This window comes from Amycolatopsis sp. NPDC045836 (genome assembly GCF_056431745.1).
Genome location: NZ_JBWKKF010000002.1, coordinates 388,062 through 500,275, shown reverse-complemented (window position 1 = coordinate 500,275; position 112,214 = coordinate 388,062). Strand labels below are relative to the sequence as shown.

105 protein-coding genes, 1 tRNA gene and 1 pseudogene (2 of these 107 cut by a window edge) are annotated in these 112,214 nt (G+C 71.3%); 67 read left to right on the top strand and 40 right to left on the bottom strand.

Annotated features, from left to right (window positions below; genetic code table 11):
- Positions 1–682: the 3' portion of a MarP family serine protease gene (locus AC07EG_RS05205; RefSeq protein ID WP_478251729.1), read on the top strand. The gene continues 503 nt to the left of window position 1, outside the view; 682 of the gene's 1,185 nt are visible here — the last part of the coding sequence; the start codon falls outside the window, past its left edge; its stop codon occupies positions 680–682.
- Here AC07EG_RS05205 and AC07EG_RS05200 read toward each other — a convergent pair.
- The 3 genes from AC07EG_RS05200 to nhaA are packed head-to-tail and all read right to left on the bottom strand — an operon-like array spanning position 679 to position 3,389.
- Positions 679–1,620 (bottom strand): alpha/beta fold hydrolase, encoded by a 942-nt coding sequence (locus tag AC07EG_RS05200; RefSeq protein ID WP_478251728.1) that lies wholly within the window; start codon positions 1,618–1,620, stop codon positions 679–681. The genes AC07EG_RS05205 and AC07EG_RS05200 overlap by 4 nt on opposite strands.
- A gap of 7 nt (positions 1,621–1,627) precedes the next feature.
- Entirely contained in the window at positions 1,628–2,128 is a 501-nt protein-coding gene (locus AC07EG_RS05195; protein ID WP_478251727.1) for a phage holin family protein, read from the bottom strand.
- Positions 2,129–2,168: 40 nt separating this feature from the next.
- Positions 2,169–3,389 carry a Na+/H+ antiporter NhaA gene (nhaA, locus tag AC07EG_RS05190; protein ID WP_478251726.1) on the bottom strand — a complete coding sequence of 407 codons (1,221 nt, stop codon included), beginning with the start codon at positions 3,387–3,389 and terminating at the stop codon, positions 2,169–2,171.
- A 236-nt stretch (positions 3,390–3,625) separates the two neighbouring features.
- Here nhaA and AC07EG_RS05185 point away from each other — a divergent pair, with 236 nt between their 5' ends.
- Together AC07EG_RS05185 and AC07EG_RS05180 are read left to right on the top strand one after the other, a co-directional pair.
- Positions 3,626–5,086, top strand: a complete 1,461-nt coding sequence (locus AC07EG_RS05185; protein ID WP_478251725.1) for a peptide MFS transporter — start codon at positions 3,626–3,628, stop codon at positions 5,084–5,086.
- A gap of 42 nt (positions 5,087–5,128) precedes the next feature.
- Positions 5,129–5,629, top strand: a complete 501-nt coding sequence (locus AC07EG_RS05180; RefSeq protein WP_478251724.1) for a hypothetical protein — start codon at positions 5,129–5,131, stop codon at positions 5,627–5,629.
- Positions 5,630–5,636: 7 nt separating this feature from the next.
- Here the strand turns inward: AC07EG_RS05180 and AC07EG_RS05175 are convergent, their stop codons facing one another.
- Positions 5,637–6,326: a DUF2848 domain-containing protein gene (locus AC07EG_RS05175; protein ID WP_478251723.1), complete on the bottom strand. Its 690-nt coding sequence runs from the start codon at positions 6,324–6,326 to the stop codon at positions 5,637–5,639.
- Positions 6,327–6,429: 103 nt separating this feature from the next.
- Here AC07EG_RS05175 and AC07EG_RS05170 point away from each other — a divergent pair, with 103 nt between their 5' ends.
- Positions 6,430–7,749, top strand: a complete 1,320-nt coding sequence (locus tag AC07EG_RS05170; protein ID WP_478251722.1) for an MFS transporter — start codon at positions 6,430–6,432, stop codon at positions 7,747–7,749.
- Here the strand turns inward: AC07EG_RS05170 and AC07EG_RS05165 are convergent.
- Entirely contained in the window at positions 7,734–8,366 is a 633-nt protein-coding gene (locus AC07EG_RS05165; RefSeq protein WP_478251721.1) for a GntR family transcriptional regulator, read from the bottom strand. The genes AC07EG_RS05170 and AC07EG_RS05165 overlap by 16 nt on opposite strands.
- A gap of 73 nt (positions 8,367–8,439) precedes the next feature.
- Between AC07EG_RS05165 and AC07EG_RS05160 the strand changes: the two genes are divergently transcribed.
- Both AC07EG_RS05160 and AC07EG_RS05155 read left to right on the top strand, forming a co-directional pair.
- Positions 8,440–8,904, top strand: coding sequence for an OsmC family protein (locus tag AC07EG_RS05160; protein WP_478251720.1), 465 nt, complete (start codon positions 8,440–8,442; stop codon positions 8,902–8,904).
- The gene (locus tag AC07EG_RS05155; protein ID WP_478251719.1) at positions 8,901–9,239 is read left to right on the top strand and encodes a cupin domain-containing protein; all 339 of its coding nucleotides are present in this window, start codon (positions 8,901–8,903) and stop codon (positions 9,237–9,239) included. The genes AC07EG_RS05160 and AC07EG_RS05155 overlap by 4 nt, the downstream gene beginning before the upstream one ends.
- Positions 9,240–9,296: 57 nt before the next feature.
- Here AC07EG_RS05155 and AC07EG_RS05150 read toward each other — a convergent pair whose 3' ends face one another.
- The 3 genes from AC07EG_RS05150 to AC07EG_RS05140 all read right to left on the bottom strand — a co-directional run bounded on the left by AC07EG_RS05150 (position 9,297) and on the right by AC07EG_RS05140 (position 12,573).
- A complete protein-coding gene (locus tag AC07EG_RS05150; protein ID WP_478251718.1) occupies positions 9,297–9,719 on the bottom strand; it encodes a DUF6319 family protein in 423 nt (140 codons plus the stop codon).
- Positions 9,720–9,845: 126 nt separating this feature from the next.
- Positions 9,846–11,837 (bottom strand): acetate--CoA ligase, encoded by a 1,992-nt coding sequence (acs, locus tag AC07EG_RS05145; RefSeq protein WP_478251717.1) that lies wholly within the window; start codon positions 11,835–11,837, stop codon positions 9,846–9,848.
- Positions 11,838–11,991: 154 nt separating this feature from the next.
- Entirely contained in the window at positions 11,992–12,573 is a 582-nt protein-coding gene (locus tag AC07EG_RS05140; protein ID WP_478251769.1) for a GNAT family N-acetyltransferase, read from the bottom strand.
- A gap of 94 nt (positions 12,574–12,667) precedes the next feature.
- On the opposite strand from AC07EG_RS05140, the gene AC07EG_RS05135 reads away from it, so the two are divergent.
- Positions 12,668–13,162: a phosphoribosyltransferase gene (locus AC07EG_RS05135; protein ID WP_478251716.1), complete on the top strand. Its 495-nt coding sequence runs from the start codon at positions 12,668–12,670 to the stop codon at positions 13,160–13,162.
- Positions 13,159–13,887, top strand: coding sequence for an oxidoreductase (locus tag AC07EG_RS05130; RefSeq protein WP_478251715.1), 729 nt, complete (start codon positions 13,159–13,161; stop codon positions 13,885–13,887). Before AC07EG_RS05135 ends, AC07EG_RS05130 begins: the two co-directional genes overlap by 4 nt.
- On the opposite strand, the gene AC07EG_RS05125 is transcribed toward AC07EG_RS05130, so the two are convergent.
- From AC07EG_RS05125 to AC07EG_RS05100, 6 genes are all read right to left on the bottom strand, one after another.
- Positions 13,884–14,849 (bottom strand): N-acetylmuramic acid 6-phosphate etherase, encoded by a 966-nt coding sequence (locus tag AC07EG_RS05125; protein ID WP_478251714.1) that lies wholly within the window; start codon positions 14,847–14,849, stop codon positions 13,884–13,886. The two genes, AC07EG_RS05130 and AC07EG_RS05125, sit on opposite strands and share 4 nt — an antisense overlap.
- Complete coding sequence (locus AC07EG_RS05120; protein WP_478251713.1) at positions 14,846–15,808, bottom strand: MurR/RpiR family transcriptional regulator; 963 nt, start codon at positions 15,806–15,808, stop codon at positions 14,846–14,848. Before AC07EG_RS05120 ends, AC07EG_RS05125 begins: the two co-directional genes overlap by 4 nt.
- 279 nt (positions 15,809–16,087) lie before the next feature.
- Complete coding sequence (locus AC07EG_RS05115) at positions 16,088–17,839, bottom strand: serine hydrolase domain-containing protein (protein WP_478251712.1); 1,752 nt, start codon at positions 17,837–17,839, stop codon at positions 16,088–16,090.
- Entirely contained in the window at positions 17,836–19,086 is a 1,251-nt protein-coding gene (locus tag AC07EG_RS05110) for an exo-beta-N-acetylmuramidase NamZ family protein (RefSeq protein WP_478251711.1), read from the bottom strand. The genes AC07EG_RS05115 and AC07EG_RS05110 overlap by 4 nt, the downstream gene beginning before the upstream one ends.
- A 4-nt stretch (positions 19,087–19,090) precedes the next feature.
- Positions 19,091–20,896, bottom strand: a complete 1,806-nt coding sequence (locus AC07EG_RS05105) for a glycoside hydrolase family 3 protein (RefSeq protein ID WP_478251768.1) — start codon at positions 20,894–20,896, stop codon at positions 19,091–19,093.
- A 557-nt stretch (positions 20,897–21,453) separates the two neighbouring features.
- Positions 21,454–22,254 carry an HAD family hydrolase gene (locus AC07EG_RS05100; RefSeq protein ID WP_478251710.1) on the bottom strand — a complete coding sequence of 267 codons (801 nt, stop codon included), beginning with the start codon at positions 22,252–22,254 and terminating at the stop codon, positions 21,454–21,456.
- Positions 22,255–22,622: 368 nt separating this feature from the next.
- Here AC07EG_RS05100 and ssd point away from each other — a divergent pair, with 368 nt between their 5' ends.
- A complete protein-coding gene (ssd, locus tag AC07EG_RS05095) occupies positions 22,623–23,705 on the top strand; it encodes a septum site-determining protein Ssd (RefSeq protein ID WP_478251709.1) in 1,083 nt (360 codons plus the stop codon).
- Here ssd and AC07EG_RS05090 read toward each other — a convergent pair.
- Complete coding sequence (locus AC07EG_RS05090; RefSeq protein WP_478251708.1) at positions 23,677–24,492, bottom strand: hypothetical protein; 816 nt, start codon at positions 24,490–24,492, stop codon at positions 23,677–23,679. The two genes, ssd and AC07EG_RS05090, sit on opposite strands and share 29 nt — an antisense overlap.
- A gap of 573 nt (positions 24,493–25,065) precedes the next feature.
- Between AC07EG_RS05090 and AC07EG_RS05085 the strand changes: the two genes are divergently transcribed.
- The 7 genes from AC07EG_RS05085 (at position 25,066) to AC07EG_RS05055 (ending at position 29,700) form a co-directional block, all read left to right on the top strand.
- Positions 25,066–26,217 carry a TadA family conjugal transfer-associated ATPase gene (locus tag AC07EG_RS05085; protein WP_478251707.1) on the top strand — a complete coding sequence of 384 codons (1,152 nt, stop codon included), beginning with the start codon at positions 25,066–25,068 and terminating at the stop codon, positions 26,215–26,217.
- Entirely contained in the window at positions 26,211–26,996 is a 786-nt protein-coding gene (locus AC07EG_RS05080; RefSeq protein WP_478251706.1) for a type II secretion system F family protein, read from the top strand. Before AC07EG_RS05085 ends, AC07EG_RS05080 begins: the two co-directional genes overlap by 7 nt.
- Positions 26,997–27,310: 314 nt before the next feature.
- Positions 27,311–27,811, top strand: coding sequence for a type II secretion system F family protein (locus AC07EG_RS05075; protein ID WP_478251705.1), 501 nt, complete (start codon positions 27,311–27,313; stop codon positions 27,809–27,811).
- Positions 27,812–27,823: 12 nt separating this feature from the next.
- Positions 27,824–28,009 carry a DUF4244 domain-containing protein gene (locus AC07EG_RS05070; protein ID WP_478251704.1) on the top strand — a complete coding sequence of 62 codons (186 nt, stop codon included), beginning with the start codon at positions 27,824–27,826 and terminating at the stop codon, positions 28,007–28,009.
- On the top strand, positions 27,996–28,343 hold the full coding sequence (locus tag AC07EG_RS05065) for a TadE family type IV pilus minor pilin (RefSeq protein WP_478251703.1): 348 nt from the start codon (positions 27,996–27,998) through the stop codon (positions 28,341–28,343). Before AC07EG_RS05070 ends, AC07EG_RS05065 begins: the two co-directional genes overlap by 14 nt.
- Complete coding sequence (locus AC07EG_RS05060; RefSeq protein ID WP_478251702.1) at positions 28,330–28,686, top strand: Rv3654c family TadE-like protein; 357 nt, start codon at positions 28,330–28,332, stop codon at positions 28,684–28,686. Before AC07EG_RS05065 ends, AC07EG_RS05060 begins: the two co-directional genes overlap by 14 nt.
- Positions 28,687–29,067: 381 nt before the next feature.
- Entirely contained in the window at positions 29,068–29,700 is a 633-nt protein-coding gene (locus AC07EG_RS05055; RefSeq protein WP_478251701.1) for a bifunctional DNA primase/polymerase, read from the top strand.
- On the opposite strand, the gene AC07EG_RS05050 is transcribed toward AC07EG_RS05055, so the two are convergent.
- Complete coding sequence (locus AC07EG_RS05050; RefSeq protein WP_478251700.1) at positions 29,667–32,081, bottom strand: DEAD/DEAH box helicase; 2,415 nt, start codon at positions 32,079–32,081, stop codon at positions 29,667–29,669. The genes AC07EG_RS05055 and AC07EG_RS05050 overlap by 34 nt on opposite strands.
- Before the next feature lie 248 nt (positions 32,082–32,329).
- On the opposite strand from AC07EG_RS05050, the gene AC07EG_RS05045 reads away from it, so the two are divergent.
- The 4 genes from AC07EG_RS05045 to AC07EG_RS05030 all read left to right on the top strand — a co-directional run bounded on the left by AC07EG_RS05045 (position 32,330) and on the right by AC07EG_RS05030 (position 36,878).
- Positions 32,330–34,624: a sodium-translocating pyrophosphatase gene (locus AC07EG_RS05045; RefSeq protein ID WP_478251699.1), complete on the top strand. Its 2,295-nt coding sequence runs from the start codon at positions 32,330–32,332 to the stop codon at positions 34,622–34,624.
- Positions 34,625–34,764: 140 nt separating this feature from the next.
- On the top strand, positions 34,765–35,385 hold the full coding sequence (locus tag AC07EG_RS05040; RefSeq protein ID WP_478251698.1) for a hypothetical protein: 621 nt from the start codon (positions 34,765–34,767) through the stop codon (positions 35,383–35,385).
- 123 nt (positions 35,386–35,508) lie between these two features.
- Positions 35,509–36,141: a hypothetical protein gene (locus tag AC07EG_RS05035; protein WP_478251697.1), complete on the top strand. Its 633-nt coding sequence runs from the start codon at positions 35,509–35,511 to the stop codon at positions 36,139–36,141.
- 122 nt (positions 36,142–36,263) lie between these two features.
- Complete coding sequence (locus tag AC07EG_RS05030; protein WP_478251696.1) at positions 36,264–36,878, top strand: hypothetical protein; 615 nt, start codon at positions 36,264–36,266, stop codon at positions 36,876–36,878.
- Here AC07EG_RS05030 and AC07EG_RS05025 read toward each other — a convergent pair.
- Positions 36,868–37,701, bottom strand: a complete 834-nt coding sequence (locus tag AC07EG_RS05025; RefSeq protein WP_478251695.1) for a S1 family peptidase — start codon at positions 37,699–37,701, stop codon at positions 36,868–36,870. The genes AC07EG_RS05030 and AC07EG_RS05025 overlap by 11 nt on opposite strands.
- 246 nt (positions 37,702–37,947) lie before the next feature.
- On the opposite strand from AC07EG_RS05025, the gene topA reads away from it, so the two are divergent.
- From topA to AC07EG_RS05005, 4 genes are all read left to right on the top strand, one after another.
- Positions 37,948–40,815 carry a type I DNA topoisomerase gene (gene topA, locus AC07EG_RS05020; RefSeq protein WP_478251694.1) on the top strand — a complete coding sequence of 956 codons (2,868 nt, stop codon included), beginning with the start codon at positions 37,948–37,950 and terminating at the stop codon, positions 40,813–40,815.
- A 99-nt stretch (positions 40,816–40,914) separates the two neighbouring features.
- Positions 40,915–41,484, top strand: a complete 570-nt coding sequence (locus AC07EG_RS05015) for a hypothetical protein (RefSeq protein WP_478251693.1) — start codon at positions 40,915–40,917, stop codon at positions 41,482–41,484.
- Positions 41,485–41,557: 73 nt separating this feature from the next.
- A complete protein-coding gene (locus tag AC07EG_RS05010) occupies positions 41,558–43,639 on the top strand; it encodes a bifunctional MFS transporter/dTMP kinase (protein ID WP_478251692.1) in 2,082 nt (693 codons plus the stop codon).
- Complete coding sequence (locus AC07EG_RS05005; protein ID WP_478251691.1) at positions 43,636–44,829, top strand: DNA polymerase III subunit delta'; 1,194 nt, start codon at positions 43,636–43,638, stop codon at positions 44,827–44,829. The genes AC07EG_RS05010 and AC07EG_RS05005 overlap by 4 nt, the downstream gene beginning before the upstream one ends.
- Here the strand turns inward: AC07EG_RS05005 and AC07EG_RS05000 are convergent.
- On the bottom strand, positions 44,826–46,469 hold the full coding sequence (locus AC07EG_RS05000; RefSeq protein ID WP_478251690.1) for a hypothetical protein: 1,644 nt from the start codon (positions 46,467–46,469) through the stop codon (positions 44,826–44,828). The two genes, AC07EG_RS05005 and AC07EG_RS05000, sit on opposite strands and share 4 nt — an antisense overlap.
- 102 nt (positions 46,470–46,571) lie before the next feature.
- Here AC07EG_RS05000 and AC07EG_RS04995 point away from each other — a divergent pair.
- The 7 genes and pseudogenes from AC07EG_RS04995 to AC07EG_RS04965 all read left to right on the top strand — a co-directional run bounded on the left by AC07EG_RS04995 (position 46,572) and on the right by AC07EG_RS04965 (position 52,387).
- Positions 46,572–46,648 (top strand) — tRNA-Thr (locus AC07EG_RS04995).
- Positions 46,649–46,934: 286 nt separating this feature from the next.
- A complete protein-coding gene (locus AC07EG_RS04990) occupies positions 46,935–48,200 on the top strand; it encodes a M14 family metallopeptidase (protein WP_478251689.1) in 1,266 nt (421 codons plus the stop codon).
- 19 nt (positions 48,201–48,219) lie between these two features.
- Positions 48,220–48,744, top strand: a complete 525-nt coding sequence (locus AC07EG_RS04985; RefSeq protein ID WP_478251688.1) for a gamma carbonic anhydrase family protein — start codon at positions 48,220–48,222, stop codon at positions 48,742–48,744.
- 35 nt (positions 48,745–48,779) lie between these two features.
- Positions 48,780–49,229, top strand: a complete 450-nt coding sequence (locus AC07EG_RS04980; protein ID WP_478251687.1) for an uL11 family ribosomal protein — start codon at positions 48,780–48,782, stop codon at positions 49,227–49,229.
- Positions 49,230–49,265: 36 nt separating this feature from the next.
- Positions 49,266–50,015: pseudogene (locus AC07EG_RS04975) on the top strand (alpha/beta hydrolase); the annotation flags it as partial.
- A gap of 416 nt (positions 50,016–50,431) precedes the next feature.
- On the top strand, positions 50,432–51,001 hold the full coding sequence (locus tag AC07EG_RS04970; protein ID WP_478251686.1) for a dihydrofolate reductase family protein: 570 nt from the start codon (positions 50,432–50,434) through the stop codon (positions 50,999–51,001).
- A 117-nt stretch (positions 51,002–51,118) separates the two neighbouring features.
- Positions 51,119–52,387: a serine hydroxymethyltransferase gene (locus tag AC07EG_RS04965; RefSeq protein ID WP_478251685.1), complete on the top strand. Its 1,269-nt coding sequence runs from the start codon at positions 51,119–51,121 to the stop codon at positions 52,385–52,387.
- 22 nt (positions 52,388–52,409) lie between these two features.
- Here AC07EG_RS04965 and AC07EG_RS04960 read toward each other — a convergent pair whose 3' ends face one another.
- Positions 52,410–52,730: an ArsR/SmtB family transcription factor gene (locus AC07EG_RS04960; RefSeq protein WP_478251684.1), complete on the bottom strand. Its 321-nt coding sequence runs from the start codon at positions 52,728–52,730 to the stop codon at positions 52,410–52,412.
- 88 nt (positions 52,731–52,818) lie between these two features.
- On the opposite strand from AC07EG_RS04960, the gene AC07EG_RS04955 reads away from it, so the two are divergent.
- Both AC07EG_RS04955 and AC07EG_RS04950 read left to right on the top strand, forming a co-directional pair.
- Positions 52,819–53,595 (top strand): hypothetical protein, encoded by a 777-nt coding sequence (locus tag AC07EG_RS04955; RefSeq protein WP_478251683.1) that lies wholly within the window; start codon positions 52,819–52,821, stop codon positions 53,593–53,595.
- A gap of 120 nt (positions 53,596–53,715) precedes the next feature.
- Positions 53,716–55,371, top strand: coding sequence for an MDR family MFS transporter (locus AC07EG_RS04950; protein ID WP_478251682.1), 1,656 nt, complete (start codon positions 53,716–53,718; stop codon positions 55,369–55,371).
- Between the two features lie 50 nt (positions 55,372–55,421).
- Here AC07EG_RS04950 and AC07EG_RS04945 read toward each other — a convergent pair whose 3' ends face one another.
- On the bottom strand, positions 55,422–55,937 hold the full coding sequence (locus tag AC07EG_RS04945; protein WP_478251681.1) for an inorganic diphosphatase: 516 nt from the start codon (positions 55,935–55,937) through the stop codon (positions 55,422–55,424).
- 216 nt (positions 55,938–56,153) lie between these two features.
- Positions 56,154–56,924 carry a hypothetical protein gene (locus tag AC07EG_RS04940; protein ID WP_478251680.1) on the bottom strand — a complete coding sequence of 257 codons (771 nt, stop codon included), beginning with the start codon at positions 56,922–56,924 and terminating at the stop codon, positions 56,154–56,156.
- Positions 56,925–56,981: 57 nt separating this feature from the next.
- Between AC07EG_RS04940 and dacB the strand changes: the two genes are divergently transcribed.
- The 14 genes from dacB to AC07EG_RS04870 all read left to right on the top strand — a co-directional run bounded on the left by dacB (position 56,982) and on the right by AC07EG_RS04870 (position 69,682).
- A complete protein-coding gene (dacB, locus tag AC07EG_RS04935; protein WP_478251679.1) occupies positions 56,982–58,493 on the top strand; it encodes a D-alanyl-D-alanine carboxypeptidase/D-alanyl-D-alanine endopeptidase in 1,512 nt (503 codons plus the stop codon).
- Between the two features lie 16 nt (positions 58,494–58,509).
- A complete protein-coding gene (locus AC07EG_RS04930) occupies positions 58,510–59,565 on the top strand; it encodes a zinc-dependent metalloprotease (RefSeq protein WP_478251678.1) in 1,056 nt (351 codons plus the stop codon).
- Complete coding sequence (gene tilS / locus AC07EG_RS04925) at positions 59,562–60,545, top strand: tRNA lysidine(34) synthetase TilS (RefSeq protein WP_478251677.1); 984 nt, start codon at positions 59,562–59,564, stop codon at positions 60,543–60,545. The genes AC07EG_RS04930 and tilS overlap by 4 nt, the downstream gene beginning before the upstream one ends.
- Positions 60,546–60,556: 11 nt before the next feature.
- The gene (hpt, locus tag AC07EG_RS04920) at positions 60,557–61,105 is read left to right on the top strand and encodes a hypoxanthine phosphoribosyltransferase (protein WP_478251676.1); all 549 of its coding nucleotides are present in this window, start codon (positions 60,557–60,559) and stop codon (positions 61,103–61,105) included.
- 132 nt (positions 61,106–61,237) lie between these two features.
- On the top strand, positions 61,238–61,606 hold the full coding sequence (locus AC07EG_RS04915; RefSeq protein ID WP_478251675.1) for a hypothetical protein: 369 nt from the start codon (positions 61,238–61,240) through the stop codon (positions 61,604–61,606).
- Positions 61,607–61,626: 20 nt separating this feature from the next.
- Complete coding sequence (locus AC07EG_RS04910) at positions 61,627–62,940, top strand: hypothetical protein (RefSeq protein ID WP_478251674.1); 1,314 nt, start codon at positions 61,627–61,629, stop codon at positions 62,938–62,940.
- Complete coding sequence (locus tag AC07EG_RS04905; protein ID WP_478251673.1) at positions 62,940–63,740, top strand: ESX secretion-associated protein EspG; 801 nt, start codon at positions 62,940–62,942, stop codon at positions 63,738–63,740. Before AC07EG_RS04910 ends, AC07EG_RS04905 begins: the two co-directional genes overlap by 1 nt.
- 59 nt (positions 63,741–63,799) lie before the next feature.
- The gene (locus AC07EG_RS04900; RefSeq protein ID WP_478251767.1) at positions 63,800–64,579 is read left to right on the top strand and encodes an ESX secretion-associated protein EspG; all 780 of its coding nucleotides are present in this window, start codon (positions 63,800–63,802) and stop codon (positions 64,577–64,579) included.
- Between the two features lie 183 nt (positions 64,580–64,762).
- On the top strand, positions 64,763–67,123 hold the full coding sequence (gene ftsH, locus AC07EG_RS04895) for an ATP-dependent zinc metalloprotease FtsH (protein ID WP_478251672.1): 2,361 nt from the start codon (positions 64,763–64,765) through the stop codon (positions 67,121–67,123).
- Entirely contained in the window at positions 67,089–67,718 is a 630-nt protein-coding gene (gene folE / locus AC07EG_RS04890; RefSeq protein ID WP_478251671.1) for a GTP cyclohydrolase I FolE, read from the top strand. Before ftsH ends, folE begins: the two co-directional genes overlap by 35 nt.
- Positions 67,715–68,548 (top strand): dihydropteroate synthase, encoded by an 834-nt coding sequence (gene folP, locus AC07EG_RS04885; protein WP_478251670.1) that lies wholly within the window; start codon positions 67,715–67,717, stop codon positions 68,546–68,548. Before folE ends, folP begins: the two co-directional genes overlap by 4 nt.
- Entirely contained in the window at positions 68,545–68,919 is a 375-nt protein-coding gene (gene folB, locus AC07EG_RS04880; protein ID WP_478251669.1) for a dihydroneopterin aldolase, read from the top strand. Before folP ends, folB begins: the two co-directional genes overlap by 4 nt.
- A complete protein-coding gene (gene folK, locus AC07EG_RS04875; RefSeq protein WP_478251668.1) occupies positions 68,916–69,449 on the top strand; it encodes a 2-amino-4-hydroxy-6-hydroxymethyldihydropteridine diphosphokinase in 534 nt (177 codons plus the stop codon). Before folB ends, folK begins: the two co-directional genes overlap by 4 nt.
- Entirely contained in the window at positions 69,443–69,682 is a 240-nt protein-coding gene (locus tag AC07EG_RS04870) for a hypothetical protein (protein ID WP_478251667.1), read from the top strand. The genes folK and AC07EG_RS04870 overlap by 7 nt, the downstream gene beginning before the upstream one ends.
- Here the strand turns inward: AC07EG_RS04870 and AC07EG_RS04865 are convergent.
- A complete protein-coding gene (locus AC07EG_RS04865) occupies positions 69,679–70,611 on the bottom strand; it encodes a helix-turn-helix domain-containing protein (RefSeq protein WP_478251666.1) in 933 nt (310 codons plus the stop codon). The two genes, AC07EG_RS04870 and AC07EG_RS04865, sit on opposite strands and share 4 nt — an antisense overlap.
- Before the next feature lie 61 nt (positions 70,612–70,672).
- Here AC07EG_RS04865 and AC07EG_RS04860 point away from each other — a divergent pair, with 61 nt between their 5' ends.
- From AC07EG_RS04860 to AC07EG_RS04820, 9 genes are all read left to right on the top strand, one after another.
- Positions 70,673–71,134 carry a DUF3180 domain-containing protein gene (locus AC07EG_RS04860; protein ID WP_478251665.1) on the top strand — a complete coding sequence of 154 codons (462 nt, stop codon included), beginning with the start codon at positions 70,673–70,675 and terminating at the stop codon, positions 71,132–71,134.
- 141 nt (positions 71,135–71,275) lie between these two features.
- Positions 71,276–72,952, top strand: a complete 1,677-nt coding sequence (locus AC07EG_RS04855; RefSeq protein ID WP_478251664.1) for a DUF6779 domain-containing protein — start codon at positions 71,276–71,278, stop codon at positions 72,950–72,952.
- 108 nt (positions 72,953–73,060) lie between these two features.
- Positions 73,061–74,194, top strand: coding sequence for a PrsW family intramembrane metalloprotease (locus AC07EG_RS04850; protein ID WP_478251766.1), 1,134 nt, complete (start codon positions 73,061–73,063; stop codon positions 74,192–74,194).
- A gap of 114 nt (positions 74,195–74,308) precedes the next feature.
- Positions 74,309–75,235 (top strand): Rossmann-like and DUF2520 domain-containing protein, encoded by a 927-nt coding sequence (locus AC07EG_RS04845; RefSeq protein ID WP_478251663.1) that lies wholly within the window; start codon positions 74,309–74,311, stop codon positions 75,233–75,235.
- Positions 75,236–76,147: a pantoate--beta-alanine ligase gene (panC, locus tag AC07EG_RS04840; RefSeq protein ID WP_478251662.1), complete on the top strand. Its 912-nt coding sequence runs from the start codon at positions 75,236–75,238 to the stop codon at positions 76,145–76,147.
- Positions 76,148–76,158: 11 nt separating this feature from the next.
- Complete coding sequence (gene panD / locus AC07EG_RS04835; RefSeq protein WP_478251661.1) at positions 76,159–76,665, top strand: aspartate 1-decarboxylase; 507 nt, start codon at positions 76,159–76,161, stop codon at positions 76,663–76,665.
- A 97-nt stretch (positions 76,666–76,762) separates the two neighbouring features.
- A complete protein-coding gene (lysS, locus tag AC07EG_RS04830; RefSeq protein ID WP_478251660.1) occupies positions 76,763–78,271 on the top strand; it encodes a lysine--tRNA ligase in 1,509 nt (502 codons plus the stop codon).
- A gap of 136 nt (positions 78,272–78,407) precedes the next feature.
- Entirely contained in the window at positions 78,408–78,755 is a 348-nt protein-coding gene (locus tag AC07EG_RS04825) for a histone-like nucleoid-structuring protein Lsr2 (protein WP_478251659.1), read from the top strand.
- 253 nt (positions 78,756–79,008) lie between these two features.
- Positions 79,009–79,590 carry a TIGR03086 family metal-binding protein gene (locus tag AC07EG_RS04820; protein WP_478251658.1) on the top strand — a complete coding sequence of 194 codons (582 nt, stop codon included), beginning with the start codon at positions 79,009–79,011 and terminating at the stop codon, positions 79,588–79,590.
- Between the two features lie 327 nt (positions 79,591–79,917).
- On the opposite strand, the gene AC07EG_RS04815 is transcribed toward AC07EG_RS04820, so the two are convergent.
- On the bottom strand, positions 79,918–80,739 hold the full coding sequence (locus tag AC07EG_RS04815) for a (2Fe-2S)-binding protein (RefSeq protein WP_478251657.1): 822 nt from the start codon (positions 80,737–80,739) through the stop codon (positions 79,918–79,920).
- A 373-nt stretch (positions 80,740–81,112) separates the two neighbouring features.
- Between AC07EG_RS04815 and AC07EG_RS04810 the strand changes: the two genes are divergently transcribed.
- Both AC07EG_RS04810 and AC07EG_RS04805 read left to right on the top strand, forming a co-directional pair.
- On the top strand, positions 81,113–83,659 hold the full coding sequence (locus AC07EG_RS04810; RefSeq protein ID WP_478251656.1) for an ATP-dependent Clp protease ATP-binding subunit: 2,547 nt from the start codon (positions 81,113–81,115) through the stop codon (positions 83,657–83,659).
- Between the two features lie 110 nt (positions 83,660–83,769).
- A complete protein-coding gene (locus AC07EG_RS04805; RefSeq protein WP_478251655.1) occupies positions 83,770–86,937 on the top strand; it encodes an AfsR/SARP family transcriptional regulator in 3,168 nt (1,055 codons plus the stop codon).
- On the opposite strand, the gene AC07EG_RS04800 is transcribed toward AC07EG_RS04805, so the two are convergent.
- Positions 86,930–87,733 carry an ABC transporter permease gene (locus AC07EG_RS04800; protein WP_478251654.1) on the bottom strand — a complete coding sequence of 268 codons (804 nt, stop codon included), beginning with the start codon at positions 87,731–87,733 and terminating at the stop codon, positions 86,930–86,932. The two genes, AC07EG_RS04805 and AC07EG_RS04800, sit on opposite strands and share 8 nt — an antisense overlap.
- On the bottom strand, positions 87,730–88,698 hold the full coding sequence (locus AC07EG_RS04795; protein ID WP_478251653.1) for an ATP-binding cassette domain-containing protein: 969 nt from the start codon (positions 88,696–88,698) through the stop codon (positions 87,730–87,732). The genes AC07EG_RS04800 and AC07EG_RS04795 overlap by 4 nt, the downstream gene beginning before the upstream one ends.
- A gap of 162 nt (positions 88,699–88,860) precedes the next feature.
- Between AC07EG_RS04795 and AC07EG_RS04790 the strand changes: the two genes are divergently transcribed.
- Positions 88,861–89,784 (top strand): endonuclease/exonuclease/phosphatase family protein, encoded by a 924-nt coding sequence (locus AC07EG_RS04790; RefSeq protein ID WP_478251652.1) that lies wholly within the window; start codon positions 88,861–88,863, stop codon positions 89,782–89,784.
- On the opposite strand, the gene AC07EG_RS04785 is transcribed toward AC07EG_RS04790, so the two are convergent.
- From AC07EG_RS04785 to AC07EG_RS04775, 3 genes are all read right to left on the bottom strand, one after another.
- Positions 89,768–90,595 (bottom strand): SIR2 family NAD-dependent protein deacylase, encoded by an 828-nt coding sequence (locus AC07EG_RS04785; RefSeq protein WP_478251651.1) that lies wholly within the window; start codon positions 90,593–90,595, stop codon positions 89,768–89,770. The genes AC07EG_RS04790 and AC07EG_RS04785 overlap by 17 nt on opposite strands.
- 2 nt (positions 90,596–90,597) lie before the next feature.
- Positions 90,598–90,906, bottom strand: coding sequence for an antibiotic biosynthesis monooxygenase family protein (locus AC07EG_RS04780; protein ID WP_478251650.1), 309 nt, complete (start codon positions 90,904–90,906; stop codon positions 90,598–90,600).
- Between the two features lie 300 nt (positions 90,907–91,206).
- Positions 91,207–92,643, bottom strand: a complete 1,437-nt coding sequence (locus AC07EG_RS04775) for a M1 family metallopeptidase (RefSeq protein WP_478251649.1) — start codon at positions 92,641–92,643, stop codon at positions 91,207–91,209.
- 14 nt (positions 92,644–92,657) lie between these two features.
- On the opposite strand from AC07EG_RS04775, the gene AC07EG_RS04770 reads away from it, so the two are divergent.
- A complete protein-coding gene (locus AC07EG_RS04770) occupies positions 92,658–93,422 on the top strand; it encodes an alpha/beta fold hydrolase (RefSeq protein WP_478251648.1) in 765 nt (254 codons plus the stop codon).
- Here the strand turns inward: AC07EG_RS04770 and AC07EG_RS04765 are convergent.
- Together AC07EG_RS04765 and AC07EG_RS04760 are read right to left on the bottom strand one after the other, a co-directional pair.
- Positions 93,412–94,461, bottom strand: coding sequence for a peptidoglycan recognition protein family protein (locus tag AC07EG_RS04765; RefSeq protein ID WP_478251647.1), 1,050 nt, complete (start codon positions 94,459–94,461; stop codon positions 93,412–93,414). The genes AC07EG_RS04770 and AC07EG_RS04765 overlap by 11 nt on opposite strands.
- A gap of 186 nt (positions 94,462–94,647) precedes the next feature.
- Positions 94,648–95,523 (bottom strand): HhH-GPD family protein, encoded by an 876-nt coding sequence (locus tag AC07EG_RS04760; RefSeq protein ID WP_478251646.1) that lies wholly within the window; start codon positions 95,521–95,523, stop codon positions 94,648–94,650.
- Positions 95,524–95,599: 76 nt separating this feature from the next.
- On the opposite strand from AC07EG_RS04760, the gene AC07EG_RS04755 reads away from it, so the two are divergent.
- On the top strand, positions 95,600–96,136 hold the full coding sequence (locus AC07EG_RS04755) for a TIGR03086 family metal-binding protein (RefSeq protein ID WP_478251645.1): 537 nt from the start codon (positions 95,600–95,602) through the stop codon (positions 96,134–96,136).
- On the opposite strand, the gene AC07EG_RS04750 is transcribed toward AC07EG_RS04755, so the two are convergent.
- The gene (locus tag AC07EG_RS04750; protein WP_478251644.1) at positions 96,133–97,233 is read right to left on the bottom strand and encodes a LacI family DNA-binding transcriptional regulator; all 1,101 of its coding nucleotides are present in this window, start codon (positions 97,231–97,233) and stop codon (positions 96,133–96,135) included. The genes AC07EG_RS04755 and AC07EG_RS04750 overlap by 4 nt on opposite strands.
- Before the next feature lie 152 nt (positions 97,234–97,385).
- Between AC07EG_RS04750 and AC07EG_RS04745 the strand changes: the two genes are divergently transcribed.
- The 3 genes from AC07EG_RS04745 to AC07EG_RS04735 are packed head-to-tail and all read left to right on the top strand — an operon-like array spanning position 97,386 to position 100,087.
- Entirely contained in the window at positions 97,386–98,381 is a 996-nt protein-coding gene (locus AC07EG_RS04745; RefSeq protein ID WP_478251643.1) for a metal ABC transporter solute-binding protein, Zn/Mn family, read from the top strand.
- Positions 98,378–99,193, top strand: a complete 816-nt coding sequence (locus AC07EG_RS04740) for a metal ABC transporter ATP-binding protein (RefSeq protein WP_478251642.1) — start codon at positions 98,378–98,380, stop codon at positions 99,191–99,193. The genes AC07EG_RS04745 and AC07EG_RS04740 overlap by 4 nt, the downstream gene beginning before the upstream one ends.
- On the top strand, positions 99,194–100,087 hold the full coding sequence (locus AC07EG_RS04735) for a metal ABC transporter permease (protein ID WP_478251641.1): 894 nt from the start codon (positions 99,194–99,196) through the stop codon (positions 100,085–100,087).
- On the opposite strand, the gene AC07EG_RS04730 is transcribed toward AC07EG_RS04735, so the two are convergent.
- The 3 genes from AC07EG_RS04730 to AC07EG_RS04720 are packed head-to-tail and all read right to left on the bottom strand — an operon-like array spanning position 100,041 to position 103,863.
- On the bottom strand, positions 100,041–101,351 hold the full coding sequence (locus AC07EG_RS04730; protein WP_478251640.1) for an alginate O-acetyltransferase AlgX-related protein: 1,311 nt from the start codon (positions 101,349–101,351) through the stop codon (positions 100,041–100,043). The genes AC07EG_RS04735 and AC07EG_RS04730 overlap by 47 nt on opposite strands.
- A 13-nt stretch (positions 101,352–101,364) precedes the next feature.
- On the bottom strand, positions 101,365–102,591 hold the full coding sequence (locus AC07EG_RS04725; protein ID WP_478251765.1) for a DUF445 domain-containing protein: 1,227 nt from the start codon (positions 102,589–102,591) through the stop codon (positions 101,365–101,367).
- Positions 102,592–102,639: 48 nt separating this feature from the next.
- On the bottom strand, positions 102,640–103,863 hold the full coding sequence (locus tag AC07EG_RS04720) for a DUF445 domain-containing protein (RefSeq protein WP_478251639.1): 1,224 nt from the start codon (positions 103,861–103,863) through the stop codon (positions 102,640–102,642).
- A gap of 92 nt (positions 103,864–103,955) precedes the next feature.
- On the opposite strand from AC07EG_RS04720, the gene AC07EG_RS04715 reads away from it, so the two are divergent.
- Positions 103,956–104,798, top strand: a complete 843-nt coding sequence (locus AC07EG_RS04715; RefSeq protein WP_478251638.1) for a coiled-coil domain-containing protein — start codon at positions 103,956–103,958, stop codon at positions 104,796–104,798.
- A 378-nt stretch (positions 104,799–105,176) separates the two neighbouring features.
- Here AC07EG_RS04715 and AC07EG_RS04710 read toward each other — a convergent pair whose 3' ends face one another.
- Positions 105,177–106,556 carry an FGGY family carbohydrate kinase gene (locus AC07EG_RS04710; RefSeq protein WP_478251637.1) on the bottom strand — a complete coding sequence of 460 codons (1,380 nt, stop codon included), beginning with the start codon at positions 106,554–106,556 and terminating at the stop codon, positions 105,177–105,179.
- On the opposite strand from AC07EG_RS04710, the gene lepB reads away from it, so the two are divergent.
- On the top strand, positions 106,525–107,562 hold the full coding sequence (gene lepB, locus AC07EG_RS04705; RefSeq protein ID WP_478251636.1) for a signal peptidase I: 1,038 nt from the start codon (positions 106,525–106,527) through the stop codon (positions 107,560–107,562). The genes AC07EG_RS04710 and lepB overlap by 32 nt on opposite strands.
- Here lepB and AC07EG_RS04700 read toward each other — a convergent pair.
- Positions 107,498–108,142, bottom strand: a complete 645-nt coding sequence (locus tag AC07EG_RS04700) for a hypothetical protein (protein ID WP_478251635.1) — start codon at positions 108,140–108,142, stop codon at positions 107,498–107,500. The two genes, lepB and AC07EG_RS04700, sit on opposite strands and share 65 nt — an antisense overlap.
- 59 nt (positions 108,143–108,201) lie before the next feature.
- Between AC07EG_RS04700 and AC07EG_RS04695 the strand changes: the two genes are divergently transcribed.
- A complete protein-coding gene (locus AC07EG_RS04695) occupies positions 108,202–109,185 on the top strand; it encodes a hypothetical protein (protein ID WP_478251634.1) in 984 nt (327 codons plus the stop codon).
- 63 nt (positions 109,186–109,248) lie between these two features.
- On the opposite strand, the gene AC07EG_RS04690 is transcribed toward AC07EG_RS04695, so the two are convergent.
- The 4 genes from AC07EG_RS04690 to AC07EG_RS04675 all read right to left on the bottom strand — a co-directional run.
- On the bottom strand, positions 109,249–109,668 hold the full coding sequence (locus AC07EG_RS04690; protein WP_478251633.1) for a hypothetical protein: 420 nt from the start codon (positions 109,666–109,668) through the stop codon (positions 109,249–109,251).
- Between the two features lie 149 nt (positions 109,669–109,817).
- Complete coding sequence (locus AC07EG_RS04685) at positions 109,818–111,065, bottom strand: tyrosine-type recombinase/integrase (RefSeq protein WP_478251632.1); 1,248 nt, start codon at positions 111,063–111,065, stop codon at positions 109,818–109,820.
- Positions 111,065–111,256: a helix-turn-helix transcriptional regulator gene (locus AC07EG_RS04680; protein WP_478251631.1), complete on the bottom strand. Its 192-nt coding sequence runs from the start codon at positions 111,254–111,256 to the stop codon at positions 111,065–111,067. The genes AC07EG_RS04685 and AC07EG_RS04680 overlap by 1 nt, the downstream gene beginning before the upstream one ends.
- 14 nt (positions 111,257–111,270) lie before the next feature.
- On the bottom strand, positions 111,271–112,214 hold the 3' portion of the coding sequence (locus AC07EG_RS04675; protein ID WP_478251630.1) for a replication initiator. Its footprint extends 664 nt past the window's final position; 944 of the gene's 1,608 nt are visible here — the last part of the coding sequence; the start codon falls outside the window, past its right edge; the stop codon is at positions 111,271–111,273.

Here is a 112,214-nt window from a genome sequence, read left to right as displayed (position 1 = left end):
CATCGTGGCCCCGTTCCAGCAGGCGCCGAAGGCCGACGTGCCACCGCCGGACCAGAACCTGCAGGCGAGCACCGTGGTGCGGCAGCTGCGCGGCAGCGTGCTGAAGGTCCGCGGCAACGCGCCCGCGTGCTCCCGGGCGCTGGAGGGCAGCGGTTTCGTGATCGCGCCGCAGCGCGTGATGACCAACGCGCACGTGGTCGCCGGTACCGACGAGACCGCGGTCGAGACGCCCGAAGGCAGGCTCCCGGCCAGGGTCGTCCACTTCGACCCGGCGGCCGACGTCGCCATCCTCGCCGTGCCGCGGCTGGAGGCCCAGCCGCTCGAGTTCGCCGACCAGCCCGCGCAGGCCGGGGACGACGCGATCGCGCTGGGCTACCCGCTCGACGGCCCGTACACCGCCACCTCGGCCCGCGTGCGGCAGCGGATCACCCTGCGCGGCCCGGACATCTACGACACCAACACCGTGCAGCGGGACGTGTTCACCGTGCGCGCCGGGATCCGCAGCGGGAACTCGGGCGGACCGCTGGTCAACCCGCAGGGCGAGGTGATCGGCGTGGTGTTCGGCGCGGCGGTGGAGGACCCGGACACCGGGTTCACGCTGACCGCCGCCGAAGTGGCCCCCGAGGTGGCAGGTGCCTCCGGCTACGGCGCCGCGGTGAGCACCGGCCCCTGCGCCGCCTAGACCTTGGCGAGGAACTGGATCAGGACCTCGGTGGTGCGCTTCGGCGCTTCGAGGTGCGGGTAGTGGCCGACACCGGCCAGTGAGGTGAACACCGAATCCGGGCCGAGCCAGCGTTGTGACGCCTCGGCCGTGCGCGGCAGCACGCACCGGTCCTCCTGGCCGTGCAGCTGCAGCACCGGCACGCTGCTCGGCTTGTCGGCGGCTTCGGTGAACCGCCTGCCCTCCCCGCGGAACTGCGCGCGGAAGGCCCAGCGGTAGTACTCGAGCGAGCTGTGCGCCACCCCGGGCACCCGCATCGCTTCACGGAACCTCGCCGCCGCTTCGGCGAACTCGGCGGTTTCCGTCCACTTGGGACCAGCCCAGCCGCGCATCAGCCGCTCCACTTCGGCCGCGTCGTCCCGGACCAGCCTGCGTTCGGGCGCCATCGGCACCTGGAAGCCGAAGAGGTGGCCGAACGCGCGCGCCTGGTTGCCGCCCCTGGCGCGCCAGAGCGTGCGGCCCACCGCCCCACGCAGGGCCAGCGGGTGCGCGGCGCCGAGCGCGCCGACCGACGCGGCGACCCGCGGGTGCAGGGTGGCCGCGGTCCAGGCGAGCAGGCCGCCCCAGGCGTGCCCGACCAGGTGCGCGCGGCGTTCCCCGAGCGCCTTGACCAGCCCGGCGACGTCACCGGCCAGCGTCCACGCGTCGTACCCGCGTGGTGGTTTGTCGGAATCCCCGTACCCGCGCAGATCGGCGGCGACCACCCGGTACCCGGCCTCGGCCAGCCCGGTCAGCTGGCGGTGCCAGGCCCACCAGAACTCGCCGAACCCGTGCAGCAGCAGCACCAGCGGCCCGGTGCCCAGTTCGGCGACGTGCAGCCGGATGCCGTTGGCCGAGACGTCGCGGTGGGTCCAGGGCCCGTCGATCCGCACGATCGACGGATCGGGACCAGCTCGCACGGCTGGCTCAGTCGCGCACCGCGGGGAGGCCGTCCCCGGAATGCTGGCGCGGCTTCAGCGCGGCGGCGGTCTCCTTGACGCTGTCGATCGTGCGTTCCGGCGCGCGGATCTTCTTCACCTTGCGGTAGCCGAGGAAACCGCACAGCGCGGCGACCACCAGCATCAGCGCGAACACGATGCCGAAGGCGGCCCAGCGCTGCAGCCACTCCGACAGCAGTTCACCGAGGAAGAAAAAGAAGAAGAACGAGCTGTACAGCGCGACGACCAGCGCGATGAGGAAGAAGACGCTGCCCTTGACGCCCTTCTTGACCTCGCCGACGACCTCCGACTTGGCCAGTTCGACCTCGGCGCGGACCAGCGTCGACAGGTGCTGTGTGGCGTCCTTGACCAGCGCACCGATCGACTGGTCCCCGTTGCGCTCGCGGTCGTCGGACAGCGGGAGGTAGGGGACGGCGCCCATGCCATCGGCATCGTTGAGTTGGTGCTTGGGGCTGCTCACGGCGTTCATCGTGCCACGTGTCGCCTGATCGGGCTCGGCGGGCGCGCCATCAGTCCCCGGTGACTTCGGTGTTCCCGGTACCCCCGTGCACCCGGCTGCGCCGCAGCAGCAGGGCCGCCGCGGCGAGCGAGGCGAACGCGGAGGCGATCAGCACCGCCGCCTTCGCCTGCTCGGCCTGCGCTCCGGACAACGCGAGATCGGCGATCAGCAGGCTCACGGTGAAGCCGACCCCGCCGAGCACCGACAACGCGGCCATGTCCCGCCAGCCCATGCCCCGCGGTTTCGCGGCGAAGCCGAGCCGCACGGCCAGCGCACTGGCGCCGAAGATGCCGATCAGCTTGCCGGCGACCAGCCCGAGCATGATCGCCAGCGGGAGCGCCGAGGTGAACACCGAGGCGAGCGCGTCGCCGTCGATCTGGATGCCCGCGGCGAACAACGCGAACAGCGGCACGGCCAGCGCCGCCGACCACGGCTGCAGCCGGTGCTCCAGCCGGACCGCCGGTGCGTGCTCCTCACCGTCGTCGGCGCGGACGCGGGTGAGCAGGCCGAGCGCGACGCCGGCGATGGTGGCGTGGATGCCGGCCGAGTGCACCGCGACCCAGGTGATCACCGCCAGCGGCACGTACAACCACCACGCGCGCACCCGCCGGTGCTGGAGCCAGGCGTACACCGCCAGCGCGACCAGCGCGACCGCCCCGGCCAGCAGGTTGAAACCGGTGGTGAACACCACGGCGATCACGAGGATCGCGCCGAGGTCGTCCACCACGGCCAGCGAGAGCAGGAAAACCCGGGCGCTGCTGGGCAGGTTCGACCCGGTCAGCGCCAGCACGCCGAGCGCGAAGGCGATGTCCGTGGCCACCGGGACGGCCCAAGCCCGCTCCATGCCCGGCTCGCCCCAGCCGATGCCCAGCGCGAGCACCGCGGGCACCACCATGCCGCCGAGCGCGGCGAAGATCGGCAGCACGGCCTGCTTGACCTTCGACAGCTCGCCGACCACCAGTTCGCGCTTGAGCTCCAGCCCGGCGACGAAGAAGAACAACGCCAGCAGGCCGTCCTTCGCCCAGTCCCCGATGGACAGATCGAGGTGCAGGAAGTGCGGCCCCAGCTGGAAGTCGCGGATGGCGCGGTAGGCGTCGCCGAGCGGGGAGTTGGCCACCAGCAGGGCGAGCGCGGTGGCGGCGAGCAGGATCAGCCCGCCGGTGGTCTCGGTACGCAGGTAACGCGCGAATTCAGCGGCCTTGCCGGGGAAGCGGGATTCCGGGGTGTGCACACGAGCTCCGATTCCGGGGTCGGGTCAACCGTCGCCGACCAGACTTCCCGGCACACCTTTACGGGATTTTAGCGCCCGAAAGGGTCATCGCAGTAGCGCGAGTGGGCCTCGACACGCGTGACTTGTCAGACGGCACCGTCAGGACGACCGGACCTGTTCGTTGTTCACCGGCGGTCCTACCATGCGCTTCGACAACGTTTTCGAACAACGATGTCTCGGAACAGGACGGACACATCGTGAGTAAAACCTCTACCGAGGTGGGCAAGGACAAGGGGTTCTTCGGGCACCCACGAGGGCTGGCGAACCTCTTCGGCGTCGAAATGTGGGAACGCTTCTCGTTCTACGGAATGCAGGGCATTCTCGCCATCTACCTCTACTACGCCACCACCGAAGGCGGCCTCGGCCTCGAGCAGTCGACCGCGCTCGGCATCGTCGGCGCCTACGGCGGCCTGGTCTACCTCTCCACCGTGGTCGGCGCCTGGGTCGCCGACCGCCTGCTCGGCTCCGAGCGCACGCTGTTCTACAGCGCGTTGCTGATCATGGCCGGGCACATCAGCCTCGCGCTGCTCCCGGGGTACGCCGGGGTCGGCGTCGGCCTGGTGTGCGTCGCCCTGGGCAGCGGCGGGCTGAAGGGCAACGCCACCGCGCTGGTCGGCGGCCTCTACGGCGAGCACGACGAACGGCGCGACGGCGGCTTCACCCTGTTCTACATGGGCGTCAACCTCGGTGGCTGGATCGGCCCGCTGCTCACCGGGCTGGCGCAGGAGGAACTGGGCTTCCACTACGGCTTCGGGCTGGCCGCGATCGGCATGGCGGCCGGGCTGGTGCAGTACACGCTGGGGCGGAAGAACCTGCCCGAGAGCGGCCGGGTGGTGCCGAACCCGCTGCCCGCGAACCGGCGTCCGCTGGTGCTCGGCGTGGTGGTCCTGGTGGCCGCGTTGATCGTGGTCGCCGTGCTGACCGGGTTCGTCACCGCGGAGAACCTGTCCGACCGCACCATCCTGGTCATCGTGGTCGCTTCGGTCGCCTACTTCGCGATGCTGCTCACCAGCAAGAAGACCACTCCGGTGGAGCGCAGGCGGGTCACCTCGTTCATCCCGATGTTCATCGCCAGCGCCGCGTTCTTCGCCTTGTTCCAGCAGCAGTTCACCGTGATCGCGGCGTACACCGACGAGCGGCTGGACCGGAACCTGTTCGGCTGGGAGATGCCGGTGTCCTGGATGAACTCGGTGAACCCGGTGTTCATCCTGCTGCTCGCGCCGGTGGTGGCGGCGGTCTGGACGAAGCTGGGTGACCGGCAGCCGTCGTCGCCGCTGAAGTTCGCGCTCGGCACCGGCATCGCCGGGGTGTCGTTCCTGCTGTTCGTGCCGCTGGCCGGTGGTGGCCCGGCGTCGACCCCGCTGCTCGCGCTGGTCGGCATCATCCTGGTGGTGACGCTGGCCGAGCTGAGCCTGTCACCGGTGGGGCTGTCGCTGTCGACGAAGCTGGCACCGGAGGCGTTCCCCACCCAGATGGTGGCGCTGAACTACCTGTCCGTGGCGCTGGGCACGGCGCTGTCCGGCTGGCTGGCGCGGTTCTACAGCCCGGACAACGAGGTGCCGTACTTCGGCACCCTCGGCGCGATCTGCATCGGCATCGGCGTGCTGCTGGTGCTGGGCGCGCCGTTCATCCGGAAGTTGATGTCGGGCGTGCGCTGAGCGTGGGAGGATGGGAGCCGCTTTCGTCGCTGAGGGGGAGTCTTGCGGGACAAGATCTACGCCGTGCTGACCACCGTGGTGGGCGTGTTCCTGCTGATCGGCGGCATCGTGACCCTCAGCGACGATTCGGTGAAGTGCGGCAGCCGGACCATGGAGGCCGGCGACACCTGCGTCGAGTCCTCCCGCCGCGGTGGCTCCTCCACCGAGCGGTCGATGGAGGAGCAGCGCGGGGACAACACGCGGACCGGGTGGCTGCTGCTCGGCGGCGGCGTGGTGATGCTGGTCGGCGGTGGCTTCTGGACGATCAGCCAGTTCCGGAAGAAGCGCCCCGCCGGGCCGCCGCCCGGGCAGTTCCCCGGTCCGCCGCCGGGGCAGCTGCCTCCGGGCCCGCAGGGCCACCCGCCCGCACCGCCGCAGGGTTACGCGACCCCGCCGCAGGGGTACGGCCAGCCGCAGTGGTACCCGCAGCAGCAGGGATATCCGCAACAGCAGGGACATCCCCGGCAACAGGGGTACCCGCCGCCGCAGTACCCACCGCGCTGAGCCGCGCTCAGCCGATCGGGTCGGGCAGCGGGCGGACCCGGTAGCTCAGGTCGATGGTGTTCCCGGTGGCCGGGTCGCCGAGTTCCACCCGCCACGACGAGGCGAACTGGTTCACCCCGTGGTGCATCGGGATGGTGCCGGAGATCAGCACCACGCCCGGTTCGTACCAGCCGCGTGAGCGCAGCACGTCCAGCCAGTACCCCGGCGTCAGCAGTTCCGCCAGCTTCCCGTGCTGGATCTCCACCCCGTCCGCCCAGGCGCGCAGCACGAGGTCGTCCAGCCGGTCCTCGACGTCGACCAGGCGCCACGCCCGGCGCGCCAGCACGTCCGGGCTCGCGTTCTTGCTCCACGCCACCCCGTGCACCTCGAGCGCGCGGTCGGTGTGGTCGCAGGCCGCGGTCAGCAGCACGTCCTCCGGTGCCGGGCCGGTGATCACCAGTGCCCATTCCGCCTCACCCGAGGTGCGGTCGTGCTGCACCGGCACCTCGTCGGCCTGGCTGGCCAGGTAGGGCGCCACCGGGTACAGCGCGGGTGTGGTCGACGGCGCGGGCACGCCCAGTTCGGCCAGCTCCGCCACGTGCGCGGCGACGTCGTCCTGGCTGCGGCCGGCGTAACCCGCGTTGAGCAGCGTGTGCACGTCCGTGTGCACCTCGCTGCCGTCCGGCAGGGTGAAGCTGAGCCGTGGGTACTCCGGCATCGGACCTCCTGACCTGGGATTTCTTTATTGGGGCTTGCGCATGCAAGATGTATACAACCAGTATTACCGCAACTCGGCACAACAGCCAAACGGGGTGTGAGCGATGACTGCACAAGAACAGGTGGACGGCCGCTCGCTGCGGCGCGCCTTCGCGGCGAGCCTGTCCGGAACGGCACTGGAGTGGTACGACTTCGCCGCCTACTCGGTCGCCGCGGCGACGCTCTTCGGCGACTTGTTCTTCCCCGCCGGTGACAAGCTGGCGGGCACCATGGCGGCCTTTTCCACCTACGCCGTCGGTTACCTGGCCCGCCCGCTCGGCGGTTTTGTCTTCGGCAGGCTCGGCGACGTGATCGGCCGCAAGCGCGTGCTGGTGTTCACGCTGATCCTGACCGGCGTCGCCACCTTCCTGATCGGCGTGCTGCCCACCTACGAGAGCATCGGCGGGCTCGCCGCGGTGCTGCTGGTCGCGCTCCGCTTCGCCCAGGGCGTCGGCATCGGCGGCGAGTGGGGTGGTGCGGTCCTGCTCTCCAGCGAATTCGGTGACCCGCGCAAACGCGGGTTCTGGGCCTCCGCCGCGCAGGTCGGCCCGCCCGCGGGCAACCTGCTCGCCAACGGGGTGCTCGCGCTGCTCGCCGTGCTGCTGACCGAGGCGCAGTTCGACTCGTGGGGCTGGCGGGTCGCCTTCCTGCTCTCCGGTGTGCTCGTCCTCTTCGGGCTGTGGATCCGGCTGAAGCTGGAGGAAACCCCGGTGTTCAAGCAGATCGCCGAGAAGGGTGACCGGCCGGAGGCGCCGATCTCCGAGGTGTTCAAGCACGAACGCCGCGCGCTGGTCGCCGCCGTGCTGATCCGCGTCTGCCCCGACGTGCTGTACGCGTTGTTCACCGTCTTCGTGCTGACCTACATGACGCAGGAACTGGGCATGTCGCGTGGGGAGGGGCTGACCGCGGTGATGATCGGCTCGGCCTGCCAGCTGGTGCTGATCCCGGCCGCCGGCGCGCTGTCCGACCGGGTCAACCGCCGCAAGCTGTACCTGGCAGGCACCATCGCCGCCGGGATCTGGCCGTTCGTCTTCTTCCCGATGGTCAGCGGTGGCTCGTACGCCGCGGTGGTGGTCGGCATCGTGCTGGCGCTGGTGATCCACGCGCTGTTGTACGGCCCGCAGGCCGCGCTGGTCACCGAGCAGTTCTCGCCGCGCCTGCGGTACACCGGCAGCTCACTCGGTTACACCCTGGCCGGCGTGGTCGGCGGGGCGCTGGCGCCGCTGCTGTTCACCGCCTTGTTCGCCGGGTTCGGCACCTGGCTGGCGATCGCCGCCTACGTGCTGGTCACCGCGATCGTCACGGTCATCGGCGTGCTGCTCGGCCGCGACCCCGACCCGGCGGAGTACGAGCCGCGGGCGCAGGCCGATCAGCTGGTCAACTGAAGCTTGAGGGTGGTGCCGAGGTGGTGGTCGATGGCGGCGTGCGTGGCGGCGAGGTCCCCGGCCGCCAGGCCGTCGACGATCGCCCGGTGCTCCTCGCAGACGGTGAGCTGGCGGTTCGGGCAGGCGAACAACGCGACCAGCCCGGCCCGCAACTGCCGGTCGCGCAGCCCGGCGTAGGCCTTGCTGAGCATGGCGTTCCCGGCGGCGTCGATCAGCAGCGTGTGGAAAACCGTGTCCAGCTCGATGAATTCGCGGGCCTGCGCCGGATCGTCCAATTCGGACTGCTGCCGCAGGGTGGCGCGCATCGGCTCGACCGGCGCGCCACCACCGGCGATCGTCTTCTCCGCGGCGAAGCGCTCCATCATGCCGCGCAGCTCGATCAGCTCGGACAGGTCGCGGCCGGTGAGCGGGGCGATGTAGGCACCGCGGTTGGGCACGAGCTGGACGAGGTCCTCGGCGGCGAGCATCAGCAACGCCTCGCGGATCGGGGTGCGCGAGACGCCGATCCTGGTCGCCAGGTCCTGTTCGCTGATGAACTGGCCCTGCGCTTCGGGATCCGGCAGCACCGAGCCCTTCAGGAACTCGTAGGCCCGCTCGCGGCCCGATCGCGCGGCCATCCATCCCCCTCAGAGTTTGTATACGACCTGTATACGAATAGTACATGCCACGGCACTGGAGGACGTGAGCCAAATGAAGGAACACCGCTACGCCACGACCGTCACCTGGACGGGGAACCGGGGCGAGGGCACCGCCCGCTACCGCGACTACTCGCGGGCGCACGACGTCTACATCCCGGGCAAACCGCTGCTGGCCGGCTCGTCCGACCCGGCCTTCCTCGGTGACCGCACCCGCTGGAACCCCGAGGAACTGCTGGTCGCGTCGCTGTCGGAGTGCCACATGCTCTGGGTGCTCGCGCTGGCCGCCGCCCGCAAGGTGGTGATCACCGGCTACACCGACGAGGCGGACGGGGTGATGGTGGAGAGCCCCGACGGCGGCGGGCAGTTCCGCGAGGTCACCCTGCGACCGGTGGTCACCGTGGCCGAGCCCGGCATGGTGGCGGCCGCGGAGGAACTGCACGAGGTCGCGCATTCGAAGTGCTTCATCGCGCGTTCGGTGAACTTCCCGGTCAAGCACGAGCCGAGGACGCGGTCATGAGCGACTGGCAGGAGTTGTCCACTGTGGAGGGGCAGCCGCTGGTCGGCGGCACCGGCACCTTCCGCACCAGGGAGAGCCTGGATTCCGGGCTGCTCTACGAAATCCGGTATCCGGCGGGAGTCGGTTCGCCGGAGCACCGGCACGACCACGACAGCACCATCTACCTGCTTTCGGGTGAACTGCGCGGCACCGTCGGCGGCCGCGAGGTCCGGCTGGCGCCCGGGGAGACCGTGGTGCACCCGCGGGACGTGCCGCACACCGTCGTGGCGGTGGTGGACAGCCACTGGCTGGAGTTCAAGTCACCGCTGCCGTGGCGGGCTCCGCTGAGCACCTGAACGAAATCGGGGCTGCCGCGATTGGTCGCGACAGCCCCGATCCCTGCTGGAGCAGGTTTACTGCTCGAGTTCCGCGAGGGCCTTCTTGGCCTCTTCCAGCTCGGCTTCGAGCTGGGCCACCTTCGCCTGCTGCTGCTCGCGAGCGGCGTTGATGACCTCGTCGATCGGGCCGGACAGCTCCTCGTGCAGCTCCTTGGCCGCGCGGGACACCGCGGCCGCCGGGACCTCGATGCCGCGGGCGATCCACTTGCTGCCGTGCTTGAGTTCCGCCTGCCATTCGCCGTCGGCGGTGCCGGTGACGGTCAGCGTCAGCTCGACGGTCCTGGTCTTCTTGGCGGTGGTCGGGCCCTTCGGGCGGCCGCGCTTGGGCTTGGCCTCCTCGGTGGCGGGCGTCTCGGGAGCATCAGCCTGGCCGTTCTCGGCGACCGGCTCCGGCGCCGCGGCCGGCGCCTCGGGTTCTGTCAAGGCATCCACGGTCATCGCAGGTCTTGTCTCCTTGCCGCATAGATGGGTTCTCCCAGCGCGACAGCTTAGAACATGCGTTCGATCACCGCGCGCCGGGGGTGGTCCAGTGTGACCGCCCCCGGCACGCGGGTGGAACCGGGGTTACTCCTCGGACTTGCCGGAGTTGAGGCCGGAGGAGATCAGGTCCATCACCGACGAGTCGGCCAGCGTGGTCACGTCGCCGACCTGCCGGTTCTCCGCCACGTCACGCAGCAGGCGGCGCATGATCTTGCCGGACCGGGTCTTCGGCAGCTCGGGCACGACCATGATCTGGCGCGGCTTGGCGATCGGGCCGATCTCCTTCGCCACGTGGTTGCGCAGCGCGGTGATCGCCTCCTCGCCCTTGGCCTCGTCCTGCGCCACGCCGCCGCGCAGGATCACGAACGCCACGATGCCCTGGCCGGTGGTCGGGTCGGAGGCGCCGACCACCGCCGCCTCGGCCACCGTCGGGTGCGACACCAGCGCCGACTCGACCTCGGTGGTGGAGATCCGGTGCCCGGACACGTTCATCACGTCGTCCACCCGGCCCAGCAGCCAGATGTCGCCGTCGCCGTCGTACTTCGCCCCGTCACCGGCGAAGTAGAAGCCCTGGTCGGCGAAGCGCGACCAGTAGGTGTCGCGGTAGCGGTCGTTGTCGCCCCAGATCCCGCGCAGCATCGACGGCCACGGCTTGTCCAGCACCAGGTAACCGCCACCGCCGTGGCCGACCTCGTTGGCCTGGTCGTCGACCACCTTCGCGGAGATGCCCGGCAGCGCGCGCTGCGCCGAACCCGGCTTGGCCTCGGTGACGCCCGGCAGCGGCGAGATCATGATCGTGCCGGTCTCGGTCTGCCACCAGGTGTCCACCACCGGCGCCTTGCCCGCGCCGATGTTCTCCCGGTACCAGATCCACGCCTCCGGGTTGATCGGCTCGCCGACGCTGCCCAGCACGCGCAGCGAGGACAGGTCGTACTTCTCCGGGATCTCCTTGCCCCACTTCATGAACGTGCGGATCAGCGTGGGCGCGGTGTAGTAGATGGAGACCTTGTACTGCTGGATGATCTCCCAGTGCCTGCCCTCGTGCGGGGTGTTCGGCGTGCCCTCGTAGACCACCTGCGTGGCGCGGTTCGCCAGCGGCCCGTAGACGATGTAGCTGTGCCCGGTGACCCAGCCGATGTCGGCGGTGCACCAGTAGACGTCCTTGCCCGGCTTGTGGTCGAACACGTTGTGGTGCGTGTACGCGGCCTGGGTCAGGTAACCGCCCGAGGTGTGCAGGATGCCCTTCGGCTTCCCGGTGGTGCCGGAGGTGTAGAGGATGAACAGCGGGTGCTCGGCGTCGAAGGCTTCCGGGGTGTGCTCGTCGGACTGCGCGTCGACCAGGTCGTGCCACCACACGTCACGGCCGTCGGTCCACGGCACCTCGCCGTCGAGCTGGTCGCCGGTGCGCTTGACGACGATGACCTTCTCCACCGACTCCGCGCCCTCGAGCGCCTCGTCGACGTTGGCCTTCATCGGCGCCGCCTTGCCGCGGCGGAACTGGCCGTCGGAGGTGATCACCACGCGTGCCTGCGCATCGTCCACCCTGGATCGCAGCGCGGCGGGGGAGAAACCACCGAACACCACGCTGTGCAGCACCCCGAGGCGGGCGCAGGCGAGCATCGCGATGATCGCTTCGGGCACCATCTGCAGCTGGATCGCCACCCGGTCGCCCGCGACCAGCCCGAGCGAGGACAGGGCGTTGGCGGCCTTGGAGACCTCGCGCTTGAGGTCGGCGTAGGTCAGGTCCCTGGTGTCACCCGGCTCGCCGACCCAGTGGATGGCGACCTGGTCGCCGTGGCCGTCGTCGACGTGCCGGTCCACGCAGTTGTAGGCGACGTTCAGCTTGCCGCCGACGAACCACTTGGCGAACGGGGCGCCGGACCAGTCGAGCACCTGCGTCCACCGGGTCTCCCAGTGCAGCCGTTCGGCCTGCTTGGCCCAGAACGCCTCGCGATCGGCGTCGGCTTCGGCGTAGAGGTCGGCGGTCGCGTTGGCCTGGGCGGCGAATTCGTCGCTTGGCGGGAAGGTCCGGCTCTCGTTGAGCAGATTGTCGAGCGCCGGCGACTGCTCGGTCATGGTGCGCTGCCTCCTGATTCGCGAATCCTGGGCTACCCCGGAAGGGCACCGTAGCGACGTTGGTACCCGAAGTAAAAGGTTGCTCCGAGGTTACACACGAGCCAGTGGACCGGCTGGTCCGCAGCTTGACCGCTGGACGCGGACGAACGGTGCCTCAGCCCAGCCGAGCGGCCAACCGGTCGCGCACGAACGGCCATTCCGGTTTGGTGACGGAATACAGCACGGTGTCCCGGATCGAGCCGTCCTTGCGGATCCGGTGCCCGCGCTGCACGCCCTCGCGCACCGCGCCGAGCCGTTCGATCGCGCGCTGCGACTGCTGGTTGTTGATGTCGGTCTCCCAGGCCACCCTGTTCGCGCCGATCTCGTCGAAAGCGTGCTGCAGCAACAGGAACTTGGCCTCGGTGTTCACCGCGGTGCGCTGCCACGGCCGGCCGAGCCAGGTGTGCCCGATGCTCAGGATCCGGTGCTTGGCCACGATCCCGTAGTAGGAGGTGGTACCGGCGACGGCCCCGGTCCGCTGGTCGACCTGCGCGAAGGCGACGCGGTCCGGTTCGGCGAGCACCTCGGCGACCATCGCTTCGGCTTCGGCGTCGGTCCGCGGCTGGAACCCGCTCAACCAGGTCCAGACCACTGGGTCGGCGCCCGCTTCGCGGAGCCCGGCGGCGTGGTCGGTGGTGAGCGGTTCGAGGCGCACGTGCTTGCCGATGAGCGTGGGGCAGCGGGTCCATTCGTTGATCACGGAGTCAACCTACGAAAGCCAAGTGGCCTCGGCACAGAGCCATTTTCACCCAAATCCAGCAGTCCACTTGGCCTGTGCCTATGCTCCAGCGGTGGCAGAACGCGAAGAGCTGACCTGGGAACTGTTCGGTGCGGCGAGCCGGGAGCTGGCCGAGGAGGTCGCCGGTGACGGGTACGACCCCGACCTCATCCTGTCCATCGCCCGCGGTGGGCTCTTCGTCGCCGGCGCGCTCGGGTACGCGCTGGACGTGAAGAACCTGCACGTGATGAACGTGGAGTTCTACACCGGCGTCGACCAGCGCCTGGACCTGCCGGTGATGCTGCCGCCGGTGCCGAACGTGGTCGACCTGACGCAGAAGAAGGTGCTGATCGCCGACGACGTCGCCGACACCGGCGCCACGCTCAAGCTGGTCCGCGACTTCTGCGCCGACCACGTGGCCGAGGTGCGCTGCGCGGTGGTCTACGAAAAGCCGCACTCGGAGGTCAGCTGCGACTACGTGTGGCGGCGGACGGACAAGTGGATCAACTTCCCGTGGTCCTCGCAGCCGCCGGTGGTCTCGCGGAGCGGGCAGGTGCTGGACGCGTGACCGATCCGCTCGCCCCGCTGCTGGACCTCGACGGCGTCGCCGCCGCGGTGAAGTCCGCCCAGGACGCCGTGTTCGCCGTGCACCGCCACCCGGCCAACCTGCGCGCGGGCGCCGCGACCGCCGCCGAAGCCTCGGTCCGCGCCGCCCGCGCGTCGGCCGGGATCGACGGCGGTGACCCCGACATCCCCGCCGAGGGTTCGGTCAGCGACCCGGTGCTCGCCGGATCGCTGCGCGCGGCCGAGGCGGCGGAAGCCCTGCTGCCGGTCTGGCGCCGGGCACCGCTGCAGGCGCTGGCGAAGCTGCACGTGCTGGCCGCCGCCGACCTGACCGCCGACGCCGATTCGCTCGGCAGGCCGCGCCAGGGCACCGCCGGGCGCCTCGACCTGCTCGCGCAGCTGGTCACCGGGGCCACCTCGGTGCCCGGCCCGGTGCTCACCGCGGTGGTGCACGGTGAACTGCTCGCGCTGCGGCCGTTCGGCACCGCGGACGGGGTGCTCGCCAGGGCCGCCGCGCGGCTGGCGATGGTGGCCTCCGGACTGGACCCGAAGGCGCTCACCGTGCCCGAGGTCGCCTGCTTCCGGCACGTGCGGAAGTACACCGCGGCCGCCGAGGCGTTCGCCTCGGGCGAGCCGGACGGTGTGCGCGAGTGGTTGCTGTTCTGCTGCCAGAGCTACGAAACCGGGGCGCGGGAAGCCACCGGCATCGCGGATTCCGCCGGCCCCTAGGAGGCGCGCATGTGCAGCGACGCCAAGGCGTTGCGCACGTGCCCCTGGTTGGCGTCCAGCGCCTTGCCCGCCGTCGCGGTGTCCACTCCGGACAGCAGGTGCACCAGCGCCACCTTGAGGTCGTCCCCGGACTCGGCCAGCGCGTCGGAGCAGTCCTGCTCGCTCATCCCGGTGGCCTCGCGCAGGATGCGCACGTTGCGGCCGCGCAGCTTCGCGTTCGTCGCCCGCATGCTGACCATCAGGTTCGAGTAGGTCCGGCCGAGCTTGATCATCGTGGCGGTGGAGAACGCGGTCAGGATGATCTTCTGCGCGCTGCCCGCCTTCATCCGGGTGGAGCCGGCGATGGCCTCCGGCCCGGTGTCCACCGCGATCAGCACGTCCACCCCCGGCACGTTCTGCGACCGCGGGTTGCCCGAGACCAGCGCCGTCCGGCAGCCGGCCTCCGACGCGGCCGCGAGCGCGCCGAGCACGTACGGGGTGCGCCCGGAGGCGGTGAGGCCGAGCACGAAGTCGCCCGGCTGCACCGACTCGCGGAGTTCGGCGGCACCGGCGGCGTCGTCGTCCTCGGCGTTCTCCACGGCCTGCCGCAGGGCACGAGGCCCACCGGCGTGGTGCGCGACGAACCAGTCGTCGGGCACGTTGAAGGTCGGAACGAGTTCGGCCGCGTCGAGCGTGGCGAGCCTGCCGGAGGTCCCGGCCCCGACGTAGTGCACGCGGCGCCCGGCCCGCAGGGCTTCCACCGCGAAGTCCACGGCGCGGGCGAGCTGCGGCAGGACCGCGTTGACCGCGTCCGGGACCAGCTTGTCCTCGGCGTTGAGCGCCCCGAGGATGCCCACGGTCGACATCAGGTCGATGTCCATCGTGCGGGGGTTCCGCTGCTCCGTCGGGGAGTCCACGTGGACCACCTGGCGGCGCAGGCCGACCAGCGGCCGAACGGTGTCCTTCACCTTCACATCACTCATTTCCCGGTCTCCCTTGGCCGGCGGCGGCCGTCCGGCCGGACGCCGAGCCGGTGGTGGCCGACGGCGTCGCGGGTGGCGTCGAGCGCGGACACCGCGGCGTCCATGTGCCGCTGCGCCACGCCGATGAACATGCAGTCGATGACGGTGAGCTGGGCGATCCGGCTGGCCGTGGCCCCCGAGCGGAAGGTGGTCTCCCTGGCCGCGGTGGTGAGCACGTGGTCGGCCACCTCGGTGATCGGGGAGCGGGGGAAGTTGGTCAGCGCGACGGTGATGGCGCCGTGCTCACGGGCCACGCGCAGCGCTTCCACGGTGTCGGTGGTGGCGCCGGTGTGCGAGATGCCGACCGCGACGTCGCCGGGTTTGAGCACCGCGGCCGAGGTCAGCATGATGTGCGTGTCGGACCAGGCGAAGCTGACCCGGCCGATGCGGTGCAGCTTCTGCTGCAGGTCGGCGGCGACGAAGGCGCTGGCGCCGACGCCGTAGACGTCCACCCGGCCGGCGCCGGCGATCAGCTCGATCACCCGCTGCAGGGCGGCCACGTCGAGCTGGTCGGCGGTCTCCTCGACGGCGCGGGCGTCGGCGAAGCTGACCTTGCCGATCACCGCGGCCAGGTCGTCGTCCGGGCCGATCTCGCCGCCGAGGTTGCGGCTGGAGCGGGCCTCGGTGCGCGCGGTGTCCGCGGCCAGCGCGATGCGCAGCTGCGGGTAGCCGCCGACGCCGATGGCCTTGCAGAACCGGGTCACCGTGGTCTCGCTGGTGTTGGCCGCCAGCGCCACCTCGGTGATGCTGCGTCTGGCGACGCTGGAGGGGTCGTCGAGCACGACTTTGGCCACGCGCTGCTCCGCTCTGGCCAGGCCGGGCAGCAGCGACCGGATCCGGACCAGCGGGCTGGCCTCGGATTCCCGCACCACGGCGGGTGCTTCCGGCGCGGAGTCCGCGACGGGCTCGGGGTTGGTCACCGTGGGAAACTTACTAACCGTAGGAATCTGCGACAAGGCAACCCACACCCTTCGAAGGAGAGTGCCACCCGACGGTGTCTCCTGGTCGGGCAGCTCATGCTTGGTTGCTGTGAAAGTCGCTAACCAGGTCGAAGATGTTAACGTTCACTTGTTAACAACTTCGCAACTTGCTACACCCAGTGAAACTATCTGTGGTGATTGGCCCAAACGGGTAACGATGTTGTGACTTGTCGTAGAAGATTCAACAACTTGGCGCTTGTTCAATGAGCGCTTGGTGACTCAGCGATTACGCAACTGCCATCCCTCGGGCGTTACAGCTCCCGGCGCGCGTTCCAGGTCGAGGACCGTGTTACCGGACACAACGGCCTTAACGCCGTCCAAGAGCACGCCGCGGGCCGTGTACGCCTTGTCCGTGCTGTAACGCCAGCGCAGGGCCACTTTTCCACGCGGGGGGAGCAGCGCGGAGACGGTCCACCAAGCTCGGTGGCCGGTGCCCGACAGCGCTGTCACCGCCCCGCCGGGCGCACCGGGACCGGCGGCCCGGAGTGACACCGGCTGCCAGGTTGTCCCGTCCACCGAGGACTCCAGCACCAGCTGATCGGTCGTCTCGGTGTCGACGAAGGTGTCGAAGGTCACCCTCAGCGGGCGGTCACCGACGGTGAGCGGTGCCGTGGTGAGGGTGGCCGTGGACTGGTTGCCGATTTGCGACACCCACGCGTCCGGCCCGTGCTTCGGCGGCACCGCCAGCGCCCGCGACAGCCCGGTCGCCCAGGCCTCCCTGGCCACGTTGATCGAACCCCAGTTCCGGGTCGGGTGCACCCGGTTGGTCAGCAGGACGGCGATCGAGCGGGACAGCGGGTCGATCACCAGCGAGGTGCCGGTGAACCCGGTGTGCCCGGCGGTGGCAGGCGAGGTCAGCCCGCCCATGTACCAGAGCTGGTCCAGCTCGAAGCCCAGCCCGTGGGCGTCACCGGGGAAGTCCTGGTTGTAGTCGGTCAGCATCTGGCGGACGCTGTCCTCGCGCAGGATCCGGTTGCCGCCGTAGGCACCGCCGTTCAGGATCGCCTGCCCCAGCCGGGCCAGGTCGGCGGCGGTGGAGAACACCCCGGCGTGCCCGGCGACCCCGCCCAGCGACCAGGCGTTCTCGTCGTGCACCTGGCCGCGGACCAGGCCCCGGTCCGGCACCGCCATGAACTCCGTCGCGGCGATCCGGTCCAGCTTCCCGGCCGGCGGGTTGTAGCCGGTGTCCACCATGCCCAGCGGTTCGGTGATGCCCTCGCGCACCCGCACGTCCAGCGGCTGCCCGGTGAGCCGTTCGACCAGCACGCCCAGCGTGATCAGGTTCAGGTCGGAGTACTCGTAGGTGCTGCCCGGTTCGTACTTCGGCTTGACGTCCATCACCGCTTTGAGGCGCGCGGCCTTGTCCGGCCAGTCGCGCCACAGCGGCAGGAACGGCTCCAGCCCGGAGGTGTGCGTGAGCAGCTGCACGACGGTGATGCCGGCCTTGCCGTTCACGCCGAACTCCGGCAGGTAGGTGCGCACCGGCTCGTCGACGTCCACCTGACCGCGTTCCACCAGTTGCATCACCGCGAGCGAGGTGAACAGCTTCGAGATCGAGGCGAGGTCGAAGATGGTGTCCATCCGCATCGGCACCTGCTGCCCGGCGGGCAGTTCGGTACCGGCGGCGTCGGCGTAGCGCAGGGCGAACCCGGCGGTGTGCGTGTTGACCACCTGACCGTCGTGGACCTGCAGGCCCACCGCACCGGCGAACAGCGGGTGGCCGGTGGCGTCCGGCCGGGTCCAGGCGTCGATCCGCTGCTCGGCCGCCAGCAGCGGGGCCGGGTCGAGCCCGGCCTCCTCCGGGGTGGCCGGGCGCAGGGCGGTGCCCGGCGGGGCGAAGCCGGGCTGCGGCCGGTCGAACCGGCCCGCCGCGGGCTGGCTCTCGGCGGCGGCCACGCTCGAGGTCATGCCCGCCATGGTGACCGCCGCGATCGCGATCAGCGCGCCCAGCTTCATGTGTCCCCTCTTCATCTGTAGAGCAGGTACTGCCGCCGCCTGCGGTCGAAGTCCGCCAGCTCGCCCTGCCACGCCCCGACGACCTCGTCCACGCCCGCCCCGGCGTCGACCATCGTCCGCAGCCGCGTGGAACCGGAGAGCTTGTCGATGAAGTTGTCCGGCCGCCAGGCGAACAGGTCCGGGTGCGTCTTCTTCGCGGTGACCAGCATCGCGACGCCGGTGCGGATCGCGTCGAACGACCGCGCGTCGGTGACGGTCAGCTGCACCCCACCGCAGGTCTTGCCGACGAACTTGCTGAACGTGGGCACGAAGTAGTTCTCGCGGAACCGCGCACCCGGCAGGTCCAGCTCCTCGAGCGCCGCCCGCCAGCGCCAGTCCAGTTCGGGCGCGCCGACCATCTCGAACGGCCGGGTCGTGCCACGGCCCTCCGAGAACACCGTACCTTCGAACAGCCCGGTGCCCGGGTACGCCAGCGCGGTGTCCGGCGTGGGCATGTTCGGGCTGGGCGGGGTCCACAGCAGACCCGTTCCGGCGAAGAAGGTGTCCCGGCGCCAGCCCTTCACCTGGACGATCTCCAGCTTCGGCAGCTGCACGCCCTCAGCCGGCAGGAACTCGCCCGCGAAGAACCGGGCCAGCTCGCCGACGGTCATGCCGTGCTGCTGCACGATCGGCTTGCGCCCGATGCCCGAGGCGAACGCCGGGTCCAGCATCGGCCCGTGCGCCCGCCCGCCGAGCGGGTTCGGCCGGTCCAGCACGACGAACGCGGCACCGGTCTTCGCGGCGGCCACCATCGCGGTGTACATGGACCAGATGTAGGTGTAGAAACGGGCGCCGACGTCGGCGATGTCGAACACCACGGTGTCCACCCCCGCCTTGGTCAGCATTCCGGCCAGCTTGGTGGCGTCGGCGCCGTACGCGTCGTACACCGGGACGCCGGTGCGCGGGTCCACGTAGTCGCCCTCGGACCCACCGGCCTGCGCGCTGCCGCGGAAGCCGTGCTCCGGCCCGAACACGGCCACCGGCTTGACGCCCGCCGCCACCATCGAGTCCACCGTGTGCTCCAGGTTCGCCAGCACGCCGGTCGGATTGGACAGCACGCCGAGCTTGCGCCCGGCCAGCTGCTGCCAGCCCTGCCTGGCCAGCTGGTCCGCGCCGGTCAGCACGGTGGGCCGCGTCCTGGTCTCCTGCGCGCTCGCGCTGCCCGCGGTCAGCAGTGAAGCCGCCGCGGCGCCGCCGAGCAGGCGCCTCCGGGTGAAGCCCATGGCGTTACCAGCTCAGTCCGTGGCCGAAGGGGAACAGCACCTCACCGCTGGCTGCCGGGATGTTCACCGGCAGCTTGCCCCGCGGCGCGATCTCGCCCTTGAGCACCTTCGCCAGCGAGTTCATCGTGACCTCGCGCCAGTCGTAGGTGACCGCCCAGGTCGGCACGTCCGCGTAACCGGGGTCGTACGGTTCCTGCACCGCCACCGCGAGCACCGGCTTGCCGGTGGCCCGCAGCGCCTTGACCAGGTTGACCTGGTTGGGGCTGGTGCGCAGGCCGTTGGTCAGCACGACCACGGTGTCCGCGGTCTTCGCGGCCTCGACCGCCTTCGCCACGGTGTCCGGGTTCGAGCCGGTGCCGGTGGACAGGCCGGTGGCGCCCAGCGCCTTGGCCAGCGCGGCGACCGGTTCGGCGCCGTAGCCGGGGTAGTCCGGCCGGTTCCAGCCGGTGACCAGCACCTTGCCCGGGTTGGCCAGCGGCAGCAGGTGCGCGTCGTCGCGCAGCACGGTGGTGGTGCGATCGGTCAGCGCCTGCACGTCGGCCAGGTGCCGCGGCGTGCCCACCTTGTTCTTGACCGCGTTCACGTCGGCCATCGGCTTGGCGAACACCCCGCGCTTGAGCTTCAGCTTGAGGATCCGGATGACGCTCTCGTTGATCCGGTTCTCGCTGATGCGGCCGCTCTTCACCGCGTCGAGCACCCCGTTGATCGCCACTTCGAGGTCCGGCGGCATGAGCATCTGGTCGACGCCTGCCTCCAGCGCCAGCACCGGGATCTCGCTGTCCGGGTGCAGCTTGCGCACGCCCGCCATCTGCAGCGAGTCGGTGACCACCACCCCGCGGTAGCCGAGTTCACCGCGCAGCAGGTCGCCCATGATCGGCTTGGACAGCGTCGCCGGGTTGCCGGACGGGTCCAGGCTCGGCACGGTGATGTGCGCGGTCATGATCGAGTCGGCCCCGGCGTCGATCGCGGCCCGGAACGGCGGCAGGTCGATCTCCCGCCACTCCTGCTCGGTGCGCTTGATCACGGGCAGCCCGGTGTGGCTGTCCTCGGCGGCGTCACCGTGGCCGGGGAAGTGCTTGGCGGCGGTGGACACCGTCTCGGTCGCGCGGCCGGAGCGCTGGTAGCCGTCGATCTCCGCGGTGACCAGCGAGCTGGCCAGCGCCGGGTCGGACGAGAACGAGCGCGAGCCGATCACCGGGTTGAGGTGGTTGGAGTTGATGTCCGCGTCCGGCGCGAAGTTCTGCGAGATGCCCACCGCCCGCAGCTCCTGGCCGTTGACGGTGGCCAGGCGCCGGGCGTCTTCGGCGCTGCGGCCGGCGCCGACGGCCATGCTGCTGGGGAACTCGGTGGCCGGCTTGCCGAGGCGGGTGACCCGGCCGCCCTCCTGGTCGATCGAGAGGATCAGCGGCAGCCGGGCGCCGGAGTTCATCGCGGCCCGCTGCAGGCCGTTGGAGAACTTCGCCAGCTGGACCGGGTCGTCGATGTTGTCGGTCCCGGCGTTGTTGAAGTAGATGACCCCGCCGACGCCGAACTTCTGCACCACCTCGGCCGGGGTGCCGACGCCGTACTTGTTCTGGTTGCTCGGGTGCACCTCGTCGGCCGACTTGCCGAAGACGTCGGCGACGAACAACTGGCCGACCTTCTGCTCCAGGGTCATCGCCGCGAGCGACTGCTGTGCCTCGTCCCGCACCGCTCCCGGGTTCATCGCGGAAGCGGGGACCGCTCCGGCGACCCCGGTGGTGGCGAGCAACGCGGCCAGCGACGCGGCGAACGCATGTTTCCTCCGGGGGTGGTTCCGCGGGCGTGCGATCCTCACGTCGGCCTCCCTGTTCTGTTCTGCTTGGCGGACAGGTACAGCCGGCAAGGCGTGGGCGACTCACCTGTTGGGACCGGCACCGGGAAGCTACTAACCGAAGCAGCGCAGGTCAACGACCCGCTGTGCCGTTCGGCGTACGCAGCGCTCACACCGTGATTTCGGCGTGTCATGAATTTCGGGCCCCGAACGTGCTGCAGGCGGCGCCGACGAATCGGCGCCGCCTGCTCGCGCGGACTGCTGGGTTACCAAGCGTGCAACTCCAGTCGTACCTACCTGGACTCGGCGTCCGGCGTCCCGGTACGCAATCCCTAGACGACAAGCCTCCCGCGGCGTGCTGCGCGTGGGTGCCCGGAGTCCGCGCACGGAGTTCTTTCGGGGTGGAGCGGGGCTTCTCTTCGCCTCGTCCCTGGCCGACAAGATGTCCGCACTCACTTTGTACGCCAGTGATGCCGGTCACTTCAAGGGCGCGATCGGGTGCACCGTTACAGAGGCCCGATCAAGTGACCCGGGCACCCTGCGCTACCAGCGGTTATGGCATCCGGGTGGACTTGTCAGGAGCGGTTCTTGCGGCGCCTGGACAGGCCGTAGAAGGTGGCTCCGGCGGCCACCGCGCCGAGGCCGACGGCGAGCGCCGGCCCGGCGAGGCGGCTGCGCAGCGGCACGGGGTGGGTGAACGCGAGCACCGGCCAGCCGCGCTCGGCCGCCAGCCGCCGCAGCACCCGGTCCGGGTTGACCACGTGCGGGCTGCCGACCACTTCGAGCAGCGGGATGTCGGTGCTCGAGTCGGTGTAGGCGGCGCAGGCGGCGAGGTCGTACCCGCGCTCGGCGGCCAGCCGCTTCGCCGCGACGGCCTTGTTCTCGCCGTAGCAGTAGAAATCCACTTCACCGGAGTACCGGCCGTCGACGATCTGCATCCGCGTGGCCACGCTGTGCGTGGCACCGAGCATCTCGGCGATCGGGGCCACCACCTCCTCGCCGGTCGCGGACAGCACGATCACGTCGTGGCCCTTCTCGCGGTGCTCGGCGATCAGCTCGGTGGCCTCGGCGTAGACCAGCGGGTCGACCACGTCGTGCAGGGTTTCGGCGACCAGCGCGCGCACCTGCGAAACGTCCCAGCCGCGGCACAGCGCGGAAATCTCCGCCCGCATCCGCTCGGTCTTGCCGGCATCCGCGCCCGAGAGGGAGAACACGAGCTGGGCGTACGCGCTCTTCAACGCGGCGCGCCGGTTGATCAGGCCGCGGCTGAGCAACGGCTTGCTGAAGGCGAGCGCGCTGGACGAGGCGATGATCGTCTTGTCGAGGTCGAAGAACGCGGCCACCGGTGGCGGTGGCGTGGAGCGGGGTTCTGCCACCGGTCCACAATAGGCGTGGCCCCGGCACCCTTCCCCGGCGCGGGCGGAAATTCCACGACAGGCGCGGGTCGGCGCGCCGGAGTTCCGTTACCGAATTGTGGGCGTCTTGAACAGCGATATCGCGCTGAGCGGGTGGTTACAGTGGTGAGGCCCGGTGTCACCCGGGCCGGTTCAGTCCGACCCCCCGGGGCTGGACCTACAGCGACCCCCGCCCCTCCCCCCTGGCGGGGGTCGCTCTGTTTCCGGGGGTGTGCACTACTTGTCCACAACCGCCGAGTTGTCCACAGCGGACAACCTCGAGCTTGTCCAGCCCCCGCCGCCGGGTGACCGTGGAGTCCTCAGCGTTTTGCGGAAAAAGGGGGACAACGGTGACCGGAAATCGTGCGCTCGTCGTCGCGGCCGACGCGGTCGTGCTCGACGAAGTACTGCGCCTCGCCGCGGTCGCGAATTGTGAAACCGAGTGCGTACCGGATCTGTTCGCCGCCAGGGCGCGCTGGCGGGAAGCGCCGCTGGTGCTGGTCGACGAAGCCGCCGTCACCGATGGCGAACCGGTGGAGCTGCCACGGCGCGACGGGGTGCTGGTGGTGTGCAAGGGGCCGCCCGCTCCCGGCACCTGGCAGCGCGCCTTCGCCGTCGGCGCGCGGCAGGTGCACTCCCTGCCCGACGACGAATCCGCTGTGCTGAAGGCTTTCGCCGAAATCGTCGAGGGCCCCGCCAGGCCCGGCGGACGCGTGCTCGCGGTGGTCGGCGGCCGCGGTGGCGCGGGCGCGTCCGTGCTCGCCGCCGGCGTCGCCACCACCGCCGCGGCCGCCGGTGAACACACCCTGCTGATCGACTGCGATCCACTGGGCGGCGGCCTGGACGTCCTGTTCGGCGCCGAAACCCGGGATTGCCTGCGCTGGCCCGGGTTGCGCGTGGATTCCGGGCGAATCCTGTTGTCCGCTTTGGAAAGTGCCTTACCACATCGGAACCACGGCCCCGGCCGCCTGCATTTCCTGTCCGCCGACCCGACAGCCCCGGCCCCCAGCGGCGAGGCCATCGCCGGCGTGGTCGACGCGGCCCGCCGAGCCGGCCGCCTCGTCGTCTGCGACCTGCCCCGCCACCTCGACGGCGGCTCCACCGAAGCCGCCGCCCGCGCGGACCTGGTGCTCGTGGTCGTGCCGCCGGAGGTGCGCGCCTGCTCAGCCGCCAAGCGCGTGGTCACCCAACTCCACAGAACCGGCGCCGCCGACGTCCGCCTCGTCGTCCGGGGCCCAGCCCCCGCCGGCCTGACGGCCTCCCACGTCGCCTCCGCCGTCGAAGTCCCCGTACTGGCCGAACTGCACTCGGAACGCCGCCTGGCCCAAGCCATCGAACACGGCCACTTCCACCCCAAACCCGGCGGTCCCCTGTCCACCGTGGCCACCACCGCCCTGGCCACCCTCACCCCCCGCGCGGAGCCCACCCCATGACCCACTCCACCCCAACCACCACCCCCACGGCGGCTGTCATCACCCCTGCCACCGCCTCGGCTGCCAACCCTCCCATCACCTTGGCTGCCACCCCCGCCGCCGCTTCGGCTGCCACCCCTGCCGCCGCCAACCCTCCCATCGCCTTGGCTGCCACCCCTGCCGCCGCCAACCTTCCCATCGCCTTGGCTGCCACCCCTGCCGCCGCCGGGGCTGCCGCCACTACCCCTGCTGCCGCCGGGGCCGCCATCCACCCAGCCGCCGCTGGGGCTGCCGCCACTACCCCTGCTATCGCCAGGGCTGCCATCCACCCAGCCGCCGCCGGGGCTGCCACTAGCCCTGCCGCCGCTGGGGCTGCCACCCACCCTGCCGCCGCTGGAGTTGCCACCCACCCTGCCGCCGCCGGGACCGCCATCACCCCTGCCATCGTCACCTCGGCTGCCCCATCCACCTGCGCTGCTGCCACCTCGGCCCCTACCACCAGCGCTGCCCCTAACACCACCGCTGCTGCCGCCACGACCACCGCTGCTGCCACAACCACCAGTGCTGCCAACACCACCAAGGTTGCCGCGACCGCCGCTGCCACAACCTCGGCTGCGCCCACCCCTGCCCGCACCAAGTTTGCCGCGACCGCCGCTGCCACCGCCCCTGCCACCGCCGTGGCTGCCACTACCCCTGCCGCCGTCACCTCGGCTGCCCCTACCACCTGCGCTGCCAGCACTACTACCGCTGCAGCTGCCACCACTACCAGTGCTCCCAACACCAACGTCGCCGCGACCGCCGCGACCACCCATCCGGCTGTCCCCAACGCTGCTGCCACCAACTCTGCCGCCCCACTGAACCGGCACTGTCCACACCACACCCCCCACCGCGCCAACCTGCTCCCGAGCCCACCGAATCCGCTCCGATCGACCGCAGCACCAATGGCGCTCTCCAACCCAGTCCCAGGAGCCGCGGTCGAACCGAAGCGCCTCACCGCCGAAATCCGGACTCCCGCACCACCAGTTCAACAGCGCAAAGCCACCCAGCCCCACTTCGCCACCAGCACACCGCAGGGAAGCACCCGCAAGCCCGCCCACCCGAGCGCGAAACCACCCTTGCTCTCCGCAAGCAAACCCCAGTTCCCACTGGAACGATCCCCGAAGGCAGGCCCCGCCGAGCCCCCGCCGGCACTCGTGAACCCCACAGCCGATCGCCCGCCCCAACCCTCACCACCCCTCGCGGCAAGAACACGAGCCGTCACCGCCGAACTCCTCTTCGGACACCTCAAGACCGCCGCCCCAATCCCACCCTGCCCCCACTCGCCCCCAGCCCACCGCGGGCGAAAGCACCTCAGTCTCATCCGGACCCCGGGAGCCGCCGCATGACCACCGACCTGGTCGACCGGGTGCGCAGGCGCCTGGCCCGCGAAGGCACCGGCCCCATCACCCTCGCCCAAGCTGTACGTGCGGAGGCCGGCGGGATCGCCGGGCACGACGAGTTGCTGGAGACCCTCCGCCTCGTCCGGCACGAATTCATCGGCGCCGGGCCGCTCGAGCCGCTGCTCGACGACCCCGCTGTGACCGACGTCCTGGTCACCGCACCCACCCAAGTCTGGGTCGACGGTGCCGAAGGGCTCCGGCGAGCCGACATCACGTTCGCCGACGAGGACGCGGTTCGCCGGCTCGCGCAACGCCTGGCGTTGGCGGCGGGCAGGCGGCTCGACGACGCCCAGCCGTTCGTCGACGGCTGGTTGCCCGGTGCCGGACCGCACGGCCGCGTCCGCCTCCACGCGGTCCTCCCGCCGCTGGCCCCGGACGGGACCTGCCTGTCCCTCCGGGTGCTGCGCCCGGCGGTGCACGACCTCGCCGAACTACAGCGGCTCGGCACCTTCGGCGCGACCGGCGCCGCCGTGCTCCGCGCGGTCATCTCCGCGCGACTGGCCTTTTTGGTCACCGGCGGCACCGGCGCGGGCAAGAGCACCCTGCTCTCCGCCCTGCTCGGCACGGTGCCGCCCGCCGAACGGATCGTCTGCGTCGAGGACGCCGGCGAACTCCAGCCCTCGCACCCCCAGTTCGTCCGGCTCGTCGCCCGTCCGCCCAACGTGGAGGGTGCCGGTGAGGTCACCCTGCGTGACCTGATCCGCCAAGCCCTGCGCATGCGACCGGACAGGCTGGTCGTCGGCGAGGTCCGCGGGCGTGAGGTGTGCGAGCTGCTCGCCGCATTGAACACCGGCCACGAGGGTGGCGCGGGCACCCTGCACGCCAATTCACCGGCGGAGGTCCCGGCGCGGCTGGAGGCGCTGGCGGCGCTCGGCGGACTCTCCCGCGATGCCGTCCACAGCCAGGTCGCCGCGGCGATCCGCGTGGTGCTGCACATGGTCCGCGAGCCGGGAAACTCCCGACGGCTCACCGAAATCGCGGTGGTCCGCCGGGGTGGCGACGGCTTGCAGGTGCGGACAGCCTGGCGAAACGGCAGCTGGACCGAGCACGGTCCCGTCCTGCGTGCCCTCTTACCCGGAGGTGCGCGATGCTGACGCTCATCCTCCTGCTCACCGCGGCTGCACTGCTCACCTGGCCCGGCCGCGCCCCTGAACGACGGCTGCTCAGAAGAACAGCGAAATGCTGGGAATTCGGCGATCGGTGGCGATTGCTCGCCTTGGTCGTCGGCGGGGTGCTCGCGTTGGTGGCGGCATTTCTGGTGCTCGGCCCGGCGGGTCCGGTCGTGGCATTGTTGCTCGCCGCCGCCGGTCGGTATTTCTGGAACGCCGCGGCAGCCAACCGGGCCCGGATAACGGCGGCCGAAGGCATGGCCGAAGCCATGCGCACCATGGCCGCCGAACTCGACGCGGGTGCCCCGCCGAATGCCGCCGCGGAGGCCGCGGCGGTGGATTCACCACCGGCGATCGCGGCGGCGGTGAGAACCGTGTCCGGCGCGGTTCAGTTCGGCGAAACGCCGCCGCGGGAAATGCCCGGACTGCCCGAAGGCGCCGTCGAGCAGCTCGCCCGGTGCTGGGTGCTGGCCCAGCGGCACGGCCTGCCGATGGCGGGTGTGCTGGGTGCTGTCCGGCGGGACCTCGACAGCGGTGTGCGGTTCGCCAAGCGCGCGCAGGCCGCGATGGCGGGGCCGAGGGCCAGTGCACTGGTGCTCGCCCTGGTGCCGGTGCTCGGCATCGGGCTGGCGGAGGCGATCGACGCGCGGCCGTTGCACGTCATGGCGAGCACCGGGTTCGGCCAGCTGGTCTTCGTCGCCGGTGGGTGCCTGCTCGCCGCGGGCATCGCCTGGACGGCCCGGCTGACCAGGGTGCCGTCGTGACCGCGCTCGCGGTGGCCTTGTTCGCCGGCGCCGGGGCGATCGCGCTCTGGCCGAGCCGCTCACGGTTGCTGCCACGGCCCCGGTGGCTGCTGCGAACCGACCCATCCCGGCTGCCGCCGCGAATCGAACGTTCCCAAGTGCTGCCAGGGCCCCGACGGCCCCGGTTGCTGCCGCGAACCGAACGGCCCCGGGGGCTGCGAACTGAACGGTCCCCGCAGCCACGGACCGAACGGACCCGGATCCGATGGCCACGGCTGCTGCCCGAGCTGGTCGCGGTCGGTGTCGCGACGGCGTTCGCCGGGGTGCCGGGCACGGTGCTGGTGGTGGTCCTCGTGCTGGTCGCCCGATTCGCCGCCGGGCGGCCGCGGGCGCCGTCCGCCGCGGACTCCCGGCGGCTCGCGACCGGGTGGGACCTGCTCGCCGCGGCGTTGCGCGCCGGGTTGCCGGTGCCGGTCGCGATCCGGGCGGTGGCCGCCGGTGCGCCCGCCGAGGTGGCCAGCACGCTGCGGTCGACAGCCGACCTGCTCGCCCTGGGTGCCGACCCCGCCGAAGCCTGGGCCGGGGCCGGCGCCTGTGCCGACACCGCGGAACTGGCACGCGCGGCCCGTCGCACGGCCCGGTCCGGCTCGGCGCTGGCCGAGGTGGCGGCGGGGCTGGCCGAACGGGTCCGGTCGGCCGTGGCTGACCGGGCCGAGGCCAGGGCCCAACGGGCGGGCGTGCTCGTCACCGGTCCGCTCGGCCTCTGCTTCCTGCCGGCCTTCCTCTGCTGGGGCGTGCTGCCCGCGCTCTACGGCCTGGCCGCTCAACTGACCTGAAAGGAAACCACCATGACCCTGACCAAGGTGCTCGGCGGATCGGACGCCGGTTCCTCGACCGTCGAATACGTCGTCGTGCTGCTGGTCGCCGTCTCGTTCGGGCTGGTGCTGCTCGACCTGGTCACCGGCGGACCGGTGTCCGGGCTGCTGGCCCAGCTCGTCGCGGATTCCATGGAGCTGCCCCATGACGGGCCGTGACCGCGGGGCGGTGACCGTGGAGGCCGCCGTCTCCATCGGTGCGCTGACCGCCTTCTTCCTGCTGCTCGTCGGCGGTCTGGTGGCGATGACCGACCAGCTCCGCTGCGCCGACGCGGCCAGGGAGGCGGCACGGCTGGTGGCCCGCGGCCAGCCGGAGTCGGTGGAGCGGGCGGTCCGCGAGATCGGGCCCGCCGGAGCGGAGTACGCGGTGCGGCCGGAGGGCGGTGCGGTCACCGTCGAGGTGGCGGCGGGCGCCAAGCTGCTGCCTGGGCTCCGGCTCACCGGGCACGCCTACGCGGTGTACGAACCGGAGGTGGCCGATGCGCCGGGGTGACCGCGGCATGGCCACCGTCTGGGCGGCGTTCGTGGTCGCCGGGCTGGTCCTGGTGGTCACCGCGCTCTACGGTTTCGGCGCGGTGGTGCTTACCAGGCAGCGGGCGGCGGCAGCCGCCGACCTGGCCGCGCTGGCCGCCGCCGGAGCCGCTGTGGACGGGGCCGAGACCGCCTGCGCGAAGGCCGGGCAGGTGGCCGGGGAAATGCGCGTCGAGCTGGCCGGATGCCGGCTCGAGCAGTGGGACGCGCTGGTCGAGACCCGGGTCGCGCTGCCCGGGCCGCTGGGCCGGTTCCCGGCCGCGTCGGGCCGGGCGCGGGCCGGTCCGGTGGACGGCTCACCTTGAGGGCTGCGACGAACGGCAGCGGTGAACGGTCCCACTGCTCGCGCGTACGGCCGAGCGGTCCCGGAGGCCACGAGCAACGGTCGGCCAGGCGCGGTGAGCGGTATCACGTTTAGTTGCGGATGCGTGTCGCTGTGTGCTTCCGCGACGGTGTCCGGTTCGCGAAAACCGTTGGTATAGCGAGGAAATGTCCGCTTCAGGTGAACAGCGGGCGACGCGGGGATCGCGATTCGTGCGATCTTCGGTGCGCCGGTGGCCGGTACTGCTGTTCGTCGTCCCATTCGAACCGGCCGTCGCGCCGGGACTTCCGGCCTTCTGCAAGTTGCCGTTTATTTGAGTGCAGAGCCGCTCACGCGGTTGAAGCAGCTAGGAGAGCAGGCAGGGATGTTGGACACAGACTGGTCGGATTGCTGGCGCGGTGCCTTCCGCATCGAACTGCGCGCCGAAGCCATCGGACTCGCCGGGCGCGGCTGGCCGGTGCTGCCGGGCACCTACCCGGCGGTGGGGGAGTCGGACCAGGCCGGGGCGGACCCCGACTGGCAGACCCCGGTTCCGGTGCACCAGAACTGGCGTGACGAGGTCGGTGCCCACCCGCACCGGGTCGCCGCCTGGTGGACCGAGGCGCCGTACAGCCTCCTGGTCGCCACCGGCACCGTGGTCGACGCGGTCGAGGTGGACGATGAGCTGGGCCGCCGCGCCGCCTGCCTGCTCCGCGCGCTCGGCCAGCCCGCGCCGATCGTGGCGATGCCGAACGGCCGCTGGCTGTTCCTCACCACCGCCTCGGCCACCGGGTGCCCCGCCGGCCTGCAGGGCCGCGAGTCGGTCCGCTACCACGGCGTGGACAGCTGGATCCCGCTCCCGCCGACCCCGTTCCAGCACGGTGTCGTGCACTGGCGGGTCAAGCCCGAGGTCTGGGGCTGGCGACTGCCGGACGCGGCGGTCGTGCACGACGTGCTCTCCCGCGCGCTCGACGGCGCGCGTGCTCAGTTGGCCGTCGCCGGACCGTCGGCGGCCTGATCGACCCCGTGACCACGCGGGACCTCGTGACGACCAACAGCCCCTAGCACGAGATCCAGCACGGTCACCGCCCCCGCCTTGTCCAGTGGTTCGTTCCCATTCCCGCACTTGGGCGACTGAACACAGGACGGGCACCCAGCCGGGCACTCGCAGGAGACGATCGCCTCCCGCGTAGCGGCCAGCCACGGGACCAACGCGGCAAAACCGCGATCGGCGAATCCCGCACCCCCGGGATGGCCATCGTGCACGAACACCGTCGCCTCCCCGGTGTCAGCGTGCAGCGCGGTTGACACACCGCCGATGTCCCAGCGGTCGCACGTAGCGAACAGCGGTAGCAGGCCGATCGCCGCGTGCTCGGCGGCGTGCAGGGCGCCGGGGATTCGCGCCGACTCGACCCCGGCGCGACCCGGCGCCCTGCCGACAACTTCCCGGTCCCCACCGGTGAGCAGGGCGTCGTCGATGGTGTACCAGACGGCCCGTGTGCGCAGCACCTGCTCCGGCAGGTCCAGCGCGACCTGGTCGAGCACCGCGCCCGACGGCAGGCGGCGCAGGTAACCGACCACCTGCGAGGTCACCGCCACGTCACCGAGGCAGACGGTCACCCCGTCGAACTCCCGCCGCTCGTGCGTTTCCAGCACCGCGATGTCCACCACCTCCCGCGCGGAGGTGCTCCACTCCGGTTCCTCCGCGTGCACCATCGCCAGGCCGGTTTCGAGGTCCAGTTCGTCGACCACGTACGACGAACCCTGGTGCAGGTAGAGCGCGCCGGGGTGCACGGTGTGGCAGGCCGAGCCGGGGTCGACGGTGCCGAGCAGGCGGCCGGTGTCGCCCTCCACCACGGCGATCGGCTCGCCGTCGGAACCGCGGATGTCCACCTGGTGCTGCGGCCGGTCCCGCGAGGTCCAGTACCAGCCGCTCGACCGGCGCCGGAGCACGCGGTCGGCGACCAGCGCGTCGAGCACCTCGCGGGCCGCGTCGCCGCCGAAGGTGTCCAGGTCGGCGGTGGTCAACGGGATCTCGGCGGCGGCGCAGGCCAGTTGCGGCGCCAGCACGTACGGGTTGCCCGGGTCGAGCACGGCGGTTTCCACCGGGCGCTCCAGGACCGCGGCCGGGTGGTGCACGAGGTAGGTGTCGAGCGGGTCGTCCCGGGCGACGAAGACCACCAGCGCCTGGTCACCCGATCGCCCGGCGCGCCCGGCCTGCTGCCAGAACGAGGCGAGCGTGCCGGGATAACCGGCCAGCACCACGGCGTCCAGGCCGGCGATGTCGACGCCCAGTTCGAGCGCGTTCGTGGTGGCGACGCCGAGCAGTTCACCGGAGAGCAGAGCCTTCTCCAGCGCCCGGCGCTCCTCCGGCAGGTAGCCCGCGCGATAGGCGGCCACCTTCTCCGGCAGCAGCGGATCGACTTCGGCGAGGATGCGGCGGGCGCCGAGCGAAGTCAGTTCCGCGCCACGGCGGGAACGCACAAAAGCGAGCGACCGCGCGCCTTCGACGACCATTTCGGCGAGGATGCGCGAAGTCTCGGCACCGGCCGAGCGGCGGACCGGCGCCCCGTTCTCGCCTGCCAGTTCGTCGAGCAGCGGCGGCTCCCACAACGCGATCGTGCGGGCACCACGCGGCGAAGCGTCCTCGGTGACCGGCACGCAGTCCAGCCCGGTGAGCCGCCCGGCGAATTCGGCGGGCTCGGCGGTGGTCGCCGAAGCGAGCACAAATACCGGCGAGGCGCCGTAGTACCGCGCGACCCGTTGCAGGCGGCGCAACAACAACGCCACGTGCGAGCCGAAGACACCGCGATAGGTGTGGCACTCGTCGACCACCACGTACGCCAGCTTCCGGAAGAACCGGGACCAGCGGCCGTGCGCGGAGAGGATGCCGCGGTGCAGCATGTCCGGATTGCTGAACACCCAGCGCGCGTGCGCCCGGACCCAGTCGCGTTCGACCATCGGGGTGTCGCCGTCGAACGACGCCGCCCGCACCCCCGGAACGTCCAAAGAGGACACCGTGCGGAGCTGGTCGGCGCCGAGCGCCTTGGTCGGCGCCAGGTACAGCGCGCACGCCTTCTCGTCGGCGGTCAGCGCGGAGAGCACCGGCAACTGGTAGGAAAGCGACTTCCCGGACGCCGTGCCGGTGGCGATGACCACGTGCCTGCCGGACCACGCCGCGTCGGCCGCTTCGAGCTGGTGCGCCCACGGCCGCTCGACGCCCGCCTCGGCGAACCGGCCGGTGACCGCTTCGGGTGCCCAGGACGGCCAGTCGCCGTAGCCGGGCGGGCGGGCCGGTAGCTCGGCCACGTGCGTGACCGGGTTCTTCTCGGCCGGGAGGCCCGCGGTGAGCCGGGCGAGCAGGTGTCGCCCTCGGTCACCGCTCGTCGCTGGTCGCACCCGACGAGCTTCGCACAGCACCCCGACGGTCTGCCGAAGAGCGTTGCGGGGCAACAAGACCGGTTAAGTGATCAAGCTCACGGCCTTCACGGAGCGTGTTGTCGCCGGGACGCCTTGCCGACGCCGGACGCAGTACCAATACACTCCGGCAAACCACACCACTTGTGGTGTAGATCCCATGTCGGCGCCGACGGGGCTCCCATCGAGCCTGGTCGCGCCGATGACAGGCGACATTTCCAGGAGGACGAATGTCCCGGCAGTTCCTCGCGGAGGGCCCAGTGCTCTCCGGAGGTGACTACAGCATCGTGGCTGTGGTCGCCGTGGTCGCCCTTGCTGCACTGGTCGTTGGCTATTTCCTGCTCAAGGAGGTGCTGGCCGCCGGCCAGGGCACCGAGAAGATGCAGGAGATCGCCAAGGCGGTGCAGGAAGGCGCGGCCGCCTACCTCAAGCGCCAGCGCAACACGCTCGCCGTCTTCGGCGTGGTCGTGTTCCTGCTGCTGTTCGCGTTGCCGGCGGAGGACTGGAACGAACGCATCGGGCGCTCGATCTTCTTCCTCGTCGGTGCGGGGTTCTCGTTCGCGATCGGCTACCTCGGCATGTGGCTCGCCACGCAGGCGAACCTGAGGGTCGCGGCGGCGTCGCGCGAGGACGGCGGCAGGGAGAAGGCCATGCGCGTGGCCTTCCGCACCGGTGGTGCGGTCGGCATGGCGACGGTCGGCCTCGGCCTGCTCGGTGCCGCGGTGGTCGTGCTGGTGTACGCGGGCCAGGCGCCGAAGGTGCTCGAAGGTTTCGGCTTCGGTGCCGCGTTGATCGCCATGTTCATGCGGGTCGGCGGCGGCATCTTCACCAAGGCCGCCGACGTGGGCGCGGACCTGGTCGGCAAGGTGGAGCAGAACATCCCCGAGGACGACCCCCGCAACGCCGCCACCATCGCCGACAACGTCGGTGACAACGTGGGCGACTGCGCCGGTATGGCCGCGGACCTGTTCGAGTCCTACGCGGTGACCCTGGTCGCCGCGCTCATCCTCGGCAGCGTCGCCTTCGGCGTGGACGGGCTGCTGTTCCCGCTCATCGTGCCGGCCATCGGCGTGATCACCGCGGTGATCGGGGTCTACATCACCAAGGCGAAGGTCGGCGAGAGCGGGCTGACCACGATCAACAAGGCGTTCTACATCTCCGCGGTGATCTCCGCGGTGCTCTCCACCATCGCCGCGTTCGTCTTCCTGCCCGGCAGCTTCGCCGACTTCGGCGCCGAGTTCGCCGCCACCACCGGCAACCCCGCGGTGATCGCCACCATCTCGGTGATCATCGGCATCGTGCTGGCCGGCATCATCCTGTGGCTGACCGGCTACTTCACCGGCACCGAGTACAAGCCGGTCAAGGACGTCGGCAAGACCTCGGAAACCGGTCCGGCGACGGTCATCCTGTCCGGCCTGTCGGTCGGGTTCGAGTCGGCCGTCTACACCGCCATCGTGATCGGCGGCGCGGTGTTCGGCGCCTACCTGCTCGGTGGCTCGGTCGCGCTGTTCGCGGTCGCGCTGGCCGGTACCGGCCTGCTGACCACCGTCGGCGTCATCGTCGCGATGGACACCTTCGGCCCGGTTTCGGACAACGCGCAGGGCATCGCGGAGATGTCCGGTGACGTGGACGAGAAGGCCGCCGGCATCCTCACCGAGCTGGACGCGGTCGGCAACACCACCAAGGCGATCACCAAGGGCATCGCGATCGCCACCGCGGTGCTCGCGGCGACCGCGTTGTTCGGCTCGTACCAGGACTCGATCCGCCAGGCGCTGGAAGGCGTCTCCGGGGCGAGCGCCGACGCGATGAAGTGGTTCGTCAGCGACATCGTCAGCCCGAACGCGCTGGTCGGCGTGCTGATCGGCGCCGCGGTGGTGTTCCTGTTCTCCGGTCTGGCCATCAACGCGGTCTCCCGCGCGGCCGGTGCGGTGGTCTACGAGGTGCGCCGCCAGTTCCGCGACATCCCCGGGATCATGGAGGGCACCACCCGGCCCGAGTACGGCCGCGTGGTCGACATCGTCACCCGCGACTCGCTGCGGGAACTGGCCACGCCGGGGCTGCTCGCGGTGTTCGCGCCGATCGCCGTCGGCTTCGGCCTCGGCACCGGTGCGCTGGCCGGCTACCTGGGTGGCGCCATCGCCACCGGCACGCTGATGGCGGTGTTCCTGGCCAACTCCGGTGGTGCGTGGGACAACGCGAAGAAGCTGGTCGAGGACGGGCACCACGGCGGCAAGGGTTCCGAGGCGCACGCCGCGACCGTCATCGGTGACACCGTCGGTGACCCGTTCAAGGACACCGCCGGTCCGGCGATCAACCCGCTGATCAAGGTGATGAACCTGGTGTCGCTGCTGATCGCGCCCGCGGTCGTGCAGTTCTCCATCGGCGAGCAGGCGTCGGTGGGCATCCGGGTGGCCATCTCGCTGGTCGCGGTGGCGATCATCGTGGTGGCGATCGTGGTGTCGAAGCGGCGGAGCACCTCCATCGCCGACACCCCGGCGGAAGCGGAGCCGGCGAAGGCTTCCTGACCGCAGGCGAATCACGGGCCCGCCCGCACCACCTGGTGCGGGCGGGCCCTTTGCGTGCGGGGCGCGGCGGAGCAACGCGGTGGGCCGAACGGAGTACGCTCGGCGCCTTCGTCTGCTTACCCCCGAGCTAAGGAGCACAGATGAGGCAGAAGGCTTCGCGCCTCGCCACCGCCGCCGCCGGACTCGGGCTGGTCCTCTCGCTGACCGCCTGCGGTGGCGGCGACCAGCCGGCGGAGAACGCGGCCGCGCCCACGACACCGACGGCTGCCGCGTCCCAGCCCCCGTCCTCCGCGGCGGCGGCCGACGGGGGCGCCGGTGCCTGGGTCAACGACTTCTGCGGTGCGCTGGGCCCGCTGGCCGACCTCGGTGAGCTGAAACCGCCGGAGCTGCAGCCCGGTGACGTGGCCGGGGCCCGCAGCGCGGTGAGCGACTTCCTCGGCAAGATCGAGGGCAGCCTCGGCCCGGTGGTCGACGACCTGCAGCAGCTCGCCCCGGCGCCGATGCCCGCCGGTGAGGATGCCAGGGCGTCGGTGCTGGAGCTGTTCAAGCCGGTGCGCGACGAGGCCAAGGCGGCGAAGGAGAAGCTGGACGCGGCGTCCGCCACCGACGCCGGTGCGGTGCGGGAGGCGGCGACCAGCCTGCAGAACGTGGGCAAGGGGTTGCAGAAGGCCAGCACCCAGATGGCCGATGCGAAGGGCACCGCCGAGGTCGAGGCCGCGGGCAAGGGCCAGCCGAAGTGCCAGGAGCTCAACAACAGCTGACCGTGCACCGGGGGCTCGGTTGGGCAGAAATTTGCCAACCGGGCCCCCAATGGGTAACGATCACTCCTGTGCGCTGTACCGTCGGACACGGCGTTGCCCCCGGTGTCACAGGAGGTGTAGGCGTTGCGGCCCCGGATGGGTGTTCTCGCCGCGGTGGTGGTGGGTGTTGGTGTGCTGCTGGGTGCCTGCGGGCAACCCGCCGGCGGGAACGGCACGGGGGCGCGGGTCGAACCCGGTGCGCAACCGCGGTCCGCGGCGGGGGGTGACGCGGCGGTGAACTGGGCCAACCAGTACTGCGGTGCGGTGGTCGGCCTGCTGGAGACGGTGGCGGACATGCCGAGGGTGGATCCGACCAGCCCCCAGACCGCCGCCAGCACGACCAGCGACATGCTCGGCACGCTGGTCGGTGGCCTGGACCGGACCCTGCTCAACCTCAACGGCCTGGCGGCTTCGCCCGCGCCGGGTGCCGACGAGGCCAAACGAGCGGCGATCGACAACTACACCGGCATCCGTGAGCGCGTGCAGCAGGCCAAGCAGCAGCTGGACAGCGCCGGACCGGGCACCGCGGACGGCCGGGCGGCGATCAGCGAGGCGGGCGACGCGCTCGACCAGGTCGCCAGCACCGACCTGCTCAGCGGCCTCTCCGCGACCCCGGCCCTGGCGGACGCGAGCCGTCAGGCCCCCACGTGCAGCTCGCTCACCGACGAAGGCGGCAGCGCCCCCAGCCTGGCCACCCCACCGCCCCCAACGGCGTGATTCCGCCCTGCCTCCGGCAGGGCGGCGAGGTCGCTTTTGAGCCGGCCCCGCGGTGGTGCAGCGGACCGCGGCGTGACCGAGTGTGGCTATTCAACTTCGAACGAGTGTTCTAGGATGCCGTCGTGCGGCAGATCTCGTTCTTCTCCGTGGAAGCGAGAGGGCCCCGGCTGTCCGACCTCGCCGGGGTGCTCTGCGCGCCCGGCCGGGCGACGGCGTTCGGCCGCACGGCGGCGCGGTTGCAGGTGGTCGTCGAGCAGTCGTGGCGGGCCAGGTTGCTGGCCGCCGAGCTGGCCTGGCGCGGCGTCCGGGTCACGCTGACCACGGCCGAATGCGGTAGCCCGCTGGTCCGCACGGCCTTCCAGGTGGACCTGCTGCCGCTGGCCGGCGCCTGGCTGGACGAGGGCGAGAAGGTGGTCCCGCCCGGTTTCCGGCTGGACGGCGGCATGTTGCGCCTGTGGGCCCTCGCCGCCGGGCGCAACGAGCCGCGTGGGTACTTCTTCCCGTTCGACCCGGGGGCCCCGCGAACGCACGCGCCGCTGACCGCCGCGCTGGCGGCGGCCGGGGTGCCGGGGCCGGTGGTCGGCCCGCGTGGGGGCGGGCCCGCGGTGCGGGTGTCCGGCAGGCGCCGCCTGGACACGCTCACCGAGCTGATCGGGGAACCGCCGCCCGGCGCCGAAGCGCTGTGGCCGGGCGGCGAGCCCGAGGCCGAGCCCTGCGCCCGGTCCGCTATGGCCTGAGCAGCGACAACGACGGCTTGGCCAGCTCGCAGCCCGGCCTGGCCAGGTCGATCCGGCTGCCCTCGGCCAGGCACGCCGGGATCTGGTGCGTCTGCTGCCCGTAGTTGGTGCCCCGGCGCACGGTCACGTTGCCCTGCTCGTCCACCTCGCACGGGTTGTTCATGGTGCACTGCTTGCCCGACTCGTTGCCGGTGTTGTTCACCCCGACGACCTTGCCGCCCGCGTCCACGATCGGTGCGCCCGAAGTGCCACCGATCGTGTCGCACTCGGGCGTGTACCGGATGGAGTCCTGCCAGGTCCAGTCCGCTTCCTTCAACCGGTGCACGAACCCGTCGACCGAACAGCGGTAGATCTTCTGCCAGTAGCCGGAAACCACGTTGATCGGGGTGCCCGCGCTGGTGCGGCCCGCCAGCTCCAGCGCGGAGATCCCGTAGGACTGCTCTATCTGGGTGTAACTGACGCCGAGCCGGTAGAGCGCGACGTCGGTGCCGGTCATGGTGGCGTATTCGAGCCGGTTGGCCCGCAGTTCGCCGACCGAGCTGCTGCCGTCCGCCGAGAGCAGGGAGAACGATCGCGTGGACGGCCGGTCGACGAGCACCTCGCCGGCCCCCGGCATGCCTTCTTCCAGGCAGTGGCCGTTGGTCAGGACCAGGGCGGGATCGCTCGCGGCCGCGGTGGCGGTCTTCACCACCGAGCCCGAGCAGTTCGACAACGCGACCGCGCCGGCGAAGTCGACGGCCGGGGCCGCCGCCGCGGGCAGCGCGCTGACCAGGGCCAAGGCCGCGGTCGTGGTGAAGGTGGCGCCCAGCAGGCGTCGGATCATGGTTGGCGGTCCTTCCGGGGTGGACGGGGGCGTCAACGCAGAGGGTAGGCGATCGATTACGCAGGGGCCGATGGATATTCCGGTGGACGATGTGTGTTAGGTCTGGAAAGGGAAACGTCATCGGCCCGGCCGCCGATGCGGTGGACGTGCGGTTACCGGCGTGTTGCGCCACCTGTGCGGACACGATCGGGCGGCGACGTGCACACTGGCGGGTCGAACAGGCGTCGCGGTGACAGGCGACGAGGGATGAGTGGAGAGCGGAACAGCGTGGCTGGATCGACACGGACGAAGAAGACTGCGGGCAGCGGTGGCTCCGCGGGCGGCCGGGCGACGGGCCGCGGCGCCGGGAGCAACGGTGCCGTGCGGCGCCTGGTGATCGTCGAGTCCCCGACCAAGGCCCGCAAGATCGCGCCCTACCTCGGCGGTGGTTACGTCGTGGAGTCCTCGGTCGGGCACATCCGTGACCTCCCGCGCGGTGCCGCCGACGTGCCCGCCCAGTACAAGGGCGAGTCGTGGGCCCGCCTCGGCGTGGACGTGGACAACGACTTCAAGGCGCTCTACGTGGTCACCCCGGACAAGAAGTCCAAGGTGACCGAGTTGAAGGGCCTGCTCAAGGACGTCGACGAGCTCTACCTCGCCACGGACCCCGACCGCGAGGGCGAGGCCATCGCCTGGCACCTGCTGGAAACCCTCAAGCCCAAGGTGCCGGTCCGCCGGATGGTCTTCCACGAGGTCACCGAGCAGGCCATCCGCGCCGCCGCGGACAGCACCCGCGAACTGGACGGCGACCTGGTCGACGCCCAGGAGACCCGCCGCATCCTGGACCGGCTCTACGGCTACGAGGTCTCACCCGTGCTGTGGAAGAAGGTCATGCCGAAGCTGTCGGCCGGCCGCGTGCAGTCGGTGGCCACCCGGATCGTGGTCGAGCGCGAGCGCGAGCGGATGCGCTTCAAGTCGGCGTCGTACTGGGACATCTCCGCGACCATGGACGCCGGCCCGGACGCCTCGCCGCAGACCTTCCCGGCCCGCCTGCTCTCGGTGGACGGCTCGCGCCTGGCCACCGGGCGTGACTTCGGCCCGGACGGGCAGCTGAAGGCGAACTCCGCCGACGTGCGCATCCTCGACGAGGCCGGGGCGAACCAGCTCGCGCGGGCGCTGCACGACCAGGCGTTCTCCGTCTCCAGCGTGGAGGAGAAGCCGTACACCCGGCGGCCGTACGCGCCGTTCATGACCTCGACGCTGCAGCAGGAGGCCGGGCGCAAGCTGCGGTTCTCCTCGGAGCGCACCATGCGCACCGCCCAGCGGCTGTACGAGAACGGCTACATCACCTACATGCGCACCGACTCCACCACGTTGTCGGACACCGCGATCCAAGCCGCCCGCAGCCAGGCCGAGCAGCTCTACGGCCGGGACCACGTGGCAGACAAGCCGCGGCAGTACACGCGGAAGGTGAAGAACGCGCAGGAGGCCCACGAGGCGATCCGGCCCGCCGGTGAGGTGTTCCGCACCCCGGGACAGGTCGCCGCCGAGCTGGAGGCCGACGAGTACCGGCTGTACGAGCTGATCTGGCAGCGCACCATCGCCTCGCAGATGGCCGACGCCAAGGGCACCACGATCTCGGTCCGGATCACCGGCAACGCGACCTCCGGCGAGGAGTGCGTGTTCTCCGCGTCCGGCCGCACGATCACCTTCGCCGGTTTCCTCAAGGCCTACGTCGAGGCCGTCGACACCGAGACCGGTGGCGAGGCCGACGACAAGCAGAGCCGCCTGCCGCAGCTGGTCAAGGACCAGCCGCTGACCGCGACCGAGCTGAGCCCGGACGGCCACACCACCTCGCCGCCCGCGCGCTACTCGGAGCCGAGCCTGGTCAGCAAGCTGGAGGAACTGGGCATCGGCCGCCCGTCCACCTACGCCTCGATCATCAAGACCATCCAGGACCGCGGGTACGTCTGGAAGAAGGGCTCCGCGCTGGTGCCCTCGTGGGTGGCGTTCGCGGTGATCGGCCTGATGGAGCGGCACTTCGAGCGGCTGGTCGACTACGACTTCACCGCCGGCATGGAGGACGAGCTCGACCGCATCGCCGCCGGTGACGAGCAGCGCACGCAGTGGCTGTCGAAGTTCTACTTCGGCGGCGACATGGGCGTGGACGGTTCGATCGGCCGCCTCGGCGGGCTGAAGAAGCTGGTCGAGGGCAGCGTCGAGGACATCGACGCGCGGGAGATCAACTCGATCCCGCTGTTCAGCGACGACGAGGGCCGGACCGTGGTGGTCCGCGTCGGCCGGTACGGGCCGTACCTGGAGCGCGAGGTCGACGGCGAGTCGCAGCGGGCGAACCTGCCCGAGGACCTGCCGCCGGACGAGCTGACCGCGCAGATCGCCGAGAAGCTGTTCGCCACCCCGCAGGAGGGCCGGTCGCTGGGCACCGACCCGGTCAGCGGGCACGAGATCGTGGCCAAGGAGGGGCGCTTCGGGCCGTACGTGACCGAGGTGCTGCCCGAGCCGGAGCCGCTGCCCGAGGGCGCGACGGCGGCGCAGAAGAAGGCCGCCAAGGCGAAGCAGCCGAAGCCGCGCACCGGCTCGCTGTTCAAGTCGATGTCGATCGAGACGATGACCCTGCAGGACGCGCTCAAGCTGCTGTCGCTGCCGCGGGTGGTCGGCAAGGACCCGGAGTCCGGGGACGAGATCACCGCGCAGAACGGGCGCTACGGGCCCTACCTGAAGAAGGGCACCGACTCGCGGTCGCTGGAGACCGAGGAGCAGCTGTTCTCCATCACGCTCGAAGAGGCGCTGAAGATCTATTCGGAGCCGAAGCGCCGGGGACGGCAGGCCGCGGCGAAGCCGCCGCTCAAGGAGCTGGGCGAGGACCCGGTGTCGAAGAAGCCGATGGTGGTCAAGGACGGCCGGTTCGGCCCGTACGTCACCGATGGCGAGTACAACGCGACCCTGCGCAAGACGGACAGCATCGAGTCGCTGACCGCCGAGCGGGCCTCGGAACTGCTCGCCGAGAAGCGGGCGAAGGGCCCGGCGCCGAAGAAGAAGGCGCCGGCCAAGCGCAAGGCACCGGCCAAGAGCACCGCGACCAAGGCGAAGTCCACGGCCAAGTCCAAGAGCTGAGAGTAACCGGGGAACGTCGTCCATTGAGCGGATTCGCCCTGCTCGTTCGTGGATACCCTGGAGGGTGACCGCTCGTCAGGAAATCACGAGGAGTGCGCGGTGGCCGACGAAAAGCTGTACGACGGCGACGGGACCCACGCCCCGGCACCGCCTTCGGCGTTCGCCGACCCGATGACCGGGCTGGCCGGCTCGGCCGAAGGCGGGTCCGCTCGCGACGACGTCGAACGGATGGAGATCGCCCAGCCGATCCAGCCGGACGCCGACGCGGTGCGGGAGATGGTCGCCGCGGCGATGGCCAACGAGCCGGACCTGTTCGGCCCGCGGACCTCACCGGAGAACCAGGCCGCGGCGCCGGGGGAGCCGCCGCCCGCGGCATCGCAGGAGGCGCCACCGCCCCCACCCGTCGCCGCCGCCCCGCAGGCGCCGATGGGCGTGATCCCGCGGCAGCGGACCTGGCCGGCGCGGCCGCAGGCGCTGATCCGCCAGCGCCTGCGCGGGGCCAGGCAGTCCGCCGCGCAGAAGGCGCCCAAGGTCCCGCGGCCCCGCGTGCCCGCTTCCAGCGGTTCGGCGGGTGTGGCGATCGCCGTGGTGCTGCTGATCCTGTTCGTGGTGATCGCGATCCAGCTGGTTTCCAGCCTCGTCAGCGGGATAACCGGGATCTTCACGTAACCCCCTGGCTGGGCCGCTCTCAGCCGTCCCGGGATACCCTGGCCCGCGAGGCCGGGGTATTCGTTTGACGAGGGTGGGGCGAACCAGTGAGGGCACGGGCGTGACCGCGGGGGCGGACGCGAAGCCGTCGGCGAACTCGTCGACGATCTATCGCGCGCGCCGGGTGCTCGCGATCAAGCCCTTCCGCAGGCTGTGGGGCGTCACCGGGTTCTGCAGCACGGCCGACTGGCTGCAGCTGCTCGCGGTGTCCGCGCTGGCCAGCAACATGGCCAGCGGGTACGTCGCGAAGAACTTCGCCTTCAGCAGCGTCATCTTCACCAGCCTGATCCCCGGTCTGCTGTTCGCGCCGCTGGGCGGGCTGCTCGCGGACCGGTTCGACCGCCGCCGGGTGATGGTGGTGGCCGACCTCTTCCGCGCCGGGCTGCTGCTGTCCATCGTGCTGGTGGACACCCTGTGGTGGATCTACGCCGCGATCTTCCTGCTGAACTGCGCGGCGAGCATGTGGATCCCGTCGAAGGACGCGGCGGTGCCGAACCTGCTGCGCCGTCCGGAGCAGGTGGAGACGGCCAACCAGCTCGGCCTGGTGATGACCTACGGCGTGTCGGTGCTCTTCGGCGCCGGGTTGTTCACCGTGATCACCGGTGTGCGCACCACCTTCCACCTGCCGGACGACCTGCTCGGCGCGAACGGCGTGATCAAGCTCGGCATCATCATCGCCGCGCTGCTCTACCTGGTGAGCAGCCTGAGCATCGCCACCCGCATCCCCGAGCTGTCGCTGCGCAACGTGCACGCCGCGCCCCGGCGCAGCGAGCTGAACAAGGACGCCGACGAGCAACCCGGCTTCTTCCAGATGATCAAGGAAGCCGGCGGGTACATCCGCACCACCCCGCTGGTGCGCGGCCTGCTGATCGGCATGATGGGCGCGTTCGCCGCCGGTGGTGCCGTGGTCGGCTCGGCCCAGACCTACGCGCTGAGCCTGCTCGGCGGGGAGAGCGCCTGGGGCCTGCTGCTCATCTCGGTGTTCCTCGGCCTGATCGCCGGCATGGTCGGCGCGCCGAAGCTGGCCCGGCGGCTGCCGCACGACCGGCTGTTCGGCATCGCCATCGTGCTCGCCGGGCTGGCGCTGATCCTGGTCGCGTTGTCGCCGCACCTGGCCGTGTCGATGATCGTGGTGGCGATCGTCGGCGCCTGCGCCGGTGCCGCCTTCCTGACCGGTGTGACGATCATCGGCTCGCAGATCGACGACGCCATCCGCGGCCGGATCAACGCGATCTACCAGTCCATGCTCAAGGTGGTGCTCGGCGGTTCGATCGCGCTGGTGCCGCTGCTGGTCGGCCTGGTGCAGCCGCGCCAGGTCAGCGTCTGGGGCGGGACGATCATCGTCGACGGCACGCGCCCGGTGATGCTCGGCGGCGGCTTGCTGGCCGCTCTGGTCGGGGTGGTCGCCTACCGCCAGATGGACTCGCGCCGGAGCGAGCCGATCCTGTCCGACCTGCGCAACGCTTTGCGCCGCCGCCCGCGGCGGGTGAACGGGCTGCTGATCGCGGTGGAGGGCACCACCGCCACGGACACCGCCAGCCAGGCCGCCAAGCTGGCCGAGTGGCTCGGCCACGGTCCGCGCACGGTGGTGCTCGCGGCCGATCCGGCGCTGGACGAGCAGCGGCTGGAGGCGCTGCTGTCCGGGGCGTCGCTGTCCGGTGCGCGGGCGCAGGCGCTGGCCGCGGCGGCGGTCCGCGCGGACATCGTGGAGCGGGACGTGCAGCCCGCGCTGGACGCCGGTTCGGTGGTGGTGATGGAGCGGTTCGTCGACTCGCCGCTGGCCCACCTGTCCGCGGTGGCCGGGCTGGACGCGGAGGAGTTCGAGGGGCTGGCCGACTGGGCGACCGGGCAGCTGCGGCCGGACGTCACGGTGCTGCTGGACGCCGCACCCGACGTGGTGGCGCAGCCCGCGCAGAAGCAGGCGGACCAGCAGTGGCGCGTGCAGCACGTGCTCACGGAACTGGCCTCGGCCAATCCGGAGCAGTACGTGGTGGTCGACGCCGAAGGCAGTGAGGAAGAGGTCAGCGAGCGGGTGCGGACGGCCGTGCGGGCGGTGCTGGTGGGACCGTACGCCGGGCTGGCGCCCGAGCCGAAGCAGGAGGAGAGCACGGCGTGACTTCCGGCGTCTGGTCGCAGCTGGTGGGCCAGGAGCCCGCGGTCGAGGTGCTCTCCGCGGCCGCGGCGGCCGCGGCGAAGCTGGTCGACGGGGAGACCGCTGCCGCGGGCGCGATGACGCACGCCTGGTTGCTCACCGGCCCGCCGGGTTCGGGCCGCTCGGTGACGGCACGCACCTTCGCCGCCGCGTTGCAGTGCATCACCGGGGTCGGCTGCGGTGAGTGCCCCGGCTGCCGCACGGCGTTGTCCGGCACGCACGCGGACGTGCGGCTGGTCGTGCCGGAGGGGTTGTCGATCTCGGTGGCCGAGATGCGCGCGCTGGTGCAGGCCGCGGCCCGCCGCCCGACCTCCGGGCGCTGGCAGGTGGTGATCATCGAGGACGCCGACCGGCTCACCGAGGGCGCGGCGAACGCCCTGCTCAAGGCGGTCGAGGAACCGCCGGAGCGCACGGTGTTCCTGTTGTGCGCGCCGTCGGACCACCCCGAGGACGTCTCGGTGACCATCCGGTCGCGGTGTCGGCTGATCAACCTCCGCACGCCGCCGGCGGCGGCGATCGCCCAGGTGCTGATCGACCGGGACGGGGTGCCGCCGGAGCGCGCGGAGTGGGCGGCTTCGGTGTGCGGTGGGCACGTGGGCCGGGCCCGGCGGCTGGCCACCGACGAGAACGCCCGCGAACGGCGTGAGTCGGTGCTGCGCATCCCGCTCGGCCTCCGGCACCCGTCGGACGTGTTCACCTGCGCCGACGGCCTGATCAAGGTCGCCGAGGCGGACGCGTCCGAGGAGAGCAAGGTCCGCGACGAGTCGGAGAAGGCCGAACTGCGCACCGCGATGGGCGGCGACGCCACCGGCAAGGGCGTCGCCGGGGCCAAGCGGGCCGCCGAGGCCGCGGTGAAGGCGCTGGAGAAGAAGCAGAAGTCACGCGCGACCCGGACCCAGCGCAACACGCTCGACCTGGCGTTGATCGACCTCGCCGGGTTCTACCGGGACGTGCTGGTCACGCTGAGCCGGTCCGGGGCTTCGCTGACCCACCCCGACCGCGCCGCCGACATCACCGCCGCAGCGCGCCAGTGGTCACCGGAATCCACGCTGCGGCGGCTGGAGGCGGTGCTCCAGTGCCGCGAGGCGATCGAATGGAACGTGAAGCCGAGGATCGCCATCGAGGCCATGGTCACCACCCTGCGCCAGGGCTAGTTCCTCGGCCGCGGTGACGGCTTGACCGCGACCGGGGCGGGCTTCCGGCGTCGCGGCAGGGCGGCCACCAGCACCACGCCGATCAGCAGCAACGCGGTGCCGGTCCAGAACAGCGGCACGGTGGCGTACGCGGCGCTGGTCTGCGCCAGCTTCTTCGGCACCCCCGGTGCCTCCCCGCCGGCGGGCGGCGGCGTGGTGGAGGTGCTCCCGCACTCGACGCCGTTCTCCGGGGCGTAGGCCCTGGCCACCTGCTCGCCGAGGGTCAGCTGCGCCAGCGACGACGGCAGCGAGGCCCCGGCCGCGCCGAGCGAGTCCTTCAGCGCCTTGGTCGGCAGCACCTGCAGGTCGAGCAGGCGGGCCGCGGCGCCGAGCTGGAAGCCCTTGAACGGGACGGTCATGTCGAGCTTCTTGTCGTCGAGCTGCGCGATGCCCAGCCGCAGCACGCCGAGGTCGAGCACCTTGCCCGCGGTGTCGCCGACCTGCTGCACGCCCTTGGTCAGGGTGGACACCAGCCCGCCGACCACCGGCACGCTCTCCACCGGGCCGACCTGCTGGGTCAGCCCCTCCAGCGGCAGCCCGACCGGGATGTCCTTGGTCGGGTTGGCCGCGTCGAGGGTGTAGAGCACCTTGCCTTGGCGTTCCACGGTGAGCACCGGCGCGGTGTACTCCACCTTCGAGGTCTCGGCCTTGCCGGTGGAGGTCACCCGCAGCGTCGGCTGGCTGACCACCTTGATGGTCAGCTCCAGCGGGGTGCCCTTGAGCAGGTTGATGTTCGCCGCCTGCAGCGTGGAGGTGGACTCGACGGCCTTGTTCTTCGAGCCGGGGATGTCCACCAGCCGCACGGTCGACCGCGCGGACAGCGTGTTCGGCAGGCTGAGCAGCGCGTTGGTGCCGTCGGCGCTGGTCTGCCCGCCGCCGGAGAGCAGCCCGCCGAGCGCCTGCAGGCCCTTGCCCGGCTCGAAGCCCGGCGCCAGCTTGGCGTTCTGGGGCAGTTGCAGGCTGGGCAGGCCGATGTTCGGCAGCGACGGGATCGCGTTCAGCACGGACAGGCTGGCGACCTCGGTGGACGCGTCGGCGATGGTGCCCACGCACGGGCCCTCGGTGGCGCTCCAGCGGGCGTGCGCGCTGCCGTTGAGCAGGCCGACGTTGAGCAGCGGGTTCTTCGGCGCGTTGAGCCCGCCGGTGCGGGGTTCGGCGTTGTCCGGGAGCGCGGTCTGCACCAGCGAACCGGGTGCCTGCGGCGAGTTGCCCGCGATCGAGAGGCCGAGCGGTGACGACTGCGCGACGGACCGTTCGTAGGACAGGTACGCCTCGGAGTTCGCCTGCGCGCTGGCCAGGCCCATCCCGGCTTCCAGCGCTGCCTGCTTGGGCAGCTGATCGCTGACCCCGGGCATGATCGCGCTGGTCGGCACGGCGTTCGGCAGCAACCGGAGCACCCCGAGCCCGGTGCCGGCGTCACCCACCGCGTGCCCCAGCGGCTGGGGGTTCGGCGGCTGCGTGATCGGCGCCTGCCCCGGGTCGTTCGGCTGGGGGATCGGCGTGGTGGGGATGGTCGGCTGGGCCACGGCGGGCACGGTGGACAGGGCGAGCACCGCTGCCGTCAACGGCAGGGCGAGCGTCCGGGGCAGACTCGACCGCATCGGCGAGTTCCTCCTGAGCTGGGCAGGCGCTGGTGCCGTGGTCAACGACGGCGGGGTGGTGAAGTGACGCCGGAGGTTACCGTTACACTGGGAACCGGTCCTGCCGCCTTAGCTCAGTCGGCCAGAGCGATTCACTCGTAATGAATAGGTCAGGGGTTCGATTCCCCTAGGCGGCTCCACCGCTGACCAGGGTCTTTCCGGTATCCGGAGAGGCCCTGGTCGCTTTTGTGCCGCCCTCGTCCGGGTTCGAGGTTCACCCGATCGAGGGCACCGTCAGCTGGCACGGCGTGGGCTGCGTCAAGCATCTTCCGCAGGTTCCTGGACTTGGTTAATAACCGGCTACCCGGGTGGGGCTACGGGTAGGTACGGGGATTGAATCCGTAGCGCTACGGATTGTGCCGGTCCCGCTTGGTGAGCAGGGTGGGTCGACAGGCCGTGTTCCGGGCTTGACGACGAGGAGAGCAGATGCGCAAGAGAAGAAGTGTGGCCGCCGCCCTGTCGGCCGCCGCCCTGATCGCGGCGGCGGTCGCGGCCAGCCCCTCGGTGGGCGCGGCGCCGGACACCGCCGCGGCCGAAGCGGCGACGCAGGCGGACTTCTACGAGGTACTCGGCACGAACTCCCCAGAGCTGCGGACGAAGGTCTCGGCCACCGGCGTGGACGTGGTCACCGCCGGCGAGACCACCACCATCATCGGCACCGGGGCCGACGCGAAGCACCTGCGTTCGCTCGGCTTCAAGGTGGAGAAGCGGCCGGGGTTCGAGCAGTACCGGACCAGCCGCGCCGCCGACGTGACCACCGCGGCCGCCGACTTCCCGGCGGGCGACGAGGGTTACCACACCTACGCCGAGGTGGTCGCCGAGCTGCAGCAGACCGTCACCGACCACGCCAGCCTGGTGAAGCTGGGCAGCGTCGGCACCTCCTACCAGGGCCGCAACCTGCCGGTGATCAAGATCAGCGACAACGCGGCTGCCGACGAGGCCGAGCCCGAGGTGCTGTTCACCTGCAACCAGCACGCGCGCGAGCACCTGACCACGGAGATGTGCCTGCGCATCGTCAAGCGGTTCACCGACGGCTACACCACCGACACCAACATCAAGAACATGGTGGACAGCAAGGAGATCTGGGTCATCCCGACGGTGAACCCGGACGGCTCCGAGTACGACATCTCCGGCGGCAGCTACAAGATGTGGCGCAAGAACCGCCAGGGCCAGGGCACCGACCTCAACCGCAACTGGGCCTTCAAGTGGGGCTGCTGCGGTGGTTCGTCGGGCAGCCCGACCAGTGAGACCTACCGCGGCCCGTCCGCCTTCTCCGCACCGGAGAGCCGGGCCGTGTCGAACTGGGTCGCCTCCCGCCGGGTCGGTGGCGTGCAGCAGATCAAGGCGCACATCGACTTCCACACCTATTCGGAGCTGGTGCTGTGGCCGTACGGCTACACCTACGCCGACACCGCGCCGGGCATGACCGCGGCCGAGGCGCAGAAGTTCAAGACCATCGGCCAGCAGATGGCCGCGACGAACAACTACACGCCGCAGCAGTCGAGCGACCTCTACATCACCGACGGCTCGGTGAACGACTGGATGTGGTACGACCACAAGATCCTCAGCTACACCTTCGAGATGTACCCCCGGGGCTCCAACCCGGGTTTCTACCCGCCCGACGAGGTGATCCCGGCGCAGACCGCGCGCAACGACAAGGCCGTTGACATCCTGATCAACGCCGCTGTCTGAGGCGCATAGGGTGGGGCTCATGCCGCTGTTCTCCTTCGAGGGCGTGAGCCCCACCGTGCACCCCGACGCCTGGATCGCCCCCACCGCCACGCTGATCGGCGCGGTGACCGTGGAGAAGGGGGTCTCGATCTGGTACGGCGCGGTCATCCGCGCCGACTTCGGGAAGATCATCATCCGCGAGGGCGCCAACATCCAGGACAACTCCGTCGTGCACGTCAACGACGGGGTGTGCGAGATCGGCCGGAACGTCACCGTCGGGCACATGTGCCTGGTGCACGACTGCACGGTCGGCGAGCAGGCGCTGATCGGCAACGGCGCGACGATCCTGGACCAGTCGCAGATCGGCGAGCGCGCGCTGATCGCCGCCGGGTCCACGGTCACGCCGAACACCGTGGTGCCGCCCGAGGTGATCGCGATGGGCAGCCCGGCGAAGAAGTTCGTGCCGCTGTCGGACTCCGCACGCGGCTGGATCGAGCACAACGCCGCGATCTACCAGCAGCTGGCGCGGCGGCACGCGGACGGCATCGAGCCCGTCGGGGGTTGACCCTCCAGTGACTGGAGTGCTTAGCGTGCCGCCACATGGCACCGAAGAAACTCCAGTTCCGCACCACCCTGCAGCTCCCGGCCGGGGAGGCGCCGGTGGTCGACCTCGGCAAGATGCTCGGGCAGACCGGCGTCAACCTGGTCGAGGTCAAACGCGCCTACGACGCGGCAACGGCCACCCAGCGCGGCGACGTCGTGCCGGTGGTGGTCTCGGTGTTCGACGACCGCTCGTTCGAACTGACCCTGAAAACCCCGCCGACGGCCTTCCTGATCCGGAAGGCCCTTGGCGGCAAGGGTTCCGCGCGACCGGGGCACGAGACCGCCGGCCTGCTGAGCCGGGCCGAGGTCCGGGAGATCGCGCGACGCAAGCTCCCGGACCTGAACACGGCCGACCTGGACGCGGCCATGCGCACGATCGCCGGCACCGCCCGCTCGATGGGGGTGGCGGTCGAACCTTTGGTGAACACGACCGGCGACGATCGGTGACAGCGCCCCGGCCCGGCCGGCTCCTAGCGTGCCGGGATGCTCAAGCTGCTGCTCTCGTTCGCGCTCGTGGCCTCGCCCGCCCCGGTTGCCGCGGCACCCCTCCCGGGCTGGCAAGCCTGCCCGGACGCCGGTTCGGTGCCGATCCAGTGCACCGACCTCGGGGTTCCGCTGGCCGAGCCCGGTGGCCGCACCATCACGCTGAAGGTGGCGCGGCTGCCCGCCACCGGCCCGAAGCGGGGCACCGTGCTGGTCAACTTCGGCGGGCCGCAGGGTGACCAGATCGCCATCCTGCGGTCGCGGTCGCAGATCTTCGACACCATCCGCCGGTCGATGGACGTGGTCACCTGGGGCCCGCGGGGCTATCCCGGCCTCAGCCGCCCGGTGCTGGCCTGCGACTGGGGCAAGGTGCGCACCCCGCCGTTCCCGGCCGGCCAGGCGGAGTTCGATCGGCTCGCCGCCGCCAACCGGGAGCGGGCCGAGCGGTGCCGGGCCAGTGATCCGGAGCTGTTCGACCACCTGGACTCCGCGAGCGACGCCCGTGACGCCGAACGGATCCGCCGGGCGCTGGGCGAGCCGCGGATGAACTTCATCGGCACCTCGTACGGCGGTGTCATCGCGCAGTCCTACGCCCGGCAGTTCCCCGAGCGGGTGCGCACCAGCTACATCGACGGGACCGGCAACCACGGTGCCCGCGATTGGCCGCGGGAACTCGAGGCGGTCGCCCGCGATTTCGAGCGCTACGCGGAACGGTTCTTCGACTGGGCGGGCCCGGGAACCGGGCAGCGCTGGCGGGCGCTGGCCGCCAAGGCCGCAGGCTCGTGCGACGGCGACCGGCAGCGCGCCGATCGCCGCCGGCTGATCGACGACCACCAGCAGCGGCCGAAACTGCTGCTCATGCACGCGTCTTTCGTCCGTCGCGGGTGGTCGCCGGTCAGGCGTCGATGGCCGGCACCCACGCCTGCGGCGAGACCTGTCCGAAGGGTGGCCGTGTCCCTATTCAGCGGTCCCTCGATGCCGCCAGGCCCGGTGACACCACCCCCCGGATCATGGACTCGACCACAGCTCCTTGACCAGGAACTACGAAAACGGTAACGAGGTGCAGGTGCGCGATTCCCCGCTCGGTGCCGGGATTTTTCCGTAGCGGTGTCGAACGGGGCCGTGGTCGTTCGTGGTCAGGGTGAGGGACACCCGAGGAGGGCACCATGACCGCGACCTACACCTTCGACGTCTTCACCAGCCTCGACGGCTTCGGCGCCAACACCGGGAGCTGGGGCGGTTACTGGGGCAAGCAGGGCCCCGAACTGCTCGCCCGCCGCCTCGCGCTGTACGGCGAGGAGCAGCGGATGGTGTTCGGCGCCACGACCTTCCGGTCGAACGCGCGCATCCTGTCCACCGGCACCGAGGTCCTCGACCCCTGGGTCGAGCGGATGCGCGACCTGCCCGCCACGGTCGTGTCCAACACGCTGCGCGAGCCGCTCGACTGGCCGGACGCGACCATCGCGGGCGGCGATCCCGTCGAGGTCGTCGCCCGGCTCAAGGAGGAGTCGTCGGTGCCGTTGCGCTCGCACGGCAGCCTGTCGCTGAACCGGGCGCTGATGGCCGCCGGGCTGGTCGACCGCCTCCAGGTGACGGTCTTCCCGGTGATCACCGCGCGCTCCGGGGTGGATCCGGTGTTCCACGGCGGCGCCGACTTCGACCTCGAGCTGCTCGACAGCCGGACGCTCGACGGCCGCGTCCAGGAACTGGTCTACCGCCCGGTCCCGCACCGCTGAGCTAGAGTTCGGGGTGCAGCAGCGACTGGCGCCTTGAGGTGGAGCACCACCGGGAAGCGAAACGCAACGGCCCCGCACCGCGCGCCTGGGTCGGGCCGTGCACCGTCTGGAGTGACCATGACGCACCAGCCCGCCCTGCCCTCGCTCACCGCCGCCGATCCGCAGATCGCCGGCCTGGTCGAGGACGAAGCCCGCCGCCAGCACGAGAAGATCCGGCTGATCGCCTCGGAGAACTACGTTTCGCAAGCCGTGCTGGAAGCCACCGGTACCGTGCTGACCAACAAGTACTCCGAGGGTTACGCGGGCAAGCGCTACTACGAGGGCCAGCAGTTCGTCGACCCGGTGGAGACGCTGGCGATCGAGCGGGCGAAGGCGCTGTTCGGCGTGGACCACGCCAACGTGCAGCCCTACTCCGGTTCCCCGGCCAACCTCGCCGTCTACCTCGCCTTCGCCCAGCCCGGCGACACCGTGCTCGGCATGGCGCTGCCCGACGGCGGTCACCTGACCCACGGCTGGGGCGTGTCCGCCACCGGCAAGTGGTTCAACGCGGTGCGCTACGGCGTGCGCAAGGACACCGGCCGGGTCGACCTCGACCAGGTGCGCGAGCTGGCCCGCGAGCACCGGCCGAAGCTGATCTTCTGCGGTGGCACGGCGATCCCGCGCACCATCGACTTCCCGGCGTTCGCGGAGATCGCCCGCGAGGTGGACGCGGTGCTGGTGGCCGACATCGCGCACATCGCCGGCCTGGTGGCCGGTGGTGCGCACCCGTCGCCCGCCGGGCACGCCCAGGTGATCACCACCACCACGCACAAGACGCTGCGCGGCCCGCGCGGCGCGATGATCCTGTCCGACGCCGACCACGCGAAGGCCGTGGACAAGGCGGTGTTCCCCGGCCTGCAGGGCGGGCCGCACAACCACACCACCGCGGCCATCGCGGTCGCGCTGGGGGAGGCGTCGAAGCCGGAGTTCGGCGAGTACGCGCACGCCGTCGTGGCCAACGCGAAGGCGCTCGCCGAGGCCCTCCTCGAGCGCGGTTACGACCTGGTCTCCGGCGGCACCGACAACCACCTGCTGCTGGTCGACCTGACCGGCAAGCAGATCGGCGGCAAGCCGGCCGCGCAGGCGCTGGACCGGGCGGGCATCGAGCTGAACTACAACACCGTGCCGTTCGACCCGCGCAAGCCGTTCGACCCGTCGGGCATCCGGCTGGGCACCGGCGCGATCACCACGCGCGGGTTGCGGCCGGAGCACCAGGTGAAGGTCGCGGAGTGGATCGACCGCACGGTCACCGCGGCGGCCGCCGATGAGCAGTCCACTGTGGACGCCGTGGCGGCGGAGATCCGGGAGTTCCTGAGCGACTACCCGATCCCGGGTTACTCCGCCTGATCCGCTCCCTCGCCGTCGTGGCCTATTCGGCCGCGGCGGCGAGGATCCGGTCCACCAGCCCGGGGAAGCGCTGCTCCAGTTCGGCCAGTCGCAGCGTGTTCATCCGCTGCCTGCCGACGTCCTCCTGCCGGATCAGCCCCGCCTTGCGCAGGCTCCGGAAGTGGTGGCTCAGCGTCGACGGCGCGACCTTCAGCCCGAACGTGCCGCACGCCCGGTCCCCCTCGTCGATCAGCATGCGCACGATCCGGCGCCGGGTCGGGTCGGCGAGGGCTTGCAGCACGTCGTCCAGTTCCACCTCGTCGATCGCCGGGTGGGTGAGCGGCGTCCAGCGTCCGAGCGGCACGCGTGACTCCTCTTTTCGATGGTTCACGAAGACTCTACCGCCGACCTGGTCTATTCGAGTGGTCTCGAAAAGACAACCAGGAGGCGCCATGCGATCCACGATCGAGTTGCTCGTCCTCGCCACCCTCACCACGGCGACCGCGGTTTTGCCCGCGGAAGCCGCTTCGCCGCGGTTCCCGCACCCGACTCCCGGCGGGCCCGCACCCATCGCCGAGCCGGACGTCGCGGGCCCGGAGAACATCGACGACCTCGAGGTCACCGTGCGCCGCGACGGCGGCACGCGCGACGGCATCGAGATCTTCTACGACCGCACCAGCCACACCGCCAGCGGCGAGAAGCCCGCCGCGATGCGCCAGTTCGTGTTCCTCTTCGACAAGTCCATCCGGTTCCACCCGGAGGCCTTCCCGACCTGCGACCGGGCCACCTTCGAGGCGGGCGGCCCGGCAGCCTGCCCGCCCGGTTCCCGGGTCGGCTCGGGCCGGGCCGACATCTTCCCGTCCGCCGTCGCCGACGTCGCGGTGTTCAACACCCGGTACGACAACGGCACGCGTGGTGTGCTGATCACCGTTCCCGCGGCCGGGCTCGTGCTGAACAACACCTTCGAGCCGGTCGTGGGGGAGTACCGCGCCGACTACCGCTGGGGTTCCGACGAACTGGCGAACCCGTCCACCGTGCCGCCGCAGGACCGGGTGGGGACCACCCGGTTCCAGGTGTCCTTCGGTGCGACGATCACCGAGGGTGGTCGCACGCACAGCTTCGCCGAAAGCTCCGCCAAACCGGGCAAACTACTCAATTTCGGCCTGTGGAGCCATTTTGTCACCGGTCAGGTGGCGCTGCCGGAGGACCGGGTGCGGCGACCGTGGTGACACAGCGCACAGAAATTTAGTTGCACGCTACAACGGGATTTCGGAATACTTGCGTCAGTCAGTTAGTTGAGTGATGCAAGCAAGTGCGGCCCGCTGGGGGCACGATCCGAGGAGCGAGACATGGCCGAAACCGCCGAAGCAACCGAGCCGGGAACACGGGGAGGGCTGTCGCACCGGCAGATCCTCACCGTGCTCTCCGGGCTGATGATGGGCATGTTCCTGGCCGCGCTCGACCAGACGATCGTGTCCTCGGCGATGAAGACCATCGCCGACGAACTGCACGGGCAGACGCTGCAGGCGTGGGCGACCACCGCCTACCTGATCACCGCGACCATCTCCACCCCGCTCTACGGCAAGCTGTCCGACCTCTACGGCCGCAAGCCGATGTACCTCACCGCGATCTCGCTGTTCCTGGTCGGGTCGCTGGCCAGCGGCATGGCGGGCTCGATGTACGAACTCGCCGCCTTCCGCGCCTTCCAGGGCCTCGGTGCCGGTGGCCTGATGTCGCTGGCGCTGGCCATCGTCGCCGACATCACCGCACCGCGTGAACGCGGTCGCTACCAGGGCTACTTCATGGCGGTGTTCGGCATCTCCAGCGTGCTGGGCCCGGTGGTCGGCGGCGCCTTCGCCGGACTGGACTCGTTCGCCGGGCTGGCCGGCTGGCGCTGGGTGTTCCTGATCAACGTGCCGGTGGCGCTGCTCGCGCTGGTGGTGGTCACCAAGGTGCTGAACATCCCGCACACCCGCGTCGAGCAGCGGGTCGACTACGCGGGCGCGGCCACGCTGACGGTGGGCCTGGTGCCGCTGCTGATCGTCGCCGAGCAGGGGCGCGAATGGGGCTGGGGGTCGCTGACCTCGGTGCTGATGTACCTGGTCGGCGCGGCCGGGCTGGTCGCGTTCGTGCTGAACGAACGGCGGATGGGCGACGCGGCGCTGCTGCCGCTGCGGTTGTTCCGCCGACCGGCGTTCGCGCTCAGCTCGGTGGTCACCTTCGTGCAGGGCGCCGGCATGTTCGGCGCGATGATGTCGCTGCCGCTGTACCTGCAGATCGTCAAGGGCGCGACGCCCACCGAAGCCGGGTTGCAACTGCTGCCGCTGACCGCCGGGATCATGGTGGCCAGCCTGCTGTCGGGCCGGATCGTGGCGTCGACCGGGCGGTACAAGGTGTTCGGCGTGCTCGGCCTCGGGCTGATGACCGCGGCGATGCTGCTGTTCAGCACGATCGGCGTGGACACCCCGCTGGCGATCGTGATGGCGATCGCGTTCCTGATGGGGCTCGGCCTCGGCGGCGCGTTCCAGACGCTGACGCTGGCCGCGCAGAACGACGTCGAGCCGGCGGACCTCGGGGTGGCGACCTCGTCGACCACGTTCTTCCGGCAGATCGGCGGGACCGCGGGCACCGCGGTGTTCCTGTCCATCCTGTTCGGCTCGGTGGGTGACCGGATCGCGGCGGCGGTGGCTTCGGCGATGTCCGGACCGGCCTACGCGGCGGCGCTGGCGAACCCGGCCAACGCGGAGTTCGCGGCCCGGCTGGCCGGCGGGCAGCTGGACCTGAACGACACCTCGTTCCTCAGCGGACTGGACCCGGTGCTGGCGCGGCCGATCCTGGAGGGCTTCTCCAGCGCGATGAGCACGGTGTTCCTGGTCGCCGGCGTGGTGGTGGCCGCCGGGTTCGCGCTGCTGTGGTTCCTGCGGGAGACGCCGCTGGCCGAGAAGTCGGCGCTGGAACTGCGGCGGGAAGCCGAAGAACAGCCGGTGCCCGCGCTGGCCCACTGAACGCGAAAACGGGGCGCCACCCGCTCGGTGGCGCCCCGTTCTTCACGTCGTCAGTGCTCGCCGCCCTCGGCTTCGAGCTTGGCGAGGTGGTCCTTCTCGCGCTCGTAGGAGCGCCGGATCTCGGCCTCGGCGTCGACGCGGCCGACCCAGGAGGAGCCCTCCACGCTCTTGGCCGGCTCGAGGTCCTTGTACACCTGGAAGAAGTGCTCGATCTCCAGCTTGTGGAACTCGTTCAGGTGGTGGATGTCGCGCAGGTGCTCCAGGCGCGGGTCGTCCGACGGGACCGCGAGCACCTTGTCGTCCGGGCCCTTCTCGTCGGTCATCCGGAACATGCCGATCGCGCGGCAGCGGATCAGGCAGCCGGGGAAGGTCGGCTCCTGGACCAGCACGAGCACGTCCAGCGGGTCGCCGTCCTGGCCGAGGGTGTCGTCGATGAAGCCGTAGTCGGCCGGGTACTGGGTGGCGGTGAACAGGGTCCGGTCGAGCCTGATGCGCCCGGTCTTGTGGTCCACCTCGTACTTGTTGCGCTCCCCTTTGGGGATTTCGATCGTGACGTCGAACTCCACGCCGATCCTCGCTGATCTTGTCTGGGCAAGCCCGAGCAAAGGCGGGCGGCTCACCGGTTCGTTGGCTTGACACCACTAGTGTGGACCACGCGTGACCACGGACCCGCACCGATGGGTTCTTGGTGTGAGCTGGGGGACACCGGAGGAGGGTGCGTGCCGGACGAAACCAGGCCCGAGGAGCCGGGGTGGCCCTCGGACGACCACGACGGGACCCGGTCACTGGCCGAACAGGACACGCTCTGGGTGCGGCGGGCCGAGCCGCGGGCCACCCAGCCGGTGCGGCAGCCGGGCTCCCTGTTCCAGCCGGCGAACGAGCAGGCACCGCCGGAGGACGCCGAGCCGGACACCGTGTGGGTACGCCGCCCGCAGGCGCCGGACCAGCAGCGCACCGGCGGACCGGCGCCGTGGCCGCAGGGCCGGGCGGACCAGCCGCACGGTGACCAGCAGGACGCCCGCGACCGGCAAAGCCCGCCGGAACAGCAAGATCACCGCGGCCAGCAGGGTCCGCTGCAGCAGCAAGATCACCGCGGTCAACAGGGCCACCCGGAGCAGGAAGATCACCGCGGTCAACAGGGGCACCCGGGGCAGGCGGTTCGCCAAGCGGCACCGGTGGGCTACCCGGCGGATCAGCTCCGCCAGCAGGGCCAGGGCGGCCAGCAGGGTCATTCCGGCCAGCGGGGTCACTCCGGGCAGCAAGGCCAAGCCGGGCAGCGGGGCCAAGCCGGGCAGCAAGGCCAAGCCGCGCAGCGGGGCCAGCCCGGCCAAGCCCGGCAGTCGTCCGAGCAGGGCCAATTCGGGCAGCCGGGCCAGCCGTCGCAGCCGGGCCAGCCGTCGCAGCCGGGCTACCCGCAGGACCGCCCCCGGCAGTCGCCTGGGCAAGGTCACCTCGGGCAGCAGGATCAGGGCCAGGCCCGGCAGTCGTCCGAGCAGGGCCAGACCAGCCAGCAGAGCCAGACCGGCCAGGAGCACCAGCAGGGCCAGCCCCAACAGGGCGACTCACCCGACCAACCGAATCGACAGGGGCAGCCGCCCGTCATCCCCGTGGTGCCCGCCGCGGGGCACGCGCAGCCGATGCGCATCGAGCCGTCCGGGGAGCAGCACCCGGCATCGGCGACCACCGGGGCCGACGAACCGCCCGTGGCGCCCACCGAGGAGGCACCCGGGCGCCGGCGCAAGTGGCCGTGGATCGCCGCCGCGCTGGTGGTGTTGCTGGTGCTCGGCGGGGGTGCGGTCGCGGCGGTGCAGCCCGCGGTGGCCAACCGGCTCGAGCTGCCGTGGGCGCCCAACAAGCCCAAGGGGGAACCGCCCGCGGCGCAGCAGGTGGTCCGCCAGCTCCGGGCGCCGGGGACCTCGGCGCCGAGCCCGACGGCGGACGGGGTGGAGGCCGCGCTCAAGGAGGCGTCCGGGGCCGCCGCGCTCGGCACGCTCAGCGGCAGCGTGATCGACCCCGCCACCGGCACCGCGCTGTGGGCGAAGGACGCCGACAAACCGCTGACCCCGGCCTCCACCACCAAGGTGCTCACGGTCGCCGCCGCCTTGCTGGCGATGGACCACGGCCACCAGATCTCCACCAAGGTGGTGCAGGGCGCCGACCCGAGCACCGCCGTCGTGGTCGCGGGCGGTGACCCGACGATCAACTCCCTGCCCGCGGGCAAGGACTCCGTCTACCCCGGCTCCGCCCACCTCGACGACCTGGTCAAGCAGGTCAAGGAGGCCACCGGCGGCAAGATCGAAACCGTCCAGCTCGACCTCGGCGTCTTCCAGGGCGGCGGCATCGGACCGGGCTGGGCACCCGAGGACGTGCCGTCCACCTACGCCGCGGCCGTCGAGCCGGTGATGCTCGACGGTGGCCGCAGCAGCGCCACCGACGAGAAGTCGATGCGGGTGGCCGATCCGGCGAAGTCGTTCGCCGACAAGTTCGCGAGCAAGCTCGGCGCCACGGCGGGCGGCAACGCGAAGGCCCCCGAAGGGGCGAAGGTGCTCGGCGAGATCAAGTCCGCGCCGCTCACCGAACTGATCAGCAACGTGCTCAACCACTCCGACAACCTCATGGGCGACGTGCTCGCCAGGCAGACGGCCATCGCCACCGGGCAGGAGCCGTCGTTCGAGGGCGGGGCCAAGGCGACCATCGAGGTGCTCGAGAAGAACGGCTTCGCCCTCGACGGCGTGGAGCTGTTCGACGGCAGCGGCCTCTCGGTGGACAACCGGATCCCGGCGAAGGTGCTCGCCGAAGTGCTCGCGGTGGCCGCCGCCCCGGACGGCGGTGATCCGCGCACGGCCAAGCTGCGGCCGCTGCTCGGCGACCTGTCGGTGGCGGGCGGCAGCAGCGGACGGCTGGTCAGCCGGTACACCTCCGGGCCGGAGGAGGCGGGCAAGGGCTGGGTGCGGGCGAAGACCGGCACGCTGTCCGGGGTGAACACGCTGGCCGGGGTGGTCCTCGACAAGGACGGCCACCTGCTGGTGTTCGCGTTGATGTCGCTGGGTTCGGAGTCCGACGCCGCCCGCAGCGCGCTGGACGCGGTGGTCGCCGAGTTGCGCGGTTGTGGTTGCCGATGAGCCGTATCGTCGAAGCATGACCGTCCAGTCCCCGCAGTCCCCGGAATCCGCAGGCACCCGCTCGGTCGTCGACTGGTCGCTGGCCGCCGCCACCGGCGCCTTCCTGGTCCGCAGCGGACCGGTGGTGCCGCGTGAGGAAGCCGAAGCCGCGGTCACCGAGCTGCGCGAGCTGGCCGTGGTGGCCGAGGAGCACGTCCGCGAACTGACCGGGCTCGGCCGCGGGTTGCCGCTGCTGCCCGCCGCGGTGGTCGACCGCCCGGCCTGGGTCCGGTCCGCCGCCCGCGGCCTGGACGCGCTCACCAGCAAGGCGCTGGCCAGGGAAAAGGGCCCGTTCGCGCCGGTGCTCGCCGCGGGCGCGGGGGTGCAGACCGGGGTGGTGCTCTCGTTCCTCGCCTCGCGCGTGCTCGGCCAGTACGACCCGTTCGGCGGGCCCGGCCAGGAGGGCGAGCTGCTGCTGGTCGCGCCGAACGTGGTGGCCGCGCAGCGGGCGATGGACGTGCCCGCCACCGACTTCCGGATGTGGGTCTGCCTGCACGAGTGCACCCACCGGCTGCAGTTCACCGCGGTCACCTGGTTGCGCGACTACTTCGCCGACGAGGTGGAACGCCTGGTCGGCGGCCTCGCCGACGCCGACGGTCTCGGTGACCTGCTCGGCAAGCTGCCGGACACGATCAAAGAGGTGAAGAACCGGCGGAACCTCGCCGAACTGTTCCAGTCACCGCGGCAGCGGGAGGTGTTCGACCGGCTGCTGGCGCTGTCCACCCTGCTCGAAGGCCACGCGGACTACGTGATGGACGCGGTCGGCCCGGCCGTGGTGCCGAGCGTGGCCACCATCCGCAGCCGGTTCACCGAGCGCCGCAAGGGCGGTGGCCTGCTCGACCGGCTCCTGCGCAGCCTGCTCGGCATCGACGCGAAGATCCGCCAGTACGCCGAGGGCGCCGCGTTCACCAGGCACGTGGTGGCCAGGGCCGGGATGGACGGCTTCAACGCCGTGTGGACCTCGCCGAACACGCTGCCCACCCGGGCCGAGATCGCCGATCCCGACGCCTGGCTCCGGCGCATGGGCCGGTGAAGCCGGATCCCGCGGTCGCGCGGGTGCGCCGCGCGGTGCGGGAGTTCTTCGGCGAGCCGCTGCGGACTTCGGCGCTGACCTCCGGTGAACTCGGCGTCGCCGTCTCGGGCGGGGCCGACTCGCTCGCGCTCGCCGAGGCCGCCGCGCACACCGGGCACCGGATGGGCCTGCGGGTGCGGGCGCTGGTGGTCGACCACCGGCTGCAACCCGGGTCCGCCGAGGTGGCCGCGCACGCGGCGGCGACCGCGCGCGAGCTCGGCGTGGACGAGGCGACCGTGCTGCCGGTGGAGGTGACCGGGCCGGGCGGTCCGGAGGCGGCGGCGCGCAGGGCCAGGTACGCGGCGCTGGCCGGGGCCATGCCCGGCGCGCTGGTGCTGCTCGGGCACACCCGCGACGACCAGGCCGAGACCGTGTTGTTGGGGCTGGGGCGCGGGTCGGGGCCGCGGTCGGTGTCCGGGATGCACCCGCTCGACCCGCCGTGGGGCCGCCCGCTGCTGGACCTGCCGCGGTCGGCGACCGAAGCGGCGTGCGCGGCGCTGGGCGTCGAACCGTGGTCGGACCCGCACAACGCCGATCCCCGGTACACCCGCGTCCGCCTGCGCCGCGAAGTGCTGCCGCTGCTGGAGGACGTGCTGTCCGGCGGGGTCGCCGCCGCGCTGGCCAGGACCGCGAAGCAGCTGCGGGAGGATTCCGAGGCGCTGGACCAGCTCGCCGACGAGGTGCTCCTCGGCGCCCGCAACGGCCCGGTGCTGGAGATCGAGCCGTTGCTCACCGCGCCGGCCCCGCTGCGCCGCCGGGCGTTGCGGCGGTGGCTGCTCGACGCCGGCGTGCGCGACCTCACCGACGCCCACCTGCGGTCGGTCGACGATCTGGTGGGCGCCTGGCGGGGGCAGGGCGGTGTTTGGCTACCCGGCGACTTGGTGGCCGGGAGGGCGCATGGCAGGCTGACCGTGCTCCCACCCGGACGTACCAAGAGTTAAAGGGGACCCCCGTGTACGAAGGCGACCTCGCCTCCGTGCTCATCACCGAGCAGCAGATCAAGGACAAGATCACCGAACTGGCCGAGCAGGTCGCCGCGGACTACCCGCCCGGCGGGACCGACCTGCTGCTGGTCGGCGTGCTCAAGGGGGCGGTCATGTTCATGACCGACTTCGCCCGCGCGCTGCCGGTGCCCGCCCAGCTGGAGTTCATGGCGGTCTCCTCGTACGGCTCGGCGACCTCGTCGTCGGGTGTGGTGCGCATCCTCAAGGACCTCGACCGCGACATCGCCGGGCGGGAGGTGCTCATCGTCGAGGACATCGTCGACTCCGGGCTCACCCTGTCCTGGCTGCTGAAGAACCTGGCCAGCCGCAACCCGGCCTCGCTGCAGGTGTGCTCCCTGCTGCGCAAGCCGGAGGCGGTGAAGGTGGACGTGCCGGTCAAGTACATCGGGTTCGACATCCCGAACGAGTTCGTCGTCGGCTACGGCCTCGACTACGCCGAGCGGTACCGCGACCTGCCCTACATCGGCACGCTGGACCCCAAGGTCTACTCCTCCTGACCGCCGGAAAACCCGGAACCGCGGCACCGGAGAACGCGTCATAGGTGCGCATCGGGTGCGTTAACCTGTGCGAAGGACGGATCTCGCCGCGCCGTGGACGCGGCCCGGACCTGGGGACAGAGGAGAGGCAGGATGGGGAACAGCAGCTTGGCGGACGCCGCCGCCTTCCGCAACGCCGCGGCCACCGGCCAGGTGGGGGTCGACCCCGACGCGGCCCAGACCGTGCTGAACAAGATCCGCACGGGCAAGGACGCCGTCGAGGCGCTGCTCAGCGGGGCGGGCACGCTGGCGGAGCCGCCGAAGCTCGGCGCGAACCCGGTCGGCCAGGCCATCGCCGCGAAGGTTTCCCAGCGCGCGGACGGCGGCGGGGACTCCTACGCCACCGCGCTGAAGAACCTGCTCTTCCAGTACGAGCAGGCCGAGCAGGGCATTCTCGCCGCGATGAAGCACTACCAGGACTTCGAGCACGACACCGTCAACGCGCTCAACGGCCGCGCGTGAGACTCAGGGGGTAACCGAGCATGGCACCGCAGGATGGGTCGAACGTCCCACTCGGGGACAACTCGTCGACCGTCGACATCGTGGAGAGCGCCCGCGGCCGGAACGACGGCCCGGACATCGGCAGCGACCGCGCGATCACCAATCCGCCGAACTGGCAGGCTCAGGAGAGCCAGCAGCTCTACGACGGCGCCACGGTGAACAACGACCCCGGCACCGCCGAGGCCACCAGCCAGGTCTGGACCCAGCACAGCAAGGAGCTGAACCAGGCGGCCAACGACCTCTACAACGCGATCAGCGAGCTGGGCGCGGCGTGGGTCGGGCAGGGCGCCGGTGCCGCGCAGGGCACGCTGGTGGCCATCGCCAACTCCAGCGCCACCGCTTCGGAAGCGGCGAGCACCATGTCCACCCGGCTCGCCCAGCAGGCCGCCGCGGCGGCCGAGGTGAAGAAGATGCCGGCGCCGAAGCAGTTCGACCCGCAGAAGCAGACCGAGGCCATGCTGGCGGGCGGCCCGGCCGCGATGGTCGCCGACATGAAGGCCCAGTCGGACGCCGCGAACGAGGTCAAGGCCCAGCAGGTCGCCTTCTTCAACCGCTACACCCAGGCGATGTCCGAGGTGGACAGCACCACGCCGAGCTTCGGCCCGGAATCGCTCGGGCTCAAGCCGTTCACCGGCTCCGGCGCGTCCGGCCTCGGCCTGACCGGGATCGGCGCGGGGGTGCCCTCGGTCGGCGGTGCCTCGGTCACCGGCCCGTACGGCGGGTACGGCGCCGGCGGGTACGGCGGTGAGACCACCGGGCTGGGCAACAGCTCGTCCGCCGCTGCGGGTGCCTCGGTCAGCTCGGCCACCACGCAGGCCGGTTACGTCGCGCCCGGCCAGGGCGCCGGGGTGGGGACCGGCGTGGGTGCCGCCCCGACCCCGCCGCCCGCCGCGCCGGCGGGCAGCCCGGCCTCCGCACTGGGTGCCGCGGGTCTCGGCGGTGCCGCCGGGCTCGCCGGTGGCCGCGCGCTGGGCAGCGGCAACCGCAGCGGGGCCACCCGCTCCGCCGCGTCGGAGACCGGTGCCGCCGCGCAGGCCCAGCCGAACAGCGCGGCCAGCGCGACCCCGCAGAACCCGGGCCTGGTCTCGGCCTCCGGCACGATCGGCGGGCAGGGCACGCCGCCGCCGATGGGCATGGGCGGCCTGGGCGGGGCGCACGGCGCCCAGGCGCAGGAGGAAGAGGAGCACACCCACGCCTCGTTCCTGATCGAGCCCGACCCCGACGACGCGTTCGGCGCGAACGAGGCCACGCCGCCGCCGGTGATCGGTGCTTGGACCGACGACGAGGACCGTTAATGGCGCAGGCGGAGCTGCTGACTCCGCTGGAGCTGGATTTCCTGTGGGAGTCCTACGGCGGCGCCGAGTTGCCGTATCCGCTGAAGGCCCGCTCGCACGGTGACACCGTGGACGAGCGGGCCACGCTCCGGCAGCAGGTGCTGACCGGCCTGGTGCGGCGGGGGGTGGCCGACGACCGCGGCCGCCCCGAGCCGCACATCGAGGACTGGTTCGGCGTGCTCGCCGGCCCGGAGCTGAGCCTGGATTCGGTGCACATCCCGAACCCGGGCGTCGAGCCGATCCTGGCGGTGGTCTCCGCGCTCGGCGGGCAGGGCCTGCTCGCCGTGCAGGACCACCGCGGCCTGCACCTGCACCAGACCCCGGCGGACGGGCTGGCCAGCGCCGTCGTCGGACTGCTGCCGCCCGCCCCGCGCGGCAGCGAGAAGTCCATCACCGTGCCGCTGGAGCAGCTGATCTCCGGTTCCGGGGTGGACTTCATGCAGCGCCGCGGCCCGGCCGGGGCCGACGGCCGGTCGAGCGCCGACGAGGACCGCAAGGCGCTGGCCCGGCTGCACGCCCAGCCGCGGCTGCGGGGTGGCCAGATCGGCGCCAACGCCCGCAACCGGATGGGCGGCCGGGTGCGCACCCCGGTGCTGAGCTGGTTCGACACCGAGTCGGGCCGGTACTTCACCCAGGCCACCCGCGGCCGCGACGGCCGTGACTGGATCACCATCGCCCCGGCGGACGCCGCCACGCTGCGGAACCGGCTCGGGGAGATGCTCGCGGGCGCCGCCAGCGACGCCGGCGCCGCCCGCATCTGAAACACCGGAAAACCCGAGGAGGAAGCAAGTTGGCCCCCGCACCGGAGTTCTTCTCGCCGATGGCGTTCGACTTCCTCTGGGAGGCGATGAACATCGGGGAACTCCCGTACCCGCTGCGGGTGCGCTCGCACGGCGCGAGCGAGGACGAGCGGATCGCGCTGCGGCACCGGGCGAACGCCGAGCTGAAGGCCCGCGGCATCCGGGACGCGCACGGCAGGCTCGAACCGCACGTGGAGGACTGGCTGACCCTGCTGGCCCGCCCGTCGACCAGCATCGACGCCCTGCACCTGCCGGACTTCCAGGCCCCGCCGGTCGGGGTGCTGGCCGCCTCCGACGGCCGGGACGCGGTGGTCGCGGTGCAGGACAACGACGGCATCTGGCTGCGGCAGGCCTATCCGGAGAGCCTGGTCTCCTCGGTGGTCGACCTGCTGCCGCCCGGCCCGCGCGGCACCGAGGCGTCCATCACGCTCTCGCTGCAGGAGGCCGTGCGCACCGCGCCGAAGCGGCCGGTGCTCTCGGGTGCCTCGAAGGAGGCGCCCAAGGAGCGCCGCCGGGCTTCGCTGGCCGACCGCCCGAGCGATCCGCGCGAGGCGTACGCCCTGCTGTCCGGGCAGCCGCGCATCCGCGGTGGTCAGCTCGCCGCGAACACGCGGAACTCGCTGGGCACCCGCCGCCGCTCGCCGGTGCTGGCCTGGTTCGACACCTCGACGGGCCGGTACCTCAGCCTGTCCCGGCCCGGCCGCGACGGGAGCGAATGGGTGACCGTGGCCCCCGCCGACCCGAAGACGCTGCGCAGCCGCCTCGGTGAGATGGTGGCCACCCTCGAGGGCGCCCGGTAGGGAACCCGGACGGGCGGACATCCGTTGACCTGCGGGAGGCTCGCACGGGTGTCCGTTCCACGTGGGCGGTACCCTGGTGGGACGCGTAGCCCCGTGCGCCGCTGAACTTGTCAAGAACGTGACGGCGGATGTCACACAAACCGCCTAATCAGGGAGGGCTGAGGCCGACCCCGGCCGAGCACTATGGACCGCAAGCGCCTGCTCAAGAACCCACTGCTGTGGATCCTCGCCCTCGTCCTGCTCTACTTCGTGTTCTCCACGATCTTCGACAGCGATCGCGCCTACACGCAGACCCCGACGTCCCAGGCGATGGCCCAGGTGACCAGCGGGAACGTCAAGGAGGCGAACCTCGAGGACAAGGAGCAGCAGCTCAAGCTGACCCTGGCCAACCCGATCGAGGTCGACGGCAAGCAGGTCACCCAGATCCGCACGCAGTACCCGGCCGAAGCCGGTGACGAGATCTACAACGGGCTGATCCAGGCCAAGAACAACGGCCAGCCGATCAAGTTCGGCACCACGGTCAGCCAGGACTCGATCTTCACCCAGCTGCTGATCTACATGATCCCGCTGGCGCTGCTGCTGCTGTTGCTGATGTGGATGATGAACAACGCCCAGGGTGGCGGGAACCGCGTCCTCAACTTCGGCAAGTCGAAGGCCAAGCAGCTCAACAAGGACATGCCGAAGACCACCTTCGGGGACGTCGCCGGGGCCGACGAGGCCGTGGAAGAGCTGTACGAGATCAAGGACTTCCTGCAGAACCCGGCGCGCTACCAGGCGCTCGGCGCGAAGATCCCGAAGGGCGTGCTGCTCTACGGGCCGCCCGGTACCGGTAAGACGCTGCTGGCCAGGGCCGTGGCCGGGGAAGCCGGGGTGCCGTTCTACACGATCTCCGGTTCGGACTTCGTGGAGATGTTCGTCGGTGTCGGTGCCTCCCGGGTGCGCGACCTGTTCGAGCAGGCCAAGCAGAACGCGCCGTGCATCATCTTCGTCGACGAGATCGACGCGGTCGGCCGCCAGCGCGGGGCCGGTCTCGGCGGCGGGCACGACGAGCGCGAGCAGACGCTGAACCAGCTGCTGGTCGAGATGGACGGCTTCGACGCCCGCGGCGGCATCATCCTGATCGCCGCGACCAACCGCCCGGACATCCTGGACCCGGCGCTGCTGCGCCCCGGCCGGTTCGACCGCCAGATCCCGGTGTCCGCGCCGGACATGCGCGGCCGCCGCGCCATCCTGGCCGTGCACTCCAAGGGCAAGCCGATCGCGCAGGGCACCGACCTCGACGCGCTGGCCAAGCGCACGGTCGGCATGTCCGGTGCCGACCTGGCCAACGTGATCAACGAGGCGGCGCTGCTCACCGCCAGGCAGAACGGGCACGTGATCACCGACGCCGCGCTCGAGGAGTCGGTGGACCGGGTGATCGGCGGGCCGGCCCGCAAGAGCCGGATCATCTCCGAGAAGGAGAAGAAGATCACCGCCTACCACGAGGGCGGGCACGCGCTCGCCGCGTGGGCGATGCCGGACATCGAGCCGGTGTACAAGCTGACCATCCTGCCCCGCGGGCGGACCGGCGGCCACGCGCTGCTGGTGCCCGAGGACGACAAGGAGCTGATGACCCGGTCGGAGATGATCGGGCGCCTGGTCTTCGCGATGGGTGGCCGGACCGCCGAGGAACTGGTGTTCCACGAGCCGACCACCGGGGCCTCCTCCGACATCGAGCAGGCGACCAAGATCGCCCGCGCGATGGTCACCGAGTACGGCATGAGCGCCCGGCTCGGCGCGGTCAAGTACGGCCAGGAGCAGGGCGACCCGTTCCTCGGCCGGTCGGCGGGCCGTCAGGCGGACTACTCCCTCGAGGTCGCGCACGAGATCGACGAAGAGGTCCGCAAGCTGATCGAGACCGCGCACACCGAGGCGTGGGAGGTGCTCAACACCTACCGCGACGTGCTCGACGAGCTGGTGATCGAGCTGCTGGAGAAGGAGACCCTCCAGCGCAAGGACCTGGAGCGCATCTTCGCCACGGTGGAGAAGCGCCCGCACATCACCGTGTTCAACGAGTTCGGTGAGCGCACCCCGTCGGACAAGCCGCCGATCAAGACCCCGGGTGAGCTGGCCATCGAGCGCGGTGAGCCGTGGCCCCCGCCGCAGGAGAAGCCGGTGGTGCGCCCGGCGCCGACCCCGGTCGGCACCGCGCCCGGTGGCGGTGACCTGCCCGGCGGGCCGCCGCACGGCGCGCCCGAGCCGCCGCCGAACCCGAACCCGTTCGCCCCGCCACCGCCCGGTGGTTACCCGAACGGCGCCCGGCCGCACGCCGGTCCCAACGGCACCGCGAACTGGCCGCAGCCCTACGGTGCCCAGCCGCCGTACCAGCCCGGTGGTTACGCGGGCCCGCCGCACTACGGGGCGCCCCCCGGGTGGACCCCGGCCACCTCGCCGGGTGGTCAGCCCGCCCAGCCGTGGCGTCCGGCGGACCAGCCGCCGCCGTCCCCCGAGCAGGGTGCTCAGCGGCCGGATGGCGACGATCAGGACGGCCAGCAGCAACGCTGAGCACCGGGTCGGCGATGATGGACCGGTGTTCGATCAGGAACGTGCGGAGAAGGCCGTGCGCGAGCTGCTGCTCGCGTGCGGTGAGGACCCGGACCGCGAAGGTCTGGTGGAGACCCCGGCGCGGGTGGCGCGGGCGTACCACGAGATGTTCGCCGGGCTGTACAGCAATCCGGACCAGGTGCTGGACCGCACCTTCGACGAAAGTCACGAGGAGCTGGTCCTGGTCACCGACATCCCGATGTACAGCACCTGCGAGCACCACCTGGTGCCGTTCCACGGGGTGGCCCACGTCGGGTACATCCCGAACTGCCACGGCAAGGTGACCGGGCTGTCGAAGCTGGCCCGCCTGGTCGACCTCTACGCCAAGCGCCCGCAGGTGCAGGAGCGGCTGACCTCGCAGGTCGCCGACGCGCTCGAGCGCAAGCTGGAGCCGCGCGGGGTGATCGTGGTGGTCGAGGCCGAGCACCTGTGCATGGCGATGCGCGGCATCCGCAAACCGGGTGCGCGCACCACCACGTCGGCGGTGCGGGGCATCATGCGGACCTCGCCCACCACCCGGGCCGAGGCGCTGAACCTGATCAAGAGCCGTCGATGAACTGGGCGTTGCCCGAGCCGGGGCGGTGCGCGGTGATGGGCGTGCTGAACGTCACGCCCGACTCCTTCTCCGACGGTGGCCGCTACCTCAGCACCGACGCGGCGCTCGCGCACGCCCGCGAGATGTGGGCGAGGGGCGCGGACGTGATCGACGTCGGCGGGGAGTCGACCCGGCCGGGTGCGGCCAGGGTGGACGCGGCCACCGAGATCGAGCGGGTGCTGCCGGTGGTCCGGGCGCTCGCCGAAGAGGGCATGGTGCTCTCCGTGGACACCACGCGGGCCGCGGTCGCGGCGGCGGCGGTGGAGGCCGGGGCGCGGATCATCAACGACGTTTCGGGTGGGCTCGCCGACCCCGACATGGCGAAGGTGGCCGCGGCCACCGAGGTGCCGTGGGTGCTGATGCACTGGCGCGGGCACAGCCGCGAGATGAACCAGCTGGCCGTCTACGGCGACGTGGTCGCCGAGGTGCGGACGGAGCTGTGCGAGCGGGTCGACGCGGCGCTGGCCGCCGGGGTCGCTCCCGGTGCGCTCGTGCTCGACCCCGGGCTCGGCTTCGCCAAGCGCGCCGAGCACGACTGGGCGTTGCTGCACGGCCTCGGTTCACTGCTCGACCTGGGCTTCCCGGTGCTGGTCGGGGCTTCGCGGAAGCGGTTCCTCGGCCGGTTGCTGGCGGACGACGCGGGTGAGCCGCGCCCGCCGTCCGGTCGCGAGCACGCCACCGCGGCGGTGTCCGCGCTGGCCGCCGCGGCCGGGGCGTGGGGGGTGCGGGTGCACGAGGTCGGCGCCTCGCTGGACGCCGTCGCCGTGGCCGCCGCCTGGAGGCGGGGATGACCGATCGCATCACGCTGACCGGGTTGCGGGTGTTCGGGCGGCACGGGGTGTTCGAGCACGAGAAGCGCGACGGGCAGGAGTTCGTCGTGGACCTCACCGTCTGGCTGGACCTCGACGAGGCCGCCGCCACCGACGACCTGACGAAGACGCTGCACTACGGCGAACTGGCGCAGCTGGCCGCGGACATCGTGGCCGGTGAGCCGTACGACCTGATCGAGAGCGTCGGCGGCCGGATCGCCGACGAGGTGATGAAGGACTCGCGGCTGCACGCGGCCGAGGTGACCGTGCACAAGCCGTCGGCGCCGATCCCGCTCACCTTCGACGACGTGGCGGTGACCATCCGCCGGTCGCGGCGGGGGGCGCGGGGATGAGCCGGGCGGTGCTCTCGCTGGGGTCGAACCTGGGTGACCGGCTCGGGTTCCTCGCTTCGGTGGTGACGGCGCTGCGGCCGGTCGCGGTGTCGAGCGTGTACGAGACCGAGCCGTGGGGGGTGGCGGACCAGCCGGACTTCCTGAACGCGGTGTGCGTGGTCGACGATCCGGCGCGCGACCACTGGGCCTGGTTGCGGGCCGGGCAGGAGCTGGAGCGGGCGGCGGGCCGGGTGCGCGAGCAGCGCTGGGGCCCGCGCACGCTGGACGTCGACGTGGTGACCGTCGACGGCGTGCGCTCGGCCGACCCGGAACTGCTGCTGCCGCACCCGGGTACCCCGCAGCGGGCGAGCGTGCTGATCCCGTGGCTGGAGGTCGAGCCGGAAGCCGTGCTGCCCGGTCACGGGCCGATCGCCGCGTTGCTCGCCGCGCTGCCCGAAGCGGACCGCGCGGGGGTCCGGAAAATCGGCTCGCCGGAGTCGATCGCACCGCAGTGGGGTGGCGGCCCGTCGACGACCCCGCCCCGTTGCTGACCTGGGCGCGGCGCGCGGGTGCCGGCCCGATCGGCCCGGCACCCGCCACCCCCGGCGGTCCCGAAGTGCTCACCGAGCACGTCGACCCCATCGCCGACGGCCTGCTCACCACCGCCGAGCAGCTCCGCCGGGCCGTGGACGGCTACACCGGCCTCGGCGCCGACGAGGTCGTGCTCTGCTGCCGGGCCGCCGACCCGGGCCAGGTGGACCGGCTCGCGGAGGCGTTCTTCTAGTCGATCGCCGCCCGCATCGCTTCGGCGAGCCACTGCACGGCGGGTGCCTGGGTGGGTATCGGCGGCCAGCCGTTGATGACGGCGAGCAGCTGCCAGTACCGCTCGGCGCGTGGATCACCGCCTTGGCCGAATCGCTCCAGGACTTCACGCCGATACAACACGTCGGCGGGGTCCCGGTCGCCGGCCGAGGCGGTGAACAACTCGTCGGCAACGGCTCGTCCTTCCGGGGAATCCGGTGCTACGCCGGATGCCAGCGCGTCGTTCGCCCGTTGGAAGAACTCCTCGTACGGCGGTTGGTCGGCGGGTGCCATCGACTCGCCGTTGTCGCGGGCCGCCGAATGCGCTTCGCTCATCGCCCGGATCAACGCGCGGAACTCGGGGTCCTGCACCAGTTCGGCGAACTCGATCCACGCTTCGAGCTGCTCGGCGGACGGGTCCTCCGGCAACTCGGGCTTCGCCGAGCGCATCCGGTCGTAGAACTCCTGGTTGACGTTGAGCCCGTCGACCATCTCGTTCCAGAACTCGTCGATCAGCCGACGCCGTTCTTCGTCGGACATCGAGGCCAGCCTGTTCATCAGCTTCACTTCCTCCAGTTCGGATCCGCGTTTCGCGACCGCGCGCAGGACCGATCGGCGCAGCCGGAGCCGCCGGATCTGCTCCTCGAGCGCGTCGACGTGCAGAGCGGCGAGTTCGGCCACGGTGGTCTGCCCGGCCAGTGCGCGTTCCACCTCCGGCAGGCCGAGCCCCAGTTCACGCAGGGTCTTGACCAGTTCGAGCCGGGCCATCGCCTGCGCGTCGTAGAGCCGGTACCCGGCGTGGGTGCGGCCGGTCGGCGGCAGCAGGCCCTCGTCGGAGTAGAACCGGATGGTCTTCACCGGCAGGCCGGTCCGCCTGGCCAGCTCGCCGATGGTGAACCGCACACCTCGCATGCTGAAGCCTCCAGTCACTGGAGAGTCAAGCCTGCCAGGTCCGGCTGGGTACCGTGGCGTAATGCAATTCACCAGGCCCCGCGAACTCGTCGTCGCCGGGCTGCTCGGCCTCGTCCTCGGCTTCGCGCTGTTCGAACTGTTCTACGGCGACCTCCCGAGGTTCCCGCTGCTCGCCGGGCTGCCGCTGCTGATCCTGGCCGCGGTGGAGGCCATTCTCGGGTTCACGCTCCGTAGCCGGATCCGATCCGGTCGGGTACTGGACGCCATCGGTGTGGCCCGGGCGGTCGCCCTGGCCAAGGCCAGTTCGCTACTGGGCGCACTCATGCTTGGTGCGTGGCTCGGCGCGTTGGCGTACCTTGTTCCGCGCGGTGGTGAACTCGCGGCCGCCGCTGGTGACACGCCCGGCGCCGTGTTGGGGGCGCTCTGCGCGGCCGTGCTCGCCGGCGCCGCGTTGTGGCTCGAGCACTGCTGCCGCGCGCCGGAACCGCGTGATCCCGATCATCGGGGGCGGCCGACCGGTTAACGCACAGACTCCACCGTTCGAAGTACCGAACAGGTCTCGGTCGGGTTACCAGAAGGTACGGTGTTGAGCATGACTGGCGTGGGTGACGACTCGCGCGGCCACCGATCCGGTAGGCCGTGGCTCGTAGTCGGCTTTGCCCTCGTGGTCGCCGCGACTCTCGCCCTCGTGCTCGCCCAGGACCTCCGCTGGCTGCGACTGGGCATCATCGCCGCCCTCTGGGCCGCGTTGATCGGTGCCTTCATCGCCGCCAAGTACCGCAAGCAGGTGACCGCCACCGAGGACGAGGTGGCCCAGGCGCAGGCGGTCTACGAGCTGGAGCTGGAACGGGAGATTGCCGCGCGCCGCGAGTTCGAGCTGGAGATCGAGGCGGAGAGCCGCGAACGGGCCCAGGAGGACTCGCGCGAGGAGCTGGACGCCCTGCGGGCCGAGGTGATCGCCCTGCGGGAGAGCCTGCAGTCCCTGTTCGGCGGTGAGGTGCTGTTCGAGCAGGTGGCGCTGACCGCGCAGGCGACCAGGATGCGCTCGCTCAACGAGGACCACCAGCGCCTGGTGCAGGCCGCCGGTTCGAAGGCGAAGCCGGCCCAGATCGCCGCCGCGAAGCAGGCCGCCGACCCGGACCCCGGCGACCGGCCGACCGAGCTGATCGAACGGGTCATCGAGCGCAAGGTGGTCACCCACCCCGAGCGCCGCCGCCGGATCATCGACGCGGAGACCGTGCAGAAGCCGGGCGAGAGCTCGCAGAGCCTGCCGAACGTGCTCAACCCGCCGTCGGCCCAGCCCCCGCGCCGCCCGGAGCCGGAGGACGCCGGTCCGCCGACCCGCCGGGTGCGCCCGGCCGAAACCGTCGGCCCGGCCGCCGCGCGGGCGAGCAAGGCCGCGGGCGAGGCCAGGGCGGACGCCGCCCGCCGCCAGGCCAAGCAGGCCGAACTGGACAACGCCGCCGCCCCGAAGCGCCGGGTGCCGCCGCCCGCGCCGCAGCCGGAGGAACGCCGCCCGCGCCGGGAGGACCTGACCCGTCCCGGCATCACGCCGCCGCGGCCCGCCGCGCCCAAGCGGGCCCCCGAGCCGGTCAAGCCGCCCGCCGCGAAGCCCGCCGCCGCCCGTACGGAACCGGCGCCCGACCGCTACCTGCCCACCGGGCGGCCGACCGAGCTGTCGAAGGAGTTCGACCTCGACTGGTCGGCCGAGCCCAGCTGGGAGTCCGGTGGCCGCAACGGCACCAGCCGCGGGTCCCGCAACGGCGCCGCCCAGCCGCCGCGGACCGGTGGCCGCCGCCGCGCCGAGCACACCGGTGAGTACGAGCCCGTGCCGCCGAAGGCCCCGAAAACGCCCCAGCAGCCCCAGCCGCCCCGAGCGCCGGAGCCGAAGCCCGAGCCCGCTCGCGCGCAACGGCCGTCGGAGGCCGCCGCCAAGCAGAACCCGACGCTGCCGCCGTCGGTGCGGGCCATCCAGAGCGAAGGCCGCCCCGGTGGCCGTCGCCGCCGCAGCGAGGACGAGGGCTACCAGTCCTCGGCGAGCCTGCCGCTGCCGAAACCGGCTGCTCCCCAGGGCGAACCCGCCGAGCCCGCTCAGCCCAGCAGCAGCGGTGGTGGTGGGCGCCGTCGCCGCGCCGAAGGCGAGCCGCCGTCCTGGGAACGCCTCGCCGAGGCCACCCCGGCCAACGGTTCCCGGCACGGCGGTGGGCACACCGGCCATGCGAAGCCCGACGCCGAGGAACCGGAGGGCACGCATGCCGCGGGCCGGTCGGTCAACGAACTGCTGGCCGCGCACGGCGGGGGCAAGACCACCCCGCGCCGCCGCCGCCGGGCCGAGGACTGACCGCCGACCGGAGGACAGGGCGCTGCTCCGGACGGCACTGCGTAGGGTCTGCAGACCGTGATCGCCACTTCGACGGCCCAGCGACGGCACCGGCCGCGCCGGATCACCGTGCTGCTCCCGGTGCTGGGGCTGATCCTGCTGGCCCTGTGCGGCCTGGTCCTGTTCGGCGTGCTGACCTCGCGGGTCGGCGTGCTCGCCGTGGTGATCGGCGTGGTGGCCGCGCTGCTCCCGGTCGGAGTGGTCACCGCGGTGTTCCTCTGGGTGGACCGCTGGGAGCCCGAACCGGCCCGGCTGCTGCTGATCACCTTCGCCTGGGGCGCGCTGGTGGCCACGGCCACCGCGCTGCTGATCAACAACACCGCGGAGACCGTCGGCGACCTGCTGCTGGGCAGCGGCAACGGCAGCACGTTCAGCGCGGTGGTCTCGGCGCCGCTGGTCGAGGAGGCGGCCAAGTCGGCCATCGTCTTCCTGGTGCTGCTGCGCCGCCGCAAGGAGTTCGACGGCGTGGTCGACGGCATCGTCTACGCCGGGTTCTCCGCGGCCGGGTTCGCCTTCACCGAGAACATCTACTACTTCGGCCGGGCGTTCGCGGAGAACGGGTTCGGCGACGGCACGCACGCCGGGGTGCTCGCCGCGTTCATCCTGCGCGGGGTGCTCTCGCCGTTCACCCACCCGCTGTTCGCCGTGTTCACCGGGCTGGGCATCGGGCTGGCCGCGCGGTCGGCGAGCCGCCCGGTGCGGGTGCTGGCCCCGCTGGGCGGTTACCTGGCCGCGGTCGCGCTGCACGCGCTGTGGAACGGCGCGGCCACCATCGGCGGTGCCGACGCCTTCCTCAACATCTACTTCCTGATCATGGTGCCGATGTTCATCGGGGTGGCCATGCTGGTGGTCTGGCACCGGCGGCGCGAGCAGCGGATCGTGGCCGCCGCCCTGCCCGCGATGGCCACCGCGCGCTGGATCGCGCCGTCCGAAGTGGACCTGCTGGCCAGCCTGCCGGGCCGCCGGAAGTGGCGGCGGCAGGCGGCGAAGGAGTCGGGCCGGGCGGCCGCCCGCGCGGTCGGCACCTACCAGTCGGCGGTCACCGAGCTGGCCTTCCTGCGCCGGGCGATGGCCACCGGCACGGCCTCGCCGGACGCCGAGGCGCACCACGGCGAGCTGGTCACCGCGCTGCGCTCGGCCAGGGCCGAAGCGGTCCGGTTGTCCAGGCGGAACGCACCGGCGAAGGGGCACCGGACCGGGTGAAGCTCATCACCTCCCTGCCGACACCGCCGGGTCCGGGGGCTAATCTCGCCCGGACTTGCGACAGGCCGGGCGCGATGGGGCGGGACCGGAACGCATGAGGGAGCATGAACCGGTATGAGCGTCGGAGACAGCCGCGCCACGGACCGTCCGGCCAGACTCGCCGTCGGCGTGGTTTCGGCGGGCCGGGTGGGCAGCGTGCTCGGTGCCGCGCTGACCAGGGCCGGGCACACGGTGATCGCCGCCTCCGGGTTGTCCGCCGGTTCCGTCCGCCGGGCCGAGCGGCTGCTGCCGGGGGTGCCGCTGCTGCCGCCGGACCAGGTGGTGCGCAGCGCCGACCTGGTGCTGCTGGCGCTGCCGGACGACGCGCTGGCCGGCATGGTCCGCGGCCTGGTGGCCACCGATTCGCTGCGCCCCGGCCAGATCGTGGTGCACACCTCGGGCGCGCACGGGGTGGAGATCCTGGCCCCGGCGGCGGGGGCCGGGGCGCTGCCGCTGGCACTGCACCCGGTGATGACCTTCACCGGCCGCGAAGAGGACATCGAGCGCATGGCGCACTGCTGCGTCGGCGTGACCGCCGCCACCGGTGACGACGCGGCGTGGAACGTCGGCGAGGCGCTGGTGATGGAGATGGGCGGGGAGCCGGTGCGCATCCCCGAACCCGCTCGCCCGCTGTACCACGCCGCGCTGGCCCACGGCGCGAACCACCTGGTCACGCTGATCGCCGACTGCGCGCAACTGCTGCGCGGCGCCGGGATAGCCGACGCCGAGCGGGTCCTCGGACCGCTGCTTTCCGCGGCATTGGACAATGTGCTGCGTCAGGGCGATCGCGCGCTGACCGGACCGGTGGCCAGGGGCGACGCCGGAACCGTTCGGGCGCACCTGGCGGTGCTGGCCGAACGCGCGCCCGAGCTGTCGCCCGCCTACACCGCGCTGGCCCGCCGCACGGCGGTCCGGGCCGCGGAGGCCGGGCTGCTGGCCACGGACACCGCGGCCGAGCTGACCGGCCTGCTCGACGACCACGCCCGAGGGGCTGATTCCTGAATGACCACACCGAAAACCGCGCCGAAGTTCACCAGGGGCGGGCTGAACAGCTACCAGCGGCCCGCCGACCTGCGCCGGGTCACCTCGGCGCTGCGCCGCGTCGGGCACCAGGTGGCGCTGGTGCCGACCATGGGCGCGCTGCACGCCGGGCACCGCGAACTGCTGCGCCGGGCCAAGCGGCTGCCGAACACCGTGGTCGGCGCGTCGATCTTCGTGAACCCGCTGCAGTTCGGCGAGAACGAGGACTTCGACGCCTACCCGCGGCCGCTGGAGCGCGACCTGGAGGTGCTGGGCGAGGCCAGGGCGGAGTTCGCCTTCACGCCGGCGGCCGCGGACCTCTACGGGCCCGGCGCCCAGGTGACCGTCCACCCCGGACCGCTGGGGGACGAGCTGGAGGGCGCCGCCCGGCCCGGCCACTTCGCCGGGGTGCTGACCGTGGTGGCGAAGCTGTTCAACATCGTCCGCCCGGACTACGCGTTCTTCGGCGAAAAGGACTACCAGCAGCTGGTCCTGATCAAGAAGATGGCCGCCGAACTGGACTTCGAGACCAGGGTGATCGGCGTGCCGACCGTGCGCGAAGCCGACGGCCTGGCGCTCTCCTCGCGCAACGCCTACCTGTCCGAAAGCGAGCGGGCGGACGCCGTGGTGCTGTCGAAGGCGCTGACCGCGGGTGCGCACGCCGGCCGCGAAGGCGCGGCGGCGGTGCTCGACGCGGCGCGGGCCACGCTGGCCGCCGTACCGCGGGTGGACGTGGATTACCTGGAACTCCGCGGGAACGATCTCGGCCCGGCCCCCGTCGATGGGGAAGCACGGTTGCTGATCGCCGCACGCGTGGGCCGCACGCGCCTGATCGACAACGTATCCGTCCTGCTCGGCGCGGCCGCCGAGCACGGCATCCCGACCGGGGAGTAGCGAGCAGTCACATGTACCGCACGATGCTGAAGTCCAAGATCCACCGGGCCACGGTGACCCAGGCGGATCTGCACTACGTGGGCTCGCTCACGCTGGACGAGGAGCTGATGGAGGCGGCGGACCTGCTGCCCGGCGAGCAGGTCAGCGTGGTCGACGTGACCAACGGCGCCCGGCTCGAGACCTACGTGATCAGCGGGGAGCGCGGCAGCGGCATCGTCGGCATCAACGGCGCCGCCGCGCACCTGGTGCACCCGGGTGACCTGGTCATCGTCATCTCGTACGGGCAGATGGACAACGCCGAAGCGGCATCGTTCCAGCCGCGCGTGGTCTTCGTCGACGCCGACAACCGGGTGCTGGTCGAAGGGCACGACCCGGCCGAGGTCCCGGACGGTTCCGGCCTGCTCAACGGCTCGCTGCCGGTGATCCAGCAGGGCATGGACCCGGTGGGCTTCCCGGTCGCCGAAACGGTCGACGCGGCCCGGCTCGACGCGTTGCTGCAAGAGCAGTCCGACCGCTGAGTCCGGTTTCACGCACAACGGAAACGTGCTTCACCGGATTGCCGGGAACGGTAATCCGGTTGGCGTAGCCGATCAGCGGGTTCGTACCCTGTGCGCTATGAGCGAGAACCCCGCATCCGAACGCGTTACCGGTGAAGACGACCTGCCCGAACAGATGCGCGTTCGGCGGGAGAAGCGGGAGCGGATTCTCGCCGAGGGCATCGAGCCCTATCCGGTCGAAGTGCCGCGCACGCACAGCCTCGCCGAAATCCGCGCCGCGCACACCGGCCTGCCCGCCGACACCGCCACCGGCGAGCGGGTCGGCATCACCGGGCGCGTGATGTTCCTGCGCAACACCGGGAAACTGTGCTTCGCCAGCCTGCGCGAGGGCGGCAGCGAACTGCAGGCCATGATCAGCCTGGCCAAGGTGGGCGCGGACGCGCTGGCCGCCTGGAAGTCCGATGTGGACCTCGGTGACCACGTGTTCGTCACCGGTGAGGTGATCACCTCCAAGCGCGGTGAGCTGTCGGTGCTGGCCGACGGCTGGCGGCTGACCTCGAAGGCGCTGCGGCCGCTGCCGGTGGCGCACAAGGAACTGGCCGAGGAAACGCGCATCCGGCAGCGTTACGTGGATCTCATCGTGCGCCCGAAGGCGCGGGAAGTGGTCCAGACGCGCGCCGGGGTAATGCGTTCGCTGCGTGAATCCTTCCACCGCCGCGGTTTCACCGAGGTGGAGACGCCGATGCTGCAAACGCTGCACGGCGGCGCCGCGGCCCGCCCGTTCGTCACCCGCTCCAATGCCTTCGACATGGAGCTCTACCTGCGCATCGCGCCGGAGCTCTACCTCAAGCGCTGCGTGGTCGGCGGGATCGAGAAGGTCTTCGAGATCAACCGCAACTTCCGCAACGAGGGCAGTGACTCATCCCATTCGCCCGAGTTCGCCATGCTGGAGTACTACGAGGCGTACGCCACTTACGACACCAATGCGGTGATGACCAGGGAGCTGGTCCAGGAAGCCGCCGAGGCGGTGTTCGGCACCCAGGTGGTGACCCTTTCCGACGGCAGCGAGTACGACCTGTCCGGCGAGTGGGCCTCGCTGACAATGTATGGCTCCCTGTCCGAGGCACTCGGTGAGGAAGTAACCCCGGAGACCCCGGTGGACCGGTTGCGCGCCTTCGCCGCCGCCCACGAGCTCGAAGTCGACCCCAAACTGGGCCACGGCAAACTGATCGAGGAACTGTGGGAACACCTGGTCGGTGATCACCTGCACGCCCCCACATTTGTCCGGGATTTCCCGGTCGAGACCTCCCCGCTGACCAGGCAGCACCGGTCGCAGCCGGGGGTCGCGGAGAAGTGGGACCTCTACGTTCGGGGATTCGAACTGGCGACCGGGTACTCCGAGTTGGTCGATCCGGTGGTCGAACGGCAAAGGCTGGTGGACCAGTCCCGGCTGGCCGCGGCGGGCGATAGTGAGGCCATGCGGCTGGATGAGGATTTCCTTCGCGCCCTTGAGTACGGAATGCCGCCGAGCGGGGGAGTGGGAATGGGTATCGATCGCTTGCTGATGGCGCTGACCGGCCTGGGTATCCGGGAGACCATCCTGTTCCCGCTGGTTCGGCCCGAATAACCCAATCGAGATTTGCGTTTACTCGCGGGAGCGAGTATTAATGTCTTAACCGAGAAGCTCCTGTCAAGGGGCTCAGGACCCCCACCCGATCTTTCCTGACCAAGTTGTGAGCTAGCCCTAAGCAGGAGGAAACCCAATGGCGCAGAAGGTCCTTGTCTCACTTGTCGACGACCTGGACGGTTCGGAGGCCGAAGAGACCGTCGAGTTCGGTCTGGACGGTGTGAGCTACCAGATCGATCTGTCGGCCGACAATGCCGAAGAACTGCGCGACGCACTGGCGCAGTACGTCGAGCACGCCCGCCGGGCCGGTGGCCGCAAGCGGGCCGGCGGCCGTCCGGCGACCAAGGCGGTGGCCCGCCCGGCCACCGTCGACCGCGAGCAGAACCAGGCCATCCGGGCCTGGGCGCGCAAGAACGGCTATCAGGTTTCCGACCGCGGGCGCATCCCGTCCGAGGTGGTCGAGGCCTACCACAAGAAGAACTGAGCATTACCCGCTCTTCCTGCACGGGGGCACCGGCGTTCCGCCGGTGCCCCCTTCGGTGTTCTCGTACTGCGGAATGGTTGCCCCGGTCACTTCACCGGCTCGGCCGATCGCGATCGGCTGCTTAGCGCAACGGGTCCATTCGCCGGCTTTTCGATCGAGGAATTCCGCGGGCCTTGATGGGTGGTCAACTCGAACGGCAGGCTTGTCGCGTTTGTTCTAGACCGCCGTGCGCGGGGTGTGGGCTAATCGGCGCATGCCAGAACTCCTGCCGCTCGCCGCGGCCCGCTTCACCGAGATCGTGCACGCCGTCGAACCGGCCGACCTGCGTGCGCCGACGCCGTGCGCCGACTACGACGTCCGCGCGCTGCTGCGGCACCTCCTGTACTGGGGACCGTTCCTGCTGGCCGCCGCCAGGCGGGCGGACCCGCCCGCCCCGGGCGACGGCGAGACCGGCGTCGAACTGGGCGAGGACTGGGCCGCCCGCCTCGACCGGCAGACCGCGGAGCTCATCGAAGCACTGGGCCGTCCGGGTGCTTCGGAGGGCGTGACCAGCTTCGGCGGGGGTGAGCTGCCCGCGTCGATGGTGCACGGCATGGTCTTCGGGGAGTTCGTGCTGCACGGCTGGGACCTGGCCGTGGCCACCGGGCGGCCGTACGCGCCGGAGGAGGCGGTGGTGGCGGAGCTGTACGCGCAGCTGCTGCCCACCGCGGCCATGGCGCGGGAGATGAAGGTCTTCGGTCCGGAGGTGCCGGTACCCGCCTCCGCGCCGGTGCTGGACCGGCTGCTGGGCCTGAGCGGCCGGGATCCCGGCTGGACCGCGCCCGCACGTCACTGAGGCCGGGGTGGGCAGCAGAAGCTGCCCACCCGCCGCTACCCCGATCTCCGCTGGTCAGTGGGCGCTACTGGCCCTGGGGCCGGGTGCGGAGGGTGGGAAAGCGGCTTACCCGCCGCCGCCCCCGTTGCCGCTGGTCGAGGTGGCGACTGCGGGGCCTGCGGTCGCGAACCGGGCTGGATTCCGCCTGCGCTGCTGCGCCTGACCGGCCGTGGCCCGGGCTGGCTTCCGCGCACTGGTGACGGCGCAGGGGAGTGGCAGCTTGCGGCGCCGCGCCCGTTCCTGCTGGTCAGTGGGGTGGCCGCGGCGACCCGGGCGGAGCCCCGGACCTCACTGACGCGCGCACGTGCGGGGGCAGCCTTCACATTCCGCTTCCCCCGGTAGCAAGTACGAGAAGCAGCAGCTTTCCCGTCGCCGCGCCCATTCCCGCTGGTCGGTTCGGCGCAGGGTGGAGGCCGAGGTCAGCGGCGGGTACACCGCGTCGAGCACAAAGGCGGCGTCCGCCACACCCGCGCCTTCGTCACCGCCGTGGCGGCCCGCCCACCAGAGCGAGTTGTCCAGCGCGTCGGTGGCCGCGGCCCACAGCGTGCGCGGGCCCAGCGGGCTCACCTTCCGGTAGGCCCCCACGAACCGGGCGGCGTGCGCGGTGTAGCGGGCCCGCAGCACGGCGACCAGCTCGTGCTCGTCCGCGACCACGGTCGCCTCCGGCAGGCCGGAGCCGGGGTCGCTGGGCAGGCAGTAGAACTCGGTGCCGAGCACCGCGATGCCGTCCGGGTGCGGCCGGTCGCCGGAGAGCCGGAAGGCCAGTTCGGCGGGCCGCAGCGCGGGCACGCGCCGTTCGTGGTGCAGCAGGAGCGCGGCGGCGTAGGCGGGCACGTGCAGGTACCACGACATCACGTACCCGGCGGCCGTCCGCTTCGGTGCCGCCCCGTGGCGCGCCAGCAGCCAGTCGCCGAGGCGGTCGTGCCAGCCGGTGAACAGGGCGGGGTCGTCGAGCAGCTCCGCGCACCGCCGCCAGTGCCCGCGGCTCGGCCCGGACGGCAGCTCGGCGCGGAGGCTCGCACGGCTCTGCAGGCCGTCGACCCGGTGGACCGACTCGGCCAGGCCCCCGACCGCCACCCGCGTGGCGTCTCCGGGACCGCGGACCGACATCGAGCCTCCTGGTGGACTGATCGAGTGATTAGGCGTGCCTTACCTTACCCATCCTCGACTGGCCTGCCACCCGGGTTCCCCGAAAGTGGGACCGTCACCCGTCTTCGGTTTGTTCGCGCTGAGCGGACAGCGCGGCGCCTCCGGAATCCTGCGGCTACCTGCGGCGTTGGACCAGACGTCAACCATCAGCGGAAACGTCTGAATTCGAGTCCGGCCCGACGGTGGCCGGGTATGCCGAGTGACTGAGGCGTCAACTGACGTAGTGGTACGCCAGCGCGACCGCTTGGCTACTACAGTGGTCTTACGGTGCTGAACTCATCGTGGAAGGAATCGGTGGGTACTCACCGCCGGCGCAGCAGTCGAGGGAGTGGGAATGTTCGAGAGGTTCACCGACCGCGCGAGGCGGGTGGTCGTCCTGGCCCAGGAAGAAGCCAGGATGCTCAACCACAACTACATCGGCACCGAGCACATCCTCCTGGGTCTCATCCACGAGGGTGAGGGTGTCGCCGCCAAGGCGCTCGAATCGCTGGGCATCGCCCTGGAGGGCGTTCGCCAGCAAGTCGAGGAAATCATCGGCCAGGGGCAGCAGGCGCCCAGCGGGCACATCCCCTTCACGCCGCGGGCGAAGAAGGTGCTGGAGCTCTCGCTGCGCGAGGCCCTGCAGCTCGGCCACAACTACATCGGCACGGAGCACATCCTGCTCGGCCTGATCCGCGAGGGCGAGGGCGTGGCCGCGCAGGTGCTGGTCAAGCTCGGCGCGGACCTCAACCGGGTGCGCCAGCAGGTGCTGCAGCTGCTCTCGGGTTACCAGGGCAAGGAGCCCGCCGAGGCCGGTGGCGGCCGCGGTGAGGGGACCCCGTCGTCCTCGCTGGTGCTCGACCAGTTCGGCCGCAACCTGACCTCCTCCGCCCGCGAGGGCAAGCTGGACCCGGTGATCGGGCGCGGCAAGGAGATCGAGCGCGTGATGCAGGTGCTCTCCCGCCGGACCAAGAACAACCCGGTGCTGATCGGGGAGCCCGGCGTCGGCAAGACCGCCGTCGTCGAGGGCCTGGCGCAGAACATCGTCAAGGGCGAGGTCCCGGAGACGCTGAAGGACAAGCAGCTCTACACCCTCGACCTCGGCTCGCTGGTCGCCGGTTCCCGGTACCGCGGTGACTTCGAAGAGCGCCTGAAGAAGGTGCTCAAGGAGATCAAGACCCGCGGCGACATCATCCTGTTCATCGACGAGATCCACACCCTGGTGGGTGCGGGTGCCGCCGAGGGCGCGATCGACGCGGCGTCCATCCTCAAGCCGATGCTGGCCCGTGGTGAGCTGCAGACCATCGGTGCCACCACGCTCGAGGAGTACCGCAAGTACGTCGAGAAGGACCCCGCGCTGGAACGCCGCTTCCAGCCGATCCAGGTCGGCGAGCCCTCGCTCGAGCACACCATCGAGATCCTCAAGGGCCTGCGTGACCGGTACGAGGCGCACCACCGCGTCTCGATCACCGACTCGGCGCTGGTCGCCGCCTCCACGCTGGCCGACCGGTACATCAACGACCGGTTCCTGCCGGACAAGGCGATCGACCTGATCGACGAGGCCGGTGCCCGGATGCGCATCCGCCGGATGACCGCGCCGCCGGACCTGCGCGAGTTCGACGAGAAGATCGCCGACGTGCGCCGGGACAAGGAATCGGCCATCGACGCGCAGGACTTCGAGCGCGCCGCGCGCCTGCGCGACGAGGAGAAGACCCTGCTGGGCCAGAAGTCCGAGCGGGAGAAGCAGTGGAAGGACGGTGACCTGGACGTCGTCGCGGAGGTCGACGACGAGCAGATCGCCGAGGTCCTGGCCAACTGGACCGGTATCCCGGTGTTCAAGCTCACCGAGGAGGAGACCACCCGTCTGCTCCGCATGGAGGAGGAGCTGCACAAGCGGATCATCGGCCAGGAGGACGCGGTCAAGGCCGTTTCCCAGGCGATCCGCCGCACCCGCGCCGGCCTGAAGGACCCGAAGCGCCCGTCCGGTTCGTTCATCTTCGCCGGTCCGTCCGGTGTCGGTAAGACCGAGCTGTCCAAGGCGCTGGCGAACTTCCTGTTCGGCGAGGACGACGCGCTCATCCAGATCGACATGGGTGAGTTCCACGACCGCTACACCGCTTCGCGGCTGTTCGGTGCCCCTCCGGGCTACGTCGGTTACGAAGAGGGTGGCCAGCTGACCGAGAAGGTGCGGCGCAAGCCGTTCTCGGTGGTGCTGTTCGACGAGATCGAGAAGGCGCACCAGGAGATCTACAACACCCTGCTCCAGGTGCTGGAGGACGGCCGCCTGACCGATGGCCAGGGCCGGACCGTCGACTTCAAGAACACCGTGCTGATCTTCACCTCGAACCTCGGGACCTCGGACATCTCCAAGTCCGTGAGCCTCGGCTTCCAATCCGGAAACGACGTTTCGTCGAAGTACGAGAAGATGAAGCAGAAGGTCAACGAGGAGATGAAGAAGCACTTCCGGCCGGAGTTCCTGAACCGGATCGACGACATCATCGTCTTCCACCAGCTGACCAAGGACCAGATCATCCAGATGGTCGACCTGATGATCGCGCGGGTCGAGACGCAGCTGAAGTCCAAGGACATGGACATCGAGCTGACCGAGAAGGCCAAGGCCCTGCTCGCCAAGCGCGGCTTCGACCCGGTGCTCGGTGCCCGTCCGCTGCGTCGCACCATCCAGCGGGAGATCGAGGACCAGCTGTCCGAGAAGATCCTGTTCGGCGAGGTGCAGGCCGGGCAGATCATCGTGGTCGACGTCGAGGGCTGGAACGGCGAGGACGGCGAGAAGGACGACCAGGCGCGGTTCACCTTCCGGGGTGAGGCCCGTCCGTCCAGCGTGCCGGACTCCCCGCCGGTCAGCATCGGCGCCGGTGACCACCAGGAATCCGACGGCGAGTAAGCCACACCCGCACGTCCGCCGCGCCCCCGGAACCCTCGGTTCCGGGGGCGCGGTTTTGTGTCCACCCCTCGCTCCGGCCCGCGGGGGTGGGGGTCTGGAAGGGTGGGGGTGTGCGCGTTGTGCTGCTCGGGCCGGTTCGTGTTCAGGCGGACCAGGGCCCTCCGGTCACCCTGGGTGGGGCGCGCCTCCGCATGCTCGTGGCGCGGCTCGCCCTGGCGGCGGGCCGGGTGGTGACGGCGGAGGCGCTGGTCGCCGACCTGTGGGGTGCCGAGCCGCCGGCGGACGCGGCGAACGCGCTCCAGTCGCTGGTCTCCCGCCTCCGCAAGGCCCTGCCCGAAACCGGCGTGCTCACCTCCGCGGCGGGCGGTTACCAGCTGGCTGCCGCGGTCGACGCCGCGGAGTTCGAGCAATTGGCTGCTCAGGGGCGTGCCGAACTGAAAGCGGGCCGCCCGGCGAAGGCGGCGGCCCAGCTCGGCGAAGCGCTGGAACTCTGGCAGGGGCCCGCTCTCGCCGACGTCCGCGACGCCGCCTTCGCGACCGCCCCCGCGGCACGCCTCGACGACCTCCGCACCGCCGCCCACGAGGACTGGTTCGAGGCCGAACTGGCCGTCGGCAGGCACGCCGAGGTGCTCGCCGACCTCGAGGCCGCCGCCGAACGCCATCCCCTCCGCGAGCGACTGGCCGCGCTCCGGATGCGGGCCCTCTCCATGGCCGGACGTCAGTCCGAAGCCCTCGCCGCCTTCGAGACCGTGCGCCAGACCCTGGCCGACGAGCTGGGGGTCGACCCCGCGGCCGAGCTGGCTGAAACCCACCTGGCCGTGTTGCGCGGCGAACTGCCACCACCGCCACGGGCGGCTGCCCAGCCGGCCGCCTTCCCCGCCCGCCTGACCAGCTTCGTCGGCCGCGACGACGAGCTGGCCACGATCGCCGCCCGCCTCGCCGAGCACCGCCTGGTCACCCTGGTCGGGCCGGGTGGGGCGGGCAAGACCCGGCTCGCCACCGAGGCCGCCGTCCGGCACCCCGAGACCGGGCACGGCCGCGCGTGGTTCGTGCCGCTGGCCGGGGTGCGCGACGCCGCCGACGTGCCCGCCGCGGTCGTCGTCGCGCTCGGCATCCGCGAACGCCGCGTCATCGACGGCACCACGCTCGACCTGACCGTGCCCGACGTGCTCGACCAGGTCGCCGAGGCCCTCGGCCACCGCCCGTGCCTGCTGCTGCTCGACAACTGCGAGCACGTGATCGAGGCCGTGGCGGACTTCGCCAGCGACCTGCTGGCCCGCGTGCCCGGCCTGCGCATCCTGGCCACCAGCCGCGAGGCGCTGGCGATCACCGGTGAGGTGCTGTGCCCGCTCGGTCCGCTCGGGCTGCCCGGCCGCGAGGTGCCCGCCGACCGGGCCCCGGCCGTGCGCCTGTTCACCGATCGCGCGACCGCGGTCAGCCCGGCGTTCACCCTCGACGAGGTCACCACGGCCGCGGTGGTGGAGATCTGCCACCGCCTCGACGGCATGCCGCTGGCGCTGGAACTCGCCGCCGCCCGCCTGCGCTCGATGACCGCGCCGCAGATCGCGCAGCGCCTCGACGACCGGTTCCGCCTGCTCACCTCGGGCAGCCGCAGCGCGCTGCCGCGCCAGCGCACGCTCCGCGCGGTGGTCGAGTGGAGCTGGGACCTGCTCGACGAGCCGGAGCGCGTGCTGGCCAGGCGGCTGTCGGTGTTCTCCGGCGGTGCCACCATCGACGCCGTCGAATGGGTCTGCGACGGCGACGTGCTCTACGTGCTCGGTTCGCTGGTCGAGAAGTCCATCGTGGACGCCAGACCGGACGAACGCGGGCAGCCGCGCTACCGGATGCTCGAAACGATCCGCGCCTACGCCGACGAGCGCCTGGCCGAAGCGGGTGAGCGCGAAACCTACCTCCGCCGGTACGCGGAGTACTTCGTCGAAGTGGTGGAACACGAGGAACCGCGCACCCGCACGCCGGACCAGATCGAAGCGATCGCCGTCTTCGACGCCGAGTACGACAACGTGATGACCGCGCTGCGCTGGGCGATCGGCACGGGGGAAGCCGAGATCGCCCACCGGCTGGCGCTGGGCACGCTGTGGTTCTGGATGGTCCGCGGCCAGCACACGCAGGCCATCGAGATCGCCGGGCGGATGATCGACTTCGGCGACGCGCTGCCGCCGTACGCCAACGCCGTCTTCCGGCTCATCCACGGCATGACGCGGGTGGTCATGCTCGGCACCGACCAGGCTCCGGACTTCCGCTCCATCGTGGACGACTGCGTGGCGACCGGGGCCACCGAACGGTTCCCGCTGCTGGCGATCGCGCTGCCGATGGTGTCCTTCGTGGCGGGGGAAGCCGAGCTGACCGACCGCGAGATCGCCAGGGCGCTCGAAAGCGGGGACAAGTGGATCCGCGCGTCCGGGCAGTGGGTGCACGGGTTCGTGCTGGGCGATCGCGGGGAGCGGGAGGCCGCCAACGTGGCCAGGGCCGAGGCGCTGAGCGAGTTCGAGGCGCTCGGCGACCGGTGGGGCATGAGCATGGCCTGGAGCACGGTGGCCGAGGACCGTTCGCTCCGCGGTGACCACGCCGGCGCCATCGAAGCCTACGAACGCGGCTTCGAGATGGCGCGTGAGCTGAACCTGACCGAGGAGATGGGGCAGCAGCTCTGGCGGCTGGCGCTCGAACGGGCCAGAGCGGGTGACCTGGTCGGGGCGTGGTCGGAGCTGGCCCGCCTGGAACGGCTCTTCGAGGAGCGCCCCACCGAGGAGATCGCCATCTTCACCCTGTACAGCAAGGCGGAACTGGCCCGCCGCGGCGGGGACTTCGCGTTCTGCCGCGAAGTGCTGGAGGAACTGGCGGCCCGGCCGCCGGACGGCGCGCTGCCGCCGGGCTCGACGCTGGAGTGGTCCAGCCGCGGGCTCGCCGCGCTCGCCGTGGCCGAAGGGCGGCTGGCCGACGCCCGCGAGCAACTCGGCATCGGCGCCCGGTCGGCCACCGGCCGCCGGGACCTGGCCGACCTCTCCCGCAGCGCCGAACTGCTGGCCATGGTGCAGCACCGCGAGGGTGACGCCACCGCGGCGGCGGCCATGCTCGGCGTCAGCGCCCGGTTGCGCGGGGTCCTCGACCTCGGCGAGCCCGAGCTGCGTGAGCTGATCGACGCCCTGCGCACCGAACTCGGCGAGCCCGCCTACCGGGCCGCCCACCTGCGCGGCTACCGCCAGTCCAAGGAGGACGCCATGGCGGCGTTGCTCGCGCAGGTGGACGCCGGGCTCAGGTGACGCGCCTGCGGTAGGACCGCATGGCCAGCGGGAAGAACACCGCGAGCACGGCGGCCATCCAGACCAGCGCGCCGAGCAGCGGACCGGCCACCGCCCCGCCGTTGAGCAGGCCGCGCATGGCGTCGGAGAGCAGGCTCACCGGGCTGACGTCGGTCCACGCCCGCAGCCAGCCGGGCATCGTCTCCGACGGCACGAACACGTTGCTGCCGAAGCTCAGCGGCATGATGAACACGAACATCAGCCCCTGCACCGCGCCCGGACTGCGCATCACCATGCCGACGAACACCGAGATCCAGCAGAAGCACAGGCCGAACAGCACCACCAGGCCGACGGCGACCAGCAGCGAGAACGGGTCGGTGGCGATCCGGTAACCCATCACCGTGGCCACCACCAGCAGCACCACCAGGCAGACCAGGTACCGCACCACGTCCGCGAGCACCGCGCCGAACAGCGGGGCGGAACGCGCGATCGGCATGCTGCGGAACCGGTCGTAGAGGCCCTTGGACACGTCGGTGTTCATGTGCAACCCGATGGACAGGCTGACCTGGACCACGTTCATCACCATCACGCCGGGCACCACCATGGTCAGGTAGGCCCCGGTGTCGCCGGAGATGGCCCCGCCGAACAGGTAGACGAACATGGCCAGGAAGACGATCGGCATCAGCACCACGTCGGCCAGCTGTTCCGGGTTCTTCCGCATCTTCAGCACCCCGCGCCAGGCCAGCGTCAGCCCGTGCCGCAGGCCCCTGGCCGGGCTGACGTACCGCTGGGGCGGGGCGGCGAGCGCCGTGGTCACACCAGGCTCCCTTCTCGTTCGGTGGTCTCTTCGGCGGCGTGCCCGGTCAGCGCCAGGAACACCTCGTCCAGGCTGGGCAGGCGCAACGCCAGTTCGTCGGCGGTCACCCCGGCTTCGTCGAGCCGGCGGACCAGGGTGGACAGCAGCATCGGGTCGGCCACCGGGGCGGTGAGCAGGCCGGTGGCGGTGTCGCGGTGCGGGCGGGCGCCGGTCAGCTCGCCGAGCACGGCCTCGACCAGGCCGAGGTCGGCGGCCGAGGTCGGGCGGACCTGCAGGGTCTGCCCGCCGACGCGCCGCTTCAGCTCGTCGGACCGGCCGTTGGCCACCACCCGGCCGCGGTCGAACACGGTGATGGTGTCGGCCAGCTGGTCGGCTTCCTCCAGGTACTGCGTGGTCAGCAGCACGGTGGCGCCGTCGGCGATCAGCCCGCGGACGACGTTCCACACCTCGTTGCGGGCGTGCGGGTCGAGCCCGGTGGTCGGCTCGTCCAGGTACAGCACCCGCGGCCGGCCGACCAGGCTGGCGGCCAGGTCCAGCCGCCGCCGCATCCCGCCGGAGTAGGTCCGGATCGGCCGCGCCGCGGCGTCGGTCAGCTCGAACTGCTCCAGCAGTTCCCTGGCCCGCGCCCGGGCGTCGGCCCGGCTGAACTCCAGCAGCCGCCCGATCATCACCAGGTTCTCGGTGCCGGAGAGGTCCTCGTCCACCGAGGCGTACTGCCCGGTGAGGCCGATCAGCCCGCGGACCCGCACCGGGTCCTTCACCACGTCGAACCCGCCGACCTCGGCGTAACCGGCGTCGGGCTGGATCAGCGTGGCGAGGATGCGGACGGCGGTGGTCTTGCCCGCGCCGTTGGGCCCGAGCACGCCGACCACCTCGCCGGTCGGCACCTCCAGGTCCACCCCGTTCAGCGCCCTGGTCTCCCCATACGTCTTCACCAGGCCCTCGGCCCGGATCGCGTGCGACATGCTCTCCTCCTTCACGTGTCGCGCTCGCCGACCACCATCGCCGGGGCGGCTGGTATTCCACGCACAGCGCGCTGTCAGGGCCTGTCAGCGGGTCCGGGCATACTGGCGGACGTGATCGATCAGCAGGAGGCGCCGCCACGCGTCAGGCCGAGGTCGAGGGTGGTGACCGGATCGCTGGTGCTGGCCACCGTGCCGCTGGTCGTGCTCACCGCGATGCGCCTGCTCGGCATCGACGGCGGGGCGTACACCGCCGCCGCGCTGGCGTTGACGCCCTACCTGACCGCGGCCGGGTTGCTGCTCGGCCTGCTGGCGCTGGGGCTGCGGCGGTGGAGGACCGGTGCGCTGGTGCTGGTGCTGGTGGCCGCCCTGGTTTCGGTGCTGGTGCCGCGGATGGTCGCCGAGGAGCAGCCCGCGGTGGCCGGGCGCGACCTGCGGGTGATGGCGTCGAACCTGTTCGTCGGCCGGGCGGAGGCGCAGTCGGTGGTGGAACTGGTGCGGGCGCACCAGGTCGAGGTGCTGAGCCTGCTGGAGCTGAGCCCGGCGATGGTGGCGGACCTGGACCGCGCCGGGTTGTTCACCCTGCTGCCGCACCGGGTGCTGCACCCGATCCGGGGTGGCGCGGGGTCCGGGCTGGTGTCGAAGTACCCGCTGACCGAGGTGCGGCTGGCCGGGCCGTCGATCCTGCAGCAACCGGGTGCGCGGGTGGAGTTCGGTGACGGCAGCGCGGTGGAGGTCGTCGCGGTGCACCCGATCCCGCCGGTCGAATCGGCGGCGGACTGGAAGGCGGAGCTGGCCGGGCTGCCCGAGCCGACGGCGGACCTGCCGGTGCGCATCCTGGCCGGTGACTTCAACGCCACCTTCGACCACGCGTCGTTCCGCGAGCTGATCGACGCCGGGTACGCCGACGCCGCGGACGAGCTGGGCCGGGGCTTCCGGCCGACGTGGCCGGGCAAGCTGCTGCCACCGCCGGTGACCATCGACCACATCCTGGTCGACGACCGGGTCGCGGTGCGCGACTACCAGGTGTTCGACGTCGCGGCCAGCGACCACGACGCGGTGTTCGCGCAGCTCACCGTGCCGGTGTGAGCAGGGCGTCGATCCGGGAGAGCGCGTCGAGGCCGCCCCGCGGGATCGAGACGCCGCGGTTGTGCCGCACCTCCGGCTCGCGCGGGTTGATCCGGATCAGCGCGCCGGTGGCCGCGCTGGCGAGTTCGGCGTAGCGGCGCACGGTCGGCACGGCCTGGCCCGCGCCCAGTTCGACGACCACCAGGTTCCGGTACCGGCGCCGCCACTCGTCGAGCGCCCGCAACGGGCCGTCGCTGCGGTGCGGGACCCAGTCGAAGTCGCCGAACATCAGGATGTTCGGGCGCGCCAGGCCACCGCAGTCCGGGCAGGCGGGCAGCGGGCGGCTCGCGCGCATGGTCTCCGGGTCGACGCGCACCGAGACGTCGGCGGGCCAGATGCGGTCGCCGCACCCGGCGAAGCACTGCAGGTGGTGGATCGACCCGTGCACCTCGGCGACGTGTTCCGCCGGCCAGCCCGCCGCCTGGAACTGTCCGTCCACATTGGAGGTGAACACCCTGGAGCCGCCGGGCTTGGCCTCGCCCCACTTCCGCAGCAGCTCGAACCCCCGGTGCGGCACGGTTTCGCGGTACAACGCCAGGCGGTGACCGTAGAAACCCCAGGCCAGCTCGGGGTCCGCGCCGAAGTGAGCGGGGTCGGCCAGCTCGACGAAGCTCAGGCCGAGGCGCGCGTACGGCGGGTAGGCGCGCCAGAAGCCCTCGTCGCCGCGGAAGTCGGGCAACCCGGAGTCGACGCCCATGCCCGCGCCCGCGCAGACCAGCAGCGCGTCCGCGCCGCTGATCCACTCGGCGGCGCGTGCTTCGGGGGTGGTCACCGTCAGCCGGTCTGGTCTTCGGTGCTCAGCACCACTTCGAACTCGAGCAGGCTCGCGCCGCTGGCCACGGGCTTGCGCTGGCCGCCGTGGGCTTCCTTGGCCGGGCCGTCGGCCCACGCCCGGAAGTGCTCCTCGGACTCCCACTTGGTGTAGACGAAGTACCGGTTGTCCCCGGCGACCGGGCGCAGCAACTCGAACGAGATGAAGCCGGGCTGGCCGTCGACGGCGTGCAGCCGCGCCGAAAACCGCTTCTCCAGCTCGGGGCCGGCGCCTTCGGGGACTTCGATTGCGTTGATCTTGACTACTGCCATGGGGTTCAGGGTACGTGGGTCGGTCGCGGCCGCCCCGGTTTCTCATTGTGACTGCGGCGAAGACCTCGATGTCAAGGCGGGAAAGATGCCTTGACATCGAGGTCTTCGCCGTGTTTTGGCTGGGGACCGGGGCGGGGTGGGGGGTGTGGGCGATGGCTCTGGTGAGTGGCCCGGCCGCCGGTTGGGTGCCCGGGGGGTGTCTTCTGGTGGTGGTGGGCTCGACTGCCGGTTGGGTGCCTGGGGGTGTCTTCTGGCGGGGGTGGGTGCTCTGGCCGCCAGTTGGGTGCGTGGCTTGGTGGGTCAGCGGCGCAGCGTGCCGGGGTAGAGGTGGGCGTCGGCGGGGAGGGTGGTGCCTCGGAACCAGGTGTCGAAGAAGGGGCCCAGGTCGGTGCGCCCGGCCTTCGTGCTCACGAACTGCTCGAACTCCCGCCAAGTGGCGTTGCCGTTCTGGCGCAGGGTGGGCCACTCCCGCAGGACCGCGAAGAAGGGATCGTCGCCGATGGTGTGGCGCAGGGCGTGCATGGCCAGGATGCCCTTGTCGTAGACACCGTCGAACTCGGCGCCGGGGGCGGCTTCGTGCAGTTTCGACGACCACAGCCGGGTGCTTTCCCGGGTGCGCTCGACGGTCGAGCGGTACTGGTCGTCGAGGTTCGCGTTCTCCTTCGCTTCGGCCCAGAGCCACTGGCTGTAGCTGGCCACGCATTCGTTCAGGCACACGTCCGACCAGTCGCGCACCGAGACCGAGTTGCCGTACCACTGGTGCGCCAGCTCGTGCACCACCGTCTCCAGGTCCGCCCACTGCGCGTAGGTCGGCCGTCCCTGCGTCTCCAGTGAGTAGCCGATGCGGTCGTCGGTGTAGATGCCACCGGTCGCGGTTTGCGGGTACGGGCCGAAGCGCGAGGCCAGGAACTCGACCGCCTCCGCCGTGCGCGCGGCCACCGACCGCTTGTCCTCCGCGCCCGGGGCGAACGCGTTCACCAGTGGCTTCCCGTCGGGCAGCGTGCTGCGGTCGAAGGTGAACCGGTCGATCGCGACGGTGGTCAGGTAGCTGGCCGCGGGGGTGTCGTCACGCCAGGTGGAGGTGGTCCAGCCGCCGGTCGTGGCGGTCTGCTCCTCGACGCCGCCGGACACCACCGACCAGCCCTCCGGCACCCGCGCGGTCACCCGGAAGGTGGCCTTGTCGCGTGGCGTCTCGTTCACCGGGTACCAGTAGGCGGCCGAGTGCGGCTGACCCACGACGTAAGCCCCGCCCGAGGGTGACTCGTGCCACCCGCCGGCGCCCAGCCCCTCCTCACCACTGCCCGGCTGCCCCGAGTACCGCACCCGAACCTTGAACGCCTGCCCAGTTGAAAGCGTTTGCGCCGGGGTGATCACCAGCTCGAACTCGCCTTCGCGGGTGAACTGCGCCTGCTGCCCGTCGACCTCCACCGAAGCCACGTCGAGGCCGCGCAGATCGAGGTTGAACCGGTTCAGGTCCTGCGTGGCCGTCGCGGTGACGGTGGTGTCGCCGTCGAGGCGCTTCGCCGGTGGGTCGTAGGTGATCGACACGTCGTAACCGAGCGCGTCGTACCCGCCGTTGCCGTCGTTCGGGTACCCCGGGTCGCCCGCGCCCGGCGCGCCCGGCGCGGCCACCCCGGGCGGCGGTGGCGTGGCCGCGGGTGCGGCCGGACTGCCGGGGGTGCAGCCGATAATGAGCGGCACCAGGCCACAGAGGACGAGGGACTGGCGGCGGCGCATGGGCGGGAGCATAGATGGACCAGCGTGACACTGTTGTTGACTTCGGGGGTGACGGTCCGCCGATCGTGTTGCTGCACGGCCTGATGGGCCGCGCGCGCACCTGGTGGACGGTCGCGCAGTGGCTCAAGCCGTACGGCCACGTCATCGCGCTGGACGCCGCCGGGCACGGGCGTGCCGCGCGGACCGGGCCGTGGCGCACCGAGCGCTTCGTCGACGACGTGCTGGACACGATCAGGTGGTTGGACGAGGGCCCGGCGATCGTGCTCGGCCACTCGATGGGCGGCCTGCACGCCTGGGGGGCCGCGGCGACCGCGCCGGAGCTGGTGCGCGCGGTGGTCTCCGAGGACATGGCGCCCGACCAGGTCGGCGAGACCGTGGACGAGTGGCGGGCCTACTTCGAGTCCTGGCCGGTGCCGTTCGAATCGCTGGCGCACGTCCGCGCCTTCTTCGGCGACCTCGGCGACTACTTCACCGAGTGCGTGGAGGACCGGGGCGACGGGTTCCACCTGACCGCCGACCTCGAGCACCTGTACGAGATCGCCGCCGAATGGGGGGTCCGCGACTACTGGTCCGTTGTGGAGGCCATCAAGTGCCCGCTGCTGGTGGTCGAGGGCGGGCTCGGGGCGATGCCGCCGGGGCAGCAGGCCGAGGTCGCGGCCCGCGCGGTGGACGGCAGGCACGTGCTGGTGCCCGGCGCGCACCACGTGGTGCACCTCGCCGCGCCCCGGGCGTACCGGGGCGCGGTCGAGGCGTTCCTGTCCGAAGTGCTCAGCCGTTGAGCAGTTCCTTCCACGCCTGCGGGGAAAGCTCGGTGCTCGAACTGCGGACACCGGCGGCGTCGGTGAGCACGGCGGCCGCGCGGGCCGCTTCGCTGTCCGTGCCCGGCTTCACCGGGCGGGCCAGCAGCGGCCAGATGTCGGCGCCGAAGAACCCGGCTTCGTCGGCGTGCGCCGAAGCCGTGCACTGGTGGGGTTCGATGCCGCGCGCCGCGGCCAGTCCGCTCACCGCGTCCTTTGTGGACTGACCGAACACGCCGTCGGCGGGCACGTTCCGCACGCCGGCGTCACGCAGCAGGTGCTGCGCCGCGAGCACCCTCGGCCCGGTTTCGCCCGGCTTGACCAGCGGCCACTCCACCGGCTGCTGGACGGGGACCCCGAGCGCGTTGCCGACCGCCGTGCGCAGTTCGGGCAACCGGCCGTAGAGCACCCCGCCGGGGCATTCGGTGGAGTTGAAGTCCCGGTGCCCCTTGATGTTCGCGGTGCCGATGCCGTACTGACCGGCCATGTAGGCGACCAGCTTCACCAGCGAGTTCCACAGCGCCTGCGGCACGTCGACGTCGACGTAGAGGCCCTCGTTCTCGATGCCGATGACCTGGCTGTTGTACCCGCCGACGTTGGCGCCCTGGACGTGCCTGGTGCCCCCGCGCAGCGTCTTCAGGCTTTCGTGCCTGCCCTCGGTGATGTGGCCGCCGCGGCTGTTGGTGAACTGCTGCCCGGTGTCGATCCAGCCCCGGGTGTCCATGTGGAAGTTCTGGATGGCCCTGGAGATCGCGAACGCGCGTTCCTTGGAGAAGTCGCTGGTGTTGCCCGGCTCCACGGTGTGGTGCACCACGATGTAGGTGGGCTTGTGGTTCTCGATGGTGATCGCACCGCTCGGCGGGCGGGCACCCCAGTCGGCGGTGGTGTGGATCGGTGGTTCGGGCGCCATGAGCGCGGCGTTCGCGGCGCGCGTGGTGAAGCTGCCGAACGCGCCGATCGCGGTCACGGTCAGCCCGCCCTTGAGCGCGGTTCGTCGGTCGAAACCCGGTTTTCCAGCCATGTCGATCTCCCTCGGCCAGGGCGCGGCGGTACGCGAGGCCCACCGGCCCAGATCGGTTACTGGCGATCATTCATTTGTGCGCAGGTGTTCATCGCAGGGTGCGCTTGGGCACGGTAACCGCCCGGCGACCGCCCAGACAACAGTTAACCAACTTTGGTCTGAAAATGTGAGAATCTGGCCTAAAGATCAATGTTCACCTGGCAGGGCGAACAAGCCCTGCGCGGTTTGCTCGACCAGGCCGTCCACCAGCAGCGAATCCAGGCAGCGGTCGCGCTGGCCCGCCTGCGACCAGGCCAGGTCCAGCCGGGCCTTCTCCACCGGGCCTTCGGTGCCGCGCAACACGTCCAGCAGCAGGCCGCGGACGTGCCGGTCGGTGCCCGCGTACTTCTGCACCGCCTTCGCCGGGCCGTCGTAGGCCGGGCGCCCGGCGCGCTGCCAGGCGCAGTCCGCGTACAGCGGGCAGTCGGCGCAGCGCGGTGCGCGTGCGGTGCAGACGAGCGCGCCGAGTTCCATCAACGCCGCGGAGAACCGGGCCGCGCGGTCCTCCTCGGGCGGCAGCAGCGCTTCGACGTCGGCCATGTCGCGGGTGTTCGACGGCGGACCGGCGTCCCCGGCGCCGTGCACCGCGCGCGCCACCACCCGCCGGACGTTGGTGTCCACCACCGGTGCGCGCTTGCCGTAGGCGAAGGTGGCCACCGCGCGGGCGGTGTACGCGCCGATGCCGGGCAGCGCCAGCAGGGTGTCCACATCGGACGGAACGACGTCGTTGTGCTCGGTGGCGATCACGCCCGCGGCGGTGTGCAGCCGCAGCGCGCGCCGGGGGTAGCCGAGCTTGCCCCACGCCCGCAGCACCTCGCCCTGGGTGGCCGCGGCCAGCGAGGACGGCAGCGGCCAGCGCGCCAGCCACTCGTGCCAGATCGGCTCGACCCTGGCCACCGGGGTCTGCTGCAGCATGATCTCGCTGACCAGCACGCCCCAGCCGGTCCGGTCGGGGTGCCGCCACGGCAGGTCACGGGCGTGCGTGTCGAACCAGTCGATCAGGGTGTCGGCATCAATGGACATCGCCGGCAGTTTAGTGGTCTGTCTTCCGTCCCCTCGTTCGTCGGGCCGGTGTAGGTCGTGGACGAAGGAGACGAAGATGACCACCGAGCTCGCTCTGGACCGGTTCGAAGAGCTGCTGCGCACCGTGCCCGCCGACGGCTGGGAGCGGCCGACGCCCTGCGCGAAGTGGGCGATCGCCGACCTGGCCGCGCACGTCATCGCCGTGGTGCGCCTCGGCGGCGAACTCGCCCTCGGCGCCGATTTCCCGACGGCGGGGGAGGAGTCCCGCGAGGCCGATCCGCTGGCGGCGTGGCGTGGGGCACGCCACCGGCTGGAGGCGGTCCTGGCGGAGGCCGACTTCACCGCGGAGGTGGCCGCGCCGGTCGGCCGGGTGCCGCTGCGCACCATGCTCGACACGTTCTTCCTGACCGAGGTCGTGGTGCACAGCTGGGATCTGGCCGTCGCGCTCGGCGAACCGCCGGCCCTCGATGCCGAACTGGTGCGCAGGGTGGCCGACTACGTGCGCCCGTTCGGCGGGGCGGGCACGGAAGGCGTGTTCGAACCGGCGGTCGGCCCGGCGGACGACGCCGACGAGACCACCCGCCTGATGAACCAGCTGGGGCGGGTCGCCTAGGGGCCGAACCACATCTGCTCGGCGGTGCGCGGCGGAGCGGAGGTCGACCGGACCTTCAGCTCCGTCGGCAGCGTGATCACCCGCGGTGCGCCGTGCTCGGCCGAGGCCAGCAGCAGCTTCCCGGCCGCCCTGCCCTTGTCCAGCACGGGCTGGTGCACGGTGGTCAGGCCGTGCCGCTCGGCCTCGGCGATGCCGTCGAACCCGGTCACCGTCAGCTCCGCGGGCACCCGCAGGCCGCGGCGGTCGGCTTCGGCGAGCGCTCCGAGGGCGAGGATGTCCGAGGTGCACACCAGGGCGGTGACCTGCGGGTACGCGTCCAGCAGCTGCCGGGCGGCGGAGGCGCCGTCGTCCACGGTGTGGTCGAAGCGCTCGACCACCGGGACGCTGGACCAGTCCACGCCGACCGCCTCGAACGCCTTGGCCAGCGCGGCCAGGCGGGTGCGCTGCACGTGGAAGTGGGCCTCGCGCTGGCGTTGCACCGAGGCGAAGTCGTCGTTGCGCTCGCGGGCCAGCCGCATGCACAGCACGCCGACCTGGCGGTGGCCCAGTTCGACCAGGTGGTTGGCCAGTCCGGTGACGGCGGCCGCGTCGTCCGGGCCCACCCGGTCCACGCCCTCCACCCGCGGCTGGTCGACGATCACCGTGGGCACCGGCCGCTGCAGCACGGCGGCGAGGTGCGGGTCGTCGTCGGGCACGGAGTAGACGACGAAGCCGTCCACCCCGGCGCGGTGCACGGCCGCCACGTCCTCGCGGCCCGGGCTGGCCGGGACCAGGTGCAGGCCGACACCGGCGTCCTCGCAGGCCAGCGCCAGCCCTTCGAGGACCCCGATGGCGGCGGGGTCGCGGAAGGCGTAGGAGAGGTTCTCGGTGAGCAGCAGGCCGACCGCGCCCGCTTTGCGCGTGCGCAGGGACCTGGCCACCGGGTCCGGCCCGGGGTAACCCAGCCGGCGCGCGGTTTCCAGGACGCGGCGGCGCAGCTCGGGGGAGAGCTGATCGGGCCGGTTGTAGGCATTGGACACCGTGGTCCTGGACACGCCCAACTCGGCCGCCAGTGACGCCAGCGTCGCCTGCCGCCTGGTGCGAATTGGACGACCCATCCGGTCACCGTAACGGTTCAGTTCCCGATGGTGAAGCGGGTGCCCGGTCACAGTTGATCTGCGCCACTCACCCGATGGGGTAAAGTGAATTCGACAACGGTTTCCATTAGCTACTCGCGGTGCCCGAACCGCCCCCGTTCAGGAGAACCACCATGACCCCTCGCCGCCCGTACCGCCTGGCCGCCACCACCACGGCCGTCGCCGCCCTCGCCTTCGGGGCGGTGGCCTGCGGGAACGGTGAGCAGGCCGCGACCGGCGACGGAAAGGTGCCGGTGGTGGTCTCCACCAACGTCTGGGGCAGCGTGGTCAGCGCGGTCGGCGGGGACAAGGTGTCGGTGAAGGCGATCATCGACGACCCGAGCGGCGACCCGCACTCCTACCAGTCCACCCCGGAGGACGCGGCCGACGTGGCCGGCGCCAAGCTGCTGCTCGCCAACGGCGGCGGTTACGACGAGTTTTTCACCCAGATGGCTGACCAGGCGCCGGACGCGCGCAAGGTGAACGCCTTCGACGTCAGCGGCCACGCGGCGGAAGGCCACGAGGAGCACGCGCACGGGGAAGAGGGCCACGCGCACGAAGAGGGCCACGCCCACGAAGAAGGCCACGCCCACGAGCACGGCGGGGTCAACGAGCACGTCTGGTACGACCTGCCGACCGTGGCGAAGGTCGCCGACCAGGTGGCCACCCAGCTCGGTGAGCTCCAGCCCGCCGACGCGGGCGCGTTCACCGCGAACGCCGCGCAGTTCAAGGGCCGGATCGACGAGCTGACCAAGCAGGCCGAGCAGATCGGCACCACCCACCCGGACCGCAAGGTGGTCGCCACCGAACCCCTCGCGCACTACCTGCTGGAGACCGCGAAGGTCACCGACGCCACGCCGCCGGAGTTCGCCAAGGCCATCGAGGAGGAGTCCGAGGTGCCCGCGGCCGCGCAGGACGCGATGAACCAGCTGGTCACCGGCAAGCAGGTGCACGCGGTGATCAACAACGCCCAGACGGTCACCCCGGCGACCGAGCAACTGGTCAACACCGCGAAGGGCGCCGGCCTGCCGGTGGTCGACGTGACCGAAACGCTGCCCGCCGGCGTCACCGACTACATTGCGTGGATGACCCAAGAGGTGAACGCGCTGGCCGCGGCGCTGGGCCGATGACCCGACCGGCCGTCGAGATCGCCGGGGCGCGGCTGCGCTTCGGCGAGCGCACCCTGTGGTCCGGCCTGGACCTCGACGTGCGGCCGGGTGAGTTCCTGGCCATCCTCGGCCCCAACGGCTCCGGCAAGACCAGCCTGCTGCGCGTGCTGCTCGGCCAGCAGGGGCTGACCGCGGGCTCGGTCCGCGTGGCCGGGCACGCCCCGGGCGGCAGCAATCCGAACATCGGCTACATCCCGCAGCAGCGCGCCCTCGACGAGGGCCTGACCCTGCGCGGCACCGACCTGGTCGGCCTCGGCCTCGACGGGCACCGCTGGGGCACCGGCCTCTTCGGACTGTCGAAGCGCCGCCGCCGGATCGCCGACGCGCTCGAATCCGTGGGTGCCGAGGCGTACGCGAACTCACCCGTCGGCCGGCTTTCCGGCGGTGAGCAGCAGCGGCTCCGGGTGGCGCAGGCGCTGGTCGGTGATCCCGAAGTGCTGCTCTGCGACGAGCCGCTGCTCTCGCTCGACCTGGCGCACCAGCGCGTGGTCAGCGGGCTGATCGACGAGCGGCGGCGGCGGGCCGGTACCGCGGTGCTGTTCGTCACCCACGAGATCAATCCCATCCTGTCCTATGTGGACCGGGTGCTGTACCTGGTGAACGGGGAGTTCCGCATCGGCACGCCGGACGAGGTGATGAGTTCGGCGACGCTGTCCGAGCTGTACCGGACCCACGTCGAGGTGCTGCGCGTCGGTGGGCAGATCCACGTCGCCGGGGCGCAGAGCGCGCTCTGCGAGGACGAACCGCACCACCTCACCGACCAGGTTTCCTGAATGGACAAGCTCTTCGACTTCGCGCTCACCGAGCGCCTGCTCGGCCTGCCGTTCGTGCAGAGCGGCCTGCTCGCCGCCGCCGTGCTCGGGGTGGTGGCCGGGCTGCTCGGCCCGCTGATCGTGATGCGCCGGATGTCCTTCGCCGTGCACGGCACCGCCGAACTCGCCTTCACCGGGGCCGCCGGTGCGTTGCTGCTCGGCATCGGCGTGGAGTACGGCGCGCTCGCCGGGGCGGTGGCCGCGGCCCTGCTGCTCGGCCTGCTCGGCGGCCGGGAGTCCGAACGCGACTCGGTGATCGGCGCGATCCTGTCCTTCGGGCTCGGCCTCGGCGTGTTGTTCCTGTGGATCTACCCGGGCCGCGCGGCGAACAAGATGGGCATCCTGACCGGGCAGATCATGTCCGTGGACTCGGTCGACGCCACCGTGCTGGTGCTGGCCGCGGCGGTGGTGCTGCTGGTGCTCGCGGTGATCTACCGGCCGCTGCTGTTCGCCAGCGTCGACCGGTCGGTGGCGCTCGCCCGCGGGGTGCCGGTGCAGGCGTTGTCCGTGGTCTTCGCCGTGCTGGTCGGCATCGCCACCGCGATCGGCGTGCAGATCGTCGGCGCGCTGCTGGTGGTCGCGCTGATGGTGACCCCGGCCGCGGCGGCGGCGCGGGTGACCGCCAGCCCGCTGCGCGCCACCGTGCTGGCCATCGTCTTCGCCGAGGTCGCCGCGCTCGGCGGCATCGTGCTCTCGCTGGCGCCAGGTGCCCCGGCCAGCGCGTTCGTCACCGCGATCTCGTTCCTGATCTACCTCGTCTGCCGGATCATCTCCTTCGCCCGCGGCCGCGCGCGGCGGGCGGAGCAGGTCAGCGAATCGGTTTCGCGGCCAGCTGCGTCCGCACCGAGTCGATGAACCCGTCCTGCAGGAACGGCAGGTTCCCGGCGGCGAGCCCGCGCTCGACCACCTCCAGCACCACCACCTCGGCATCGGCGAACGCCTTCACCGCGGCCGAGGTCTCGTTGCGCTGGTTGTGGTAGGCGAGCATGGTCACGTCGCTGAACGCGGCGCTCAGGTACCGCGAGCTGACCTTGGTGAACGAGTCGCCGTAGAGCAGCGTCTTCTTGGTGACCACGCCGGGCAGCGGCCGCTGCGTGCGGCGCTGGGGCTGTTCCATGTTGTCCACCGGCTCGGTGGCGCGGTCGGTCACGCCGTCGGGGCGCAGCTCGTACTTGGTGTTCGTCTTCGGCGCGCGCTTGCCGAGCAGCGGCGGGAGGTCGGCGTCGATGGTGTAGTCGCCGAACACCGGTGTCTGCCACAACCGGGTGACACCCGGCCGGATGGTTTCGGCGAGCTGGCGGGACAACACGATCGCGCCCTCGTCCGACCAGTGCGAGTCGTTCGGCGGGTAGATCGGGCGGTTCATCTTCTGCTGCGCCGCGTGCAGGTACGGCTGCAGGTCCACCGCGCCCGCCTGGCCGACCACCCGGTTCCACAGCTGCGGGGTGGCACTGGTGACGCAGTCCTTGCCGGGATAGCTCGACGGCAGGTGCTGCGGGACCATCGTGGTCTTGTCCGGCGCCACCACCAGCACGAACTGGCGGCCGGACGACTCCACCGCCTCCCGCAGCTTGGCCAGCTGACCGGTGGTCTCGTCGATGGACCGGGTCGGCGCGCACTTCGCCTCGGCGTCGTAGCCGTAGTACAGCCAGCCGTCCGAGCCCTCCACGACCTGGCGGAACCCGGCGTCGCCGTTGGTCGGCCCACCCGGCCCGACCGGCTGCTCCCCGGCGGGCGGTGGCGGGCTGCCCGGCAGCGGCCCCGACTTCGGCACCCCGCCCTGGTCCAGCGGAGCCGATTCGCCGAACAGCGCGCGGCTGATGCCGTCCGCGGCCTGGATCGCACCGCTGCGGAAGATCAGCTGGTCGGTGGCCCATTCGGGTAGGTCGGTGACCAGGCCCCAGCCGTCGGAGAAGCTGGGGAAGGACTTGAGGCTGTGGTTCTCGATCTCGGCGGGCCGGGCGCCGAACACCCAGAGCAGGGTCGGCGTGACGAAGAAGGCGAGCGCGCAGATCAACGCCGTCCGCTGGCGGCCGCTGTGGCGCGGCCGGTAGAGGGCGTGTTCGCGGGGCAGCCAGGCTTCGTGCACCGCGGGCAGCTGCTGGGGACGTCGGGACACGCCCCCACCGTACTCAGTGGAGCATGAGCAGGACCTGCAGTTCACCGACCAGGAAACCGATCACCCCGCCGACCGCGATCAGCTTCCACTCGTCCTGCCGGAACGCCGGGCGCAGCAGGTTCTCGTACTGCCTCGGCGTCAGGTTGAGCATGCGTTCCTCGACCATGTGCGCCACGTCCATCGCCTGCGTCAGGTAGCCCTCGGCGTACCGGACGGTCTCCGGCAGCCGTCGCACCGCCCGCTCGGCCGCCGCCTGCTTCAGCTCCGCCAGGCGCCCCGGTCCGATGGTCAGCGCCACCACCGGCCTGGCCAGGCCGGTCTGCTCGTCGATGGCCTTGGCCACCATGCGCTGCACCATGGCCACCAGCCGGTCCGAGCGCGGGCCGCGCAGGATGGCGTCGACCAGGTTGGGCACGGTCAGCACCTCGTGCGCGATCATCTCGCCGTACTGCCGCGCGACCTCGGCCCGCCGCTTCTGGAACTTGCCCTGCAGCACCACCCTCGGCAGCACCCGCACCGGCTCACGCGGCACGAAGATCAGCTTGATCGCCAGCCAGTCGGTGAACAGCCCGATGCAGCCGCCGAAGATCGGCAGCACCCACGGCTCCTTGGTCAGCGCCCAGACCACCGCCTGCACCAGGCCGAGCCCGAAGCCGAAGTAGATGCCGGAGCGGGCGATGAAGGTCATCTCCGGCCGCGAGGTCTCCCGGATCAGCCGCACCAGCAGGGCCTTGTCCCTGGTCAGGTGCTGCACGGTCATGTCCTTGACGTCCAGCACGTCGTCGAGGTTCTCGCGGATCTGGAGCACCAGCTCCCGCACCACCCGCGGCGACGACGCCTGCAGCTGCTTGATGACCAGCTCCTGCGCCATCGCGGGCAGGGCCTCCCACACCCGCGGGTGGTACTCGGCGAGCACGTCGCGCGCGATCTCGTCGACCGCGCGCAGCAGCGGCTGCTCCAGCTCGGCGGCGATCCGGTCCGGGTCGACCCGGTCGACGACCTCCTTGAGGTCCAGCAGGTTCGCGGTGAGCAGGTCGGTGGCCACCGAGGCCATCCGGCCGCCGTGCTTGGGCACCACGCCCTGCCAGCCGAAGACCGGCCGGATGCCGACGAACTCCAGCGGCCGGAACATCATCTCGATGGCCACGCGCTTGGTCACGTAGCCGATCAGCGCGGCGATGAACGGGATCGCCGCGTACAGCGGCCAGTGCTCGGCGAGATCGGCCAGCACCGCGTCCACCGCGTCCCCCTTCACTGCTCGTTCCGCGTGCACGTTAGCGGCCGGTGGTCAGTGCAGCAGCAGGAGCACCTGCAGTTCACCGACGATGCCGCCGATCACCGCCCCGACCGCGATCAGCTTCCACTCGTCCTGCCGGAACGCCGGGCGCAGGATGCCCTCGAACTCCAGCGGGCTCAGCCGGCGCATCCGGTCCACGATCGTGTTGCGCACGTCGAGCGCCTCGGTGGCGTACTCCTCCACGTGCCGCACGGTCTCCGGCAGGTGCTCGATCGCCTTCGCCGCCGCCGCGCGCTTGAGCTCCTGGTACTCCCGGCCGCCGACGGTCAGCGCGACCAGCGGCTTCGCGATGCTCGCCTGCTCGTCGACGGTGCGCTGCACCTCGCGCTGGATGAGCGCGAACAGCCGGTCCGCCTTGGGGCCGGTGAGCACCGCCTCCAGCACGTTCGACGCGGTCAGCACCTCGTCGGCGATCAGCGTGCCGTAGTCCTCGGCGACCTGGCGGCGGCGCTTCTGGAACAGCCCCTGCCAGCGGAAGAAGCCGAAGCCCTTCGGCTCGCGCGGGAAGAAGATCATCTTCAGCGCCAGCCAGTCGGTGACCAGCCCGGTGAGGAAGCCGAACAACGGCATGATCAGCGGTTGCTTGGTCAGCGCCCAGACGGCGAACTGCACCAGCCCGATGACGAAGCCGAAGTAGATCCCCGATCGGGCGATGAAGCGCAGTTCCGGCTGGGCCACCTCTTCGATCAGCCGCACGGTCAGCGCCTTGTCGCGGACCATCGCCTCGATCAGCATGTGGTTGACGTCGAGTACGTCGTCGATGTTGGCGGAGACCTCGCGCAGCAGCCGGGCGACCACCTTCGGCGCCTGCGCGCGGATCCGGCTCAGCAGCAGCCGCTGCGCCCTGGCGGGCAGCAGTTCCCACAGCCTCGGCTGGTGCTGTTCGAGCACCTCGCGGGTGATGGACTCGACCGCCCGCAGCAGCGGTTCTTCCAGTTCGGCGACCATCCGGTCCGGGTCGAGCCTGGCGAACAGCTCGCGCGGGTTCACCAGGTGGCTGGTGAGCAGTTCCACCGCGGTGGCCGCCATCCGCCGCGCGTTCGCCGGGATGACCCCCTGCCAGCCCAGGAACGGCGGTATGCCGCGGAATTCGAGCGGTTTGAACATCATCTTGATGGCCACGCGCTTGGTGGCGTAACCGATGAGCGCGGCGATCAGCGGCATCGTCGCGTAGACGTGCCAGTGCGCGGCGATGTCGTCGAAAATGGCGCGCACGAACCCCTCCGCTCGTTGGCCGCCCGGCAACAGTAGCCGATACCCCAAATGGCGGTATGGGCCGCGAGGCTCCGCGTCACTACAGTGCACGAATGGTTGCCGACAAGACCGCCCCGGCTCCGGCTCCCGGCCTCGCCCCGTTCGAACTGACTCGCCGCGGATACAACCAGCGTCAGGTCGACGAGCGCATTTCGCGCCTGTCGGCCGACCTGAGGGCCGCCTCGCGAGGACGTGACGAGGCGCTGGCTTCGGTCGCCGAGTTGTCCAAGGCGCTCAGCTACTCGCAGAAGGAACTCGAAGAGGCCAAGGACGGCCTCGCCCGGCTGACCGCGAGCCCCACCGGGGCCTCCGCGATGGCCGAGCGCGTCCGCATGATGATGCAGCTCGCCGAGGAGGAGATCGCCGAGCTGCGGGCGAAGGCGGAGGAAGACGCCGCCGCCACCAGGGAAGAAGCCGACAAGTACTCCCGCGACGCCCGCCGCGCCGCCGAACAGCTGGCCAAGGAGCGCACCGCCGAGCACGAGCAGCTGCTCGCCGACGGCCGCGCCGAAATCGAAAAGCTCAACGAAGCCGCCGCCGAAGACCGCCGCCGCCTCGACGCCGAAGCGCAGGCCCGCCGCGACGAGGCCGACCAGAAGGCGGCCGAAGAACTGCTCGCCCGCAAGTCCGAAGCCGAAGCCGCCCTGGAAAAGCACGAGGCGGAAATCAAGGCTCGCGCCCAAACCCTCCTCAACGACGCCGAGGCGAAGCTCGCCGCCGCCACCAAGGACCGCGAGCTGGCGCTGGACCTGCGCCGCCGGGTCACCGAACGGATCACCGCCGCGCAGAGCGCCGTGCTGGAGGCGGTCAAGCAGCTCGGCCCGGCGGAACCGGAGGAAGCCGAGGCGGCCCAGCCGAAGCCCTCACCCAAACCGTCCCCGATCAGCTCCTCGTGAGGAGCCCCTGTCGGTGGGCGCCCGGTGAGGGGGAGCCGTCGCCGGTCGGCTCCCCCTGAGTGCCCCGAAGCCGTCGCCGGTCGGCTTCTGGTGAGCGAGCCGACGCCGTTGCTGTTCGGCTCCTCGCGAGCGAGCGAAGCCGTCCCGATCAGCTCGTGGTGAGCGAGCCGGGGCCAGCACCGGCAGCTCCTCGCGAGTCGCGATCGTCGCCGGTCAGCTCCGCCTGAGCCAGCCGAGGGCGTCGGCTCGCCGTGAGCGGGCCGGAACCGTCGCTGGTCGAGCGAGCGAAACCGGTCCCGATCGGGCGAGCCGACGCCGTCAGCGGTCGGCCCGTGGTGAGCGAGCCGAAACCACCCCTCGTCAGGGAGCGGAAGCCGATCAGCTCGTGGTGACCGCGTGGAGTTCGTCGTCGATCAGGCCGCGTTCGTGCAGGCCGCTGCAGAACCGGTGGTAGGAGGCCGTCAGCGCGGCCTGCTCGGGCCCCACCGGTTCGACCAGCGTGCCCCCACCGGCGGACCGCAACCCACCGGGCCACACCCCGGCGGCGGCCAGCACCGCCGCGCCGCAGGCCGGTTCCCCGTGTGGCGCCAGGCGGAACACCATCCCGGTCACCGTCGCCCTGATCTTGGTCCAAAGTAGACTCTCCGCGGCCGGACCGGTGGCGGGCAACGGTTCCGCCGGCTCGATGCCGAGGCGCCGCAGGTGGTCCAGCGCCAGCCGCTCGACGAAGGCCGCCGCTTCCAGCCGGGCGCGGTGCAGTTCCACCTCGTCCGCCGCATCCGCCCCCGGGGTGTGGTCGGCGCAGTCCGGGGGCAGCACGACGCCGGCCGGACCGCGGGCGGTGGCCGCCGCCTCCAGGCGCTCCAGGTCCGGCAGCGCGTCGGCACCGGGACTCGGCGTGCTGCCGCCCGGCAACCACCACCCGTCCGGGTGACGGTGGCTGTGCACCATCCCGCTGGGGTCCGGCACCAGCGCCTCGGTCACCCCGCCGAGCGCGTACCGCGAGCCGAGCGCCGTGGCGAACTGGCCGGGGGAGACCGCACCGGCGGCGAACTGCGTCGCGCGATCCACCGGTATCCCGGCCACCACCGGGCAGTTCTTCGGCAGGCCGGTCAGCGCGGCGGTGGTGCGCGAAACGGTACCGAGCACGGTGGCCGGGGCCACCACCTTCGGCAACCACTTCGGCGGCACCCCGACGGCGTCGAGCACCTCGCGCGCCCATTCGCCGGTGAGCGGGTCGTAACCGGTCCACAGCGCGTGCGCCGAGTCCACCGCGACCCGTTTCCCGGTGAGCTGCGTCCCGAGCAATTCCGGCACATGCCGGATCCCCGCCGCCTCCGGCGCGTGCTCGGCGAGCCAGGCCGCCCGGCCCAGCGCGGCCGTCGACGGCAGGCGCAGCCCGAGCGCCCGCCACCGCCGCGCACCGAGTTCGGCGGCCCGGAGGTTGTGGGCCGCGCCACGCGGGTCGTCCGGCTGCAGCGCCGGTCCGGCCGGCCGGTCGCGCCGGTCGACCGGCACGATCGTGCCCGGGGTGGCCGCGATCGCCACCGCGCCGATTTCGGTGCGCGGCAGGTCCGCGGTGACCTGGCACAACGCGCGTTCGACCGCGGGCCACCAGGTGCGGGGGTCCCCGCCGGACAGGGGTACCCGCGCCGAGGCGCGCAGCTGACTGTTTTCGGCGACCGCCTGGGCCGTCACCCCCGCCGTACCCGGGGTGGCCACGCCGATGCCGATCGTGATCGAGGTCAGAGGACTCACCGTGCCGTATCGCCGTTTAGGCCAATTCTCGCAGGTTTTCCGGCAACCGGCTGACCAAACGCCGGGCTGCGCCCGGTTGAACAATGTGTTGGGCAAGCAACCTTCTGAGCGCTGCCTGAGACTTTCGCTACGGTTTCGTCGCGACTTCACCGTTCTTTCCCGGTGGCCGCTATTTTCTCGCTGGCGATCTTCGAGCGGGGTGAATTCGGTGGTTGGGGTTGGTGAAGAATTGTCGGGGTTCCGGCCGTGGTGGTGGCGGGGTGCGCCGTACCTCCTGCTGCTCCTGCTGATCGCCGGCGGCCTGCTGGTCGCCTACGGCTACCTGCACCCGCGCATCACCGCCGCCCTGGACGGTTCGGACCAGGCGGTGCGGACCGGCGCCGAGGACGGTTCGATGGGCGCGGCCTACACGCCGGGAAACCTGTTGCTGCTGGCCGGGCCGGGGGAGGTGCGCCGGGGTGACGTGGTGGTCGTGGACGCCGCCGCGTGGCAGCGGGAGGGGCAGTTGGTCAGCCGGGTGATCGGTCTCGGCGGCGACACCGTGGTCTGCTGCGATCAGCGGGACCGGATGACCGTGAACGGAATATCCGTCGCCGAGGAGTACCTCGGGCCGGATCGCGGGGCATTCCCCTTTTCGGTGACCGTGCCGCCTGATTCGGTGTTCCTGCTGGGAGACAATCGAGGCAACGCTTTCGATTCACGGGCGTTTTCCGACTCGCCGGAAAGGGCGGCGCTCCCGTTGTCAGCGGTTCGTGGCCGCGTGGTCGCCGAACGTGATGCCGGCGGCGGCGACCGCCCCCTGCCGTCGACCACGGCGTTCGTCGCCGCCGGGCTCGCCGATCCACGCCCCGCGGACACGCCGCCGGGTCCGCTCACCTGGGCCATCTACACCGGCATCGGCCTCGGGGCCGCCGCGGTGGTGACCGGGGTGGCGATGGTGCTCAGGAGACGAGCTTCCGGTGGTCCTCGTGCAGTTGCAGCGGACGCGGCAGATTCGGCTTCTTGATCTCGGCGAGCGTGGCGGGGCCGAGGCGCTGGCGCCGGGAGAAGCCGTACTGCTGGGTGTCGGTGACCTTGGCGAACTCCAGCTCGTCCGGTTCGACGCCGATGCCGTAGGCGAACAGGTACTCGTCGGTCAGCGCGTCGGTGAAGGCGCACCAGGCCCCGGCGAAGCGCCAGACCTTCGCGGCGAGGAGGTCGCCGTCGAGTTCCCAGGAGGCGTTCTCCCAGCGGCTGTGGTTGGCCGCGGCGTGCTCGGCCGCGCCGACCACCGCGTCCAGCACCGGCTCCGGCCGCTGGTCGACGGCGCTGGGCAGGGTGAAGTCGGACATCGCGAAGGCGGCGGTGAAGGCCACCTGGCTGAGCCGGTCCGCCCCGGGCGCGGTGTGGAGTTCGTCGTGGCGCCTGCGGCTCGCCGATCCGGTGAAGACGGCGGCGTCGTTGGAGAAGTGCCCCAACCAGGCCGCCCACAGCGGCTCACCGGCCCGGCCCTCGAGCGCGGACAGCCAGCGAGCACCCCGCCAGGCCTCCCCGAGCCCGTAGAGCGCAAAATCCAGCGGCGGCGAGTCGTCGACGCGGTCGGGCATAACTCGGCTTTCCTTTCCGGTGCCGGTCGACAGGCGGACCAGGATCCTCTCATTCCGGTGTGGAGCGGGCAACCAGCCCCCTGCCTCCCGAGCTTGCCGACGATGCCCGGCACGGGGAGCCAGGCGAACTTCTTGCCCGCTTTCACCCGCAGCAGAAACCCGCGCGCCTCGAGCTGACCGAGGTCCTTGCGGGCCGTCTCCCCGGAAACCCGATGGCTGCGCCCGTGCGACCTCGCCGTGTGGTTCTGCCCGGAATTGCTGACCGCGTTGCCGAGCGCGGCGAGCTGCCGGTGGTTGAACTCGCCGGGCAACCCGGCCAAGGAGTGCTGGAGCTTGCGCGCTTCCTCCACTTTGGACGCCCGGTGTCGTTGCGGGCCCTCGATCGCCCGCTTGCTCACGTCGAGGTGGTAGCGGAAGAAGTGGGTCAGGTCGTTGGCGTCCTGTTCGGTGTGCAGGAAACCGCGCGCGTACCGGCCCGGTGCCTGGCGCAGGATCTTGGAGACCGTGAGGAATTCGGTGAGCCAGGAGCCGTGGTCGAGCATCGACCAGTAGAACAGCGCGCGGGCGGTTCTCCCGTTCCCGTCTTCGAAGGGGTGCTCGTAACACTCTTCGCCCGGCAACCGGAACCGGCCGGACGCCGCGGGGTTTCCGAGGGTGCCATCGGTGACGATCCGATGGATTCCGCAGATCAACTCCGGCGTGAGCTTCTCCTCCCGCAACTCGCCGATGCGGGTCATCGCGTGGTAGTTGCTGAGGATCATCCGCTCGCTGGTCGTCGCGGGCTCACGCCCGGAGCGCAGCATCTCCTTCGCGACCCGCCGTTCGGTGGAGGCGCCTTCCAGCTGGCTGGAGGTGATCGCCTCTTCGATCAGCGAGCTGATCAGGTAGCGGTCGCGGGTTTCGTGGCTCGTCACCTGCTCACTGGTGGTGATCCGCCCGCTGGCGTTCTTCGTGATCTCTTCGGGCAGCCGGAGTATTTCGTCGGGCAGGGCGTAGGCGAAGGGCTCGCCGCGCACCGCCGCGGTGGAGCTCAGAACTGGTAGTACTAGGCAAGAGACCGGGTCTGAGCTGCCAGTACGAAGATCAACTGACAGCCCAGGCCGTGATCAGGCCGTCTCGGGATGACCCGATGGGTTCGTGGTCGAAGCCGCCCCACGGTCTGGTATCGACGCATGAGGAACCAGCAAGCCGTTGGCGAGGTCGACGAAGCTTCGTTGGGAGCTGGCCATCCGCTCGTGCGCGTCGAAGTACTGCTCTGTAGTGATGTTGACCTTCTGGACCACTAGGGGAATATAGAGCCGCATCCAGTTCGCATATGCCTGCCGTACCTCCGGTGGCGTGTACACCGACAGGCGGGCATACATGCGGTGGATGTCTTCGTAACTTGGCTGAGCCTCTGACGGTAACTTCAGAGGAGACACGAAGTTGGCGACAGTTGTCCCGAGCATCACCGTTTCAACAGCGTCGACCAGGCACTCAGCTAGGCGGTCTTGATAGCTGATACGTAAGTTGGTCTCGGAGGCCATCCGAGCCACCTGCTCGGCGTGTCGCCGTCCGATGCGCGCAACGAGTACGGTCCCCGTCGTTGCGATAGCGCCGACGAGGACCGTAGCCGCAGGTGCGACCCACTCCCATGCCATGGGTAACAGTGTGCGCATCTCCCGCATGGCAGAAGTCAAGCCACGCCGGGCAAACTGCCCAAGTCGGGGCCGAACACGTCGTCGACGGCCCGGCACGTCCGCTCCTTGCTGGAGGGGAGCAGGTGCGTGTACACCCGCAGCGTGAACGCCGGGTCGCTGTGCCCGAGGTAGCTGGCCAGCGCGGTGATCGTCTCGCCAGCGTCCAGCAAGGTCGAGGCATAGAAGTGCCTCAGCGCGTGGAACCCGTCCACTCGCGGCACGCGTTCGACGCCAGCCTTCTTCAGGGCGGGACCCCAGGTCCACTGGTTGAACACCGGCCGCCAAGCCTGCGTGCGCTCCCGGCTGTAGACGACCAGCCGTGCCGTCACCAGCTCGCCGCCCGGGTGCTTCCACGGGAGCGTGACGGTTAACGGCGGGAACTTGGCCATGTGGTCGAGCAGGGCCTTGCCCACCGAGTCAGGAAGCGGTACCTCTCGCGTCTTGCCTCGCTTCGGCGGTGCAAAGCAGGGCTTGTTGTGCACGAGCTTGACCTGCCGCTGCACGGTGACTGCACTGGTCTCGAAGTCGATGTCATCGACGGCCAGGCCGAAGACTTCACCCTGCCGCAGGCCGAGCCCAGCCCCGAGCGGCACGGTGACCTTGTACCGCTCTGACATCGCCTTATGGACGGCATGGACTCGTTCACTCGACCACGGCACCACCTTCCGAGGCGGGATCTGCGGCTTCCGCACCGACGAGGCGTTGCACGGGTTCTTCCTGATCTTCTCGTCGTCCACCGCAGCGTTCAGCACCGTCTGAAGGTGGATGAACAGCACCTGCCGGTAGCTGGCCGCTAGCGGCTTCTCCTGGAGCTTGCGATCCCATTCCCGCACGTCAGTCGGGGTGATGCCGTCGAGGAACTTGTCACCGAGATACGGGTACAGGTGCAGCCGCATCCGGTAGGCGGTCAGCTCCCGAGTGGACTCCTCGAAGCTCTGGCTGTTCACCCACCGGTCGGCGTACTCCCGCAGCAGCACCTTCCCGGTCTTCGGGTCGAGGTAGCTGCCCCGGTTCTTCTCATCCTCGATCTTGTGAAGGAAGTCCTCCGCGAGTCGCTTCTTCTTATCCGGGAAGGACTTGCTCCGCTCGTTCCCAGCCGGGTCCAGGTAACGCACCTTGTACCGGAGGCCCTTGCCGAAGAGTTCCGTCTTCTCCAGTACGGGCTTGCCCTGCGCGTTGAGCACCGGCTTCTTGGTCTCGGGGTCTTCAGCAGGCCGGTACCAGCGGTCTTGGATGTGTGCCATCAGGCCGCCTCCAGCCCCTCAACCCACGCGCGGACCTTGGCCGGGTCATATCGGAGGTGTCGCCCGAGCTTTCGGACCGGCGGCCCCTCACCGCGCCACTTCCACTGGTACAGCGTCTTGACCGGCACGCCGAGGTAGGCGGAGACGTCTTCCACGGTCCACAGGCGCCCGAGGCTACTCACGTTGTCCATCTGTTCCCCCCAGGTCAGGCCGCTTGCAGAGTTGCCGAAGTTTCTGGATCGCCTGGTGGTCCCTGCGCCGCGAGTAGCGCGCGGTCGTACTCGGCGCGCCAGGAGATGCGTTCGGCGATGGCGTGCATGAGCAGGTGCGCCCGGGGCGGAACGTGCGGGTCTCCGGACTGGACTTTGCGCCAGACCAGCCGGGCCGGTTCTTCGGCGGGCCGACTTATGCCGGCTGCGGCAAGGGCCTGGTGGACGAACGCCTTGCGGTCCGCCTTGTGGTCGGCGAGCGACTTGCCCGACCACTTCCGGGAGACGAGCACGCGCCGACCAGGCAGGCCGAGCGTGGTCCGCCGGTGAGCCCGTCCCTTGCAGTGACCGGGGATGGTGCGGGAGCCCGCGCCCTGCGGCTGGACGCCGTAGAGCAGCCAGACCGCGCACCGAGGCGAACACGGGGTGATCGCCAGCTCAGCGTGAAGCCGGTCGTGGTGGTCCCGTTGCCGAGCCGTCGTGGCCTCGACCACTTCGCCGGTGGCCTTGGTGAGGTACTTGGTCAGGTACCCGATGTGCCGTCCGGCTTCCTCCGACCCGCCGAGGATGCCCTTGGAGTGGACTTGCTGCCCGAAGGTCACCACGTGCGCCGGTTCCTCGACCGCCTCAACGGCCTCATCCCACAGCGTCAGCGGCGCCCGGGTCTCCGGGTCGAGGAAGGCCCGCGTGCGGGAGTCCCAGACCGGGAGCCGGTCGCCGTCGTAGACGAACTGGTCGTGGTTTGGCCACCACACCTGGTGATAGGTGGCCGCGGTGACCTGCCGGATGACGTCGTGCGGGATCGAACCGCGGAGCGCGGCGTGCAGGTGCGGCGCGCTCCGCTTCTGCGGCTCGACCGTGGCGAAGTACTGCACGTCCCAGCCGACGCAGCGGCGGAGGTTCTGCCACCACCGATCGACCAGCGCGGAGAAGTGCACCG

Bases quoted from the DNA above. Each gene is read 5' to 3' on its own strand.
- AC07EG_RS04810 (WP_478251656.1), top strand. From the start codon at position 81,113: ATGTTCGAGAGGTTCACCGACCGCGCGAGGCGGGTGGTCGTCCTGGCC.
- AC07EG_RS04685 (WP_478251632.1), bottom strand. From the start codon at position 111,065: ATGGCACACATCCAAGACCGCTGGTACCGGCCTGCTGAAGACCCCGAG.
- AC07EG_RS05070 (WP_478251704.1), top strand. From the start codon at position 27,824: ATGACCCTGACCAAGGTGCTCGGCGGATCGGACGCCGGTTCCTCGACC.
- AC07EG_RS04900 (WP_478251767.1), top strand. From the start codon at position 63,800: ATGGCGTTCGACTTCCTCTGGGAGGCGATGAACATCGGGGAACTCCCG.
- lepB (WP_478251636.1), top strand. From the start codon at position 106,525: ATGCCGATCGTGATCGAGGTCAGAGGACTCACCGTGCCGTATCGCCGT.
- AC07EG_RS04990 (WP_478251689.1), top strand. From the start codon at position 46,935: ATGCGCAAGAGAAGAAGTGTGGCCGCCGCCCTGTCGGCCGCCGCCCTG.
- AC07EG_RS05165 (WP_478251721.1), bottom strand. From the start codon at position 8,366: ATGGCCGCGCGATCGGGCCGCGAGCGGGCCTACGAGTTCCTGAAGGGC.
- AC07EG_RS04865 (WP_478251666.1), bottom strand. From the start codon at position 70,611: ATGCGAGGTGTGCGGTTCACCATCGGCGAGCTGGCCAGGCGGACCGGC.
- AC07EG_RS05080 (WP_478251706.1), top strand. From the start codon at position 26,211: ATGCTGACGCTCATCCTCCTGCTCACCGCGGCTGCACTGCTCACCTGG.
- AC07EG_RS04750 (WP_478251644.1), bottom strand. From the start codon at position 97,233: ATGGGTCGTCCAATTCGCACCAGGCGGCAGGCGACGCTGGCGTCACTG.
- AC07EG_RS04955 (WP_478251683.1), top strand. From the start codon at position 52,819: ATGCGATCCACGATCGAGTTGCTCGTCCTCGCCACCCTCACCACGGCG.
- AC07EG_RS04770 (WP_478251648.1), top strand. From the start codon at position 92,658: ATGGACCAGCGTGACACTGTTGTTGACTTCGGGGGTGACGGTCCGCCG.
- AC07EG_RS05175 (WP_478251723.1), bottom strand. From the start codon at position 6,326: ATGCCGGAGTACCCACGGCTCAGCTTCACCCTGCCGGACGGCAGCGAG.
- AC07EG_RS04860 (WP_478251665.1), top strand. From the start codon at position 70,673: ATGCAATTCACCAGGCCCCGCGAACTCGTCGTCGCCGGGCTGCTCGGC.
- AC07EG_RS05160 (WP_478251720.1), top strand. From the start codon at position 8,440: ATGAAGGAACACCGCTACGCCACGACCGTCACCTGGACGGGGAACCGG.
- folB (WP_478251669.1), top strand. From the start codon at position 68,545: ATGACCGATCGCATCACGCTGACCGGGTTGCGGGTGTTCGGGCGGCAC.
- AC07EG_RS04910 (WP_478251674.1), top strand. From the start codon at position 61,627: ATGGCACCGCAGGATGGGTCGAACGTCCCACTCGGGGACAACTCGTCG.
- AC07EG_RS05065 (WP_478251703.1), top strand. From the start codon at position 27,996: ATGACGGGCCGTGACCGCGGGGCGGTGACCGTGGAGGCCGCCGTCTCC.
- AC07EG_RS05060 (WP_478251702.1), top strand. From the start codon at position 28,330: ATGCGCCGGGGTGACCGCGGCATGGCCACCGTCTGGGCGGCGTTCGTG.
- AC07EG_RS05040 (WP_478251698.1), top strand. From the start codon at position 34,765: ATGAGGCAGAAGGCTTCGCGCCTCGCCACCGCCGCCGCCGGACTCGGG.
- folE (WP_478251671.1), top strand. From the start codon at position 67,089: ATGGCGACGATCAGGACGGCCAGCAGCAACGCTGAGCACCGGGTCGGC.
- AC07EG_RS04795 (WP_478251653.1), bottom strand. From the start codon at position 88,698: ATGTCGCACGCGATCCGGGCCGAGGGCCTGGTGAAGACGTATGGGGAG.
- AC07EG_RS05155 (WP_478251719.1), top strand. From the start codon at position 8,901: ATGAGCGACTGGCAGGAGTTGTCCACTGTGGAGGGGCAGCCGCTGGTC.
- AC07EG_RS04845 (WP_478251663.1), top strand. From the start codon at position 74,309: ATGAGCGTCGGAGACAGCCGCGCCACGGACCGTCCGGCCAGACTCGCC.
- AC07EG_RS04815 (WP_478251657.1), bottom strand. From the start codon at position 80,739: ATGTCGGTCCGCGGTCCCGGAGACGCCACGCGGGTGGCGGTCGGGGGC.
- AC07EG_RS05150 (WP_478251718.1), bottom strand. From the start codon at position 9,719: ATGACCGTGGATGCCTTGACAGAACCCGAGGCGCCGGCCGCGGCGCCG.
- AC07EG_RS05055 (WP_478251701.1), top strand. From the start codon at position 29,068: ATGTTGGACACAGACTGGTCGGATTGCTGGCGCGGTGCCTTCCGCATC.
- AC07EG_RS04715 (WP_478251638.1), top strand. From the start codon at position 103,956: ATGGTTGCCGACAAGACCGCCCCGGCTCCGGCTCCCGGCCTCGCCCCG.
- AC07EG_RS04740 (WP_478251642.1), top strand. From the start codon at position 98,378: ATGACCCGACCGGCCGTCGAGATCGCCGGGGCGCGGCTGCGCTTCGGC.
- panD (WP_478251661.1), top strand. From the start codon at position 76,159: ATGTACCGCACGATGCTGAAGTCCAAGATCCACCGGGCCACGGTGACC.
- AC07EG_RS05000 (WP_478251690.1), bottom strand. From the start codon at position 46,469: ATGCGGTCGAGTCTGCCCCGGACGCTCGCCCTGCCGTTGACGGCAGCG.
- AC07EG_RS05025 (WP_478251695.1), bottom strand. From the start codon at position 37,701: ATGATCCGACGCCTGCTGGGCGCCACCTTCACCACGACCGCGGCCTTG.
- AC07EG_RS04915 (WP_478251675.1), top strand. From the start codon at position 61,238: ATGGGGAACAGCAGCTTGGCGGACGCCGCCGCCTTCCGCAACGCCGCG.
- AC07EG_RS04690 (WP_478251633.1), bottom strand. From the start codon at position 109,668: ATGGCCTCCGAGACCAACTTACGTATCAGCTATCAAGACCGCCTAGCT.
- AC07EG_RS04825 (WP_478251659.1), top strand. From the start codon at position 78,408: ATGGCGCAGAAGGTCCTTGTCTCACTTGTCGACGACCTGGACGGTTCG.
- AC07EG_RS05045 (WP_478251699.1), top strand. From the start codon at position 32,330: ATGTCCCGGCAGTTCCTCGCGGAGGGCCCAGTGCTCTCCGGAGGTGAC.
- AC07EG_RS04775 (WP_478251649.1), bottom strand. From the start codon at position 92,643: ATGCGCCGCCGCCAGTCCCTCGTCCTCTGTGGCCTGGTGCCGCTCATT.
- AC07EG_RS04745 (WP_478251643.1), top strand. From the start codon at position 97,386: ATGACCCCTCGCCGCCCGTACCGCCTGGCCGCCACCACCACGGCCGTC.
- AC07EG_RS04965 (WP_478251685.1), top strand. From the start codon at position 51,119: ATGACGCACCAGCCCGCCCTGCCCTCGCTCACCGCCGCCGATCCGCAG.
- AC07EG_RS05115 (WP_478251712.1), bottom strand. From the start codon at position 17,839: ATGAAGAGGGGACACATGAAGCTGGGCGCGCTGATCGCGATCGCGGCG.
- AC07EG_RS04930 (WP_478251678.1), top strand. From the start codon at position 58,510: ATGACCGTCCAGTCCCCGCAGTCCCCGGAATCCGCAGGCACCCGCTCG.
- AC07EG_RS04970 (WP_478251686.1), top strand. From the start codon at position 50,432: ATGACCGCGACCTACACCTTCGACGTCTTCACCAGCCTCGACGGCTTC.
- ftsH (WP_478251672.1), top strand. From the start codon at position 64,763: ATGGACCGCAAGCGCCTGCTCAAGAACCCACTGCTGTGGATCCTCGCC.
- folP (WP_478251670.1), top strand. From the start codon at position 67,715: ATGAACTGGGCGTTGCCCGAGCCGGGGCGGTGCGCGGTGATGGGCGTG.
- panC (WP_478251662.1), top strand. From the start codon at position 75,236: ATGACCACACCGAAAACCGCGCCGAAGTTCACCAGGGGCGGGCTGAAC.
- AC07EG_RS05085 (WP_478251707.1), top strand. From the start codon at position 25,066: ATGACCACCGACCTGGTCGACCGGGTGCGCAGGCGCCTGGCCCGCGAA.
- AC07EG_RS04735 (WP_478251641.1), top strand. From the start codon at position 99,194: ATGGACAAGCTCTTCGACTTCGCGCTCACCGAGCGCCTGCTCGGCCTG.
- AC07EG_RS04950 (WP_478251682.1), top strand. From the start codon at position 53,716: ATGGCCGAAACCGCCGAAGCAACCGAGCCGGGAACACGGGGAGGGCTG.
- AC07EG_RS04680 (WP_478251631.1), bottom strand. From the start codon at position 111,256: ATGGACAACGTGAGTAGCCTCGGGCGCCTGTGGACCGTGGAAGACGTC.
- AC07EG_RS05170 (WP_478251722.1), top strand. From the start codon at position 6,430: ATGACTGCACAAGAACAGGTGGACGGCCGCTCGCTGCGGCGCGCCTTC.
- acs (WP_478251717.1), bottom strand. From the start codon at position 11,837: ATGACCGAGCAGTCGCCGGCGCTCGACAATCTGCTCAACGAGAGCCGG.
- topA (WP_478251694.1), top strand. From the start codon at position 37,948: ATGAGTGGAGAGCGGAACAGCGTGGCTGGATCGACACGGACGAAGAAG.
- lysS (WP_478251660.1), top strand. From the start codon at position 76,763: ATGAGCGAGAACCCCGCATCCGAACGCGTTACCGGTGAAGACGACCTG.
- AC07EG_RS04755 (WP_478251645.1), top strand. From the start codon at position 95,600: ATGACCACCGAGCTCGCTCTGGACCGGTTCGAAGAGCTGCTGCGCACC.
- AC07EG_RS04765 (WP_478251647.1), bottom strand. From the start codon at position 94,461: ATGGCTGGAAAACCGGGTTTCGACCGACGAACCGCGCTCAAGGGCGGG.
- AC07EG_RS04985 (WP_478251688.1), top strand. From the start codon at position 48,220: ATGCCGCTGTTCTCCTTCGAGGGCGTGAGCCCCACCGTGCACCCCGAC.
- AC07EG_RS04700 (WP_478251635.1), bottom strand. From the start codon at position 108,142: ATGCCCGACCGCGTCGACGACTCGCCGCCGCTGGATTTTGCGCTCTAC.
- AC07EG_RS05125 (WP_478251714.1), bottom strand. From the start codon at position 14,849: ATGAGTGATGTGAAGGTGAAGGACACCGTTCGGCCGCTGGTCGGCCTG.
- folK (WP_478251668.1), top strand. From the start codon at position 68,916: ATGAGCCGGGCGGTGCTCTCGCTGGGGTCGAACCTGGGTGACCGGCTC.
- AC07EG_RS04760 (WP_478251646.1), bottom strand. From the start codon at position 95,523: ATGTCCATTGATGCCGACACCCTGATCGACTGGTTCGACACGCACGCC.
- AC07EG_RS04780 (WP_478251650.1), bottom strand. From the start codon at position 90,906: ATGGCAGTAGTCAAGATCAACGCAATCGAAGTCCCCGAAGGCGCCGGC.
- AC07EG_RS04980 (WP_478251687.1), top strand. From the start codon at position 48,780: ATGGCACCGAAGAAACTCCAGTTCCGCACCACCCTGCAGCTCCCGGCC.
- AC07EG_RS04905 (WP_478251673.1), top strand. From the start codon at position 62,940: ATGGCGCAGGCGGAGCTGCTGACTCCGCTGGAGCTGGATTTCCTGTGG.
- AC07EG_RS05110 (WP_478251711.1), bottom strand. From the start codon at position 19,086: ATGGGCTTCACCCGGAGGCGCCTGCTCGGCGGCGCCGCGGCGGCTTCA.
- AC07EG_RS04820 (WP_478251658.1), top strand. From the start codon at position 79,009: ATGCCAGAACTCCTGCCGCTCGCCGCGGCCCGCTTCACCGAGATCGTG.
- AC07EG_RS05195 (WP_478251727.1), bottom strand. From the start codon at position 2,128: ATGAACGCCGTGAGCAGCCCCAAGCACCAACTCAACGATGCCGATGGC.